This is a genomic window from Paenibacillus vandeheii, from assembly GCF_030433635.1.
GTDB classification, from domain to species: domain Bacteria; phylum Bacillota; class Bacilli; order Paenibacillales; family Paenibacillaceae; genus Paenibacillus; species Paenibacillus vandeheii.
In genome coordinates, this window is record NZ_JAROCD010000014.1 from 115,343 (window position 1) to 212,977 (window position 97,635).

The window sequence follows — 97,635 nt, forward strand, 5'->3', positions numbered from 1 at the left end:
GTGCCAACGGTGGAATCTCCAGTGTTTCCGTACCCATTACCTCAAGTGCCCTGCGACTTAATGCATGCGGAATGGCTGTCATGGAAGCCCCTTGGAGATCAGGTCTGGCGAGCATGCTGTTCAGCGCATGTTTTGCCTCTATCACAGGGTGAACAGGGGTACGCGCCACCGGCCCGTTATAATCATTAAGTGCCACATCCGTTCCATCCAGAATCGCTCGCACATATGGCGCGAGATGTTCTGCCGGAATTAGAATGTCTGCATCCGTGAACAACAGCACCCTGCCACGAGCTGCCGCTGCACCGATTCTTCTTCCTGCATCATGTCCCAAAGCTTCAGCATAACGAAGCACCTGTGCTCCTGCCCTTTTTGCCGCCGCTGCCGTTCCATCCGTTGAACCATTCACAATAACAAGCACTTCAGCATCACGGCATATACGCAGCGCCTGGCGGACAACTGCACCAATCGTTCGGGCTTCATTCATCGCAGGTATAATGACCGAAAGCAGTGGTTTATGCGAGTTCGTCGAATCCTGTGCAAGTGTCTCTCTCATCGCATGCTCATCTCCGAATGCTGGCAATTTCGTTTGGTCCTTGGGTGAAATCACGTACGTATAGGCCTTTGTACCCTTTTTGTATGCAGATTTCAAACGGCGTTTCTTTAATTGCGCTTTTCTTTGTGCCAGATTCGATTTGGCTGCAAAAAAAGCGGTATTGCCGCGTTTTTGCAACACAGTCACCTCCCGGGTGTACATCATCGGCATGCAAAGGGAGTACACGTTATTCTATGTATTCATGGAGCAGTGGAAACGGCGTATGTCCTTGAACCGAGCAGGTTCTGTCCGCCATCAAGCTCAGTCAATCCATTTATTTAGACAATATTCGCCAATATATTCGAAATCCGCTACAGCTCCCCTACTTCAGACACAATTTCAAAAAAAATTTAAAATTGCATCTTTTCCAACCTTTTACATTGTGATACTATACGTTGCAAGAAGTATATTTACAAAAAAAACCTAATAAGGAACACGTGTTCCTTTCGATTTCTATTTTTATCCTGATAATTGACCTTCGGTTAATTCTGCTCGCAGCAGGATGATCCGGGAGACTGTTTTAGCGTTGGCTGCATGTACCTTGAGAGGAGTGATGCCGTTCAATACGTAATTCAGGTTTGGTTATGTGAACCCGGAACGAACACCCCGGCTCCGTAAGACATCTTCTGCTTCGCAAGTGGACAAGACCCCTGGCTTCTGATTGAGGAACTACAATGAACGATTAAGCCTCATAGCTGAACCGGATAAACGGTACTCCTTTTACACCCAACCACAGGCATACAGGCTCTGCCGATTTTGTTCCTTATCGTTTCTTGTCATATTCCACATTTCAGATTCAGCCCCACACTCCGCGCTGCCCAAGTTGCAGACGGAACTCCAACCGAGATTGGCATAATTATTTGTTTTCCAAAAAATCATATTGAGAATGGGAGAGTTTACTATGAAATTTGCTAAAGTTATGCCAACAATTCTTGGAGGAGCTCTTTTGCTCGCTTCCGTATCTTCTGCTGCTGCAGCTCCATTGTCCGATCAGTCCATTCCATTGCAGGCCCCATATGCCTCTGAGGAGGGTATCCAGTTGAACAGCGGCTCCGACGAAACTATCTTCAATTTCCTTGGTCAACAGGAACAATTCCTGAATTCCGACGTGAAATCCCAACTCAAAATCATTAAAAGAACTACAGACACCTCTGGTGTACGACACTTCCGCCTGAAGCAGTACATTAAAGGAATTCCAGTCTACGGTGCCGAGCAAACGATCCACCTGGACAAAACAGGACAGGTTTCATCCGCACTTGGTGATCTTCCACCGGTTGAAGAACAATCCATCCCTAATGACGGCGTCGCTGAAATCAGTGCAGAAGATGCGATCAAGATTGCATCGGAAGAAGCCACTTCCCGTGTTGGAGAGCTTGGCGAACCACAGAAAACCCCTGAAGCCGAGTTGAACATTTACCACAATGAAGAGGACAACCAAACCTATCTGGTTTACATTACTGAAGTCAATGTGCTTGAACCAGCCCCATTGCGTACCAAATATTTCGTGAATGCCGTTGACGGCAGTATCGTATCTCAATATGACCTCATCAACTTCGCAACAGGAACAGGTACAGGTGTACTTGGTGATACCAAGACTCTTACAACCACCCAATCCGGCAGTACCTTCCAACTGAAAGATACCACTCGCGGCAAAGGGATCGAAACCTACACCGCAAGCAATCGCTCCACCATTCCAGGTACTCTCCTGACGGATTCCGACAATGTATGGACTGATCGTGCCGGAGTAGATGCCCATGCCTATGCTGCCGCCACGTATGATTTCTACAAAAACAAATTCAATCGTAACGGTCTGGACGGCAACGGTTTGCTGATCAAATCCACGGTACATTACGGCTCCAACTACAATAACGCCTTCTGGAACGGGGTACAGATTGTATTTGGTGACGGAGATGGTACAACCTTCACTTCCCTGTCCGGTGATCTGGACGTAGTAGGTCATGAATTGACTCACGGTGTCATTGAGAACACAGCCAACCTGGAGTACCGCAATGAGCCAGGCGCACTGAACGAAGCCTTCGCAGATATCTTCGGCAATACCATTCAGAGCAAAAACTGGTTGATCGGTGACGACATTTACACACCTAACATTGCAGGCGATGCACTGCGCTCCATGTCCAACCCTACATTGTATGGACAACCTGACAAATACAGTGACCGTTATACCGGAACAGCTGACAACGGTGGTGTTCATACCAACAGCGGTATCATCAACAAAGCATACTATCTTGCAGTTCAAGGCGGCACGCACAACGGTGTCACTGTAACCGGAATTGGACGCGATAAAGCCATTCAAATCTTCTACAGCACACTCGTGAACTATCTGACACCAACATCCAAATTTGCTGCGGCAAAAACAGCTACCATCCAAGCAGCCAAAGATCTGTACGGTGCAACTTCCGCTGAGGTTACTGCAATTACCAAAGCTTATCAAGCCGTAGGACTGTAAGAATCCATTTGTTGTTGAACTCATATTCAATCGTTCAGGCACCCCTCATCGTCCGAACGGAGCAAGCTTATATATGAAAAAAAGCGGTGTCCCGGACAAATCCGGGAACCGCTTTTGTCTATTTGAACATGTGCACTCCTTCGTCCACAGTTGTCTTTGAAGATGAAAGCACGTGATCCCGCACGCTTAGACGGAAGGCCCGGCGGCAATCCATGATAACAATCCATACGTGTGTTTGGAACCTCCAGTACGTGACACTTCCAGTACAGCTTCATCTTCACTCTGGGAGAGCAGCGACACCTGAAATCCCCGATCATTACACATGGCTACAATCACATAATGCTCCGATATAAACGACTCCTCAAAGGCTATCGATACTTCCACACTTTCTTCATCCTCAGGCAATATGAAAGCCTCCATACCGAACTGCTGCACGACAGGCTGACGGCTGACACTCCGTACAGGCTGAAATGCCAGATGTTTGGCCTGAACGGCTCCGGATTGCAGCTGCTCGCTGCCCACCGCTCCATCACACAAATGTTCCTGTGTAATCGATTGTTCACTCAATATAAACTCCGTAGTTCCACCGATCTCCTGTGACAATTCAAGCTGTGATTGCTGAGCCTGAACTATCTCCTCTGTCGTCACTGAAGCAGCTGCCAATGGCTCTCCAAGCTGGTCCGTTTGGGCTGCCTGCTCTTGTTGTTCCTCCAGCTCCTGATTCGATGTCTGGTGAATTTGTGTTTCCTCCAGACCAGCACCCGGCAGTGCCTCGACCAGGGCCTGCTGTGAAGGCTGTACTGCTTCGCTCTCTGTCTGAAGCAATGCTTCTTGTCTTTTGATCGCTGCCAGCTGCTCCAGTGTTTCTCCACTGAACTGGCGAATCGCATTCCATATCTCTTCGCTCAAATGCGCCGGACCTACAATTCCCGCATTCAAGTGATTGGATGTAATGCTTTGTTCACTCAGTTTGCTGCCATCGATGGCGCAGTCTGCAAGATGCGCGGATGTTATCGCGCCTTCAGCCAATTTACTGCCGTTTACACTGCCGTCGGCCAGTTTAGCACTCGTTACGGACCCATTTTGTAGATGGATCCCGCTTACTGCTTCCTCTTCCAGATGGGTTGTGCGAATACTACGTTCTTGAATATGATCAGCATGGATCGTTCCATCCAGAATATGCCGTGATTGCACACTTTGGTCTGCCAGGTGGATAGCTGATACCGCTCCTTCAAGCAACTTGCTGCCGTTTACACTGCCGTCGGCCAGTTTGGCAATTGTTATGGAACCATTGTGCAGGTGAATCGCACTTACCGATTCCGCTTTGAGGTGGGAGATCCCAATGCTGCGTTCCTGAATATGGTCCGCATGAATCGCTCTCTCTTGGATATGACGGGATTGCACACTTCCACTGGCAATATGGACCTCTGATACCGAATCTTCAAGTAATTTGCTGCCGCTCACACTGCCATCGGCCAGTTTGGCACTCGTTACAGACCCATTTTGCAGATGAACCGTACTGATTGTATCCTCTTCCAGATGGGCCGTGCCAATGCTGTGCTCCTGAATATGGTCAGCAAGGATTGCTCCTTCCTGGATATGGCGGGACTGCACACTTTCGGAAGCGATATGGATCCCCGACACTGTATCTTCGAGCAACTTGCTGCCGTTTACACTGCCATCAGCCAGTTTGGCACTCGTTACGGAGCCATTTTGCAGATGAACCGCACTTACTGCTTCCTCTTCCAGATGGGGTGTGCCAATGCTGCGTTCCTGAATATGACCCGCATGGATGGCACCTGCCTGAATATGCCCGGATTGCACACTTTCCGATGCGATATGAATCCCCGATATAGTACCTTCGAATAACTTGCTTCCGTTTATACTGCCATCCGCCAGTTTGGCACTCGTAACAGATCCATTTTGCAAATGGACTGCACTTACCGACTCCTCTTCCAAATGGAGTGTGCCAATGCTGCGTTCTTGAATATGACCAGCAAGGATTGCACCTTCTTGGATATGGCGAGTTTGCACACTTTCGTCTGCCATGTGGGCAGCCGATACTGCCCCTGCGGCTAATTTACTGCCATCAACACTACCACTCGCCAGTTTGGAGCGTGTTACCGATTCATCCTGTAATATAATCGTACTTACTGCTTCTTCTTCCAGATGAGACGTACCGATGCTGCGTTCATGGATATGATGAGGAAGAATCTCACCATCTTGAATATGACGGGAATGTACAGCTCCTTGCTGCAGGTGAACCGCACTTGTCGACTCTGCCTGAAGGTGCAAACCACTGATCAAACCTGGCTGCAGATGAGCCGCTGTAATGGATAAAGGTGCCAGATGGCCTGTTTCGACAGATCCAGGTGCCAAGTGATGGGATGTGACTACCTGTTCAGCAATATGTTCCTCATGAATGATGTCGGGTTTCAGATGCTGTGAATTCACCACCCCCGTACCCAAATGATCCGATTTCACACTTCCATCAGCCAGATGAACGGATTGCACAGCGGATGGCTGCAGATGCTCGCTGCCTACAGAGGCCTGTTGTAATTCTGTCCCGGATACCGAGTCTGCTGCCAAATGGTCTGCTGTTACGGAACCATGCCGCAGTTTGTTGCCTGTAATACTACCATCGGCAAATAATTCGGGTGAACGTACTTCCTCCGACAAATGTTCCAGTGAAACGGCATGCTGCTTCAGGTGATAACCGCGAATGGTTCCTGCTGGAATATGTTTGGCGTGAATGCTTTCTGCCATAATTTTGGAAGAAGTCACGCTGCCGTCTGCCAGTTTGGCTGACGTGACAGCAGAATCCGCCAGTTTATCCGTGGCAACACTCTCCGGTGATAGCTTGGGGGAGGTAATCGCATGATCTGTAAGATGAGGTGGAAAAATGGATCCGCCTGCCATCTGGGCTGAAGTTACACTGCCAGGAGCCAATTTGTCCGTGGTGACTGCGGCCCGTGCAATAGCTTCCGTTTCGACGCTGCCTGGCTGAAGATGAGGTACACCTACTGCATGTTCTGTCAGGTGTTCCGATTTCACTGCATAAGGTCTCAGGGCCTCGGAACCAACGCTGCCTGGAGCCAGATGTGTACCTGTGACTCCACCGCTGGCAAGATGCGAGGATACGACGCTCCCCGGGGCAAGCGCTCTGCTGCTAACCGAAGCCGTTCCAAGTTTTTCTGTTGTCACACTTCCATCCGCGAGCTTGGTGTCTATAACTGCAGCATCCTGCAATTCATACGTACCTACAGCTGACTCTGCCAGATGCCGCTCAGATACCACGCCATCCGCGAGAGCATCTCCGGACACACTTCCGGTAGACAGATGAGTTGCCTCGATGCTTCCACTTGCAATGTGAATGGAGTGAATTGCGGAATTGTCCACATGTACCGGCGTGATTCCCCGGTTCGCAATGTGTTCCGCACGAATGGACCCTTTGGCAAGATGTTTGCCCTGTACAGCTTCATCCGCAATTTTGGAAGAAATGATGCTCTGATCAGAAATCTTGGAGGCTGTAATCGACTGTTCCAGCAATTTAGCTGTTCCAACCGATTGATCTGCCAGTTTGCTGCTGGTTACAGCACCGTCCGTCAAATGTTCACTGCCTACTTCTCCGTTGCCAATCTGCTCCTTGCCAATTGCATAAGCGCGGATCTGGCTTGAACCGATGGAACCATCCAGCAGATGTCTTCCGCTTAGCGAACCCTCAGCTAAATGCCTTGTTTGTATGGATCCATCCTCAATTTGGTCACTCCCAACACTGCCAATAGATAGTTGTGAACGACCAATAGCCCCTTCTGCCAGATGCGTCTGTTTAACAGCACCTGCCTGGATATGGTGAGACTCGATGGATTGTTCTTCGATTTTGCTGCCTGTGACAGCACCTTCACGAATTTTGGATGTAGTCACCGCATCGTCAGCCAGTTTAGAGGTATGCACAGCTCCTCCCGTGAGATGCCTTGTATCCACGCCGCTAATCGCAATCTTGTCTCCAGTTACGGCATGATTCTTGATTAATTCTTCCGTAACCAGCATTCGGCTGAGATGTCTTGTTCCGATGGAACCGTCGGCAATTTTGGCTGAATCGATGACCTGGTTGCCAAGCTTCTGGGAAGTAATGCTGCCATCCCTGATTTTATCGCCTGCAATAGAAGCATTTCGTATTTTGTGACCTGACACGGAGCCGTCAATCAAGTGCTCTTCGGATACAGATGCTTCCGCAAGTTTAGCGGAAACAATTGCCCCGTCTGCAATGTGAATGCTGGTCACCGCATAATCCTGCAATGCTTCACTGCCTACCGCATCCGGTTTCAGCTTGGAGGCATCCACTGAGAAAGGAGCCAGTTTGCTCTCCGTAACAGCAAATTCACTCAAGTCGTCCGTGTAGATATAGTGTCCGGTATGACCCGGCATCTGGTTCTGATTCAGGATCTGCAGCCGATCCCTGCTTGTGATTTCCTGCTTGTTGATGTCCTTTTCTTCTTCTAGAACATGCGGAGCCACGCTGCTGACCTGAATCTGTTTTTCCGGGCTATGCTGTGTCTCGACGACTTCCTCGTTATCAGACTCTACGGGTTCCGGCTTGATGATTTTGGCTACGATTTTTAGGTCTTCCAGCTCGTTCGTTGTAGCAGGTAGCTCCATTGATTCGAATAGGAATTCTTCTGATGCCTGAATGGCCCTCGAATCCCGTTTATTTGCATTCACGCGCTCTTCCCTATTCGAAGTGAAACCTGAGCTCATTGTGTCTGACCGTCGATTGGTCAGATCCAGTTCCTTAAATTTTGGACTCACATGCCGCAGTTTCGGCGTAGGAATCTTCTTATTGCCCTTTTTACTCATACAGCCTGCTCCTTCCTCTGACGTTCGTCTCCGGCATCATATGCTCCAGTCTGGGCATCTGCCACTGCAATTCATGACTTTTGCCAATTACAGCATCTGGATGTACAAGCTTCAAAATATGCGTTAACAGAATGCTGTCTGCTGAAATAGGCTGTACCAACTCACTTATGTAAGGCGGCTGTCCACGCCCCTGCCCCGGAAATGTCATACGATATCATGTAAGCATTTTGCATAAATCTATAGAATGCAAAGGGCTGGTATGAGAACTCATTGGTGCCTATCGAAGCATCATGATTCCGGTCTGCGTTATCGTGATATCCAATCAGGCGTTGACAGCCCGGCACATTTCATGGATGGACGATCCATGGTCGCGATAACATTGAAGGAGGAACGGTCATGCTACAAGAAACGATCGGTATTCTGTTCGATTCACGCATGTACCGGGGGATACCGGCTGGAAGGACGGGTCAGGAATCACTCGCGAATGTTGAACAGGCAGCGGCCTGTTATGGATTAACCCCTTGTTTTTTGCGGCTGGAAGACGTGGATTCGGATACCAAAACCTGTATGGCTTATGTAAAAAAAGAGGGTAAATACGTGCGTCAAAGGATGCCATTGCCTTCCGTTATTCATAATCGGGCTCTCCAGCTTCGCCGTACGGAGCAGCACCAGGTGACCCAACTTCTGTTGCAGGGCATACAGGTATACAATGTGCGCAATCGATACCGCAAAGATCACATTCACGAGATGCTTTATCAGGACCCCAGCCTCAGGCAACATCTCCCCCGTGCGGTCAAAGCTACACCTGAGTCTTTGGCCTATATGATGGAACATTACGATGATCTGGTAATCAAGCCATGCAGCGGAAGCATTGGTCACGGCATTATGCGGATATTCCAAAAGGAGGGTCAATGGAAACTGACATGTGAGACAAGAACTTCACGCAAGGGTTGGGCAACCTTTCGACTAAATAAGGGACAACTGCCCTCGGCCACCCTGCGCCGTATTTTCCGTCATGCTTATCTCATTGAAGAACGCATTCCTCTGGTGCGCTATGAGAGCAGACCCGTAGATCTGCGAGTATCTGTGCAACGGGGAAATGACGGCTTGTGGGGGATTACGGGCATATTTGCCAAGGTAGCTCCGTCTCATACGTTTGTCACAAATATTGCCCAGGGCAGCAAAGTCATGACGCTGGCTGAAGCTCTTGGCTCGGAGGAATCCGACTGGCATTTACTAGAACTGGAGGACAGAATCAAGTCTGTGGGACTCCGCATCGCACGGACGCTGGCCTCGAGCTTGCCACATCTTGCGGACCTTGGACTTGATCTGGGGATAACAGAGAACGGGCGGATTTATTTTATCGAATGCAACGGAAGGGATCAACGCTACGGTTTCCGAAAGGCCGGGATGACGGAGCATTGGAAGGCAAGTTACCGACAACCGATGGCTTATGGACGTCTGCTGCTGGAACAGAATTCGCGCATATCGCGGCAACCTCAGACGTACGATAGGAGCTTATATTGATTTCGTGGGCATTCTGTGTCAATATTATGCAGAACGGCCGGTCCTGCCGGCCTTGAAGTTCGCACTAACCCTAAGGGGGATATTCATGGCAAAAACGCTGTTGCGGTTAATGACCGAGCTTTCTTCTCGCAAATGGATCTCCCGGACTGTGGGAGCCTTCTCCAAAAGCCGAGGAAGCAAGGCATTTATCCCTTATTTTGTCCGGACCTACGACATCCCTGTTCAGGAAGCTGAAAAAGACTGGAAGGAATATCGTTCATTGAATGATTTCTTTACCCGTAAACTTAAACCGGGCATGCGCCCGCTTGAACTTTCAGAACATGCATTGATCAGTCCGGTAGATGCCAAAATCACAGCAGCCGGTCCGGTATCTGCTGGAACGCTCCTGAATGTTAAGGGACAAAATTATACACTTGCTGAATTATTAAACCACTCACCGCATCTGGAGAAGTACAAGCACGGCTATGCTTTTGTCCTATACCTCAGTCCCCGCGACTATCACCGCATTCATGCGCCTGTTAGCGGTCGCCGAATGGAGAGTGAACATATTAAGGGCAAAGTTTATCCGGTAAATGATTTTGGCCTGACCCATATGAGATCGGTGCTGAGTCGAAACGAACGGCTCATTACGTATATTGCCCATGATTTTGGAGAAGTTGCTGTCGTGAAGGTAGGCGCAATGAATGTGAGCAGTATACAGTACGCCGGTACGGATGTCAGTTCCTGGGCACAAGGCGATGATCTCGCATATTTTGAATTCGGTTCCACCGTCGTACTGTTGACGCAGAGCGGCACATTCGAACCGAAACCAGGCTTGCAGCCTGGTGATTCCGTCAAAATGGGAGAATTGCTCGGTCGGTTAAAACCCGTCCAATGAGCAATGAGCAGATGATTCCTGAATAACAGGAGTCATCTTTTTAATTTCTAATATACAGAAAGAAATTACACACAGAACATTTGCCTATATAAAAAGGTACTCGCAGCCGGAACACCTTTTTAGGGTAAAGTGTCCAGGCTATGAGTACCTTTGGCTGATCAGAGAATGCAATTATCTGCTTCAGATCTATGTAGAAGCCAAGATGACATCCGTTCTCATTCCATGTATACATGCAATACGAAGCTATGCTTCGTCATATTGGTTTTTCTGACCATTTCCTAAAACCATACGTCCTGCATTTCCTCTGCCGGTTTGCTGCGGCGCAGGCGGTTCCGGAAAAGATTAAAGCCCTTTGTAGAGCATCCCCGGTTGCGGACCCGACGTTTTCCGTTCATCACAAGTTCCCCCTTTCGATCGTCTGGAATGCTACATACTTACCCCTGCTTCCCAGAATTGAAACGTTGCCATATTCTACCCGACAAAGAGGCCCTATCGAATCTCGGACGGACTTTTGCCGGTATATTGCTTGAACTGACGACTGAAGAAAAAGATATCCCGGTACCCAAGGGCATCTGCCACTTCGGTCACATTCATACCGGTATGCACCAGCAAATGCTCGGCCCGCTCAATGCGCATGCGAATGATATAGGATTGCACGGACGAACCAATCAATTCCTTGAACTTGATCGAGAAGTATCGAGGCGATAATCCAGCCCTGGCAGCGAGGTCTTCCACGCGATGTGTTATCCCTGGATGCTGGCGCACATAGTTAGCAACCTCCTGGATGACATCAGATAACTGGTTGCTCACCTTTTTCTCTACAGGAGCTTCCGTGTCCGCGCGCAGCAAATGAATCATCAGCTGTTTCAGAATCAGCCGACTTTCTTCCTCACGTCCATATACATCGGATAAGAACAGCCGTACATACCGAGCCAGCAAATGCTCGAATTCGACCGTTTCCAGTACTTCACGATAGGACTGCGGAACATCATTAACGGGGATATCTACATCAAAATGAATATACGTAAGTACCAACGGTTTTTGCTTATTATGTGTTGCAGTAGGATGATCGCCTGGCCTGAACAGGAAACAGCTTCCCTTGCCCACTTCATATGGCTGATCGTTCAGCACCACGGTCCCCTCACCGCTCCACACGTAAAATAAGTCATAGTTTTGCATCGGTTTTTCCCGCTTCTGCCACTTCCATCCCGGTTCGCAGACAATTTTGGCGACGGCGGGCAAAATAACAAAAGATGACGGCGATGCCTGCAGCATGTCGCCACTCCCCCTTGAAAGTTAATCTCTTTTGCATACGGCATCAATAATGATGCGATATGTGTATATATATGATTCCTGCTCCTGCTGGAGCGAAACGCCTTATTCCATTATACAGCGGAATTCACCGAAACGAAAATGTGCACTTCTCCCATGCTAACCGCATTCGCCTTATCCCCTCTTGAATCTCCTCTTTCTCCAGATGTGCAAAGCCAAAACACACAGCCGGAAGACCTGGAGTCAGCCGATAACGCTCCGCATCACGAAATACGACACCTTCTTCCAGAGCCAGTGCCTTGAACCTTTCATAACTGTCGATACTCCCTTTCCAGGCAGCATAAATATGCAATCCAGCATCCCCAGGCTGCATGAGGAAAGGTTCCGGTAATACCCGCTTCATCTCACTGACAAAAAAAGCATGCCGTTCCCCGTACAGACGGGTTAACCGTCTTAGATGGCGCAAATATCCTCCCCGGGTCATAAACTTCGCAAGTGCACGCTGCTCCAGAAGGGCAGGAGGGACCGGTTCGTACAGTGCTTTTGCAGCGATCAGTGGCTGCACCAGACCTGGCGGCAGAACCGCATAGCCAAGCCGGAAGGATGCAACCATCGTTTGTGAGAACGATCCTACATAGATGACCCGTTGTTCACGATCGAGTACCTTGAGCGGTTCAATCGGTCTGCCGCCCCAGCGAAATTCACTGTCATAATCATCTTCAATAATGACGGCATTGCGCTCCGACGCCCATTCAAGTATGGCTCTCCGTCTGTCCAAACCAAGGACTGCTCCTGTAGGAAACTGACGGGTTGGGGTCACAAATAACGTCTGTGCCTCCCAGCGCTGCGGAATAATTCCCCCGCTATCAACCTCTGCTGGAATAATCGTTCCTCCACAGGACTTCACCGCATGGGCAATCCCCTGATAACCCGGATTTTCCAATACTACAGCTGCCCCCTCCGGGATAAGCAGCTGTGCCAGCAGGGTGATGCCCTGCATGGAACCACTAAACAACACGATCTGTGATGCATCAGCCTGGATGCCGCGTGTCCATCTTAGATGTGACGCGATGGCCTCACGCAGTTCAAGATCTCCAGCAGTACCACTTCGTTCATGTGATCCACTGCTGCGATGAACGGCGGCCAAGGCACTTTTCCATTCCGCTTGCGGGAAGTGCTCGGCAGGCATGCGCTGTACATGGAAGTTGATGACCGGTTTCTCCCGTTCAATAGATGACGGTTTTTCATTTTGATTATGAATATTCAGCATGCTCACCCGCTCTCCCCATGGAGAAAGTGGAAGGATCGCTTCCTGTCCCGCATGTTCCTGTGCCGTTAATGTGTCCGAAACAAAAGTCCCTCTTCCCCGATGTGCCCGCACATAGCCATCAGCGAGCAGCATGTCATATACCTGGGCTACGGAGCCGCGTGACATTTCATACTGACGTGCTAACTCTCGGGTGGAAGGCAGTCTTGTGCCACCAGCCAGCATTCCAGCATGAATGGCGTCACGCAAAGCATGGTACAATGCCTCGTATTTGTAACGATGTTGAAGCTCGTATGAATCCATGGGCAGCCATAATTCCATCGTGCACCCCTTTTCCAAATAAATTGGTCTATTAAAGTGAATGTAAATTGGATCTTTTTATATGTCAATGCAGGTTCTATTGTTATGGCTAAGGTACAACATCTAATACACATTGCCATTCAAGGGGGAACACCAGTGAGAAGAAAAGAATTCAATGTAGATGAAGAGCAGGAAATGATAACCTTTCTGGACCAATGCTCCTTTGGTTTTCTGGGGACGGTCAGTCCAGACGGGCAGCCACGGGTAACACCGCTAAACTTCGTATATATGGACGGTTGTTTTTATTTCCACGGCAGTCTTGCCGGAGAGAAAATGAAGCAGATCAAACAGGATTCCTCGGTCAGTTTTACAGTGGCAGAAGAGTTTTCCCTGATTCCATCTTATTTCAGTGATCCCGAGCTAGCCTGTCCGGCAACCTCTTTTTTCAAAAGTGTAATGGCATTCGGTCAGGCAGAGCCGCTCCAGGATCTGGATACCAAAGGCAAGGTTCTGCAACGTTTCATGGAGAAACTCCAGCCGCAGGGCGGATATATCCCCATTGATGCAGCTGATCCCCGTTACAAGGGACAACTCAAAGCTGTTGCTGTGGTCCGCATTGTTCCGGAACGGATGAGTGCCAAGTTCAAATTTGGACAGAACCTCACAGCCGAACGCTTTGATCATATTAGTGGTGAACTGGAACAGCGTAACGAAGGAAGAGATGCGGAAACCGCAGAAATGATGCGGAAATACTGTCCTTTTCATCAGGAATAATACTCATTTTCCATAGTAGAATCAAACGAAAGAAGTGACATTAACCTAACTCAAAAACATCCACAACAACGCGGTGAAGTGATAAAACTGTCATTATGCGTTATTTCCGTGACGGGGGGAAGGCAAGGTGTTATAATGTTAGGCAGTTGAATCACAAAGACTTGGAAGGATGAAAAGAATGAATCCACTGGCTGAACAGTTGAACGAAAGTATTCAGGCAGGCAGCAGTCACGTCTACTCCATGCTGTCGCAGCTCGGCAAAGAAATCTATTTTCCAAAAGAAGGTATCTTGAGTCAGTCTGCTGAAGCAGCAAGTCTGGCCAAAACCTACAATGCTACGATTGGTATCGCTCTGGAGGGCGGTGTGCCGATGCACTTAGCTGTTATTCAGGATAAGCTGTCTGCATACCAACCGAAGGATTTGTACCCTTACGCTCCGCCTGCAGGGAAGCCTGAGCTGCGGACCGTATGGAGAGATAAGATGCTGAAGGAAACACCTTCCCTTGAAGGTAAAACGTTTGGTAATCCGATTGTAACTAACGCATTAACTCATGGATTAAGTATCGTAGCCGACCTGTTCGCTGAAGAAGGGGACGCTGTTATATATCCGGATAAAAACTGGGAAAATTATGAGCTGACTTTCGGAATTCGCCGTCACGGCCAGTTGGTTCATTATCCCCTGTTCGATGATCAATTGAATTTCAATAGTGCAGGCCTACTCGAAGCGTTGCTTGCGCAGAAGGACAAAGGCAAAGCCATCGTGCTGCTCAACTTCCCGAACAACCCGACAGGTTATACGCCTGGAGCTGAAGAAGCAGATGCAATCGTAGATACGATTCGTCAAGCGGCGGAGGCTGGTGTAAACGTCGTTGCTGTAACCGATGATGCCTACTTTGGTCTCTTCTTCGAAGATTCCATTCACGAATCCCTGTTTGGTAAACTGGCGAACCTTCACCCACGTGTCCTGACTGTCAAAGTTGACGGTGCCACCAAGGAAGAATTCGTATGGGGCTTCCGCGTTGGATTCATCACATATGCTCATGAAGACGCTGCGGTTCTGCATGCACTGGAGCAGAAAACGCTGGGTATTATCCGTGCAACCATCTCCAGTGGTCCGCATCCTTCCCAAACTTTTGTACTGGATGCACTGAAAGCACCTGAGTTCGAAGCACAGAAGCTGGAGAAGTTTGAAATCATGAAAGGCCGCGCCAACAAAGTAAAAGCCATTCTTGATAGCGGTAAATACGGTGAGGTATGGGATTACTACCCATTCAACTCCGGGTACTTCATGTGTCTGAAGCTGAAAGATGTGGGTGCAGAGCAACTCCGGACACATTTGCTACAGAAATATGGCGTCGGTACCATTGCACTGGGTGAGTCCGATCTGCGAATTGCTTTCTCCTGTATTGAAGAATCCGGCTTGGAAGATCTGTTTGATACGATCTATCGCGGAGTTCTGGATCTACAGACGAACTAGATCATATGCAGTAAAATGCTTATCTAAATAAAGAAGTCAGGAAACGAACTAGCTTGCGTTTCCTGACAAATATGAACACCCCTCTGTATCCTGATGAATATCTCTCGATACAAAGGGGTGTTTTGTGTTCACTCTGAAAACGCATGGCTGTCTGGGCCGGGGCAAATGCCCAAAACGATGATTTTGAAGCTGTACCGGGCAACGGCCCAATCAGCCTACCTCCACGGTACATAATATACGATGTACGCAAGGGCGTGCCTAACACCACTTGAAAGGGGAATGACCAATGTCTGGAGTTGTTGAAGAAACAAGAGGCGGTTATGGTTGCGGCGGTTTCGGAGGAGGATTTACAAATACAGGTGCCATTCTCGTTCTGTTTATCTTGCTCGTCATTATCACTAAATCGTTCCTCTGTTAGTTCATACGTCCTCAACATGAGTCGGAACAAGGTAAGCTGATTCTAACAAAAAGACGGGTATTCCGAGATACAGCTCGGAATACCCGTCTTTCTGTTATGTTTCATTAGAATTGCTGATCGGCATCGCCAATGGACGCTAACTGGCAGATGCTCGACCGTTCATTCATCCTCTTCTTCCTTCAACCACTTATTGCCCTGAGAACGTCGCATCAAATAGATCACCAGCGCGCCAAGGACCAATGCCGCTCCAGTCATGCCTAGTCCACTCACTCCCGCAGCGAGCATCGGCAGCCACATAAGTAAGGCAACCATTGCATGCAGATTCGAGATGAAGCCCAGCACCTGGGAACGACGACTTTCTCCCGAGATAGGATATATCATAATCCAGAACGACTCACTATGACTGCGACGCAGCGCACCCAGTTGCACACCTGCAAGCAGCAGGAAGAACAGGTAGACACCTATACCGAAATAACTGCCTGCCGTCCACCAGGACAACAACATTCCGAGTACGACCAGGCGTACAACGATCGAGAACACTTCAGTTCGGATAAATGTTTTGGTAATCAGATAGCGGTAAGCTTTTCCTGCATTCCAGGGGAGGCCACTCCCCCATTTGCTAAGCCAGCGGCGAGAAGTTACTTTCTGGCCTGATGAAGGTACATCGACAAACCAGCCCAACGTTCGCATCACTCGTCCAGCCTGGCCCTGTTCCACCTGGATAAGACGTTCCCATGAAACCCGATGTTTCAGAGGAATACGCAGGGCAACGATATAGACAACAGCCAGCAGCAGCAGGAACCAGATGCTGCGCTGTGGAGGCTGCCACAACCAGGCGGCAACCGCAAGCACAGCAAGTGCCCATCTGAGCAAACGATATCCTCTGGCGGCACCGATCTGCACCATGCGCAGCTCTTGCCATGCCCCATAGCTGGACAGCCCTTTCCACAGCAGCAGCAGCAGGATAAACCAGCCAAATGGCCTTGCATCCTGATCCGCTCGAACATAGAGCGGCCACAGCGTAATGAATATGAAGAGCATGCCCAGGGTTTTATAGATGATGCCACGGGCGAAGCTGTTTTTCAGATATTCGTGCATCCGATATTCCTGCGGACGTAAAAATACGATGTCAGCCGGATGCAGATATGTACGATAGCTGCTAAACAGCACCAGTGGTGCCAGCAACAGCAGCGTAATCCAGCGAATCGGGAATCCCGCCGGAATATGCTGTACAAACGATGTATACCAGGCGGAGAACGCAATGACGAGAAATAAGAACACCATGGCTACGCCGCTCTGAATGACATAACCCAGGTAAGGAAGAATTCCATTCCAGAATCCCGTGCGTCTTTGCTTCCATAGCTGCTTGAGATCCATGCTTAATCCCTGCCCTGTACAAGGGAATAGAACATATGCTCCAGCGTGGCATTCGATTCCCCGAATTGAGTACGCAGCTCATTCAGCGTCCCTTGAGCAATGACCTGTCCCCGGTGTAGAACAATGAAACGGTCACAGTAATTTTCAATGGTAGACAGAATGTGTGAACTGAGCAAAATGGAAGATCCCGACGCTTTCATTTCGAGCATAAAATCAAGCAAAGAGCGAATCCCGAGTGGGTCAAGTCCCAGGAAAGGCTCATCAATGATGTAGAGTGGCGGACCTGCCACAAAAGCACACATGATCATGACCTTTTGCCGCATACCCTTGGACAGGTGGGTGGACAGACTGGTACTTTTCTCATTCATGCGGAACAATTTCAGCAGCTTCTCCGTACGCTGTTTAAAATCAGCCTCCGAAACACCGTATGCTCTGGCTGTAAACTCCAGATGCTCCATAACCGTCATTTCGTCATACAGCTCGGGAGATTCCGGTACAAAGGCCATGGCAGATTGATATACCTGTGGATCTTCGTCCCGCTTCTTGCCCATGACCCGCACTTCACCCTGCTGAGGGGTCATTAACCCTAAAATATGCTTCATTGTCGTACTTTTGCCAGCACCGTTTAATCCGATCAGTCCGACCATCTCTCCGCGTCCAACTTCCAGATCGATGCCGTGGAGGACCGGCCGCTTGGCACTGTAACCTCCGCTTAGCCCGTTGATTTTCAATACGGGCGGTTGAACGTTTTCCATCTATCCCTGCACCTCTTTCGTCAGGTTTTATTCTTCAGCGCGTGGCTCTTTGCCTTTGCTCCATTTGGGAGCGCCCTTGTTCTTGCGATCCTGGTCCCGTTCAGTTCTGCCTGCATTGCCAGCTGGCTTGCCACCCGTCGGGCGTTGGTTCGATACAGCAGTTCTGGCGCCACCATTACGGCTGGCCTGACCAGGCTTACGATCCCGGGACTGCCCTGGTTTTCTGGAGAAGGAATGCCCTTCAGGCCGGGTATCCGGGCGCGGATCAGCCTCGAGCACTTTCCCCCCGAACAATACACGTTCCGGCAATTCGATTCCAAGTTCCCGCGCAAACTTGCGCATAATGAAAATTTGCGTTTCATCCACGATCGACAACACGATGCCGCTGCGACCCATCCGGCCTGTTCTGCCTGCGCGGTGAACATAGTGTTCCGAATCAAATGCAGGGTCATAGTTAATGACCATCGGCAAGCCTTCAATGTCCAGTCCTCTGGCTGCGACCTCGCTCGCGATCAGCAGCTGCAGTTTGCCATTGCGGAAAGCGGATAGCACATTGCTGCGGGTCACTTTGTCGGCGTCTCCATACAGCGCAGCTGCAGAGAAGCCCAGATGATTCATTTTCGCTTCAACCTCGCCAATATCCTCGGTAGCATTCACAAAGACGATGGCGCGATCCGGGTTATATTGTCTAACCAGACGTCGCAGCATATCGATTTTGTTACGGTTTTCTTCCACAAAATAAAAATGCTCAAGTCCCGCAGCGGTTGCCCGGTCCGGTTCAATACCGATCTGTACCGGATCTTTCATCTCCCGCTTCGCGAGTCCAGCGGTATGTTCATCGATCGTTGCGGACAGGAAAATGAGTTGACGGTCGCGCAGGGCACTGCGCAATACGAAGTCCACGTCGCTTACCCCGCCGAGCTGGAATACCTGGTCTGCCTCGTCAATAACGATTGTGGAGACGTTGTGCATTTTCAGCTTTTTCAGCGTGATCAATTCCTTCAGTCGTCCTGGCGTTCCCACAACCAGTTCGGGGTGTTCACGCAGCTTTTCGATCTGACGTTTTACCGCTGCACCGCCAATGAGTCCCAGAACGCCGATTTTACGTTCTTCTCCATACCGCTGTGCCTCGCGTACAATCTGCATCGCCAGCTCTTGCGTCGGAGCTATAATGAGCTTCTGTGTGCCTTTCACATCACTTTTGATGGATTGCAGCAGTGGCAGCAGATAGGCGAGCGTCTTGCCTGTTCCCGTCTGAGATTTTGAAACCACATCGCGACCTTCCAGAATAACTGGTATCGTCTGTGCCTGCACCGGTGAAGGTTCGTTGATGCCATGTCTGGCGAGTACAGCCTCAAGATCCTGTTCTACGCCAATTGAAGCAAATGTTTGATTCGTCATGTATGTCCATCCTTTAAATTTATTCGTTTTGACGCTATATATCTTCAACTAATAAATATTTACACTAACACTCCGATGACAGAACAACCTTCCGATCGCTGTTATCCCCAGATTTTTTTGACTCATTTTTGAAAATGGGAAATCCGGGGATAAAGGCGAACGCTTCGCTTCTTCAGGTTATTTCTGTCCTCTCCGTTATCGTGTAAATGTTTAGTTGAACATATATAGCCCTGCTTGTACTGATAAAACCGAAGCCTGTCATCACATTACCTTTCATTATATGCGAAAAAAGCCTGCGGACCAAATCTTATTCACGAAACACATTTTTACAGACAAAAAAAAGAAAAGCCCCTCGGCGGAGCCCTTCTTTCATCCGATATGTGATGCCCACTGTTGCATCTTACTTCTGATTCATTACACCGTGCGACAGCCTGTCAGCAAGACGCGGAAATAGCTGATACAGCCACACACCAGCCGAAGCCAGTCTGGGCAGATTCACTTCTTCCTTGCGCTTCTTCATCGCCTGGATCATATGCCCCGCAACCTCTTCCGGCTTCAGCATCATCCAGCGTACATTATTAACATAATTACCGGAGGGATCCGCCCGTTGGAAGAACGGTGTATCGATAGGTCCGGGATTAATGGTCGTTACCGTGACTCCGGTTTTGCGAAGTTCCTGGCGCAGGGCATTGCTGAAACCTAGTACGGCATGTTTGGTTGCCGTGTATGAAGCGGATTTTGCAGTTCCGATCTTGCCAGCCATGGAAGCTACATTTACAATTTGTCCTCTGCCTCGTTGCAGCATCTGCGGCAACACTGCCTTAGTGCAGCGGACAATGCCCATGTAATTCACGTCCATCATCTCATCGAATTCCTGCACAGACATATCCGTCATCGCCGCAAATTTTCCGTAACCCGCGTTATTCAGCAAAATATCGATTCGTCCGTATTTCTGCAACATCGCATTCACGGCTGTCTGAACCTGCTCATCATTCGTTACATCTAACGTGAGTAGTTCGTGTTGCCCTTTCAGCGAAGCACCAATCTCCTCCAGCTTGTCCCGCGAGCGGGCAGCCAGAATCGGGATGGCTCCTTCTTCTATCAGCATCTGCGCACAGAGCGCACCAATTCCGCTCGACGCACCTGTGATAAAAACAACCTGATCTTTCAGCATACCCGATGTCCTCCCGTATTGAACACATATTGCCCCTAGAGGCGTATGGTTCTATTCTACGAGATCATCACTTGAATATCCATCTCACCAATTCCGTCCATCAGCAAAGGAATGCTCAACGCCTTCGTTGCACTAAAGGAAGCCACATATTCAGAATTCATCACTTGTGGAGGTGTAATATCAACAACGACACCCTGATTAGACAGGATGGTACTTGCATTGCCGCTAATCATATTGCCAAGTTCCGAAATAGCACTTTTACTCATTTCGTCCATTTCTGTAATGACAAAACCGCCCATCATGGCAGAAACAATTTTCAATGCAACCGACTCTTGTATTCCAAATACAATGTTTCCGCTCAATTGTCCAGTCATTCCGATCACGATCCAGACATGGTCTGCAATGTACTCCACATTTTTCACGCCAAGACTCCCGGTGGAAGGCGAAACCTGGATGAGCTGTTCGAATACGTTCCGTGCGGATTCCAGGAAAGGATTAATCACTTCCGCTTTCACTGTCTAATGTCCCCCTTACACTGGGTTATTGGTCACACACCAAAAGTCCCATATTCAATAAATTTATTATACTTTATCACGTACAAGAATTCACCAAGAATTCGGTAAGGCATGTGTACTATAATTTATCGTCATCCACGGGGGAAATGTTTATAGCTGATTCTAGCGAAAAAACAAGGCTTTTCGCATCTGTTGCAACAACAATTGCCACGGAGGGGCATGGCAAAAGGTCTTTAGGACTTTTTTACTGTTTCTTAAAATATTAAAAATTTTATTTTCTTGAAATAAAATTAATTTCTCGTTCTTATGGACCTCCCCAAATCCATGATGTTCCCTTCATTGCCCTGCTGTCCTGAATCACCTATAATTTAAGGAACGCAAGCAATGACCAGTTACGGGATTCCACTATGGATAGACAGAAGACATTTTACGTGCAAGGAGGCCATACATGAATATCAGTCAACTAGAGACGCTGATTACCATCTCGAAAACGATGAGTTTCCGCAAAGCCGGAGAACTTCTAAATCTGACCCAGCCTGCCGTTTCGGCCCAGATCAAAAGCCTGGAGGATGAATTCAGGACCGTTCTTGTCGATCGTAACCAGCCGGTAACCCTCACCGATCGTGGACAGGTGTTTCTGCAACATGCCGAACGTATGCTGGATATCGTAGGTGAGCTGAAACAAAAACTGATGGATCTCGATGAGACCCCTCAGGGACATATCAGACTCGGCACAACGACGTCCATTGCCATTCAGATTTTGCCCCGGGTGTTATCTTACTTTCAGGATCAATTTCCACTTATCAAGACCAGTATCCAATCCCTCCCCTCCTCACAGATCTATACCCAGGTCGAGAATGGTATGGTCGATATCGGTATCGGTTATCTCACGGAGCGTAATCCTAACCTGAATACGTCCGTGCTGTATTATGATACGTTCGAACTTGTGGTGTCTCCATTCCATCCGCTGGCGAAGCAAAAGCATGCTGCGGTGGATGTCCTGCGCAGCACACCTCTGATTTTGCTATCCCCGGATACGGTGGGGCGTCGCTTTACGGAAGGCATTTTTAAGAAACATAACATTGAGCCCAATATCGTCATGGAGTTGTCGAGCAGCGAGGAAGTGAAGCGGATGGTTGAGATCAATCTCGGGGCAGCCGTCATATCCAAACAATCCGTTGCCCATGAGTTGCGGCAAGGCACACTGCGCATGATTCCACTCAGTGAACTGGAGGTCAGTCACCCTGTCGGAGTCATTTACAAATCAAGTCGTTATCTCAATTCGGCCATGCAGCAATTCCTGAGCGATCTCAAAGGCATGCCGGAGACCCAGTTCATCAGTTCAGAATGATAAATGAGCCATGAGAAAGGAAGGATTTCATATGAAATTTGATCTTCACACCCATCATTTTCGTTGCGGTCATGCGGACGGCAATATTCGCGACTATATTGAGGCAGGTATTCAAGCTGGACTTGAGGTCATCGGTATCTCGGATCATACACCTTACTTTGGAAGTGACGTAGAGCAGGCTTTTCCCCGGATTGCGATGGGCAAGTCGGAATTGCGTCATTACGTGGAAGAAGTACTTGCTCTGAAGGAAGAATACGCAGGCAAAATTGATGTGCTGCTTGGCATCGAATCCGATTATTTCCCTATTCATGCCGAATTGTATCGTAGTACGCTGGGGCAATATCCTTTTGATTATATTATTGGTTCAGTTCATCACACGGAAGATGTCAGCATATTCAACAAAACCCGCTGGAATGGTTTAAGCGATGCACGTAAGGTGGAAGTGAAAGAGAGTTATTATGCATTGATTCGGCAGTCAGCCCGAAGCGGTATGTTCCAGATCCTAGGCCATATTGATGCGATGAAAGGAAATTATCCACCTTTCTCGGACATTAACGCGGATCAAGCCATTGACGAAACGTTGCAGGTCATTGCAGAATCGAACGTGGCCATTGAAATTAATACGTCGGGTAAAACCAAGCTTAGTGGTGGCTGGTACCCGTCAGATGCCATTCTGGAGCGTGCGCATCATTACGGAGTGAAGGTGACCTTCGGATCGGATGCCCACAAACCACAGCGTGTTGCCGATGAACTGGATGACGTTCGTACACGTCTGCAAGAGATCGGGTTTACGGAATGGGTATACTTCAAACAGAAACAGATGCAAGTTGTACCGTTTTAATCATAGAGCATCACAATAAAACCCTCATGGCGTGAATCAGCACGCTGTGGGGGTTTTAGGTTCGTTTCCTAATATAAAAAAAATGAACCCGCAAACAGCGGGTCCCAACAGCATTATCTATTATCAAAAAGGGGGTCATGAGATAAGTTTACCCGCTGTCTGTTAGAGTTCAATTGCAGCTATATTTCATTTGTGTAACAAATGATTGAAGTTCGTTTCAACCCTCTGCTGTTTCATTTTATTCTATGTTACTCGTGCTTGTCGGATACCAATGTTTGCAGGCGATTTTCCCAATGAGAACGGACATGCTGTTCACGATACAGACTATACACCTTAACATCCAGCAGAGTATCCGGTGACTCACCATCCTCATGATTCAAAACAAACGAGGGCAGGGTTCGTTCATAACTCATGCCGCTCTTGCAAAGCACTCGTTCGGATGAAACATTTGCCTCGTAACATCGGGCTTCCACTTTGGACAAATTAAGCTCGGCAAAACCGAATTCCAGCAAACGCTGTACTGCCTCAGTGGCGACTCCCTTGCCCCAGCAGGACCTGTTCAAGATGTATCCGATCTGTGCGGTACCATTCTGGTCATTCCAATGTTGGAATGAAGTGATGCCAATGATCTGCTCACTGCCTTTCCAGCAGATGCCGTAATGCAGTGAATCCAGCTTGGCGCTGCTGCTGCGAATCTGATTCAATAATCGCCGAGCCCGGATTGGTGTGGGCTGACTTCCCCTGTTTACATAACGGATCACCTGCGGGTCGGAAAACAGCTCCGACAACGTGCTGTAATCACTCTGACGTAATGATCGAAGAACAAGGCGCTCTGTCCACAAAGCAGGCAATCCTTGGCCCAGCATTTTTCGGGTCAGCATGACAATCGCTCCTTTTGCCTAACGGGTTCTAGTCCGGTAAGACAAGCATGCTCTGAGGATGATCCGGCGCAAATAGAATACATGGATAAACGACGATACATCAATATACTCAACAACACTCCGCTCAGTAGCCCGAACATTAGTATGCCAATTCATTACAGCAATTTATTCCTGAAATCACTAATCCGTTTGCAGCCCGCGATAGACACCTGTACGAAGCTCTCGGATATAGAAATCAAGTGAGGGCACCTGGGCCTGCTGAGCAGTCTGTACTTCCTGTTCAATATCATAAGGTACCCTTACAAATTGAAGGTTGAATGGCGTGTTCCGATCACTGCTGTTCTCTCCTTCAAGAATACAGTATGAAGCCTGGGTCAAATCAAGCGGGTTACCGACGCTGCCTGCATTGAACAACATTTTCCCATTCAGAAATTGCAAGTATGCGTTATGCACATCCCCATATCCTACGACATCCGCCAGACCGAGCTCAGGCTCATCTGCCGGAGGATCAAACATGGCTAACCTCTTCCCGATCTCATCCCACGGCTGTACACGGTGATATACACTTTGGGGAGATGCATGCACCAGGCGGATCGTCCGACCACTCAGCTCTAATTGGTGGCTAAACGGCAAGCTCTCCAAATATGTCAATCGCTCCTTACCCAGCCGCTTCGCTTGCCAAGTAAAATTCTCATTGTCCGAATTAACCGCAACCAGCTCATCCCAGTTGCCACGGATGACTTGCTCACATGTCTCTCTTACCAGATCCACAACCTGTACCGGGTCCGGTCCCTTGCCAACGAGGTCGCCAAGACAAAAGATTCGCTTCAATCCGCGACTCCGAATATCGTTTAATACCGCTTCCCAAGCAGTCATGTTGCCATGAATATCGGATACAATCGCAATTCGTTCCATCTGGCTAACCTCCCTCTATGCTCTATATTCTTTATGTTGTTAACCCTTTAACTCAAAAACAGTCAATTCCGGCCTGCACAAAAAGCGAATCGGCAGTTGGGTCATGCCAAAGCCACGGTTCACATAGACTGGCATATGCTTATCCCCTGCGTAATATAACCCTTGAATATACTTGAGTGAACCTCTCGGTGTAGTTAGTGCCCCAATCCACGGAAAACGCACCTGCCCGCCATGACTGTGTCCGGAGAGCTGTAGTCCGAAACCGTAAGGTGCTGCAATGTCTGCATAATCGGGCTCATGCATAAGCAGCAGTTTCCAGACCTCTCTACTCAATCCCTTGATTGCTGCAACAGGATCAGGTCTGCCCGTAAGCGCGTCATCCAGACCTGCTATCGCGATACGTGAATCCCCGCGTTCAATCAGAACATGGCTGTTTCGGAGCAACGTGAATCCGGCCTCCTTGAACATCAGCTCCACTTCATGCTGCTGCTGGCCACGATAATCATGATTCCCTAATACGGCATATTTGCCATACTTCGCTTGCATCGAGGCAAGTACAGGAATACATTCACGCATCGGTTCTGCTTCCCGTTCAACCATATCTCCGGTAAAACAAATCAGATCAGGCTGCTGCTCCCGTATCGTTTCAGCTAGCTTCTCCATTTGTTTCAGCCCCGTGTGGAATCCAAGATGAACATCACTGAACTGGATCACACGCAGTCCCTCGAATGCTTTTGGAAACTTGGGTAATTTCAATTCAACGTGCTTGATTTCCAAATGACGCGGCTCCCATAACCAGGCATATCCTCCTGTGAGCAAACTGGCACTCGCCGTCATCAAGATCATGCGCAGCAAAAAACTGCGCCGGGAGGGATCGTGATCCTTTTCTTCTCCTGGGAAAATGGGGTTCTCCGAATCAGATCCATACTGTGAGCGCCGGGGCGGCGAGATCTTGCTGCCCTCACGCGGTGTTTCTCCCATGCGTCCCCCTCCTTCTTCCGCTCCAAATCCATCTCCTTAGTATACCATATTCTGCATGACTAGCCCGGTTCCTCTGAGTATACAGAAAAAGAAGCCGTGTTCTTGGGCTACAAGCGCCTAGGATCACGACTTCTTCTAATGGTGCAGATTGAAGTTCTGCATTTTATATGACTAGATTACACGCCCAACCAGCGTTTGAACATGTGTTTGGTCGTTTGTTTGTTCATTTCGGCAATGGAAGTAGTCAATGGAATACCTTTTGGACAAGAGCGCACGCAGTTCTGCGAGTTCCCACAGCCCTCAATACCTCCATCTTCCATAAGTGCTTCCAGGCGGTCATCAGCGTTCATCTCTCCTGTTGGGTGAGCATTAAACAGACGTACCTGAGAAAGAGCAGCCGGACCGATAAAGTCTGTTTTTTCATTCACGTTCGGGCATGCTTCGAGGCATACACCACATGTCATACATTTGGATAGCTCGTAAGCCCACTGACGCTTCTTCTCCGGCATCCGCGGACCTGGACCAAGGTCATAGGTACCATCAATCGGAATCCAAGCTTTAACCCGTTTCAGGGCGTTAAACATCCGGGTACGGTCAATGACGAGGTCACGAACCACCGGGAAGGTTTTCATCGGTTCGATGCGAACCGGTTGTTCGAGCTTATCAATCAGGGCTGCACACGCTTGACGCGGTTTGCCGTTGATGACCATGGAGCATGCTCCACAGACTTCTTCGAGACAGTTCGATTCCCAGCAGACCGGGGCAATGGACTTGCCCTCCGTATTAACCGGGTTCCGTTGGATCTCCATCAGGGCGCTAATAACGTTCATGCCGGGACGGTACGGGAGTTCAAACTCTTCGTTGTACGAAGATGACTCCGGGCTGTCCTGACGAGTGATGATAAACTTGACGGTTTTTCTTGCTGTAGCTGTGTCCGCCATATCGTTGTCCCCTCCTTTGGTGACGATGATTGATTGCTGATGCGTAAAGTGACGTTTTGAGCACGGCAGACGCTCCGTCAACGGAATGTCCTTACGACCGCTGTTGCTCCCCCATTTTTAGTGAAAGAATCTCTATTGAATAAAATGGGGGAGCAAAGGCGGGCGCTTCGCTTCTTCAGGACATTTCCGTCTCCTCCGCTACGTCGTGCTCATGGAGTCACTTTGCTGAAAGTAGCAATAATTTATTCTGGTTGGCAGTAACTTTGTGAAGCTTCGCGAATGCTTCGCTTCCATGTTTCTACTGCCCTTTCCGTTTACGTGTTAACTTTTAACCTTATAAATAAATCCGTTTACTTAATCCTTTGAGTAGTCCCGGATCCGTGGTGGGATGAGGGAAACGTCTACAGGCTCGTACGAAATTTTTGGACCTTCCTTCGACCAGCTTGCGATCGTGGTTTTCAGGAATTCCTCGTCGTTCCGTTCGGTGAAGTCCGGTTTGTAATGCGCTCCGCGGCTTTCGTTACGCAGCAGTGCGCCCAGAGTCATCGCTTCTGCCAGTTCAAGCATGTTCCACAGCTGACGGGTAAATGCCGCACCCGGGTTGTTCCAACCGGAAGTGTCGTACATGTTGATTTTGCCGTAACGCTCTTTCAATTCCTTGATCTTGCCGATAGTGGCTTCCAGTTTATCGTTGTAGCGTACAACGGTCATGTTCGCTGTCATCCATTCGCCAAGCTCTTTGTGAATGACATAGGCGTTTTCACTGCCCTGCATGTTCAGGATGCCTTCATACTTATCGGTTTGGCGCTTGGTATAACCATCGAATACGGAAGAACTGATATCTGCGGACGATTTTTTGAGTCCTTTGATATATTCAACCGCTTTCGGTCCAGCCACCATACCACCGTAGATTGCCGATACCAGAGAATTCGCACCCAGACGGTTCGCACCATGATATTGGTATTCACATTCACCGGCTGCGAACAGTCCTGGAATGTTGGTCATTTGGTTATAATCTACCCACATGCCGCCCATGGAATAATGGACTGCCGGGAAGATTTTCATCGGAATTTTGCGCGGGTCATCACCCATGAACTTCTCGTAAATCTCAATGATTCCGCCGAGCTTCACATCCAGCTCCTTCGGATCTTTGTGTGACAGGTCGAGGTATACCATGTTCTCGCCGTTCACGCCGAGGCCCATATCCACGCAGACGCTGAAAATTTCGCGCGTCGCGATATCACGAGGAACAAGGTTACCGTATGACGGATACTTCTCTTCGAGGAAGTACCAAGGCTTACCGTCTTTATACGTCCAGATCCGTCCACCTTCACCACGAGCCGATTCGGACATCAGACGCAGCTTGTCGTCGCCTGGAATGGCTGTCGGGTGAATCTGAATGAACTCACCGTTCGCGTAATTCACACCTTGCTGATACACCGCACTTGCGGCAGTACCTGTATTGATAACCGAGTTGGTTGTTTTACCAAAAATAATGCCAGGGCCGCCGCTCGCCAGAATAACCGCTTCTGCCGGGAACGTTTGTACCTTCATCGTTTTCAGATCCTGTGCTACAATCCCGCGGCAGGTGCCTTCGTCATCCACAACAGCCTGCAGGAACTCCCAGTTCTCGTACTTCGTAACGAGACCCGCTGCTTCCCAGCGACGTACTTGCTCATCTAACGCATAGAGCAATTGTTGTCCTGTTGTTGCACCTGCAAACGCTGTACGGTGATGCTTCGTGCCGCCGAAACGACGAAAATCAAGTAAACCTTCCGGTGTCCGGTTGAACATTACGCCCATCCGGTCCATCAGGTGAATGATACCTGGTGCCGCTTCACACATTGCTTTGACCGGAGGCTGATTCGCGAGGAAGTCGCCGCCGTATACCGTATCGTCAAAGTGTACCCACGGGGAGTCGCCCTCACCCTTGGTATTTACCGCACCGTTGATGCCGCCTTGGGCACATACGGAGTGCGATCTTTTAACAGGAACCAGTGAAAATAAATGAACATGGACTCCGGCTTCAGCCGATTTGATCGCCGCCATCAACCCCGCGAGACCGCCGCCCACAATAATTATATTAGATGATGCCATTGCTGTTCACTCCCTTATAAGTCAGCATTTAAGTCTAAATGCTTAAATCAGAACTGTCTTAACTGCGTCAATCATTGAAGTCGCTACCTGGAAATCCATGCTCCGGAAAGCAAGCAGCGATACAATAAACATGATGGCTACGATGGCAAACAAGCTCATGCAGATGTAGGAAGATACACGCTGCGCACGCGGACCGACGGTAATCCCCCAGCTAACCAGGAACGACCACAAGCCGTTGGCAAAGTGATAGGATGCCGCAACCACACTGATCAGATATAAAATAAACGTCACCGGATTCATCACGATGTCATGTATGACACCGCCAAGCTCTTCGTGTGTAACGTTCCCCAGCGCAACCTGGAAACGAGTCTCCCAAATGTGCCAGATAACGAACACAAACGTAATAACACCGCTGACGCGCTGCAACGTATAACGCCAGTTGCGCTCGTTGCCAAAACGTCCCACGTTTGGCTTGGCCTGATAGGCAATGTACAAACCATATACACCGTGATAGAACAGCGGCAGCCAGATGAGAAGCGTTTCAAGAACAATGACGAGTGGCAGACTGTTCAGAAATGCAACAGCACCGTTAAAGCCTTCTTTGCCGCCTTCAACTGCCGAGAAGTTCGTCACCAGATGCTCAACAAAAAACAGACTGAGCGGAATGACGCCAAGCAAGGAGTGCAGCTTTCTGGAGTAAAACCCTTTCATAAAATGTCGATCCCCTTTCGCTAAATACAACGTTTTCATAAATAATTTCACATATCATGACACAAACCTTCCCCAAGGAAAGGTTCGACAAATTGTTCCGTTTTCTTCAGGTGTGAACAACTTGTGTCACGGTTCATGTTACTCCTTTTTTTCTTATAAGGGAATTGCAATATAATTATTAAATGTTATAACCTATAGGTATAAGTTATAAACATCGGTCGTGCAGGCCATACAACATGGAGAAATATTTGACAAGGAGATGCCTCACGCAAAGTACCTTCATTAGAAAAGAGGTTAGTGCTCATGTTCGAAGAACTAAACGCATTTGCGGCGGTTGTGGAGCAGTCCAGTCTGAACCGCGCATCAAAATTGCTGAATCTTTCACAGCCCGCACTATCACGCAAAATCGCCAAATTGGAGGATGAACTCGGGGTGGCGCTCTTTCATCGCCGTGGTAAACGACTCGAATTAACTAGCGTAGGTCAGGTCGCCTACACTTTCGCGATAGAGCAGAAACAGCAGCAGCAGAAATTTCTGACCATGCTGGCGCAGTATAAGGACGAAGAGCAAAGCTCAATTACGCTTGGAGCCAGTCTGACGACCCTTCAAACTACATTGCCTCCGCTGGTTAATGCCTTTATGGAGAAACATCCTAATGCGGAAATCAAGCTGGTGACAGGAAAAACGCATGAAATTGTCTCTTTTGTCCGGGATAAAAAAGCGGATGTGGGCATCGTTGCGTCTTCTATTAGCGAGGCCGGTCTGAACTGTGTGCCGCTCTTCGATGATCATCTGGAGCTGGTTGTACCATTGACGCATCCATTGTCTGGCAAGGAGGCCGGCATGGAGCATTTGCAGGACCTGCCGATGATTACGTTCTCCAAAGGGACATGGTACCGCAAATTAACCGACGACCTCTTCCAGCGCTGCGCCGTGATGCCGGATATTCGCATGGAGATCGATTCCTTTGAAGCGATCGTTCGCCTTCTGCCTACCTGCAAAGCCGCAGCACTGCTTCCCAAGTCATATCTCCGCCCTCAATTGCTTGCGGATAATGATCTCGTCTCTGTATATCTGCCTCAGCTGCAACAGACACGGCGTACGACCTGCATGATCTACGGGGAAAAGGAAAACCTCAGCCAAACCTCCAGACAGTGGGTCAGGGAAACGGCTGCGCTCTTTACAGCAAAGGCGCCGCTGCCCTCACGGAGGACTACGACGCCTTAGCATTCATATATTAGCTGAGCTCCACGCTCAGCAGTCATCTTGCCGTTTCAAGGAATCAGCTCTCCTGGCTGATCACTTCTTCCTCAAACCGGTCAATGTCATCATTCATACCGATAATGACCATAATGTCACCCATCTGGAGCGAGTCCAGTGCAGTCGGGGCAATAATGACCCCGGCTTCCTTTTGCAAAGCTACAATGCTGCAACCAAAGCGCACTCGTGCATTTAGCGTGGACAGCGTTTTATTGTGTAGACAGGCTGGAACCTTCATCTCCACAATACTGTAATCATCGGACAATTCGATATAATCCAGCAGATTCGGGGTAACAAGTTGGTGGGCAACCCGGATTCCCATGTCACGCTCTGGATAAACGACACGATCGATCCCCAGCTTGTCCAGTGCCCGTCCATGAAGAACCGAAATAGCTTTCGCCACAACCGTTTTCACACCGAGTTCCTTCAGTAAAATGGCAGTGAGAATACTGGTCTGGATATCCGCCCCGATGGCAACGATACAGCAGTCAAAATTGCGGATGCCCAGGGAGCGCAGCACTTCCTCATCCGTCGAATCCGCGACGACGGCATGGGTGACCAATTCACTCATGTCATCGACGACTTCTTCATTTTTATCGATACCCAGCACTTCATATCCAAGTTCCATTAATTCCTGTGCCAGGCTGGAGCCAAAGCGCCCAAGCCCAATCACCGCAAACTGCTGTGTTTTCATTGTTCTTCACGAACCCCTTATCCAATAATCATTTTGCCTTCCGGATACCTGTACAATTCTTTACCCTTTTTCTGTCCAAGTGCATACGCGAGTGTAATCGGCCCAAGACGCCCTGCAAACATGGTGAAACAAATCAAAATCTTGCCGATCGTGGTCAGCTTCAGCGTAAGTCCCATAGACAAACCGACCGTACTAAAAGCTGATGTCGTCTCAAATAAAATCGTCAGAAAACTGCTGTCTTCCGTTGTACTGAGCACCATCGTAACCGCGATAATCATCAACAGTGCAAGGAGCGTAATCGTCAATGCTTTGAAAATCCGTTCCTGTAAGAGCCGGAACCTGAAAAAGACGATATCTTCCCTCCCACGAATCATCGCTACAACAGCCCCGATCATAATCATAAAGGTGGTCGTTTTGATCCCGCCTCCTGTGGAACCTGGAGAAGCCCCGATAAACATTAATATAATGATGAAAAATTGCGTTGCCTGCCTCAGCCCGGCGATGTCTAACGTATTAGCACCCGCTGTTCGCGGCGTGATGGACTGGAAGAAAGAACCCAATATTTTGCCACCCCAGTTCAGGCCACCTAATGTACGGGGATTGCTGAATTCAAATACAAAAATAACCAATGCACCAAATACGATTAACAATCCTGTCGTCAGCAGCACCACCTTGGAGTGCAGCGACAGCTTCTTCGTCCTCCGATACTCCACCAGATCAGACAGAACAACAAAGCCAATGCCGCCGGAAACAATCAGGAACATAGCTGTAAAATTGACGAGCGGATCATACACATAGCCGGTAAAGCTGCGGAATTCTCCAAACATGTCGAACCCAGCATTGTTAAACATGGAGATGGCATGCCAATATCCATAATATATTGCCTGCCCTAGCGGCATATCAAACGACCAGCGAATGGCAAACAGTGTGCCACATATGCCTTCCAGTATGAGCGAATAGACTACAACCTTACGAATAAGGCGGACGATCCCTTCCATCGTGCTCTGGTTCATCGCCTCCTGTAAAATCAAGCGCTCACGCAGAGAGATGCGTCGTTTGAATGCAATGGCCACCAGTGTGGACATCGTCATAAAGCCGAGTCCGCCAATTTGAATCAGGATTGCAATCACGACCTGCCCCAGCGTCGAAAAGTGAGTTCCCGTGTCCACGACAACCAGCCCTGTAACACAGACTGCGGAAGTCGCGGTGAAGAGCGCATCAATAAAAGGAAGGCTGACCCCGCTTCGACTGGATGCCGGAAGCATCAGCAGAAGTGTCCCGAGCAATATAATACCTGCGAACCCGAGGACCAGAATTCGGGGTGGCGATAGCCGCATCCATTGAACATTCATTTTCACTTGAGTATCATCCACCTCTGCCAAAAAGAAAATGACTCCACGACGTGGAGCCTTTCTCCGAAGCGCTTTTCCATAACGCTCTTCGTAATACCCAAGCACTTGGAAAGCTCCATTTCGGAGCGTAAACATGTATGAATTATCGTTGCATCACATAACATTAGGTTGGAATACATTCTATTCGTTCCCTTGTTAGCCTAAAGACATGCGGAATATTGGACATTTGATTCAAAATTATAAGCGCTGCGGCGTTTGTATACAAAACGATTTTTGTGTAAATAGCATCGAATTCCGTCAAAAAGGGAAAAACTCAGATATGGCGACGGATAGATCAGATTGTTTCGATCATTTTCATTCGTTTTCATGCATTTGCACCGCTTCTCGTTTCACCATTGGCATTCGGGGCTTGGGCTGTGCTATCTTTACTTTAATATCCATATTAATAAAGGAGGAACAATATTAAATGAATCCCTTAGGGCAGCCTTTGGTACTCAAAGCTAACTTCAAGCGTTTAGGGTTGCTTGCGGCGATTGGCCTGATTCTGTTTTTTGTTTTTCAAATCTTCCCTGCCACCTCATCGCAAACGACTGATATCCAGTCTACATCCTTCATAAGCAAGGAGAAAGCGGCGGAGTCGGCTCGATCTTTTGCAGCTTCTCTACCCGATTATACCCTGCCGACGAAGACTGGAAACGAGTTGGTGACATACCAAACCCATTCCGATATCTATGGGTATATGGCTAAAACCAAACAGTTAGAAACCTATAACAAGAAATGGGAAACAACCTATCCTTACGATGTGTACCGCGTTCGTTTGCCCGATCAGGACAAAGGCGGTTATTTGAATGTTGACGTACATATGAGAACAGGAAAAGTGGTCGGCTTCAAGCGTGAGCTCCCTTCTTCCCTTTATGCATCCATCGAGGCTGAGCAGGACAAAAGTAAAGTGAATGCTGCCCAACGTTTAGCCGAAGATAACCTTTCTTTAAATGAGAAAGAGCAGCTAGCCGCTGGTGTTCTTGGCGAATTCGGGTATAATGTACCGAAACTTCAGCTGGACACCCGTGAAGAAGAAGCGGGACTGAAATACACGGATAATGAAAAGCAAATTGGAGATTCCAAGCTGGAACTGAACTTTACGTTTGAAAACGGAGCGGTACGCTCCTTTGAATCGGTCTTCTCGGTCCCTGTCTCCCATACCGACTATGTACAAAATCAGACCCGCCAAGCCAACTGGATGACTTACGGTGGTTATGCTTTTCTGACCTTTGTGCTGGGCGTGCTCGCGATCATCTACAGTATTCTGACGAGAGCACATACGTCATTTAAACGCGGAATCGTCTTGTCCCTGGTGTACTTTGCGGCTTCCGTGATTGGCACACTGAACATGATGCCGCTATTTCAGGCGCAAGGGCTATCGAACTTTATGCTGACCTTCCTAATGGTCATGCAAGCTGGGATCACGCTGGTCATGAGTGCAACCATCTATCTGTCGCTCGTTGCCGGTGACGGCATGTGGCGCAAAATCGGTCTGAATCCTTGGCCTCGGGCCAAAGAGCCCGGATACGGAAAATATGTACTGCACAGTATGTATACAGGTTACCTGTGGGCATTGATTCTGCTGGGCGTGCAATCTGTACTGTTCTTTATTCTGGAGCGGAGTATTGGAAGTTGGTCGACGACGTCGGCTGATCAGTCCACGTACAACATGAGTTATGCCTGGATCTTCCCGATTATGGCCTGGATGGCCGGGATTGGTGAGGAAACGGTCTATCGTCTGTTTGGGATTCGCATGATGCAAAAGGTTGTGCGAAACACGTTTATTGCCTGCCTCATCCCCACATTGATCTGGGCACTGGGCCACACCTTGTATCCCATCTATCCGGTCATTACCCGTCCGATTGAGCTGACAGTGATTGGACTCTTGTTCAGTCTGATTATGCTGCGTCACGGCTTCATCGCCGTTGTATTCGCACATGTTATCTTTGACAGCTTGCTGATGGGCCTGAGCCTGATCTTCATGGGGGATGTGCTCAACATTTCCGCGGGACTCTTCTGGATTGTGCTTCCGGCCATTGTTGGTTATGTCATCTACAAGATGAATCCAAAACAAAAAGAGAAGCCGTATGTCACGACTCCTCATCACGAAGTGCTGCAATAATCTGATTCGCAAGCTTGTCACCAATCGATAGAGGCCGGAAGTCTTCGACGCTGGCCTCTTTTATTTTGCGTAAAGAGCCAAAATGCTTCAGCAGCAGCTTGCGCCGCTTTTCACCGATCCCTGGAATAGCATCCAGACGGGAAGTCACCATCGACTTTCCGCGCTGCTCCCGGTGGAATGAAATTGCAAAACGGTGGACCTCTTCCTGAATCCGCTGCAACAGGTAGAACTCCTGACTGTCACGTGGCAAGGAAATGACTTCCGGCGGATTGCCGATCATTAGTTGCGAGGTCTTGTGCTTCGCATCCTTCACCAAACCACATACCGGAATAAACAATCCCAATTCATTCTCCAAAATGTCCACGGCGGCCGAAATCTGGCCTTTGCCTCCATCGACAACAATCAGGTCAGGCTGGGTCAAGTTTTCTTTCAGCACCCGCTCGTAACGGCGGCGGATAACTTCTCGCATCGTTTCATAATCATCTGGCCCTTCTACCGAGCGCACTTTATACTTGCGGTATTCTTTCTTATCCGGTTTGCCATCGGTAAATACAATCATCGCAGATACCGGGTTGGTTCCCTGGATGTTTGAGTTATCAAATGCTTCGATCCGGCGCAGCTGATCCAGGCCAATCCAACGTCCCAAGCCTTCCGAGGCCTTTGAGGTTCGCTCTTCGTTGCGCTCGATCAGACGGAATTTCTCCTCCAACGCTACGCGTGCGTTATCTACCGCCATCGTAATCATCTGCCGTTTCAACCCACGCTGCGGGATGTGGACTTTGATTTCCAGCCATTCCTGCAATGCAGCTGCGACCTGAGAAGGATCTTCGAGGCCTGGGGACTGTTTATCAGCCATAACATCCGCCTCAGCAACAGCGTTGTCCTGAATGACCATCGCAGCTTCTTCTAGATCTACCTCTGGCTGGATATCTCCATAAGATGCACGGGATTCGGCAACACGGGGCTCCATAGTTGAATCTTGTGTTAACCGTGCTGTCTGTTCTGATTCAGCTGTCACGGCCGCAGATCGCGCTCCATCAGCATCAGATACAGCATCCTCGTTGACTTCACCATCTTCCAGATTCTTCGGCATTTCCGGCAGTAAAATTTCCTGCGGCAATGCTGGATTATCACTATAGTACTGGGTCACGTAAGACATAAAATCACTGTATGCCTCACCGTAAAACGGGAACGTTGATACGTGGCGTTCGATCATTTTCCCTTGACGCATATATAAAATCTGGACACACATCCAGCCTTTATCAATGGCAAAACCAAATACGTCGCGGTCTCTGGCGTCCGCCATCGTAATTTTCTGTTTTTCCATCATCGCGTCAATGGCGATGACCTGATCCCGAAGCTCCTTGGCACGTTCAAAATAAAGGTCCTCAGCCGCTTCCTGCATTTTGCGCTGCAAATCCTTCTTGATCTCTTCATGCCCGCCGCTCAGAAAGGAACTGATCTCCTGGGAGATCTCATCATACTGCTCCTTGCCCACTTCTTGTACACATGGAGCCAGACACTGACCCATATGGTAATACAGGCAAACTTCCTTTGGCATTACGCCGCATTTGCGCAGCGGATACATCCGGTCAAGCAGCTTTTTCGTTTGGTGTGCCGCATACGAGTTCGGATAAGGTCCGAAGTATTTGGCTTTATCTTTGAGCACACGCCGGGTCACTTCGAGCCGGGGATGCTTTTCATTCGTAATTTTAAGGTAAGGAAATGTCTTGTCATCCTTGAGCAGCACGTTATACCGCGGCATATGTTTTTTGATCAGGTTACACTCCAGAATGAGCGCTTCCATGTTACTGCCAGTAACGATATATTCGAAATCACGGATTTCGGACACCAGGCGCTGGGTCTTCCCATTATGACTGCCGATAAAATAAGATCTTACGCGATTCTTCAGCACTTTGGCCTTACCTACATAAATAATGGTACCTTCACTGTTTTTCATCAGGTAACAGCCGGACATGTCGGGCAGCAAAGCCAGCTTGTGGCGGATCTGCTCCAGTGCCTTCTCCTGTTCCTGCACGTTTGTAAGGAATTCATCCATAATTCGGTGGGTCCTCCTTCCCGAAAAAAGTATAAATAAAAGGTTACATTGTACCACTCCAATTGCAATACCATCTTTCGATCGTCATTATCCCGAATATTCTATGAGTCCCCTTCTATTTTAATTGAACTAAAAGATATTTCACACTGACACTACGATGACAGAACAACCTTCCAATCGCTGTTATCCCCATATTTTTTCGATTCCCTTTTTTCAAAGGGAAAATCCGGTGATAAATGCGACCGCTCCGCTTTTCCAGATTTTTTCTGTCCTCTCCGTTACTGTGTAAATAATTTGATCCAATAATATATAAGGGAAAAGTCTTAGAATAAATGGGAACGCTGCGCTTCTCCAGATTGCTTCTACACTCCACGTTATCGTGTAAAAATAATTATACTTTATATTGTCCTATATAAAAGGTTTCGACGCAAAACGCCCCCGGCGCATAACCGGAGGCGTATGTGTAAGCCTGGTAACTTATTGGTGTTTTGCGATAATTCCTTTGAGAGCATCTTTCGAGTTCAGACCAACCACTTTATCAACTGGTTGACCGTCTTTGAAGAAGATCAAAGTTGGAATGCTCATTACGCCGAAGCGGGAAGCAGATTCCGGATTTTCGTCCACATTGACTTTAGCAATTTTCACTGCATCGCCAACTTCAGTGGACAGCTCTTCCAGGATTGGAGCGAGCATTTTACAAGGACCACACCAAGGCGCCCAAAAATCAACAAGAACCGTTCCTTCGCCTTCGACTTCAGCGTTAAAGGATTGATCGGATACGTTAACAATAGCCATGAAATTGTCCTCCTTATATATACTTACGGTTTATTTTAACCTGTAACGTCGTGAACGACACTTCCAGTATAACACAGGTACTTTAAACTTGTGAAATGAACGCATCAATGTTCATCTTCCCAACATCAAATCTTCACAATTGAAGAACTTGGCAGGTTCGCTGCAAAATCTTTACAAACGCTTTCTTTTCCAAGTATACTAAAATTACTCCGGGCTTCAGCTCCCTGTAAGGGCAAGCTGTAATCCCCATAAGGAGGCAATACCATGGATGCAAATGTGCGAATCAACGACCCGCGTGAACATGTGAACGAGGAACCCCGTAACGATCTGTTTGATCTTATAGCGGGTGTTACTGGCATGGCCGGCCTGATGACGGTCATCTTTTTCGGAATGGTTATCTTCAAATTTCTGACCGAATAGGATCTTCAGGCTGCACGCAGGCCAGAAAAGCCCGGTTTTCGCGACAATGCGAAAGCCAGGCTTTTTTTGGGACTCGACTATATGTGTAAAAATAATCAGATAAGATCGGTGACATAATAGGTTTAACGTTTGCCCCGTTGATTCTCACCCCGAACCGAGATGACATCAACAAACGGACGAATCCGGTCCATCAAACGCTGGCCTTTGTTCATTTCCTCGCCGTCCCTGCTGGTGAAGCTAAGATGTTTCTCCAGCCCATCCAAGTTGTAGTTGGACGTATAAAATGTAGGCTTGCGATTCATACGGTAATTCAGAATGGAACCCATCACATGATCCCGAACCCATGGGTTCAGATTCTCTGCCCCAATATCATCAAAGATGAGCAGATCACAGCTTTTCAGAATATCCGTCGTTTCCTTCAGCTTGTTTCCTTCACTGATCATGGATTTCAGATCCTCCACAAAGTCAGGCATGTAGATAATGACACCCGTGTGGCCCACAACCGCGAGTTCATGCAGCAGATAACACATCAGAAACGTCTTGCCCGTTCCAAATGATCCTTCCAAAAACAGTCCTTGCGGAGACAATCCATTTTCCTTGGTCTCGTTAATATAACGCAGAACCTGGTTCACCGCCGGAGCACGCATCCGATCCTTGCCCATAATTTCCACATCGTTATATCCTGCATTGAGCGCACGCTCGTCCACATAGAAACTGCGAATTCTTTGCTTGATGACATGCTCATTTTGCCGGGCGATATGTTTGGAACAAGGTGCTTTTTTATCTATAATTTCGGGTTTACCGTTAAAATGCTCTACTTCCAGTTTGCAAAAGTGACCCTGGAAATCGTTAGGACAGTTGTCGAGCCCCGGACAATTGGCACAGTTCTTCGAATCTTTGGCATACTGATACAGCTTGCTCAGATCGGTCATAAGCTGTGCATCTTTCAGTTCAGGATGACCTGCGCGGAATTCGCGTACGTACGGATCTTCCATCAATTCCGCCGCAATCCGCCGCGACTGTTCACGAAAGGAAGGATTCAGCTGCTGAAGCAGTCCTCCCAAGGATTCCATGGCTTCAAGCCTCCTTAATAGTTTCAATATAGAATGAACAATTGAATTTTACGATGACCATCGTGATGGCAGGGTAACCTTCGATCGCTTGTAATGCTACTGTTCATTCTATATAAACTTGAGGAATAACTCAACATTTTCAGCTGGAAAAAACATTATCCATTCCATGACAGTACGCAGAACTTCAGGTAGACTCAACACAAAGAATTGATCCGGATGACGCTTGCCAAATTAACGACGCAACCCCACGGTGACAATCTCACAAGGTCCCGCCTGCAAAGCCCATTCCTTGCTAATCAAAGCAGCCGAGGATTCATTTATAATAGAAACATTCAGCTTGCCTGTCTCTTCCTCCAGAATGTTGCTCTGATATGCGTCTGCCAATGCTTGCGGGATGGACTCAGAAGCAGCAAACTTCAATTCCGTCGTATTGGATCTCATATTATACCAGCGCATCATCAGATCACCCGAATCCTCGTTTACCTTCAGTGAAGAAAACGCCATGCCGTCCCCTTGCCACTCAAACGGTGTGCTGCTTGGTGTCAGGAAACCTGGGTGTACGTTCGTCTGAGCCACTGTCCATGGAATCTGGAACTGGTAAGCTTCAATGTATGCTCCGGAGGTAGCTCCGTTCCCGTCATGAGGGATGATCTCCAGCTGGAAGGAATGCTCTCCGAGACACTGAGCTTCCGGTGTCGGGAACAATCCCCAGTCTCCAAGCTCTCCCACCGCACGAAGCAATGTCACGGCAATCGTATTCCGTCCATCCTCAAGAACCTCATATTCATTCAGACCCAGATTGGCTACAACCAATCCAGCCTGATCCTCGCTCACATCAACAAAACTTTGCTGATGCTGGGTATTGCTCGGATTCTGCCATTCCGGTGCAGGTGTATTATCGCGAGTAGCAATTTCGAACATCGAGTCCACGTGATGAACAGCTGCTGTCAGATCCGTCGGGAAGAGTGCCCGCACCCGATGATCCTTCGCCTGATTGTTGAAGGTTGTTTCGAGCTTGACGCCTTTTCCACTGCGACTTAAAGACACAATGGTTCGGATCTTCAGCGTAACCAGTTCCTTGGAACGTTGCGCTTTGCGATGCGGGTAATAGATCAGTTCCCGCTGCTCACGATCAAGCGTTTCGTCGGCGGATTCAGGAATTTCCCAATGATGAACAATTTCGTAGGATGCTCTGTAAGGCGCATCTTCGATGACCCGAATCTCTGCCTGAAGCTCCTTCGTAGTCAACGCCACTTCGTTCTCCGGCTGTTTGAACATGTACTCGTTGCCAATATCACCGACATTTTCATACACGCCAAGATCCTTGTACGTCCGGCCTGACCGTTTATCCGTAAGTGCAAAAGACCCGTTGTCCGCAATATTTACGATCAAATATTCATTTTCCATACCACGCTCGCCACGCAGCAGTGTAGTCGAATCCGCAGTGGTATCCACAGACTCTCCAGCGACAGCATTCGTGGCATTCGCAGCATTGCGGTCCATACGAACCAAAGCATATGTCTTCAAACCAAGTGCAGGCACGTTCCCTGCTTCAAACGTAATGCTGACCCGACGACAGCTGTATGGCTGACGGAATCGATCATCCGGCAGATCATAGCCGAATTGCAGACCCAGATCCTCTACCGTACACGGAACTGGATTACCTTTTTCATCCACCAGTATACGTCCTGACAGGTCGATGGCGTTCATTTTGGCAGCCATATCTTCCAATGAAAAACCTTCGCGGAAGTACAGACGGGCCACATCCAGTTCCATATGAACCACACCGCTGCGCTCCCATCCCGATGTGTTAAACACAACTACAGGACGTGCTTCTTCACCATACTGCTCGAATGTTGAGGTATCCACCGCAGCGGCGATTTGGCTGGTGCTATCCTCAATCAAGGCCTCAGCGACATGACGGCTCTTATCAAAGCGTGTGACCATCTCGCGATGCACCTCATCTACGCTGCAGCCACAGATGCTGTCATGCGGATGGTTCTGCATCAACGTTTTCCAGGCATAGGTGAACTGATCATGCGGATAAGGATGACCCAGCAGGTGTGCGAACGAAGCCAGTGGCTCAGCCACCTTTTCCAGCATGGCTTGTCCCAGTTGATTCATCTGTTTCAGATAAACGCGAGCCGAAGCTGTGTTCACCAGGGTGCCCCAGCCATCGGTACGTTGGCTGCGCAGCTCTCCTTTTACAACAGACAGCTCCTGAACCGCAGATTCTTTCAGTGCTGACAAATAGTCCGGGAAGTTGGAGTGAACAAACTCGATATCAGGATACAACTGTTCAGCCATACGAATGGCTTCGGGCAGATCCTTCTGAATTGGCTGATGATCACATCCGTTCATGTACAGCAATTCATTCGTCGATGCATATTTCTCCGCATCTGCAAGCTTGGTTTCCCAGAACTTGCGTGCTGAAGCCTCGTCCACTGGAACCTCATTACCATTGGAGTACCAGTTGGCAAACAAAACACCCAGCACTTTCGATCCATCCGGTCCTTCCCACATCAGCTCCGAGAAGCTGGATTCATATCCGTCGTCAGACACCGTGTTGTTGAATCCCGTTGGCTTCACGCCCCGTCCGAAGAAGACATTATCGATGCCCGATTGCAGCATAAGCTGCGGTGTCTGCCCCACCAGTCCAAAGGTATCGGGGAAGTATCCGATCTTTGAGGGGGTTCCGTAACGCTTTGCATCCCGATGTCCGACCTGCATGTTACGTACGTTGGCTTCACCACTCGTCAGGAAGGCATCCTGCAGGATATACCATGGTCCAATGACAATTCGTCCATCACGAATATGCTTCTCCAGCCGTTCCTTCTGCTCAGGTCGAACCTGGAGATAGTCGTCGATGATGATCGTCTGGCCGTCCAGATAAAAGCTTTTGAAATCCGGCCCCTGATCGAGCTGATCCAGTAATGAATCCACCAGTTGAACCAATCGCATATGGTGCTTCTCATACGGCAGATACCATTCCCGATCCCAGTGCGTATGAGAAATAATATGTGCTCTCTTCGATTTGCTTGTCGGTTTAGTCATTGCATTATTCCCCCTCTACCTCTTGTTGTACAATCTCTACCTCATCCGGACGATACACGGCTTGCAGCTGTCCCGCATTATCTGTGGCAAACAGCACGGAGCGATTCTTCTCCAGCAGGAACGTATACAGGACTCCCGAACGCGTATCTCTGACTTTCACCTCATGATCCCAAGCGAACTCTGACACGAATACGTACAGATTCCCTTTCGGGAAGCTCAACTTCCGGCCATAAATTCCTGCCAGATCACCGCCAGATACCCATTCCAGTTCATGTTCAATGCCAGCCACTTCTGACGCATATCGATACAGATCAGCAAGCGGCTCATCCCGTCCGTTCAGTTCCAGCGGCAGCGGACTCCAGATCAGCTTGCCTTTGCCTAATGGCAGCATTAATACTTCATCAGGTGTATGATTCTCCGCATGAAGCAGCGTTTCCTTCGCCACCTCAGCAATCCGGCGACGACCATATGTGACGCGGTGATTCACCCCGTTAATATTCAGCATTTCTTCGCGCTGTACGTTGCCCAGACTGCGCTCGCCGACAAGATGATCTGCCCGGTTACTTCTTTTCCAATAGGCATCCAACCCAAGCGGTCCGGTAATAAGCAGTGTGGCTCCTTCATTCTTTGCGAAGTTCAGCAGCTCGCTTAACGCACCGTTGTCCATGTTGTGCGGACTCGGAACCATGATCAGCTTCGGTGGCTGCTGCTTCAATGCTTCCAGATGATACTCGGATACAGCCCGGAACGGCAGCTTCAGCTCATAAGCCATCACACGAGTAAGTTTCGTTGTTGCATCATAGGCAAGGGCACGGTTCGAGAAGTCGTTGGAATACGGAAAGACCACCGCCACTTCCTCCAGCTCACGATCGGTAAACAGGTCTCGAATCTGTTCCATGAATCGGCCAAAATCATAAGATACATCGGCCTCAGGTTTTTCCGTACCGTCCGCTCGCAGCGCCCCGATATGAGATTCATTGGCATTATCCATATAGAAGTTGGTATTCCAGATCCACTGCACGGCTCCGGCTCCGCCTGTTGAGAAGGCATAGGCGTATTTGCGCTCCAGAATGCTGTGAAGCTCTTCCTCTGTGCGTTTGGCACGGCCATCCGGGGTTTCCACATACATGATACCTGTCTCCTGAATGAGATTTGGTTTATGTGGTGTTTTGGCAAAAATACCGTCCCAGATCAGGTCATCGTTGAGCCACCAGGAATGCACCGTAGTATAATCCACTTCCTGTTCATAGAAGAACGGTGAAGGCCGCTGTGCTCCAAGAGCTTCATCCTGTCCAACGGTAACCAGGTGATCAGGAACGAGATCCTTGATTGTGCCTACAAGCTCTCTTGCCCAAACATTATGCATCTCCATCGAGAAGAGACAGTAATCGAGCCAGCGTGTTCCTTTTTTAGCCTTGTGCATATCCTGAACATCGAAATTGATCTCTTCCGGCTCTGGAATGACTGCTGCCGTAAAGTCCGGGAGCTGCTTAGGTGACATGTTCCATGCCTCCTGAAGCGCTTCAATCGTCTGATGACGCTGCTGAAGCCACTCGATAAACGCCAGCTGCTCATACGAATCTCGTGCCGAACGTGGACCATTCGAGAATATGCGCACAGGATCAAACATCGACGGTTCATTAATCAAATCCCAGTCCACATGTGTGGAATGTCTGTGACGACTGACAATGCTGCGGATGAATCGTTTCTGTGCATCTACGCTCTGCGGGTCCAGATATGGATTCGTTCCTTCCCACGTCTCAGGTGTAAAAGAGAAAAAGGTGAACGTCACTTGAAGGCCATGCCGTTTTGCCGTTAACAGGAACGCATCAATTGCGCGCAGTACATCCTCGGACATGTGTCCATCCACCTGCATCATGTTGCGATAGGCAGTCCAGATTCCGGTACGGATCCAGTTAATGCCGGCTTTCGCCATCTGTGTCATATCTCGATCCCACACATCCGCATTAGGAAGGAACAGGAATTTCCGTGCCACGTCAGAGGTCATGTAGGTCATACCAACAACAGGCAGCGGACGACCGTCTTTGATAAAATAATCTCTGCTGCGTGTAATGACTTCCCCTTCTGCCAACAAGGCTGCGTCCTGACCCCAGAAGCCCTGCCGCAGTATGCGAACTTCTCCATCAGGTGCCTGAACACGACCGACGATTCGGTACAGCCCGCTCTCGATTGAAACCGGAAGAAGAATACGTTCAAAACGCTGTTCGCCGGAAAGTTCCATCTCCAGTTGATGATTCCATACCTTCTCTACCGTGCCGTTTGTACGATCTTCCCGTTCAACTGTTAGATCAAACGTCCAAAGTTCCGGCTCACTTCTTCTGCTACCCGCACGCTGTAGAATTTGGGTTTGGAGGATCAGTGAAGCTCGTTCACCCAGTTCATACGAAGCATAGTTCGGCTTCAGAGATAGTTCGGTTACACCTTTGGCGCAATACTGCGCCCAGTTCACCATTTCGACTGCTCCGTTCTGTTCCCAGAAGGTAGCCGTCAAAGGCAGATGCACAAACAGCCAGCGCGAACCGGCAAACGTACTGCGGGAGTTTTCCCATAATACGATTGGGGCAGTGATGCTGCGTCCATCCTTGCTTTGTCCTCGCAGCAGCGGAGAAATCTGGGTACTCATCGGACCTGATGAACCCATCTGGTGTGGCAAATCGCTTGTTTTGGTTGTATGAGGTACCAGATTCCACGTATCCGCAATCTCGAACAGATCCTCCTTGCCTGCAAGCAGCGGAATATCTTCGGATGAAGTGAGTGAATCCACTTTGGCTGCGGATACCTTTAACGCCTCATGAATGTAAAGTTCCTGGTGATACGCCGTTTGTTCCGACTCGGAAACCCATGCCTCGTTCTCCTGGCGTACAGGACGCTTGAAAGGTGCCCCACCAATGCTGATCAGGCTTCCGCCCTGATGAAGAAAAGCGGAAATTTCAGTCCAAGCCGATTTGGGAAAATAGGGTGCATGCAGATTCACGAAACACCCTTCACCCGCCGTTTTGCTCAAAGCCGAAGCCAATTCACCCGCACCCACAACGATGATCTCTTCTGATGCTTTCCATGATTCAAGAGCACCTTGCGTTGGCAAAGCACCTTCCAACGGAAACGCTGGATCAGAGAAAATAATCAGCTTGCTTCCTTTAACCTGTGCGCTACTCATAGCAGGCCATCCTTCATGGATTTATAGACCAACTGGGAGAACAGGCTGTTGGACCAGGCAAACCATTTTCTCGTAAAAATCGTCGGATCATCGACATGGAAACCTTCATGCATATACCCTGTATCTGCATCCGTTGCTTCCAGCATCCGAATGATCTCCAGCTTCTCTTCAGCAGACTGGGCCGTTAACCCCTGCATGGACAGACCCATATGCCAGATGTAATCCGGTGGTGTATGCGGGCTGCCGATTCCTTTGGCAACTTTGCCTTCATAATAGAACGGATTCTCTTTGCTGAGCGCAAAACGTCTCGTATTCTGATAGATCGGATCATCCGCTGTGACATAGCCAAGGTAAGGAATGGACATCAGTCCCGGTGTACCCGCATCATCCATCAGGCAGTAGTTGCCGAAGCCATCCGTCTCATACGCGTAGATCGGGCCAAATTCAGGATGACGGTAAATCCCGTAAAGCTGAATACCATGATCTACTTCAGCTTCCAGATCCTTAAGCTCCTGCAGAAGTGCCATGTCACGGAATACCCACTCCGCGAACTCCTGCATCTGACGCAGGGCAACAACGGCAAACATATTGCCAGGAATGTTGTAGTGGAAATCACATGCATCATCACTGGAACGGAATCCAGACCAGATCATGCCTGTGTAATTGACGGGCATGCCTCGTCCATTATTGCGGATCGAATCCGTAGCAATGCCGTTATTACGGGTAAAGCTATATGGTGATTGCTCCATGTGATGCTGCTCCACCCGGAACAAATCCACGATTTTGAGCATTGCTGCTTTGAAGCTGGAATCAAAAATATCCGTCAATTCGGTTTCTTTCCAATATAAATAAGCCAGACGGATAACAAAGCACAGGGAATCAATCTCGAATTTGCGCTCCCATACCCAAGGTGACATCTCCGTCACGTCGGTTGTGTTCCAGTGCCAGTCATTGGCTGTCTCATTGAAGGCATTGGCATACGGATCAATATGAACGTACTGGATGTGGCGCTTGATCAAACCGCCAATGATCCGTTGCAGATCTGCATCTTCCTTCGAAAACGGAATATAGTGCACCACTTGCTCCACGGAATCACGCAGCCAGGAAGCTGGAATATCGCCCGTGATGACAAAGGTCGTGCCGTCATCCATTAACTTCGTTGTCGTTTCAATCGTATTGGGAAAACAGTTCTTAAATAATTGAAGCAGCTTCGGTCGATGCGCCAACTTCTGCTCCGCTTCTTCCATTACAGCCTGAATGGCTTGTGGCAACGCAACAGGCGGCATCGGTATTTTGGGTAATCTGAATTGTTCCATGAATGAGTGCACTCCTTAAACAAATTGAATGGTGTAGCTATTAAGGATGAAACAAAAAATTAACACGGGACCACTGCGCGGTCAGAAATATCCTCCGATCGCTGTTATCCCCAGATTTTTTGATTCCCTTTTCAAAAGGGTAAAATCCGGGGATAAAGGCGAACGCTTCGCTTCTTCGAATTCTTTCTGTCCTCTTCGTTATCGTGTAAATACGTTTACTCCTATATAGCTCAAAATATTTCAAAAAGGTTTACCGCAGTAGCACGGTTTGTATTTCGTAAGGTTTAAAAGATAATGTAATCTGGCCATTGGTATGGGCCAGTGGTTTGATCGGTTCTTCCAGTGCGTTGGAGTGATATGCTTGCTCAAAGGCATGCGGCCATTGCAATGTGATGCTTTCGCGTTTGCCTGATGACTCATAGAAACGAAGTACGGTGCCGTGTCCATCCTCTGCCGGTTTGACCGTGTCTAGAATGACATGTTGGCTGTCGAAATTAATCCATGAGCCACTTCCTGGGCGTGAGTATGCCACAGTTACTGTTGGTTCGACTTCAGCCCCTTTGCTCTGACTCTGCTGCACCTGTTCCATCGGTTGCACTTGCTGTGGCTGTTGTGTTTGCTCTACTTGTTGTACCGTCACTTCCGTGTTCAATTCAGCGGCTTGTCGTACCGTATGCGCAGTTCTCCAGTCACCTTCATGTGGATACAGGGAATAGGTGAAGTCATGTTCTCCGAGATCGGCAGTCCGGTCAGGCCATTTCGGCGCACGTAACAAGGAGAGACGAATCGTGCTTTCCTGTACGTCATATCCGTATTTGCAGTCATTGAGCAGACTGACACCGTACCCATACTCCGCTATATCTGCGAAGCGATGTCCGCACACTTCATACTGAGCTTGCTCCCAGCTCGTGTTGCGATGGGTCGGACGCTCCAATGCACCGAATGGAATTTCATATGTTGCTTTGGAAGTCACTACATCGATCGGGAAGCCTACTTTGAGCAATTTATGATCTTCATTCCAGCTCACATGGGTCTTGAAATCGATCCGTCGATTGTCATGATAGAACACCATATCCTGTGTAATCACAGACTGGTGAAGCTTCCAACGGAAGCGCAGCACGTCCTTCGTCGTGCCTGCCAGCACCAGCTTCTTCTCCACAAGCTCCACTTTTCCAGCCACCTGAGCCTCATAACGGCTGTCGATATCCCAGGCATCCCAGAGCGTCGGACGGTCATGGAAAAAGTAAAATTGATTGCCGCGTTCACCCGGCTTCAGAATCTCGCGTTCTGCTGTCTTGTCCCACAAGCGGGATATCTCGCCTCGATCGTTAAACTGCACATGGTAATACTCTGTTTCCCATGTATCAGTAAAGTTCTTTTGGCCAGCAATGCTCGCCATTTCCCGTACATTCGTTTCTCTTGCATTTTCCGGTACAAGCCAAATCGTCTTATGCCCAAACGCTGGAATGCCCGTCACCAGAATCGAAATTTGACCATCTTCCCGATCCATTCGCAAACGCTGACCTTCTTCATCGATCACGTAACGATCCAACCCATCATGCATTTGAAGTTGAATGACTGCACTTCGATTCCAGCCGAGACTGTTGAATACAACATAAGGGACAGAACCCTCTGGCCCCTGCGTATTAATCTCCCTCATCAATTCGGCAACCCCTTGATTCAGTCCTGCTCTACCTAACTCAAATACCCGAACATACTCCTCGTCTGAAGTTACATAGGATTCCGTAATGGCCGAGCCTGGGATAATATCATGAAATTGATTCAGCAATATCAGCTTCCAGCCATCATGCAGCGCCGAACGTACTTCCGCTTCCTGCTGTGCATCCATATGCGATAGCGCAAGGGTGTTCCAGAGCTCCGCTTCACGATAAAGCACCTCAGCCTTCCGGTTGTTGCGTTTATTGCGGCCATGAGTCGTATAAGTACCCCGGTGAAGCTCCAAATACAGGTCGCCATGCCATTTTGGAAGATCAGGCTGTGCCTGCTCGATTCCGGCAAAAAAGGAACCGGCGGTACTATAACCATTCTTCGGCTGTCCCACCATCAACTCCGAACGATCCACATACTCCAGCATCTCTCGTGTTACGCCACCACCGCCGTCGCCATGCCCATACAGAAGCATATGCTCCGGATGCGCCGCCTTCTCGCGGTAAGACTGCCAATGATCATGAATGTCCTTCGGCAGCGTGTGCTCGTTGACACCATGATTGAGATAGGAAAGGATGGGCGTGCCATCAATACCTACCCAGTGGAACAGATCATATGGAAACACATTGGTATCATTCCATCCGAGCTTGGTCGTCATAAAGTACTCGACATTGCCATGCTTCAAAATCTGAGGCAGGGAAGCACAATAACCAAATGTATCTGGCAGCCATTCAATCTGTGATGTTTTGCCGAACTCCTCCATATAAAAGCGCTGACCATATAACATCTGACGGATCAGGGATTCACCGCTCGGAATGTTCAGATCCGGCTCAACCCACATACCGCCAACCAGCTCCCAGCGTCCTTCCGCAATACGTTTCTTCACCCGTTCATACAGTTCAGGATCATGTTCTTTCAGAAAAGCATACAGCAAAGGCTGGCTCTGGGAATAAACATAATCGGGATATTCATTCATGAGTGCATCCACCGTGGAGAATGTTCGACTGGTCTTGCGTATCGTCTCACGTACAGGCCACAACCAGGCAATATCGATATGCGATTGCCCCACCATATGTTCCAAGCCTTCGGCGTTTCCACCAATCTCACGCACTTCATGAATCAATCTTTCTTCGATACTGTAGATGTCATTTCCCTGCTTGACAGCCTCTTCTGTCAGACCAACAAATTGATCCATCGCTCGATAGATCGCTTCCACCAAGCGCACACGGCGGAAATCACTTTCTGGAAGCAGCACCGCAGAATCACGCACAATCGTGACCGTGTACATCAGGCTGCGGACAGGTTCATTCGGTCGCACAAGTAAACTGCGGATCGATGTAATCGGCGGCTGAATAACCGCTTGCTGATTCAATGGATCTACAGGCTCAGGTACCGGATCAAATAACTCAATCTCAAGCTCAGGTTGAGTCCCGATTCGGGAAGGGTTGAGTGTCACATACGTATGATTGCGATCCAGCCCCTGATAGGAATGTCCATTCACCCGAAGCAGGCCTTCCCCGCCGGATTCAAATACAAGTCCGTATGGTTCCTGCTGCCAGGAGGCAGGAACTTCCAGACGCGTACGGAAGAAATAGGTCGTTCCCTGATCGCTCGGGAAACGATCCAATCCCTCTCCTTCCGGATAGGCCTTCTGATCTTCATATTGTCCTGGTACTTTATAATAAGCGCGAGTGATGTCCCAACTGCGCAGCTCCATTTGCTCCAACCACTGACGTTCGGATAACTCGCGAATAAATCGTCTGATACGTTCCATTTCCTTACGCCCCCTCTACCGTCAGCTCGGTGAACTGCGTATCATTCACATGTCTTCCGATATGAATATGGAATTGTCCTGGCTCAACGACAGGCTTGAGATCACGTCCGATATATTGCAGCTGCTCCGCTCCAATATGGAAGGTTACAGTCTGCATCTCTCCGGGTTCCAAACTCACTTTCGCAAATCCCTTCAGTTCTTTGGCTGGACGAGCCACTCGGCTGACCACATCGGATACATACATCTGGATGACTTCTGCACCCCTGCAAGACCCCGTATTGGTGACCTCCACCGATACAGTAACCGTATCGTCTGCTGTCATTGATTCCGTACTCAGCTTCGGCTTGCTGTAATCAAATGTAGTATAGCTAAGCCCATATCCGAATGGATAACGAGGCTCCAGATCCTCTTCCACATACCGCTTGCCACGTGAACGTTTGCCATTGTAGTAAACCGGTAATTGACCCACATGCTTCGGAATGGAGATTGTCAATTTACCGGACGGATTCACATCGCCGAACAAAATGTCCGCAATGGCGTGCCCACCCTCCTGGCCCGGATACCATGCTTCCAGAATGGCATCGGCATGTTCATCCACCCAAGGTTCGGTGATCGGACGTCCGTTGATATAGACAATGATAAGTGTTTTGCCGAGCTTGTGAATCTCCTGAATCAGCTCCAACTGGACTCCGGCGAGTCCAAGCGTCATACGGTCAATGCCTTCCCCGCACTCCATGTCATTCCATGAATTATCCGACACATTGGAAGCACCGGTCTTCAGATCGATCGTTCCTTCACCAAAATCACGGGCACTTGAGCCGCCAACGACCATGATGACTGTATCGGCCTGACGTGCCGTTTCTATCGCATGCTCGAACCCTTCCCTTGAATCGCCCTTGATACGGCAACCCGGTGCGTAGAGCACCTCAGCTTCAACATTCGTCGAATGACCATCTGATCCTTCTCCCGCGTGTCCACTGTCACTAACGGCAAGCTTACCGCGGATGCCATCCAGCACCGTAGCCACTTTGGATTTTGGTTGGGGGGATGTATAATCGCCCAACTGGTTGTAGGCTTGGTCTGCATTAGGACCAATGACAGCAATTCGGCCTGCTGTTGCCGCCGACAGAGGTAGAGCTGCAGCTTCATTTTTGAGCAAGACCACACCTTCCGCAGCCAATTGGCGTGCCAGTTGAATATGCTCTTCACTGCCAATGACTTCTGCCGCGCGATCAGCATCCACATAAGGCTTCTCGAACAGTCCAAGCTTGAACTTCAGCGACAGCACGCGGCGAACAGCCTGATCCAGTACATGCATCTCAAGCTTTCCTTCCGAGATCGCCTGCACCAGATATTGTCCAAACATCTCACCGGACATCTCCATATCAATACCTGCCTGAATGGCCTGTACGGATGCTTCCAACCCGTCAGCCGCCACATCATGCCCACTTGCGAGCATGTTGATGGCACCGCAGTCCGTAATGACCAGACCTTCAAAGCCCCATTCTTTTCGCAGAACATCATCCAGCAATTCCGTATTTACCGTACACGGAATACCGTCGATTTCGTTATAGGCCGGCATAATGGATTGAGCGCCTGCTTCAACTGCTTTTCGGAACGGATATAGATCTACTTCCAGCAGTTCACGCCAGCCCATGTGCACAGGTCCCGCATTGCGGCCACCTTCCGAGCTTCCATAACCGACAAAGTGTTTCAGTGTAGCCGCTACCGCATCCTCTTGGTCCAAACTTTCACCCTGAAGTCCTTGCACGGATGCAACAGCCAGTTCGCCAATAAGGTATGGGTCTTCACCAAAGCATTCCTCGGTACGTCCCCAGCGTGGATCACGTACAACATCCAGTACCGGGGAATACGTTACCGCACCGCCCTGAGCACGCGTCTCACAGGCAACCGCCCGGCACATATCACGGTACAGGTCCACGTTCCAGGTACTGCCCAAGAGCAGGGGAACCGGATAAACTGTACCGTCAATCGCCATATGTCCGTGTGAGCATTCCTCTCCGATCAGAATGGGAATCCCCAGTCTGGAATGCTCTACAGCATGACGCTGAATGAGGTTTACGGCTTCTGCCCCTTCTCTGGCAGACAGTCCATTTTCAAGCGTAACACCCGTCCATGGATCTGCACGAAGCGCACCATACAGGGAGCCTACGCCCCCGTTTTCCACCTGCTGCTTAAAGGATTCATTCAGCGTGATGTTTCCCTCATCATTCGTATAGGTCTGCCAGCCAAAGGGCTGGATGAGTTGACCCGCTTTTTCCTCCGTGGTCATTAAGCTCAGCAGATGTTCTACTCGCTCTTCCACCGATTTGCTTTTATCCTTATATATCATCATCCTTCGATGCCTCCATCTGTAGAAGTGATTCGGTTACTCTTTAACGGCTCCGACCGTCAGACCCTGTACAAAGTAACGCTGGAAGAACGGATAAGCGAAAATAATCGGCAACGTTGCGAGAACCACCATAGCCATCCGTGAAGTATCCTGCGGAATGGATTGCATCGCCGCCAGACTCATTGAGCTGTTCGCCGAGTTCTGCTGGATGAACTGGATGCTGGACTCGATCCGCATCAGCATGGATTGCAGCGGTACGAGGTTCGGATTATCGATATATAACAGCGCATTGAACCAATCGTTCCAGTAACCGAGCGTACTGAACAACCCAATCGTCGCCAGCCCCGGCAGAGACAATGGAATGACAATTTTCAAAAACGTATAAAATTCTCCGGCTCCATCAATTTTTGCCGATTCAATGACTGCATCCGGTACACTGGTTGAATAGAACGTACGCAGGATCATGATATAGAAGGCATTCATTGCAAGTGGCAGGATCAGTGCCCATAAGGTATCTTTCAATCCAAGAAGCTGGGATACGACCATATAGGTTGGAATCATCCCACCGTTGAACAACATGGTCAGGATGGCAAATATGGAGAAAAATCTCCGATAACGGAAGCTCTTGCGGGAAATCGCATAGGCGTACAATGACATTAGAATTAAACTGACGATGGTACCCAGTACCGTGACCAGAATAGTTACCCCGTACGCACGCAGCAGCGTGTCTCCACTCTGCCAGACAAACTGATAGGCTGCGAGACTCCACTCCGCGGGAATAAGTCGGTATCCGTCACGGGCCAGTACCTTCTCGTCCGTGAGCGAGATGATGACCACAAACACAAAAGGAAATACACAAATTAAAGCGAATAGACCCGCTATGATGTTCATAATTACGTTCCAGCCATTGGATACATGATGGAAGTCGCGTTTTTTTACAAGTTGAGCCACAGTGGTTCACTCCTTTCCCTTATCCTAGAATAGGCTGCTATCTTTATCGATTTTGCGTACAACATAGTTGGAAATGATAACAAGTACAAAGCCCACAACGGATTGATACAATCCGGCAGCTGTACTCATGCCAATCTCACCGCTTGTTTTCAAGCCGCGATACACATACGTATCAATAACATTTGTGACGGAATACAACGTACCCGAATCCCTTGGAACCTGATAGAAGAGACCAAAGTCGGCATAGAAGATACGGCCAACGGCCAGCAAGGTCATAATAATGATGATAGGAGATAGCAATGGAATCGTTATATTGCGAATCTGCTGCCATTTGTTTGCACCGTCGATCATCGCTGCCTCATACAGTGACCGATCAATCCCCAGGATTGAAGCGAGATAGACGATGCTGTTGTACCCGATCGTTTTCCATAAAGCGACGAACACCAGGATATACGGCCAATACTTCGCTTCCGAATACCACTGAATCGGCTCCACGCCGAACCATCCAATAATTTGGTTCAACATCCCCCGGTCCATGCTTAGGAAGCTGAACGCGAAATATCCAACAATGACCCAGGATAGAAAATACGGTAGGAACATACCTGTCTGATACAACTTGGCCAACCGTTTATTGATCAGCTCCGAGAGCAGAATTGCCAAACCTACAGCGAATACCAGCCCCAGAACAATAATGGCGATGTTATAAAAAAGCGTATTGCGGGTAATAAGCCAAGCATCGTTAGTGCTGAACAGGAATTTAAAGTTATCCCAACCCACCCATTCACTCTTCATCAGACTTGCCCAGAAGCCTTCGCGGCTAAAGCGATATTGCTTAAATGCTGCTACTGTGCCCACCAATGGCAAGTAGGAGAAGAAGAAGAACCAGATGGCGCCTGGCAGCACCATGAACAGCATGACTCGGTTTCTAATCAGATTTTTCAAAAATGCGGTCATATGGAGATCCTCCTTCAGGCTTGAATGAAAAAGGATCGGGCGCAACAAGCAGCGGCCCGATCCCTGAATTTACCCTTACTTATTTGCCGCTCTCCAGGCATCAAGCTGGGTTTGGGCTTCAGCCATCACTTTTTCAAGTCCGGCTTGATTGAACTTCTCAATCACTTGCTCCAAATTGTTCTCTGGGTCCAGCGTACCTGTCATCAATGCGGCCCAGTATTGCTCTTTGACATTCTGTACAGCAGTCAATTCCGACGACACGTTACTTGAGTCAAAGTTAAAACTCAGAATTGGAGAATTTACACCCTCTGCATTAAACTTCTTAAACTCATCCCATTTGTTATCCGGGTCATTGTTGTTCAGATACAACAACATGTTGTTACCAAGGGAGTAAGAAGGCATATCGTAGTTCTTGGATTCAGCCAGATTTTCCATGTGCGTGTCATCCACTTTTTTGTAGTGAACGCCCTCAATACCAGAATCGACCATATTGCGCAGCACTGGATCTGTGTTCAGCAGGTTCAGGAACTCCATTGCTTTCTCTGGATATTCGGAGTTGGCTGAGATAGCCATAATCGAACCTTGTACAGACGTGTTGGTGATGATCGCGTCACTCGCTGGTGTGGAAACTACGGGATATCCGTAACTTGCCGACCATTGATTGTCCGCGAGCGGTTGTGTCTGTGCACGATCCAGGAACCAGTTGCCTGATGTGGTCAGGTCGTTGGTCGAACCTGTTGTTGCTGCCTCTGGCGATACATAACCAGCTTTGTAGTACTTGCTCATCGTTTTGAGAGCTGCTTTCATTTCCGGAGTATCCAGAATGTTCACAATCTTGTAATCCGTCGTATCCAGTTTGATTGCCATTGGCAAGTTCTGAATGACGTAGTCATAAGGAACATAAGGAACGAAGTTTTTATCCATTCCAAAAGGAGTCACGCTTGGCTCATTTTCCTTGATCGTTTTGAGCAAAGGCTCCAGACTGTCTAACGTACGAATATTGGAGATGTCCATTTTGTATTTATCAAGCAGCGTTTTGTTGAAACGCCATACTTCTTGTTGAGGCAGCTCCTTGTTAGCCGGAATTCCGTAGTTGTGTCCGTCTACTTTTGAACCGCTCAGGAATGCAGGATCAATGGTTTTAATGAGATCCTGTCCGTATTTAGGGAGCAAGTCATCCAGTTCCAGGAATGCACCCTTTCTGGCATTTTGAACATAATCGAATCCGCCGGATGAAGTGAACAGGATGTCCATTGGCTCGCCGGATGCTACGTTAACTTGCATCTTTTGCGGATAGTCACCCCAGTCAACCATCTTCATCGTAACTGTGGCATTGATTTTTTCTTTGGTGTACTTGCTGACTTCTTCCATCACTTTATTAACATCTTTCTGAGGGGTACCGATGGTATACCAGATCAGCTCGACAGGATCCTCACCTGTTTCCCCTGATTCTGACGCATCCTTGCTTCCTCCACAGGCGCTAAGAACAAGTGTAACCGCCATCAACAATGCTAGAACGAGCGAAAAACTTTTTCTTTGTTTACTCATTTCCTTGATCCTCCCTTTTCGTGTTCCCTTAAGCTCTACAATCTAACTGTTTTAACCTTACCGAATGAAAGCATTTACAAAAAGAAGATAAACTTAAGTTTTCGAGGTACAAATTAAAGAGAAATCAGTACGGATTCATTAATTCGTACCGATTTGAATAAATCGCTTACATAAAAAAGACATGCTGAGTAACATTTGGCACTAACTGCACTGCATGCCCTTCTGTCCTCAGAATGTCTCATCCATGTCAGTCCAATGGTCCAATTGATACTCCACTGGAAATTATCCAAAAACCTTAAAATCGGTAGGTGATATTCCCACATATTTCCTAAACTGTTTATAGAAATATCCTGTCTCCCAGTACCCGACATTTCTTGCGATCTCATGCACTTTCAGATTCGAATTGCGCAGCTGTTCCTTGGCACGTTCAATCCTGTATTTATTGATATACTCGGCAAACGTCTCTCCCGTCTCCTTATGGAACAGTTGTCCCAAATATACCGGATGAAGATGATAGTGAGCACCCAGCAGCTTCAGGGAAAGCTCTTCTGCGTAATGTTTGTCAATATGTTGAAGCACCTGGTTGACGATCGGATTCTTCAGATCCTGAAGCAGAGACTGAATCGTCGCCGTACCCACCTGCTGCAACGCCTGCACGAGTTCGTCAAAGGTTCCGCTGTCCAGCACAAGGCGAAGTCCACGTTGGTAAATGGCAGATTCATCCGAATGTTTGATACCCTCCAGTTCCATCTTGAAGCGAATGACCACTTCCAATGCGATGTTCTGCAACTCCGCCGGAGTAACCCCGTCGCGATGCTGTTCAAAATCAAGCCGAATTCGCTCAGCAAGCAGCTCTGCATTGCGGGATAGAATGAGCTTCGCGTACTCCTTCCAATCAATGGAGAAGGAAGAGGCAGAGCTTCCGCATTTGTCCAAGATGGCATGATCAATCACTTTAAGGTCGGGATAGATCATCACATACTGGAGTGCCTTTTTCGCCTCCTGATAGCTTGCAGGAGCATGGTAAAGTCCACGCTTCAGACTTCCTGCCCCAATCAGAACAGCAGGATGTGTCTCACACAGCGCAGCGGATAATGCCTCAAGATAATCCATAAACACATTTTCTTCGTCCACTCCTGCTTGTACATTGGCAACCATGACGATATCTCCATCAATATCATGAAATATATTCACATAGGACTTATCCTTCAGCATTTCCTCCACTCGCTCGAACATGCCGGTTGTTTCCCCTTTTGCTCGCAATACAGCTACTGCAACATCTGGTGCATCCAACGAAAGGTTCAAGAACTGTGCTCGTTCCTCGAATTCCGTAGCCGCGATCTGTCCCGTCAGCCATCGGTGAAGAATATTGTCTTTCAGAATTTGAACACCATAAGCATCATCCGTTTGAGGAGACAACGCATGGTCCAGCTTGGAAGCCGTATTGCGAAGCGTCGATTCCAGCTCTTCCACATTGATCGGTTTGAGAAGGTAATTTTCGATGCCCAGCTGCATGCCTTCTTTCAGATATTCAAACTCATTGAAACCGCTAAGAATAATCACCTTGATATCAGGCTGCACTTGCCTTGCTGCCCGAATGAGATCCAGACCATTCATGAAGGGCATGGATATATCCGTAATCAGAATGTCAACAGGCTGCGCAGACAAGGCGTTTAAAGCGGCCTGTCCATTGCCGGCATGGCTTACAATTTCCATATCAAAAGACGACCAATCCAAAATATCGTACAACCCTTCAATGATGAACGGTTCATCATCCACAATAAATACCTTGTACATATTAAATACCTGTCCCTTCTGTATGAGGATAACGTACCCTGATCAGGGTTCCTTCTCCGAGTGTACTCTCGATCGTGATGCCGAATTCCGGTCCATAGAGGAAACGCAAACGGGTGTGCACGCTTCGCAGTCCGAACATCTGGCCCGATTCTTCCGGACGTTCCAGTTCTTCGAGAATTTCAGTCAGACGTGCAGCTTCAATACCTTTGCCATTATCTCTGACCTCAACCTGCAACACATCGTCCAGCTCTTCAACAACGATCGATAATTGATTATCCGAACGTTCTGTCTGGATGCCGTGCACCACATAATTCTCTATGATCGGCTGCAGGGATAGCTTGACCACCGGATGTTGATTATGAACGGGGTCCAGCTGGATCGTATACATAAAAATGTCCTTATAACGAATCCGGAACAGCTCCAGATATAAACGGCAAGCTTCCATCTCATCCTTCAGTGTATAGTTTTTCTTTTGCTGAACGAGGCTCTTGAATAACACGGATAAACTGTAGATCATCTCTCCGACATCTTTCGCCCCCTGAGAGATCGCCCTCATCCGAATAACCTCAAGGGTGTTATAGAGAAAATGGGGATTAATTCGAGCCTGGAGTGCAACCAGTTCTGTCTCCTTTTGTTTGATCTCGGCTTTGTAGACGCGTTCAATATACTGATTAAGTTCATCCAACATATCGTTAAAGCTATGCGAGATCTGTCCCAGCTCATCATCACGGGTATCATCGATGCGTGCTGTCAGATTGCCGTATTTCACCCTTTGCGTGAAACGAATGATTCGGCGGGTGCGTTTAGCAAAATTAATAATGAAAAACGCCGGAACCAATACGGCAAACAGGATACATATGATGCTAATCGAAACGATTGTATTGCGTGTACCCGCGTAGGCCTCGGCCATCTCCTCCACAGGAACCGTGCCAACAACCACATATCCCTGATCCGCCGAGACAAACTTGTTCACATACATGTTCCGCTCCTTTTTCATCGAATCCATGTCGGTCTGGTCAAACAATGAATCGGCCACATTCACATAGGGATATTGCTTCCCGTAATAGTTGTTGTTGGAATCAAACAATACCGTACCTTTAGCTGACAGCACCACAATCTCTCCCTTGAGGTTACTTTCATAGCTATCGAGAGCATTGCCAATGCCCGCAGAGTCGAAGAAAACGAGGAACTGTCCCAAATTTCGAAGGGTCTGTGTATTGTTGATGGGTACACGAATCGCATACAGCGCCGGGTCCCATTGATTTATTTCTTTACGTATCCAATAGTTTGGCGCGCTAATATTTGGTGTCTCCATCGCCATCACGTCAGGAATGTAGGAATGAGCCACATTGGTATCCAGCTTTCTGAACTGTTTATGTTGGTTGAAGGTGGACAGATCCTGCCGCTCTGCACTATATAACATCACTTGATTGATATCCGAATTGCGATCCATGATGTTCTGAAAATGTTTCAATACATCAGCTGAGTAATCATCCTGATTCGCATAATAGCCATTTGTCAGATGCTGTACATACTCGGCGTACGTGTGATTCATCAAGTAGGTAATATTGGCTGACAGCGCCTCATTCTGATGCATGTCCCTTACCATGTTCTGCACTGATTCATACTGCTGGTGAATATAACGGTCGACACTTTCCATGGCCGCTTTCTGGATCGCCAGCTCTCGGCGAATCGTGGCGTCGGACACGGACAGGAAAATGATATAGGACAATGTAATAATCGTTACAATTGATATCATGGAGAAGATGAACAGCATCTTCATAAACATATTATTTTTAAAGAAATTTTTGTAAACGCTAACAATTTTCAAGTCGCATGTTCCCCCCGATGCTGTTTTCCTGTCTAAAGTATATCATCTGCCTTCTGACATTAACTTGTCACCCGGAACTTTTCTTTAGTTTATACCTGTGTTTCTTTAATTTCGCCCTAAGTTTACGTTCTGGATTTTGCCATTGGCCAGCAGAATCCAGTCATAACTGGCAGATACTCAGATTACACCATACGCCAAGGAAAAGGTCATGGTAAAGGATGGAAAGGATACTATCCTACAATACGCCGTTCATTCCATCAAATATCCGACCCAAAACATTAAAATAGACCATAATAAAAGACATGATGAGCGCTATGGATAGAATCGGGAAAAGTCGTATTTTGTTTGTCGGAATGACCAGCAGCAAAACAACACTCATGATTAGATATATTGTCATAAGGTATGGAATTAAATAGTAATGAGTATGAATGGGTAAATACGCGTGACGTAATTGAAATCCTTCTGACAGTATTAATGTAATTGGAAGTGCTGCAACAACATTAGAAAACAGACCATTTCCACGTGCATACCACATGATATAACCACAGATCGGAGATCCCACCGCACATATCCCCCAGAAAACCATAGCCCTCTCAGGTGAAAAATGTAGAAAGAGCACTGTGTACGCATAATACACCGTCAGCATCGACCCAAAATAAGCAAATATGTTAACAGCGGCCCATTTAGGCGAGTAGCTAAAAACTGATATAAGTGTTGCAACAAATACCCATACAGCCAAGCGGCCACCGATATCGTCAAATATAGGATTGATTCCTGGAGCATCAACAAGTTTGGCTGCTACACCCATAATAATTCCGACTAGCATTATGTACCCGATTGATAAAACTTTTTGTTTTGTTGTTGTCTCGCTTTTAGCTTTAATCTGATCCAGCTTGACATATGCCCCCATTTTCCCCCTCCATTCTTCTAAAATCTTATATTTTCACTATCAATCATTAATTTGTAACACGTTCACTAACAACTGATGTCAACGAATCTCAATTGGGACCGTCTGCATGATGTTTGGCGATATGGTATGCCATTTCCTGAATCCGCAGCTTCAGCTCTAGTGGTTCCCGAATGCGAATGGACGTACCGAATGACATCAGATATGTCGGAAGGTACTTGTTCATTGTCGGAACATCGAGCAGGAACCGTGCCTCCCGATCGGTCCGTTCCGTCAAATAGTGGCGCAGATGCCAGTGGCCGCATACCGCATTCAACGTGTCAGGCTCTCCCTCGATACGTATCACTGCCAGCGGGCCGTCCGCCTCCCGTCTCTGGTTGGACTGTTCGCCAAAAAAGTCGGACGCAGAGAAACGCTCCGGCTTGTCAAACCTCGCCTCGGTTGCCTCCAGCCGCTCAATACGGTCGACGCGAAACGTCCGCATCGCCTGTGACCGATGGCAGAACGCGACAGCGTACCAATCGTTTCTGTTGTACGCTAACCCATACGGATCAACTTCACGTTCGCTGACCTGTTCCGCATTTGCTTTGCGGTAGGCCATCAGAACTGTTCGCCCGTCATTTGCCGCCTGTTCCAAGTCCCGCAGCAACGGAACGACTGAAGGCGGACGCGCTGAAGAAACCACATCCAAGCTGCTCGTCTGGCGGGATAGATCGTAGCGTTGCTCCTCGTGTAGTCCGTTCTCCACCTTCTTCAACGCCAATTCAAGTTCCTGCACATACGGATAGCCAGCACCTTGGGCAAATTTGAATGCATCCACAAGCGCCTTCAACTCTACAGAGTTGAAGAACAATGGCGTTTCTTTGAAACTTTCCAGAATACGAATGCCACCATCATGGCCCGATTCCGCAACGACCGGCACGCCGCTGGCGCATAACGCGTCGATATATCGGTACACCGTGCGGACACTGATCTCCAAACTGTCCGCAATTTGCGCAGCGGTGAGCTTTCTTCCGGATCGCAGCATCCAGAGCATGGACAGCATATTATCCCATTTCGCCATCGGGAGTCCTCCTCTTTTCCTTGAGTGAATATAACTCATCTACACCTTGTCCCATTACGTAAAAAATGATCATTTAGCAAAAAAGGCGAGTCTCCCTGATTTAGGGACTCGCCTCTTGATTCTATATTATGAAAGTTATGAAGTTCCCTTTTGTTTGCTTGCCTGCATCTGTTGGGCAAACCTCATCATCTCTTCGAACTCTTCTTCGGACACTGCATCGCCTTCGGCACCTATGTCTTGTACAATCGGAATTTCGGGTTTGGCTTTGGTTCCTTTGCCGTATGTACGGGAACGGGTTCCAGCTGCACCAGCAGCCTGCTTGCCTTTGACCTTGGCTTGGTCACGAATGTACTGTACCGCCTTCTCGTAGGAATTCACCTGCTTGAGCAGCATATTGGAGGCAATGGCCTCAACGAAGTTACGGTTAATTCTTTGCTCACCGCCGGATACAAGCAATGCCATCAAATAGTGAATCAGTACATTGATCACTTCACCAGGCAGCTTGTAGCTGAGGTCGATTTTCTCAAAGATGTCCACCAGATTGTCCGGTACGGCACCAGGGAAAAACGTCTGCAGCAATCGGGTATAGGGCTCATTACGCAGCATCATGTTGTATTGATGAATATCACACTTGGTCGAAAATTGCGGAGGCACTTCGACGTAGTATTCCATCTGTACCACATGTTCGACAGGCGGTTCACCGGAGTCCTCTTTCCGCTCAGGCTCCTCCATGTGCTGTCTGAGGGCAACAACCTTCGCTGCCTGTACGGTCTGCTGCTCATGTCGCTTCTTGGTTTGTCTGAACTGCAGGCTCGCCTTGTGTTGAAGATCATCCAGCACGAGCTGTCCCTGTGGGTTGAAGATATCATCCTCATCCAGCAAACGACACACATCCTGTACGCTAAGATTGAACTTGTTCACCACATAATTCACAATGCCGAGCTGTTCATGATCGAACCGTAATTGCTCCACATGACGACGATTGACCGACTCACGCGGAAAACGCAATATAATGTCGGCATAATTCAGGCTGTTCTCTTCGACTGCCCCATTGAGTCCGTTGCGCTGTGCCGAAGTTGACACTTCCGACAAGGCCTGTTCCAGTTCGTAATCAATGACATGGGTGTTCAATTCAAATATGTCGTAAAAAGGAACGGAAATATTCTCTTTATTCGCTGCCGGGTAAGGCGCGTCACCACTCTCTATCGCCGAAAAACCGGAACGTAGTGAAAGTACGGCGAACTTGCCGATTTTGTCACGAAGCAGCAGTGTCAAATGCTGTGTGCGGAAAAATTCTGCCGGGGAGAGCGGGGGCTGCAGCTCATATTCGTAAATGTAATCGTCATTTTCCGGAATATACAGCCGTGAAGTCTGAAGTAATCCCACAGCTTCCAGCTTGGATGCCTGCTCCACCAAATATTTGCGCCCTTTCTCACTTGGCTCGAGTCCAAGCGTCATGAACAGCCTCCGTTGCTGTTCAAGTGGCGAATAACCGACCTGTTCACCGGGAAGATGCTGAAACAGCAGTCGATACAAGCCAACCGCAAAGGCACCTACCATTGGCTGATACGCTCCGGTAAGCATACGGTCATCCAGGGCGCTAAGTCCAAACTCCCTGTACACGCAGTAGCGATGATGTTCAGTATAATGATGCAAATTCTTCATGCGCATAGCTTGATCTCCTTCTCCCCAAAAGTATGTTTATCTATTCTATCATAAATGTCGGATCCTCAAATGTTCAAAAACAGGTAAAAAACGGACCTGTTCTCGTTCCGTTTCGTCCTAGGTCGACAGCATTCACGTTTTCGCAGAGTTGCTAGATTACTATAAAAGCTACAGCCATAGAAAACAAGTAAATCTATGGAGAAATGTTATCCAGATATATATGAGACATGTCCGAAAAATAATGCACACTTTTTTGCTGCATGCCAAAAAGCCTTCCCTTTGCGCTCGTAAGCGTTTACGACAAAGGCAAGACCTTTACGGACAATGCAGCCCAGCATTTGCTGCCCTCTGACTAGCTGATTAAAACATTTTGTACCCACCCAGACGAAGTTTGCGAATGGCCCAGCCACTGATGACCGCTCCAGCAAGTCCAGCTATGCCCGTCATATAGTCAACAATATGGAAAGAACCCAGATGCGACATCAGTGATGCCGTATGATCCCATAAGGAATACACGACAACAGGCAAAATAACAATAATGAACAGATAGGAAGGAAACCAGGTTGTCTTCATCAGCATATTCAGAATGAAACCGATACCAAACATCATAACGAAAAATAACACCATCAAAACCAGCACAGGTATAAACTGCATCGGGTGACGTTCACCTCTTCTTTCACTGACTCGGGTTTCTCTTACTACGGATAGTAGATAGTGTACCGCAAAAAATGTGGCGAAGCAACGAACTTTCTGGACAAATTTCCCTATAATCAGCTTCACTTCATTTGCCCTTCTGCTTCCTGTTGGGATACAATAAAGACGATAACGCATTCAACCGTCCCTTACCGGATTTGGAAATATACATTGCAGGAGGAATACAATTCATGAACGAAGCCGCATCAACACTGGAGGGCTGGTACGCCCTGCATGATTTTCGCTCGATTAACTGGGCCGCCTGGAAAGCAGCCGATGATGAGGAACGTGCCGTAGCACTGGACGAGCTGGAGGAATTCTGGAAAGAATGGAAGGAAGTCGAGAATTCCTCCCAAGGGAGCACAGTCGTGTATACGGTTGTGGGCCAAAAAGCTGACCTTGTCATGATGCATTTGCGTGAAACGCTGGAAGATCTGAAGGCCGTTGAGAATGCCTTCAACAAAACGATGTTTGCCCAGTACACGACCAAGTCGTATTCTTACGTCAGCGTAGTGGAGCTGAGTAACTATCTCAGCAAAGAGGGCGAAGACCCGATGCAGAACCCGGAAATTATCGCCCGTCTCAAACCCGTTCTGCCACAGCGGCAGTACATCTGCTTCTACCCGATGAACAAAAAACGCGAGTTGAACGACAACTGGTACATGCTGTCCATGGATGAGCGTCGTACAATGATGCGCAGTCACGGCATGATTGGTCGCAGCTATGCGGGCAAAGTGAAACAGATCATTACCGGTTCCGTTGGTTTTGACGACTGGGAATGGGGCGTTACGCTGTTTGCGGATGATGCACTTCAGTTCAAGAAGCTCGTTTACGAGATGCGCTTTGATGAAGTCAGTGCCCGTTATGGCGAATTCGGCTCTTTCTATGTGGGAAGCCTCCTGAACGAAGAAACTTTGGAAGACATGCTCAAGCTGTAATCGTATAAATCAAAAAAAGCACCGCGATCCCTCCATTAAGAACAGGGTCAGCGGTGCTTTACTTTTTTCGAATGAATATGAAATGTTCAATATTAAATGGATGACTCAGGTTCTTTGGGATAAGGTGATTGCTTAATCCTCTTAATCCTGATCCTCTTCATCAACCGCTTTCAGAGACTCCAGAAATTCAGCTGTTGCTCTGTCACGGTCACGTCCCTTCTCCTTAAGCCGCTCGATGGCAGGCAAAATGAGAATATCCACTTCCTTCTGAACGATGTAAGCCAGATCATACTGATCCTGTTCCTCCAGATAACCACCGACTTGCATCAAGGCGTTGTACCGATCCAGTTCTTCTCGCGTGAGTAGTCCTCTGACCTGAACACTGCAATGTCTCATCCAAAAAACCGCCCTTTCTTCAGTACCAAAGGAATGCCACCGATGATAAACAAGTACCGGAGATCCACCAGCTTTTTCAGCTGAGCCGCTTTCCAGCCCTTGTATTTCTTACCGCCTACGACGGCAATAGCTTCACCTTTACCCAATGACGCGACCGTACCTTTACTTGTAAATACAAAAGGTTGTGGCTGCTTCTTGCGGATGGCAGCGACAACGTTTTTGGCACAGTTAACACCCTGCTGCATCGCGATCTGCGCGGTTGGTGGATATGGGCGCCCTTCGTTGTTGAACACCAGTGAATTGTCACCGATAACATAGACTTGCTCATGCCCTGGGGCACGCAAAAACTCATCAACCTTCACCCGTCCACGCATCACTTCAAGGCCTGCCTGCTCAAGCAGGGCGTTTCCACGAATACCGCCGGTCCATACGACCGTTGCTGCATCGAGTTTTTCACCTTCACCCACAATGACACCGTCTGGCAGACATTGCTTGATCGGAACACCGATTTTGAAAGTAACGCCTTTTTTCTTCAACACGTTCATTGCATGCTCAACCAGTTCTGGGTCAAAGCCCGGCAGAGCTGAAGGTGCTGCTTCGACATTATAGATGTGTACGTTTTTCGGATTCACGTCGAATTCCTTGCAAAGCTGAGGAATGCGATCCGCAAGTTCCGCCACGAATTCGACACCACTGAAGCCAGCTCCACCCACGACAAAACGAATGCGGTTACGTTTATTATCGTTTTTGTACATGGCAAACTGATATTCGATATGCTCGCGAATCATTCGGACCGAGTTAATGCTGCGAATGGTCATCGCATGATCGAGCATCCCCGGAATACCGAAAGTTTCCGGTTCCCCGCCCAATCCAATAATCAGATAATCATAGGATAACGTGCCGTCCTCCAGAATGATCTTCCGATCCTGCAGCCGGATCTCCTTAACCGAAGACTTGACCAAATCAATCTTGAACTCGTCAATCAGCTTCGATATCGGAACCCTTGCATGTTCAATCGTATCTGTGCCGGCTGCCGGCATATGTAGATGTGTGGTGATATAATGATAATCATGCCGGTTCACCAATGTGACATCGGCCTCGTTATAGTTCAATTCCTTCTGCAGCCGCTGGGCTGTCAGAATCCCGCCATAGCCCGCGCCGAGGATGACGATTTTGGGAATGCTGCTCATGTCTGTACCCCTTCCGGTTTCGTTCGCATCAACCGTTCGTTTGTTTTGTTGTAAAAAGGCTCTTACTTACCCATATTGATGAGGTCTTATCCATTATGACGACAAATGTTAACTTCGCGAATTTATTTGAACTTTTTGCATGCAAGTTATCGATTAAAATTGTGAAATTATACACAAGATTCAACAAAACGCGGGTATTGTCTTCACATTACAAATTGGGGCTAAATTAGACAAAAAAACACATAGTACAGGTCAAGGATATCTGTATTTCTGGCAAATATCAAGGTTTTTTTTGTTATTTTTCATAACCTTTCATTTCCAATTTCATCCTATTCTCACCTGATCTTCATCTATTGTTCCTAGTTTCATCATACTGCCAACTTTGCAACCCAGTTTACACCGTTTATAATGAGAAAGACAGTTCAGCAACAAACGCTGGGTACAATACGTACCCGGCTTCATTATTTCTGTTAACTACCTATTAAAATAAGAAAGGTGTTGTTGATTCTTGACTGCACAAACTGCCGGTCATGACATGACCGATTTACTTATTATTGGTGGCGGCCCTGCGGGTCTGTTCGCCGCGTTTTACGGAGGGATGCGTCAGGCATCCGTTACTCTGGTTGAAAGTATGCCACAACTTGGTGGACAACTTGCCGCCCTCTATCCCGAAAAATTCATCTATGATGTAGCCGGTTTCCCGAAGGTGACCGCTCAGGAACTGGTGAATAATCTGGTGGAGCAAATGAGCCATTTTAACCCGAACATCCGTCTTGAGGAAAAGGTTGTTTCGGTAGAGAAACTAGAAGAACGTCACTTCGTCGTAAAAACCGATGTGAATGAATATCACGCCAAAGCCGTAATTATCACTGCCGGTGTGGGTGCATTCGAACCCCGTCGTCTGGAGCTTGAGGGTGCTGCCAAATTCGAAAAAACCAATCTGCACTATTTCATCAGTGATCTGAACGCCTTTGCCGGCAAAAAAGTACTGATCAGCGGTGGCGGTGACTCCGCTGTGGACTGGGCGCTCATGCTCGAGCCGATCGCTGAGCAAGTAACCCTGATTCATCGCCGCGACAAATTCCGTGCACATGAGCACAGTGTCGAAAACCTGATGAATTCCAAGGTGAACATCGTTACACCTACCGAAATTACCGAACTTCACGGTGAGGACAGCATTACCAAGGTTACTTTGGCTCACGTCAAAACCAAGGAAACACAGGAAATTGAAGTGGATGATGTCATCGTCAACTTTGGCTTCGTCTCTTCCCTGGGACCTATCGCAGAATGGGGCATCGAAATTGACAGCAATTCCATCGTGGTCGATTCCCGCATGGAAACCTCGATTCCGGGTATCTATGCTGCCGGAGATATTACAACATATCCAGGCAAGCTGAAGCTGATTGCTGTCGGATTCGGTGAAGCGCCAACCGCAGTCAACAATGCCAAGGTATACTTCGATCCAGAAGCTAAGCTGTCTCCAGGACACAGCAGTAACATGAAACGCTAATTCCTTATGGAATCTTATAGAATATAAAAGACACAAAAAAGGGTATCTTACTCCTGAATGAATTCAACATCAGGAGGGATACCCTTGTCTTATATATGCCCGCTGTGTAACGGTCTGGTTGTACCGGAGCAGGCTTGTCCCCACTGCCTTCAGGGACTGTCAGAATGCGGCAAATTGGACGATTACACCGGACCATACAGCCCCTACGCCATTCATACTTCCTCTGACACGGCAGACGAAGCCGAAAACGTTTGCAATCATATGATGTATTGTCGCCATTGTCAGACAAGCACACTATGGCCTGTAGATCTATGGGACATGTCCGGAAACCTGTAACATTGCCTGCAAATGAGGATCTCTAGTGAAGAATGGCAGATACGTCGGTACCCAGTTTGCGCTTATGGATTTCTGCCAACAGCAGTGCGATGAAATCTCGTTCGAGATCCAACTCAATCGCCTTATGGTAGGAGTCCAATAACATCTCATCGGATAACATAGCCATTTCCCGCCACAACCTTTCCTTTTTTTTCCTCAAAACTATCATATCAGAGATTTATAAAGAGAACAAGCGTTCTTGTTATCCACAACGTTATGTGGAAATCCTGTGTATAGTTTGTTGATAAATGGTAAAAATGTTGATTGATCAACGTGGATAGTGTGGATAGTATTTATACACAGGATCGAAGCTTATCGAACAGAACGATTATCATAGCATTTTTTTTAGAATAAATTCATAGTTTCAAGAGTTGATGCGAGTAAATTACCCTTAATTGTTAAATTCCAAACGTTTTCCACCTAGTTTCCTTCTATATTACTATCGGATTTTCTTTGGATTTTTTTAGCTTTTTTCACCATTTTCATTGTGGTCTGGTGTTCACTTCCAAAATCCATATTCTTCCGGAATGATCCAGTCCATAATCGAAACCGAGCTGCCCCACACCAGGGAACTGACTTTCCATGATCCGTGTACATGTGAGTGTCAATGAACGCATCTCTCGACGTTTATATTTTCCAGAAATATGAGGCAGTGACAGAGCAAGTGCTCTTCTGCCGGACAGCATCGTTCCTCCTTTGCTAAGATTGGTCACGACCAATCCCGGACGAGCGAGCCGTCCCACCATCGAACGGAATACCCAGCCCCTTTCTGTCTTGACGACTTTGACTCTGTAATCGACAGGTCTGCCTTGAATGGTCGCCAAATGAATGCCTTGCTGGATCAAGTATCTCCGTCTAGCTTTTACGCGGATTAGGGAGCGGTACATTTGATTAAAATGAGTAAAAGAACGGGTTATTTTCATATGAGTGTACCGGTAGGCTCCTCCACTTGCTGATACTCTAATGACACCGTAACCTCCACCACCGACAACAGGTTTGATATACACCATTCCGTAATGACTAAGCATGTTTAGCAGATTCCCCGAGTTGAACGTCTTCGTCTGTGGAATGTGGACAGCAGCTACCGGATATTTCAACAGCGCCGCTGTCTTCAGCCATTTGCTTGCAAGCTGTCTCGACATGGGTTGATCTCCTTTCCTGAACAATAGTCCTTCCTTATACATACTCAACTGGAGCCGTGCTTTCTTGGATGTCTGTCCAAGGCTGGGGCCCCTTTTCAGTGGATAAAGTCCATAAGCTTGTTTCAAGGCCGGAACAAGCGCCTGGTTTGCTTTTCAAACGCATCAATCTATCGTATGCTACTAAGGAATGGTTTGGAGAGGCTTAAATATGAGGATCTAAGGAGCGTTCAGAAGACATGGAATCATTTTTCAAATCACTGTATGGCGTAGCCTATATTGCCATTTCTATCGTTCTGGTAGCCATTACGGTGCTTCTATTCGTTACAGGTATTCGACTGTTTATGAAGAAAAGCAATCGCGGTTTTGCTGTAAGTTGTATTCTGTTTGCCTGCTTCATCGTCTTCATTATTGTGGTAATGCTGACCACGCCCTTCTCCTCGACGCCTCCGGGTTCACCGGAAGCCATGGCAGCCTTGCTGAGAATCGGGTAGATTAACCTCTGTAGAAGGAGATGCTTATGACACATAACGAAATACTCGGAATCATCGATATCGGCTCCAATTCCATACGTCTGGTTATTTATGAACTCGATTCGGATAGAGCCTATCGCATCATTCATGAAGACAAATATGCAGCTCGTCTAAGCAATGTGGTTGAACAAGACGGAACGATTCTGCGACATTCACTGGACAAGGCTAGCACAATTTTGCGACAATTCAGGGCTACCTGCGAAGCTTATCAAGCCAAGCTCATCCGTGCGGCAGCAACAGCGGCCATTCGGAATGCAGGCAATGCTTCAGAAATTATAGGTTGGCTGGAAGCTGAGACGGGACTTACGATTGAATGTGTATCCGGCGATCAGGAAGCCTATTACGGCTTCCTAGGCGTCACTCAATCGATTGATCTGGCGGATGGTTATGTCGTGGATATTGGCGGAGGAAGTACCGAGATCACTGTATTCCGCGATCGAAAAAGACTGCACAGCATCTCTCTGCCTATCGGAGCTGTGAACTCACACGCCCGTTATGGCGGAGAAGATCAGTGGACTGAAGCTAATGCGACCGCCCTCTGTAATGAAGTTATCCAGGCATTAAGTGATCAGGATTGGGTCAGACAGCATCCCGGACTACCTCTCATAGGGCTTGGCGGCACGATGCGTACCCTGGCCAAAGTGGAACAGAAGAGAACGCAGTATTCCTTGCCGGTTACGCATCATTATGAAATCGGTGCAGAAGAGATGGAAAATATCGCTCGTTCTTTGCCACATCTCACCTCGGCACAACGCAAGAAAGTACCCGGTCTTGCCAAGGATCGTGCAGACATTATTGTGCCAGGTGTTCTCATATTGCGCACGGTCTTCCAGATCATCCAGGGAGATCGTTATGTCGTGAGCGGAGCGGGGTTACGGGATGGTTTGCTAAGGGATCTCCTGGCTGCAGGTCAGCCGGTCGTGCCAGACGCGCTGAAGGACAGCATTCGCAACTTCATCCATTTTGGCCCACCGATTCCGGAGAAACGTCTGAATCGGATCCACCAGGATGCGCTTACCCTGTATACTGCTTTACAAGGTAATTCCCCCGATCCAGCAGATGCCCGGATCCTGTACACGACCTGTATGCTGCACATGGCTGGAAAACAGATTAACTATTTCCGGTATCCCCAGCACTCGGCCTATTGGATTATGAATGCGAGTATCTACGGACTCTCTCACCGGGAGACGATCCTTAGTGCCATTGCAGCCGATTATCATCCAAAAAAAAGAACGCCCCAGCTGCTTCAAAAGCATAAGGACATTCTAAAGGATTCAGACGAACGACATGCCCATCGCTTGGGCTCACTGCTGCGCGTAACTGAAGCGATCAATCGAGCTGAAAGTATCACTGCCATAAAGGCAGCAAAAGAAAACGACTCGCTGCAGATGCAATTCATCTGTACAGCCGAGCCGCTACTGGAACTGAGCGACCTCGAAGAGGCCGTCAAAGATTTGCAGGAAGCTTGGGGAGTTACGTTAACACACTCCATTCAACAGGCTTCCAGGGGATAATCCCCATCGCCTCCGTCTGACTTCTCAGCGGGGGCTTTTCATTTTGTACAAATACATAATTGCCGCCAGGCATAAGCTCTCTTGCTTTCACATTATCGTTCAGAGACAGGTTCAGAATGTCCACCAGCATCTTCTTCAGCTCTGGATCAAACACGGGACACATCAGCTCAATTCTTCGCTTCAAATTGCGGGTCATCCAGTCTGCACTGGACAGATACACATCTGGGTTCCCACTGTTTTCAAAATAGAACAGTCTGGAATGTTCCAAGAACCGGTCCACGATGCTGATTACACGAATATTCTCACTAAGTCCCTCTACACCAGGACGCAAGCAGCATACACCGCGCACGATCAGATCAATCTGTACTCCGGCTTGAGATGCCAGATATAATTCATCAATGATATCCTGATGGGATAAGGAATTGATTTTGGCAATAATCCTGGATGGTCTTCCCTTCAAGGCATGCTCTGCTTCCCGTCGAATAAGCGCGAACAGTTCGTCCTTCATGCCGTCTGGGGCGACGCGGAATGCCTGCAATGCTTTGGGTCCGGAATATCCGGTAATCTCATTGAACAGTTCCGATGCATCTTCGCCAATGATGGGATTGGAGGTGAACAGTCCCACGTCGGTATACACTTTGGCTGTGCTTTCATTATAGTTACCTGTTCCAACATGCACGTACCTTCTTAGACCACTCTGTTCCCTGCGTACGACAAGAATGATCTTGGCATGAGTCTTTAATCCAACCAATCCATAAACCACATGACAGCCTGCCTTCTCCAGCGTGCGGGCCCATGCAATATTTCGTTCTTCATCAAATCTGGCTTTCAATTCAACCACAACGGTCACTTGTTTACCGCTCTCGGCAGCATGAGCCAGTGCAGGAATGAGACGGGAATCCCCATTCACCCGGTATAACGTCATTTTGATCGCCATGACGCGTGGATCTTCCGAAGCCTCCACAATAAAGTCCGTTACCGGTTCGAAGGATTCATATGGATGATGAACAAGCACATCCCGTTTACGCAGCAACTCGAAGTGACTTTCCCGTGGAAGGAATTCCAGAGGATACACAGGCTGCACCGGACTGTATTTCAGATGAGAGAAGCCTTCCAGACTATCCACAAACCCGGCCAGAAAACTCAGATCCAATGGTCCATCAATTTCGTACACGGGATCTTGAATATCGAACTCTTCCCGCAGTTCATGCAATGCATCCGGCCGAAAATCCGTACACACTTCCAGTCGTACCGGTGCTCCCCGGCGTCTGCGCCGCAATTCCTTCTCAATTGCTTCAAGTAAATCTTCCGCTTCTTCTTCATTAATGAAAAGATCCGCATTGCGGGTCACCCTGAATTCCTGTACAGCCAGTGGAATATATCCGCTGAAAAGGGTATGAATATGATGTTTGATGAGATCTTCGATCAAAATGAACGTTTTCTTTTTACTATTCGCCCGAAGAGGTACAGGAATAACCCGAGGAATATTGGAAGGCACCTGCACAATAGCCAAAAACGGCTCCCCCTCCTGCTCTTCTTCCTTCTGCAACATCACGGACAGATATACAGACTTGTTGTGTACCAGTGGAAATGGGCGACTCTGATCAATAGCCATCGGTGTTAATACAGGAAAAATGATCTCATGAAAATACTGGTCCATTGCTCGCTGCTGGGTCATATTCAGATCTGTGTATTCCTGAAAATTGACGCCTTTCTTGGCAAGAAGACGAATGAGCTCCCGATAGGTTTTATATTGTTCGGCGACCATGGTCCCCGTTCGTTTAATCAATCTGCGGTACAAACCCGAAGGGGTATACCCGGTAAAATCCTTTTGCGTAAATCCAGCCTTGATCTTCTCTTTCGTCTCCGCTACCCTTACACTTACGAACTCGTCCAGGTTACTGGCGACAATGCCAAGAAACCTCATGCGTTCCAGCAGAGGTGTTGTTGGATCCTGCGCCTCCTGGAGCACACGACGATTAAACTCAACCCAACTTAAATCACGGTTAACGTAGTTACCTGTTTTGACATCTCTATGCATGTATGGCCTCCGAATGTGTTGCATATCTTTTTTGAATCAATATTCTGATATAATTAATTGTACTATTCGTGATAGGTTACAAGCGTCATCAAAGTGTAAACGCTATGTAAAATTTATGTAAATGATACCTCATAGCGATAACTTTTTCCATCCCTTTACAAAGAGCAGGAGACAGAGTAAAGTGATGTACAGTGTAAATTGTCCGGTTGCTATCCATCATCCAAAATTGCATTTGTTAAAGGAGTATATAATGAAATCGAACAAACCTAGAACGTTACAAAAAAATATAGAGTTTTTCACGGCTGCACTATCCCAATGCACGGTAACCGCATGGCAGGAAGATCCAGCGGGCGTATATTGTGAAGTGGGCCGTGGCATCGTAGAGCGGATCAGCGAAGACAGCGTAAGAATTCGCAACGATAACGGTACGAAAAGTCATTATGACCGGGATATTACGATGTTCCAAACCGAAAAATAATTTTGCGTAAATATGAAAAAAAGACTAGCTTTCCGGAAAAGAGTGTTGTATACTCTTGGCACAAGGAAAGGAGGTGCGTCAACATATCTAATCACATGTTGAACGTGTCCCTTACCCGATCCACTAGCTCAATTTAACTGATGGCTGGTGGAGGCGCGGGATACGGATCAAGGTTTCAAAAAGCGCCACGGGTAGAAAAGCCGTCTTCGGACGGCTTTTTGTTTTGTCTTTTTTTGGAGAGGTTTAAAAAACAACCAAAATATTGGAAATGAACCCTGTAGTTGAGCAAAGGATGCCCGATATAATTAGGTTGCAACTCAACCCATATTCGAGGAGGCATATTGTAATGCTCAAAAATGTAAGGGGTTTCAAAACATCCATCGCTTTGGTCTTTGTTTTGTTATTCACCTCTATTATGCTGCCCACAGGCCAGCATGCCAATGCAGCACCAAGCTTCGCCAAAGGAGCCGACATCAGTTGGGTTCCCGGAATGGAAGCGCAAGGTTACAAATGGAAAGACAAAAACGGCGTACAGCGTGATATTATTGATATTTTGAAAAATGATTACCAGATCAACTCCGTTCGTATTCGTGTCTTTGTTAATCCTTCGAATGATTATGGTAACGGTTACATGAACAAGGATCGTGCAGCTGCTCTGGCCCTGCGTGCCAAAAATGCAGGCATGAGCATCATGCTCACTCTGCACTACAGTGATTCCTGGGCTGACCCGGGTCAACAAACCAAACCTGCGGCGTGGAAAAACTACACGTTCCAGCAGCTGATGGATGCTGTATGGAATCACACGCGTGAAGTCATGACAGCCATGCAGAGCAAAGGCGTAACCCCGGACTGGGTACAAATCGGTAACGAAACAAGCAACGGCATGTTATGGGAAGATGGGAAAGCATCCACCAACATGAAAAATTATGCGTGGCTGGTGAACACGGGTCATAATGCCGTGAAGTCCATCAGCACCAGCACCAAAACGATCGTTCACCTTGCAGGCGGGGATGATAATGCCCTCTTTGTATGGAATATCGGTGGCCTGATCGATAACGGTGCCAACTTTGACATGATTGCCATGTCCCTCTATCCTTCTGCTTCCGGCTGGAACACGGCTGTCACCAATGCCGTGAACAATGCCAAAGATATGATCAACCGCTATGGCAAAGAGATCATCGTATCGGAGATCGGGATGGATAACACCCAACCGGCAGCCGGTAAAAGTTTTGTCGCAGCGATGAAAACGCAATTCCGCAATCTGCCGAGCAGCAAAGGTAAAGGTGTATTCTACTGGGAGCCTGAAGCCACTCCGGGCTACAACGGCGGTTACAGCAAAGGTGCCTGGCAGTCTAATGGCTTGCCTACTGTAATGTTGGAAGGATTTATCGACTAAACACGGGAATAAGTATTTGATGAGCAGCAATGTGGCCGTTACGGGTACGGATCGTTCTTTCGATCGCTGTTATCCCCAGATTTTTTTGAACGTCCTATTCTATAGGACAAAATCCGGGGATAAAGGCGAACGCTACCGCTTCTTCAGAATCGATTCCGTCCCCTCCACTACGTTGGCTGCTTATGAGACACTTCTAAAATGTGTTAAGTAGGAATTTGGAGTAGAAAAAAGAAAAAGGCGCTACTTCCCTTGCTGAGTAGCGCCTTTTTTTTGAGAGTTGTAGTGAGTTGTTTGGGTAGTTGCGTTAAACTAGGCTAGGTGGTTAGCTTCTTCGGTTCAGCTAGACAGATTAGATCAAATTCGTTGAATTGGTTTCATGTTAATTAGGAACGCTTGATGAATCTGAACGTAAATAGTCTTATCGCTTATATACTTATATAATAAGATAAAAGATTTAGACAGCACATGTTCAACCTTATTTGGAAAGGTGGGGAAACGTATGGGATTTTTAAAAGAACTGGGACAGTTTGCTGGAGAAGTTACCGGAAAAGTACTTGGCGGCACCGTCAGAGTGGCTGGGGAACTTGCAGGGAGCCCTTTCATTAAAGAAATTGGTAATGGCGTAGAGAAAGCTACGATTAATACAGGAAAAACGGTAGGACAACTTGCCAGCGGTACATATGATATGGCCAGTGGTGTGATCCGAAATGACAATACAGCGTTAGACGCAGGGCTTGCCGATATCGGAGGAGCCGTTACCAATACAGCGAAAGGTGTAGTGGTATCCGCGAAGTATGTGTATAACGGTGGCAAAGATGTTGTTGTCGGCATGAAAGACGAGGACATGGAAAGAGTAAAGCTCGGGGCCAAGAATCTGATTGCCGCTGCGGCAGTCACTACATTGGCTGTAGGACTCGTAGATGCCATGGATGGTATGGAGTCAGTAGAGTCGGCAGAATTGTTAGAAAATCCAAATACAGATGACATTACACCACACTAGGCAGCCTGAAGAGGACTACGTTCAGTATTTCCGGATTACGTACACCAACTTCATAACGATACAAAAAAATGGACGCTAATCTCGTAAGGATTGGCGTCAATTTTCCATCTCTTTCAGTTCGAATCAATTACTTCGCTTCGCCTACCACCGTAAAGCGCTCGTTCTTATGCTGCGGGTTCTCGATCTCATCGACCAAAGCAATAGCATAGTCAGCATAGCTGATGTAGCTGTTGCCTTCACTATTGACCAGAATGACATCATTACCTGCTTGGTATTTCCCTGTCCGAACACCCTCTGGATTAAAGAAGCCCGCCGGGCTCAGGAACGTCCATTGAATCCCGGAGGAAGCTTGCAGATCCTGCAAATTTTTCCCCTGATTCGTTGCGGTTGCTTTGTATGCATCAGGGAATCCTGGAGAGTCCACTACACGCAGTGTTTTCGAATCGTCCGTGAACAGGCTTCCTGCTCCGCCCACAACAATCAGTCGAGTATTCGGAGCATCTTTCAGAGTATTAATCAAGGCTTGTCCTGCTTCCACATGCAGATTCTCTTTCCCGGCTGGCGCACCGAATGCATTGACGATGACGTCAAATGATTTGGCATCCTCTTCCGTGAGGTCGAATACGTCTTTTTCAAGTACATTCAGACTTTTATCTTCCACCTTGGATGCATTCCGAACGATTGCTGTCACTTCATGCCCTCTATCCAACGCTTCTTTCAAAATCAAATTTCCCGCTTTGCCTGTCGCGCCAATAATTCCAATTTTCATCTTAATCTCTCCTTTGGTTTCGTGTTATAAACTTTATAATGTAACTATATTAGTTACAACATAACTTGTCAACATACAAAAAAACCTCCATAACGTGATTAGTACGAGACTAATCCGCTATAGAGGTCTTGATTCACCATGATTAACAATCTTTATCAGGTACGCCCGCTTCTTCACGTGTACGGAAGGATGATCCACAGCCGCAGGTTGCCACTGCGTTCGGGTTGTGGATGGTGAAACCGCCGGACATGCCGGATTCTTCAAAATCAATTTCGAGTCCATTCAGATATTTCAGGTTTTCCTTCTCTACAACAACCTTCATATTCTGAATATCCATATAGAGGTCCTCATCGGACTCTTTATCGTCAAAGCCCATGGCGTACGAAAATCCGGTACAACCGCCCGGTGCTACGCCAAGACGCAAGAACATACCAGGTGTCTCTTGCTGTGCAAGCATTTCTTTCAATCGGTCTGCAGCCGTTTCGCTGATGCTAATCATGCCAGGTCACTCTCCTTTTCGTTAACTCTCCCTTAAATTATACTCCACCCCGTCAAGGGGCTCAAGTCATCTTTGCCTGTTTCCGCGTTCCCCCTTATCTCCTTTTTCTTCCCAGTGTATTGAACCCCCGGGACACGAGGTTTATAATGGGTAGGTGATCGCTTTGAAATGTCGATATTTTGTCATGACTTATTCAAGTGATGGGCATATATGGAGTTGTAATTTTTTTCACATTTCGAGACTGCACGCAGTCCCCAATGCATATAGAGTCACAAGACTCGTTTACATGAAAAAATTAGTTTTACGTACGCAGCACAAGCTGCACCGGGTAAATAAGAGTTAGTCCACATAAGATGGCGGCAGATGACCGCATCTTTTCTATGTAGTTCTGTAAGTTAGTCCTACAGCCCAACTCGATTCCGGTTAAGAACAGGAGGATACAACATGTCTACATTGGTAACACCGTTCACAGACAAAAGAATGGCTGAAATCGTTGAGAAAGTACAGAACGGCGTAAGGCTGAGCGTAGAAGATGGCGTTTATCTGTATGAATCGGATGATTTGCTGACTTTGGGCCAACTGGCCAATGAGGTCAACCTGCGTAAGAATGGCAAGAAAGTTTACTTTATTGAAAATATGAGCCTTTATTTTACCAACGTATGCGAAGCCCACTGTGCTTTCTGTAACTTCCGCAAAGATCAGGGCGAAGATGGTTCTTACACGTTGTCCGGTCAGGAAATGATTGATTACGTAGAACAGCATATTCACCCAGGTGTACGCGAGTTCCATATTGTAGGCGGACATAACAACCATGTTCCTTTTCAATATTATGTCGATTCCTTGCGTGCTTTAAACGAAAAATATCCGGATGTTACGTTGAAGGCCTACACGGCTGCCGAGATTGATTTCTTCACTCGTATCAGCGGACTGAGCATCAAGGAAGTGTTACAGGAGCTGCAAAAGGCAGGCCTGAAATCACTGACCGGCGGCGGCGCAGAGATTTTGTCCGATGAATACCGTAAAAAAATGCGTGTGGACAAAGCGAACGTTGACCGCTATCTGGAAGTGCACCGTACTGCTCATAATCTGGGCATGCGTACGCACACTACAATGCTTTATGGATCCATTGAGTCCTATGAGGACCGTGTAAACCATATGGCACAAATTCGCGAGCTTCAGGATGAGACGAACGGATTCATGGTCTTTATCCCTCTATCCATGCAGCCGAAAAGCAAAAACGCGAGTATCATGCGTCGTAACTCCGCTTACGAGGATCTCAAAACGATTGCGATCAGCCGTCTGATGCTGGATAACATCGATCATATCAAAGCCTACTTCATCAACATCGGTCCACAGCTGACTCAAATCGCCCTTGGATTTGGTGCTTCGGATGCACACGGCACGATCGTTCGCGAACGGATTAGTCATGCAGCAGGCGCACTAACGCCTGAAGGTCTCACCCGCAAAGAGCTTATATGGTTAATTAAGGGTGCTGGACGTATTCCTGTGGAGCGCGATACGTTCTACAATGAAATTCAAGTGTACGAGTAGCATGTAACAAGCGCATCACTCCAGCAGTCGACTTTCAAGCTACACGGGGAGCCGTTTGGAATGGAGGGGTGCGAATTGCTGGAGCATATCCGTAATTTTAAATTCCTATTTTCAATCATTTCAAATAAAAAACAAAAGGAGCAGCTATGTAATTGCATAGCTGCTCCACAGGTTACAGCCCCGTTCACACGGGACTGATGCAGAAAGGAAGCCGAGTCATGAAAAATTTCGTCATTCTCGGAGGCGGCTATGGTGGCCTCACAATTATTAAAGAACTTTTGGAAGGCAAAATCCCGTCAGATACACAAATCGTGTTGGTGGACCGGAGCCCATTCCAAGGATTGAAGACAGAATATTACGCACTCGCAGCAGGGACCGTATCCGACTATGACCTGCGCATCCAGTTTCCAGTGAGCGACAAAGTCACTTACCGTTACGGAGAAGTAACTTCGATTGACCTGGAACAGCGTCAGATTGAATTTGAAGGCCAGGACCCGCTGGAATATGACAAGCTCGTGATTGGACTCGGATGTACAGACCGATTCCACAATACGCCTGGAGCCGAGGAATACAGCTGTACCATTCAAAGCTTCAGCAAAACACGGGAAACCTACCTTCGTCTTAACGAAGTCAAAGCGTATGGTAACGTGCATATCGTCGGCGGTGGATTGAGCGGCGTTGAGATGGCTGCCGAGCTTCGTGAGAGCAGACCGGATCTGAACATCAGCATCCTGGACCGTGGTGAACGTGTATTATCCGCTTTCCCGCAGCGTTTGTCCGCTTATGTTCATGAGTGGTTTAACGAGCACCAGGTCGAGACACGTGGACATATCGCCATTTCACGTGTTGAACCACATGCCATTTTCAACCGGGATGAAGAAATTCTAACGGATGCGGTAGTCTGGACTGCCGGAATTCAGCCCGTAAAAGTTGTACAGGATCTCGATGTGACAAAGGACCCACAAGGTCGTGTCGTACTGAACGAATATTATCAAATTCCAGAATATACGGATGTCTATGTTGTAGGTGACTGCGCCAGCGTACCTTATGCACCAAGCGGTCAGGCTGCCGAAGTACAGGGCGAACAAATCGCTCATATTCAGCATGCCCTCTGGAAAGGCGAAAAGCCCAATCCTCAGCCACTCAAGCTTCGTGGCACACTCGGTGCACTCGGCAAGAAGGCTGGGTTTGGGCTGATGGGCAAAACGTCCATGATGGGACGTGTGCCTCGTATTTTAAAAAGCGGCGTGCTCTGGATGTCCAAGCGTCATCTCGGTTAATCGAGATCAAGCTCACTCCAGGCATCGGCTTCAGCAATTTTGGCCAAGATGGCGTTATATAAATCCTCTACTTTGTCAGTGATGACTAGCTCGCCATTCACCAGTGCAAATGGAGTCATGTAACATTGGCCGCAGTTGCTGAGGCAGCCGTATTCTATCACATCATAGTCTGGATTTTCTTCCAGTTGATCCATGACTTCATCTGTGCCAAAATGCATATTGTTGGCACAAAATTCAATAATCGGTCTCATGTAGGTTCACCTGCTTTGTTTGACCATTTTATTTTATGGCCATTTGTAATATAATATAGTGAGGAAAGGAGTTGAAAAAAATGAGCGAAAACGCACAAAGCACCATGTACGATGAGGTATCTGAAGTGCTTGACAAACTTCGTCCGTTCCTGCAACGCGATGGCGGTGACGTGGAACTGGTCGACGTGGAGGACGGCATCATTAAGCTGAAACTGGTCGGTGCCTGCGGCAGCTGCCCAAGCTCCACCATTACCTTAAAAGCCGGGATTGAACGCGCCCTTCTTGAAGAAGTTGAAGGTGTCGAAGAAGTCGTACAAGTATTCTAATCAATCCTTCACGAAATAAACCTCAAGAGCCTTTCGCTTCGCATGAAGCGGAGGGCTCTTTTTTGTGCAATGAAGAAAGTCGTTTTTTCCCGTGGCCCTGCTCTTTCTTCACCTTGCATGTCAATTCACGCCTAAGTCCGCACTTCGCCATCCTCACGCAGGATGTTGGGACGAATCGGATCAAGTCCTCCAGATACATCCATAATGTTGCCTGTTATAAAATCGGAATGATCGAGACACAGATAGGTGATCACTCGCGCAATATCTTCACCACTTCCGGGACGTCCTCTTGGGGTTTCCTCGTCGGTAATTCCTGCCATCTCATCAATCGTTTTTTCCTTGTTGGCACCGCGAATATCACCCGGACATACCATATTAACCGTAATGCCGTAAGGAGCTTCCTCCACAGCAAGTGTCTTTGTAAATGAAACAAGACCTACCTTCGCCGCAGCATACACCGCTCGATGAGGCCATGATCTTGCTTCTCCCGCATGACTGAAGCCAAAATGTATAATTCTGCCCCACTGCTTGCGCCGCATCTCCGGCAATACACGCTGATCCAGCAGCATCGGTCCAAGCAGGTTTCCTTGCACAAGCATCTGAACTTCAGCTTCCGAATACTCGGCAAATAGTCGACGTTCACGGACAAACGGACCGGCGTTGTTCACCAGAATATCAATGCTGCCCAGTTTCTCTTCGACCTGTGCAACCAGCATCGTGATCTCTTCTGTCTTGGAAATATCGGCCTGGACGGCAATACACCGCACACCCTTGGCTATGATCTCAGCCTCTAAAGCCTCAGCTTCCATACGGCTATGGACGTAATTCAGGGCAATATGGCACCCCTGGTCCGCCAGACTGAGAGCTGTCATTTTACCAAGACCTTTGGCACTTCCCGTTATGAGGGCTATCTTTCCCTTCACGTTCATCCCCCTCTTCAAAGAGCAGTCACTCATCCAGTATAAAAGATTTATCATCCCCCTACAACTCGCGTTTCCCACCAATCTGTACCATTTGCAAGAAAGTGTAAATTAAGGACTAAATACTATCCTGGTTCCAGGCAAAATTAAATATACAGGAAACATAATACTTTAAAACCAAATATATCTTGATCAGACTTAACACCTATGTTACTGTCGTTAGGTCCTTATTTTTTAAACAAAAAGTTCCAAATACATAAATTCATTATTAGATTTGAGATTGAATATCATCTTTTCCAAACCACCACGAAAGGATCACGCTATGAAAAACAAAAACAAACGATTTATTCTTGCACTTGTATTAGTAAGTTTGTTAACTTTCTCTTTTGCAGTACAGGTATCCGCAACAAACAAAACCGAAAAAGCACCCAATGAGTATGACTGGATCGACGGACCAACATCCGTATCCCTGGATGATAAGGCCACTTTAGAATTACAGGAAAATCATTCTTTTCTGGACAAAGCCAATACACAACGATCGATGTTAAACATGGGGGCAAAACCTAATGGTAATGAAATTGGAAGTCTATACAGCGATAGTCAATTTGGTTCCTTGTATGTAGTTTTTGAGTATGTTAGAACAGGTCATATTGATGATAGTGAGCAGAATCTGGATGCCAATGAACTGTTAAGCAGTTATATTCGGGGCACAGAAGAAGAAAATAGAAATGCAGCACCTGAAGATAAAATGTACGTAACAGGGTGGGAAATTGAACCCACGTATGAGAGTAGCAAGCATCGTTTAATTTATTCTCTTGGTTTCAAGGATGCATATCAGCAATCCTTGGTCAATTACAACGTAAAACTCCTGACACGAGAAGGATACATCACCGCCATTCTTGTCACAGAAACGGCCAACTTTCAACAGAGTCGCCTTGCATTTGAAGAAATGGTTCTTAACAGACTTAGTATAAACACAGGTTATACTTACGAAGATTATGATGTTTCCACTGACAAAACATCGACCGTGGGACTCAAAAGCATTCTGCTTGGCGGAATTGGTTATACGGCGGGCCAAAAATTTAGCATACTGGTTCTGCTAAAAAATAGGGTGGCCTTTTATCGTCGTCTTAGTTCTTGGACTATTGACCTGGAACAGATACAAAATAAAAACGTCGAAGAAAGATGAAGCCTTGCTATCCCCCACTGAGAAGGCCTATCTGCAAGATGCGGATGAACAGCAGTATGCTGAACAGAACGAATTATCCTATTATCGCAATTCTGGACAGCAATCTGAGACAAAAAAAACATAACTATAATGGAATGATCTACCCTAAGAAGCAAAGCAATAAAAAAAGGCTATGCATCTCTTTTCAGAGATACATGGCCCTTTACTTTGTTTTATGGATATAGCTTAATCATCTAACTTAAAACGCAGGTTCTACAGCACCTTGATAACGTTCTTTGATGAATGTTTTAACCTCTTCGGAATGCAGGGCTGCAGCCAGTTTTTGGATGGCATCTGCATCTTTGTTATCTTCACGGGATACGAGGATGTTTGCATATGGGTTACCCTGCAGGTCCTCAATTAACAGCGCATCCTTCTCCGGGTTCAGATTGGCTTCCAGCGCGTAGTTGGCGTTGATGAAGACCAGGTCTGCTTCATCCAATTGGCGAGGCATCATGGCTGCATCCAGCTCGATGATATCCAGGTTTTTTGGATTGGCTGTAATATCCTGAATCGTTGAAACGATATTGGTGTCATCTTTGAGCGTAATCAAGCCTTCTTTGGCCAGCAACAACAGTGCACGTCCACCGTTGGACGGGTCATTCGGAATTGCTACTTTGGCGCCGTCTTTCAGCTCATCCAATGATTTGATTTTTTTGGAGTAGCCAGCAAATGGCTCAACATGCACAGGTGTTACAGCAACGAGGTGGAAACCACGTTCTTTGTTCTCTGTATCCAGGTAAGGCTGGTGTTGGAAAAAGTTCGCATCCAGTTGTTTATCTTCAAGCTGCTGGTTCGGTTGAACATAATCATTGAAAGTCACGATTTGCAAGCGAATGCCTTGTGCTTCGAGTTCAGGCTTGATGCTTTCCAAAATTTCCGCATGTGGTGTAGGTGATGCTCCCACTTTCAATTCGACGGTGCGCGGTGCGCCTCCAGCATTGTCAGCGCCGCTGTCGGAATCCTTGTTGTTTCCGCAAGCCGCAAGAACCGCAATCAGCAACATGCTTAGTAGAGCAAAAGACCATTTTTTCATGTGTAAAACCCCTTCTCCAATAATTTTTTTTGCATTTTGCACCAAATCGATACCGAATTAGGCAAATGCTATATATGTGTTATTTCCTGGTGAACCATTTAACCAAACGATCGCCAGCCATCTGAAGCACTTGCACCAGAATGACCATAAATACAACAGCTATAATCATAATTTCATTCTGATATCGATAGTAGCCATAATTTATTGCCAATGTTCCCAGCCCTCCACCACCAACCATTCCCGCCATCGCCGTGTAGGAGACAAGGGTAACGATGGTAATGGTAATTCCGGCTAACAGACCCGGCAATGCCTCTGGCAGAAGCACACGCCTTACAATCTGTCCGGTTGAAGCTCCCATCGCCTGTGCCGCTTCGATGACGCCTCGATCCACTTCACGCAGTGTAGTTTCCACCAACCGGGCAAAGTATGGAGCAGCGGCAATGACGAGCGGTGGTATAACACCCAGTACGCCTGTAGCTGTGCCGACCAGTGAACGCGTGAACGGAATGAGTGCAACAATCAGAATGATAAATGGCACTGAGCGCAAAATGTTTACAATAAACGATAGTATAGTGTACACCACTTGAGACTTGATTGAAGCCGACCTTGCTGTCATGAACAGCAATACGCCCAGCGGCAAACCAATGATGATCGTGAACAGTCCCGATGCTCCCAGAATTTGCAGGGTTTCAATTGAAGCCTTACCGATTTCTTCCCAACGTACTGTTGAAAAATCCATTTAACGAAGCACCTCCACATCAAGTCCCTGGGCGATTAACTCATGAATGGTGAAGTTAATCTCATCTGACTGTCCCTCAAACCGAACGGTCAGCTGCCCATAAGGAACTTGTTTGATCGTCGAAATGGTGCCTTGCAAAATGGCGAAATCCACTCCTGTTTTGCGAACCGTTCTGGACAAAATCGCCTCATAGGTTTTATTGCCCAGGAAGGATATTTTCACAAGCTTAGAAGATCCGTCCGTCTGCAATGAAACATCTGCACTCGCCAGTGCAGTCTCTTCCAATGCAATTCCCACCTCATGGTCCCGCATCATAAAGTCACGCGTGATTGCATGCTGCGGCTTGAGGAATACTTCCGTCACCGGACCTTGCTCCACGATGCCTCCCTGATGGATAACCGCCACCTGATCACAGATATTCTGAATCACGTGCATCTCATGGGTGATCAGAACAATGGTGAGGTTGTACTTTTCATTGATATCCAGCAATAACTTGAGAATCGAATCGGTGGTCTGGGGATCAAGTGCAGATGTGGCTTCATCACACAGCAGCACGTTCGGATCACTCGCGAGTGCTCTCGCAATACCCACCCTTTGTTTCTGTCCGCCTGACAGTTGAGCCGGGTATTTATTGCTGTGGTCCTCTAATCCAACCAATGCGAGCATTTCCTTCACTTTGCGATCTATTGCAGCCTTGGGTGTATTGACGAGCTTCAAAGGAAAAGCAACATTGTCATATACCGTAGCTGAGGATAACAGATTAAAGTGTTGAAAAATCATGCCGATCTTACGCCGTTGTTGTTGCAAATCGGTCTTGCCCAGACTGGTTAAATTGATTCCATCCACCCAAACCTCACCGGCCGTCGGGCGTTCGAGCAAATTGATACAACGGATCAATGTACTCTTGCCTGCACCGGAATGACCGATAACTCCGAATATTTCACCCTTGCGGATATTCAAATTTAGATCCGATAAGGCCGTCGTACTTTTTGAACCTTTACCGTACGTCTTGGTTAAACCTTTTAATTCAATCAAAATTACTTGCTCCTTCCCACTGCTTACATGTATCTTTACCCGAATGAAAGGAAAACTCCCCTTCGATGCAAAAAAAGAGCCCCTTTTGCAGAAACAAAAAGGGCTCTTCACGTGAAAGATTATACCTTCTCATCTGCCAAAATTGTGCCTTGCACACATTTTGTAGGAATTAGCACCTAACATCTATAAAGAATGACACAGCTGTCATGCAGTTATAAATCGGTTGCCGGGCTTCATCGGGCCTGTCCCTCCGCCGCTCTCGATAAGAAATATTTAATTTATAAGTTCAGTAGTTATAATATTAATGTCATAATTGTTAATTCCATCTAACTGTCGATCAGGAACTCAGTATAATCCAAGTATTCCGATTTGTCAAAGGGAAATATTTCAAACTAATTACTTTCCGGATGGAGTTATTCCTTGCTTATGCCACTTCTTGTTGATGTAGCCATAGGCTGCTTTTAACGTCTCACATACCATATCCACACCCTGGCGGAGTTCCAAAAGATGCTGATCCAGATCCTCCAGCTTCACTTTCCCTTGCAAAGTCTGGTGCAGCTGCCACAGATCATCCTGCATTTCGGAGTTCATGTAATGAATCTCCATGTTTCTTCGTTTGCGCAATTTGCTCATTGGCTCACGGTAAGAGTCTTTGATCTGGATCAGTTCGTTGGCAAGATCATGATGCAGCTTGTCATATCCGAACTGTCTTAATACGGTAAAATAAGAAAAATGGGTTTTAACATTGGTCGTATTCAGCTCAAATATTTCATTCAACACTGTACCTAACTTATCCAGAATGGCAAAACATCGGATGAAGCCATCCTTATAGAAGTAGACATAACGGGCATACTCCGCTTTTTCGGGTAACGTCATATCATCCGTAGAGCCCGCTTTGACTTTCTGACGAAAATGGGAAGCAGCAAAACAACTTTGCTCCAGTTCATCCAACGAGGAGATGAGTCCCTGGGTCCACACATACAGTTTACGATAATCATGGGTTGGATCATGGTCCACATGCATCTGTCGCTGAAATAACTCAAGCGTGTCCGCCATTGCCTCTATTGCATCCTTCAGTATCCCTTCGTTTTTACGCGGCTTTTCACCCAGCAACGTTCGCAGCATATATAGCCTCCTCTTTCCACTCATCAGATCATCAAAATAATCATAATTCATCATATTTAAACAAAATCGGAAATCAGAGTAAACGTATGACCGCTGCTTACAATAGGGTGCCCTGACACGCCTCACATCAAACAAAGTTCACCTGTCCAATGATGTACATCATCGGATGGTGAACTTCACTGGATTCATCCCCTGAACTACAATAATTCGGATATATTAGAACCGGTTAACGGGCCGATGCAACTTGTACACCAGGAAACTCATATAGGTTAGTACACCGAATAAAATGGCAATATCGAGCATATGCGCCAGCGCCACGAACATGTACACTTCCGGGCGATTCATTGTAAGCATCAGTCCAAAACCAATGACCACTTGCAACAGAACCAGCACAACCGAAATGACACCTAACGCTCTTAGCTCTGTGTTATCAGGATGTTTGCGATACGCAAAATGACCGAGGATTGCAATGACAATTACTAATGAAACAGCCGCTACCCGGTGAGCGAAAGCAACCGCCACGCCTCCCGAGAGCTCAGGAATAATCTGTCCGTTACAGAGCGGAAAGCCGGAACAGCCTCCTGCCGAATCCGTATGGCTCACGAATGCCCCAGTATATACCACGAGATACGTATAGATCGTGGAGAACCACACCAGATTACGAAAACCTTTACTGACCCGCGGATATCGATTGAGTCGTTCCAATCCACCGTGGCGAACCTCCTGCCGAATACCAAGCGCCATCATCAAGGAGCTGGCAAAGGCGATCAGTGCAAAGCCGAAATGCAGTGCCATGACTGCGGAAGATTGGGAGAAAACGACGGCAAAGGCCCCCATAATTCCCTGGACGATAACAAATATCAGCGTTAACAATGAAAATAATTGCAGGTCACGGCGTGATTTGCCAAACCGCAAAAATGCTACAAAAGAGGCTATGGACAATAGCCCTGCCAGTGCGCTTACAGCGCGATGGGAAAATTCAATAAGTGAGGCAACAGTGTGCGCAGGCACAAGTTTTCCGTTACATAAAGGCCATTCTGCGCCACAGCCGAGGCCTGATTCCGTTCGGGTTACTACGCCTCCGCCAAATGTAGCCAGAAACATGACAAGACAAGTTAATACGGTTAACCATTTAAACAAGGTTAAGTGCTTCAATTTTTTTCTCACCCGCTGTTGGTTTAAGATGGCGAAGAACTACATCCTCCGCTTGATTCGATACTTTGACACTTATTTCACAACTAAATTCATTATACCGGATAAATGTGTCATTGACGCCGCGCTTTGTGACAAAATGTTAACGTCTGTCGAAAAGTTGACCCGCCATTTATTAGGACCTATGTACATCATTAGCTTCCCCGAAAAATGTTAAAAATACAAACGCCACTTCCCTATTTCAAGAGAAATGGCGTTCCTTTAATTATAACCTTTAACAAGGTGAACCTGTCATGCTTTATTTATGGATTGTGTTATATACCTCAACTGCACGCTGCAGGAATTGCTCAATTTCTTCTCTCGACTTGCGCAGTTTGTTCACATATCGAACGAGTTCCCGGCCATCCGTGTACGCTACAAAGCTTGGAATGCCAAGGATATTTTGCTCTTCGCTCACTGTCCCCACCTGATCCACATCGACCTCAACCAAAGTCAGCTCACGTGCAAACTTTTCCTCAACTTCAGGCATAAAGGGATCGATGAACTTGCAATCACCACACCAATCCGCCTTAAATACGGCAACAGTTAAACGCGGAGATTGGATCGCCACATCGAATTCCGGTTTGGATGTTATCTTTTCCATCACAGCATCTTCCTTTCTATACCTTGTCTTATTCTCTAAGTGAAGCAAATTGCGGAGTGGAAGTCAAATATTCAGCGCATACTTAAATCAACAGCATTAAAAACAAGCAGTATACAGATGATCAGGAAAGGATGTCATGTCATGACTTCCATTAAAACGAATGCCTCCGAGTCTGCCCATCACGGTTCAATATTGCAGATGGTCCGATCCATCCCAGGTGCGGCCCGGGAAGTGTGGCGGGGTAAACAGGCGGCTTGGCAGGCCTCTACACTGCTTCGTCATCCCTTGCGTGATATGGATTGGGACTCCAATATGGCTGCAACCTTACAAGCTGAGGTGGAGCGCCTGCTGCCTGGAAACGAAAGTGCTTTTGCCCGAAATACGCTTAGCGCACTGGTTTGTGAAGAGGACTGCATTATTCTGGAAGAGATCAAAACATTAACGCAGGAAAACAACCGCAGTAACATTACTCGCACAGCAGCATATCTGGAATGTTATGAACAGTATCCAGAGCTGCATTGGGCCCTGCTTGCCCATATGGTGTCCCGCAACGGCGGGTATCATATGACCGATCTTCAGAGTGATCTTATGCACAATCTGCAAAATCAAACCGACCGTGAACACATGTACCGATTGCTGGAGCGTTGTAATGCACTCATTTTTCAGGATGCGTATCCCCAGCTTCTGTTGTATATGAACAGCCGCCGGATCGGCCGGAGCTGTTTTCATTTGTTGTCCCATTTTCATGTATCGGCGTTCATGACACCGTTCTGGGAACGATTTTGGCTGGAGCGATGCAGCTCGCTGCTGAGTGTGGCGTTAATTATTAATGAGCAGAACTATATCGAGAGCCGGGTGGTGCAGCATCCTTATTTTCAAAAAGAAGTGCTCTCCAAACCCTCATTTCATCTGCATAACCTGGCCGGGTTGAATCATATCGTTTTCCCACTAGGACGTGAAAAGGGTCTGGCAGGCCGGGTAATTGAACATTTTGGCAAGCTGGATGAGCGAATTATGTTTGGTAAAGGCTTATATGCGATGCTGTTTGGAGTCGAACAAGTTTTCACACAGGTGCTGGAGTTTGCGCGCTCGGTTCCTCACCATGGTTCACGTGCTGAATATTGGCCGGGTCTGTTCACCGCACATGAAGATGAAGCCGGAGAAGCTGAGCTCTATAGCCAGGAGCTGTTGGATCAGGAATGGCTGCCGGAAGGACAACGGTTATACAGTCCTGAACTGTTAGCCGTATGGGGTGATACCCCGTACGAACCGATAACAAGGCAGGATTGGCTGCAAAATCGCGATTGTCTCGGTCATCTCACTGCCCCGCGCCGCCCATGGCTGTTCGAGATGAGTCATGAACATCGGTATGGCATGCTAAAAACCGCATTGGCCCATGATGCCCAAACCTTGACGCATTAAAACAATTCGATGTCGACGCTTCCCGTTTCTATGGAATACCTCATTACAAAAAAAGCCCTGTCCGCTATGATAGCAGACAGAGCTTGTACTTATTTCAAACAGATAACGAAGTTGTGAATTGTGTGCTGATAGTTATCCACGTTGCCCGGCTCCGCGCTGTAGACGCATGAGCGGACGAAGTATCTTTTGCAAAATACGAGGGTAACTGCCCAGCTCGTCTTTACGAAGCACACGCAGAACGACCATGAGTACCAGATACACAACAACCACAAGCGCACCGACAAACAGACAGGTAACGAGGAAAGATACACGTGTTGGCAGGAATAAATCAAAGATGGAGTTCCCTGCCCAGTTGGCCGCAAAACCAACACCCGCCGCAAGCAGTACGGTAATGATGAATCCTTTCCAGCGATCACCCATGATCGAGAAATCAACAATTTTCCGAAGCACCCGCAGGTTCAGGTACGTAATAACCAGGAAACACAATGCGGTCGCAATAATGATCCCGTAGATGCCAAAGATCGGAGCCAGAATCAGGCTCGCTACAAGTTTGACCACGATACCTGCTGCCACACTGATCATGGTAATCCGTGGTTTGCCCACACCAAGCAAAATGGAGTTGGTGGTCATCATTGTAATTTGGAAAATGGTACCGAACGTCAGCAATGTAATGATGGGTGTCCCGTCTGGACTGGTGAACAGCAACCCGTTAACGGAATATGCAGCCGCACACAGCGCGATAACGATTGGCATTCCTGTCAGAATCGAAATGCGCAAAGCAAGCGTCACCTGATTTTTCAGATGAACCTCATCCTTGCGTGCAAAAGCTGCCGAAATGACTGGCACAAGCGATTGACTCAGAGCGATAGCCAGAATTGGAGGAATACCTGCGATACTTTGGGCCTTGGCACCGAGGATCGCAAGTACACCTGTCGCTTCTTCCAGTCCAATCCGACCGCTAAGCAGCGGAACTACCAGCGATGAATCGATAAAGTTAATTGCCGGCACAGCCAGTGAAGATAATACAATTGGAATCGAAAGTTTGAATATATCACTGTAGATGCCCCTCATAGGCAGTTGCTCTACACGCTCGTAATTCAATTGCGCTGCACGGTCATTTTTGCGAAGCTTCAAGGTGAAGTACAGCATGACTCCAAACGCACCGATGCTTCCGAATACACCCCCGAATGAAGCCCCTGCAGCAATCGTTTGATCATCGTAATTCCATTGCAGCATAACAAACGCCACGATGATTGCTGTACCTACGCGTGCAAACTGTTCCACAATCTGTGAAATGCCGCCTGCCGTCATGTTGCCGCGACCCTGGAAATATCCACGCATCATGGCGATGGCTGGAAAGAGCAGCAGAGCTGGAGCCAAGGCTCGAATGGCGCTCACGGATTCCGGTACTTTGGCTACGTACGTCGCATAATAAGGTGCCGCGAACCACAATAAAGCAGACATGACTACCCCGGCCACAGCCGCAAAGATCAGGGCTGCACGGTAGATTTGTTGTGCTTCACTTGCGCGTCCCAGCGCATAACGTTCCGACACCATTTTGCTAAGCGTGCTTGGTATACCCGCTGTAGCTACAGTTAACAGCATTAAATATACCGTATTGGAGATGGTAAACGATGCGTTACCGATATCGCCGAGGATATGCTCCAGCGGCACCCGTTGAACCAATCCGAGTACCCTCGCGATCAGTGCAGCTGCCGCCAAAATGAGCGTACCTCTAATGAATGTTTCCTTCTTAGACAAGCCAATTCCCCTTCTTTCCCCCACAACGACGTGCATCCAGTTGAAGCCGCTATTGAACGTCTATGCGAATCTTACCACCCAGATAATAAACAGAACAATCATGACGATTTGCAAAATAATTTTCATCACGGTACTTGTAAACAGCCCCACCACAGAACCAAATCCGACTTTGGACGCTTTGGCAGGTGAAGACCCTCCGATCAGTTCCCCGATAAAAGCACCGATAAATGGCCCCAGTACCAGGCCGAACGCCGGAATGACAAATGGGCCAATGATAACACCAATCGTACTGAGAGTCGTCGATAATTTGGAGCCGCCGAATTTCTTCACGCCCCAGGCACTGACAACATAATCAGCCACGAACAGCACCACTACGATCAAAATCTGGATGATCCAGAACCACACACCGAACGGATCAAAGCTGAAGAACCAGCCATAGACCAGAAACGCGAAGAAAATCGCTACAGCACCAGGCAGTATCGGATATACCGTTCCGGCCATCCCCACCGCAAACAGCAGTACAATCAAAATCCAGCCAACGGTTGCGAGCAAAGGTTATTCCCCCTTCAAAATATGTTCACGGATGACTTCGACAATGCCATCTTCGTTATTGCTCGCTACGATCAGGTCCGCCGCTTCCTTCACCTGCTCCTGCGCATTGCCCATGGCAACACCAAGACCCACAGCTTCAATGACGGCCAGGTCATTCAAGCTGTCTCCAACAGCGACCACTTCGGACATCTCTATGCCCAGCAGCTTGCAGACTTCAGCTACACCGCTCGCTTTGGATACACCACCAGGGTTAATCTCAATATTAACAGGTGAGGAGTTCGTCATTTGCAGGCCACCCATCTGTTGCAGCTCCATCATAATTTGATGACGGACTTCATCCACTTCGGTATTGAATCCGAATTTCAACCATTCCAGACCTTCGATATTGTCTGTCCAGCGATCACGGTTGAACAGCTCTTCCACGGAGTATGCCCAGTACCAGCTATTATATTTTTCGCCAATCTCCTGCATTTTGCGGATCAATGCCGGGTCCATCAGATGGCGCATATGCAGATCATGCGGAGCTTTCCATACTTCACTGCCATTAACAGTAATCATCGGGGTCTCCAGCCCAAGCTGTACCGCATAAGGCATCGCATGAAACACGGCTCTTCCTGTTGAAAGGCACACATGCACTCCCCGGCGAATGGCGATCTGAATCCATTTGGCGGTTTCCTGTGTGATTTCATGATTATCGTTAAGCAGTGTTCCATCCATATCGAGTGCAAGCAATTTGTATTTTAGTTCACTCATGTTGTATTTCCTCCTCAGTTGTCTCTCTACTTCTTCCTATCCAACAAACTCTCACAAAAAGATCGCCCGGCATCCGCGTAGGCGGATGCTCCGGACGTCACAGCTAACGATATTTTACCACAGATCGTTGACCAGCAACAAAGTGACCCGCAATGTGGATGAACCTTCACACCCGGACAGAACAACTCTGGGAATTCTCCGGCCTTCAGTTCATACGAACACTCGGATACTATAAACTCAAGCACAGGCTTCAGCATTCCACACTCGACACAGCACATTTTTTGTATTGTATAATTTTCTAAACAAAAAACGGTCCACCCCCTACAGGATGAACCGCTTTTAGCTTAATCTTTGTCACTCTGCCTGTTCCCCAGCCAATCCCGCATCTCCGCAATTTCCTCCAGCACCTCCAGACGGCCCATCAGCAGATCCAGAATGGTACGGCTCCTTGAACCCGGCAGCAGCGACTTCGGCGTAAACTTTGGTTAACGGATAGAGACGGGTCGAATACCCCGCAGCCATGATTAATGCAATTATCCCCTGTCCGCTCCTCAGTCTGGCTTGGATACTGCAAATAAGGATTGGGACATCAAATCCATTGTTTGTTTGTATACGGTATGGGCTGCATTGACATCAGCAAGGAACCCGCCCATATACAGGTGGATTACACCGTGCAGCGATGCCCATATCGTGCTAACAAGAGTCCCGGTCTCTTCCTGGTCCGAAATCTGTCCTTGCTGCTGGGCGTTGCTGATTAGAATCTGCAAACGGCTTATGGCGGTCATCGTTCCCTGCATACTCTCTGCATCCGGCTTGAACTCGGCAAAAGCCCCTCCGAACATCAGCTTGTAATAGCTGGTATAATCCTGCCCGAACTGCCAGAAGGCTTCGCCCAAATCCAGCAAATGCTGCAATAGGTCAGAGGACAGCGGCACTTCCTCAAAACGCCGGGCCAGCAATTTGCAGCCCTCCAGATACAGCTGCTGGGCCAGACCTTCTTTATTGACAAACAAATTGTAAATGATCTTGGTGGAGCAGCCCATCTTTTGCGATACTCTGCGCACAGTGACGGCTTCTGGCCCTTCTTCCTGCAGAATGGCTGCAGCCGCATCAACCACAAGCTTACGGAGATTTTCCGTATTTTGCAGACGGGCTTCCTGATATGTTTTTAATCCCCTCCCCTTGGATGGTGAGGGCTTGTCTTCATTACGGATAAGGATCACCTTCATTCGGTTATCATGTTACTGACCAGCAACAGAGTTACCGGCTTCTAACAGGCATTCTAACCATTTGCAGAAAGGTTGTCAATGAAGCCATCACGCTGAAAAAAAACGTTTGACACACGTGTATCTTTTTGATTACTATGATTCTCATAGGAAACAACGTTACCGAAACGGCTTTAAGACATATTTTTTTGAGATTTCGGCAACACTGTTTCTAATTGAAAACATTGTCACAAAAAGGGCGAAAATCATGAATATTAAAGGGAAATGGTCGCTAATCACCGGGGCCTCTTCGGGAATCGGCGAACAATTTGCAAGACAATTGGCAAAGGAAGGAAGTCATTTAGTGCTTGTAGCCAGATCCAAAAGCAGACTCGATACGCTCGCAGCCGAATTGACACAAAGCTATAGAATTCAGTGCCGGGTTATTCCCAAGGATCTATCCATCGAAGGTGCTGCTGGAGAGCTGTATCAGAAGTGCCAGCAGCTCAATCTGAACGTTGATCTGTTGGTTAACAATGCGGGTTTTGCCACCCACGGTCTGTTTGAGCAAGTCTCGGGCGAGCGCCAGCATGAAGAGGTGATGCTCAATGTCGCCGCTGTAGTGGATATGACTCATTTATTCCTCCCAGGGATGCTCCAAAGAGGGGCAGGCGCTGTGATCAATGTTTCGTCTACCGCAGGCTTTCAGCCCCTGCCTTATATGGCCGTCTATGGGGCAACCAAAGCTTTTGTCTTGTCCTTTACCGATGCCCTTTGGTGGGAGAATCGTGACCGTGGCGTACAATTTTTCGCCCTGTGCCCAGGCTCGACGGAGACGAATTTCTTCAACGTGGTTGGCACGGGGGACGCCTCTGTCGGCGCGAAGGACTCACCGGAACGTGTAGTGGCAGTTACACTGCGCACTATGGCAAAAGGGAAACAGTACGTTGTTCCGGGACTCCGGAATTACCTGGGTGCCCAGATTTCCCGATTCATGACCCGTAGACAAAGTCTGCAGCTGGTTGGGGGCATGCTTCGCCCCCGCAAACAATATTAGGAGGAATAATAATGTCAACAGAACAAAAACAACGCAAACGATCCACTGGTCAACAAATTCGTAGATGGAGCCTGGCCCTGCTCGGGGTCATTATGCTGGGAATCGCTGTATTTCTGCTGATGCCCGCCCCGGTAGAACCTGCTGCTTGGTCTGCACCTGCCGCCCCTTCTTTTGAGAAGGATGGTCCCTGGAAAGAGAACAACAAACTTAGCTCCCCAGAACTGGTTACAGACCGCGCGAAGTTCCCGGAATTTATCACTTTCGATACAGAAGGGCGGCTGTATACGGGTGACTCCGACGGCAAAATTTACAGAGTGGCCTTTGACGCGGAGGGAAAGGCGCAGCCAGCCGAGGTATTCGCCGATACCCACGGAACACCTAACGGACTGAAATTTGATGCTGCCGGGAATTTGATTGTGGCGGATATTCAGAAAGGGCTTCTGTCAGTTGACCCGAAAGGAAATATCGAAGTACTCACCACTGAAGTGGATGGAGGGCCGATCTACCTGGCGAACGAGCTGGACATTGCGCAAGACGGATCGATTTATTTCTCCGATACATCTAACTATGGCAAGGTCATGTTCAAAGAAATTGCCGAGAACAAACCGCATGGACGATTGTTAAAATATGATCCGCTGACCAAGCAGACGACTGTTCTGCTTAAGGATTTATATTTTGCTAATGGGGTCGTATTGTCTGCCGAAGAAGATTTCGTGCTTGTAGCCGAATCGTATCATTATCAGTTGACCCGGTACTGGCTGAAGGGACCCAAACAAGGCACCTCTGATATTTTTGCGGAGAATCTGGCTGGGTTTCCGGACAATATCACCCGTGACGCACAGGGACACTTCTGGGTGGGGGTATTCACAACCCGTCTGTCTTTTGCCGATTACATGCATAGTCATCCTTGGTTAGCAGCGACGATGTCCAAAGTTCCACAGTCCTTGTTAAATGGAGCCAGCGCTCCGGTGAAACATGGACTTGTCGCAGAATATGGACCAGAAGGAGAGCTTGTGAATAGCTGGCACGATCCTGAGGGAACATTGTATGGCATCACCACGGCCGTAAGCCAAGGGAGATATTTATATCTCGGAACCGCACCGGGAGGAAGCCAAGGGGTTCATCGGGTGCTTTTGAAACCGTAAGGATTGGTTATATTCATCTACCTCATTGCCACCTTTAGGCAACCCAATAGCAGCTCACTCCGGCAGGAGGGGCTGCTATTTAACACAACAACAATTAGCGGAACTATCCAATCTGGATGATGCATACATAAGGTCAGAAGACCGTGGAGAACGGAATTTTTCTATTGATACATTAGTTAACCTTTATAAATGTATCGGTCTGTGTATCAAAAGCTCGCTTATTTATTGGTTTAATAGCTGTTTCTTAGTTTACAGTCCAATTAAAAACCAGCTAATGTTTGTCAAGCATTTCAGGTTGGATGAGTTTTCTTTTCATGTTATACTTTTTTCGACCAATGC

81 protein-coding genes and 1 riboswitch (1 of these 82 running past the window's edge) are annotated in these 97,635 nt (G+C 47.8%); of the genes, 26 read left to right on the plus strand and 55 right to left on the minus strand.

Annotated features, from left to right (window positions below; genetic code table 11):
• On the minus strand, nt 1-733 hold the 5' portion of the coding sequence (locus P5G61_RS25335; RefSeq protein ID WP_301248993.1) for a glycosyltransferase family 2 protein. The gene continues 218 nt to the left of window position 1, outside the view; the window shows 733 of its 951 coding nt (coding positions 1-733); it begins with the start codon at nt 731-733; its stop codon lies beyond the left edge, outside the window.
• A gap of 760 nt (nt 734-1,493) precedes the next feature.
• On the opposite strand from P5G61_RS25335, the gene P5G61_RS25340 reads away from it, so the two are divergent.
• Nucleotides 1,494-3,059, plus strand: a complete 1,566-nt coding sequence (locus P5G61_RS25340; RefSeq protein WP_301248995.1) for a M4 family metallopeptidase — start codon at nt 1,494-1,496, stop codon at nt 3,057-3,059.
• Between the two features lie 186 nt (nt 3,060-3,245).
• On the opposite strand, the gene P5G61_RS25345 is transcribed toward P5G61_RS25340, so the two are convergent.
• Entirely contained in the window at nt 3,246-7,916 is a 4,671-nt protein-coding gene (locus tag P5G61_RS25345; RefSeq protein ID WP_301248996.1) for a WIAG-tail domain, read from the minus strand.
• Nucleotides 7,909-8,124, minus strand: a complete 216-nt coding sequence (locus P5G61_RS25350; RefSeq protein WP_301248997.1) for a hypothetical protein — start codon at nt 8,122-8,124, stop codon at nt 7,909-7,911. Before P5G61_RS25350 ends, P5G61_RS25345 begins: the two co-directional genes overlap by 8 nt.
• 188 nt (nt 8,125-8,312) lie before the next feature.
• Between P5G61_RS25350 and P5G61_RS25355 the strand changes: the two genes are divergently transcribed.
• Both P5G61_RS25355 and asd read left to right on the plus strand, forming a co-directional pair.
• On the plus strand, nt 8,313-9,443 hold the full coding sequence (locus P5G61_RS25355; protein ID WP_301248998.1) for a YheC/YheD family endospore coat-associated protein: 1,131 nt from the start codon (nt 8,313-8,315) through the stop codon (nt 9,441-9,443).
• Nucleotides 9,444-9,528: 85 nt separating this feature from the next.
• The gene (asd, locus tag P5G61_RS25360; protein ID WP_301249000.1) at nt 9,529-10,320 is read left to right on the plus strand and encodes an archaetidylserine decarboxylase; all 792 of its coding nucleotides are present in this window, start codon (nt 9,529-9,531) and stop codon (nt 10,318-10,320) included.
• Nucleotides 10,321-10,809: 489 nt separating this feature from the next.
• Here asd and P5G61_RS25365 read toward each other — a convergent pair whose 3' ends face one another.
• The gene (locus P5G61_RS25365) at nt 10,810-11,595 is read right to left on the minus strand and encodes a helix-turn-helix domain-containing protein (RefSeq protein WP_024632610.1); all 786 of its coding nucleotides are present in this window, start codon (nt 11,593-11,595) and stop codon (nt 10,810-10,812) included.
• 124 nt (nt 11,596-11,719) lie between these two features.
• Complete coding sequence (gene pdxR / locus P5G61_RS25370) at nt 11,720-13,180, minus strand: MocR-like pyridoxine biosynthesis transcription factor PdxR (RefSeq protein ID WP_301249001.1); 1,461 nt, start codon at nt 13,178-13,180, stop codon at nt 11,720-11,722.
• Nucleotides 13,181-13,315: 135 nt separating this feature from the next.
• On the opposite strand from pdxR, the gene P5G61_RS25375 reads away from it, so the two are divergent.
• The 3 genes from P5G61_RS25375 (at nt 13,316) to P5G61_RS25385 (ending at nt 15,828) form a co-directional block, all read left to right on the plus strand.
• Nucleotides 13,316-13,933, plus strand: a complete 618-nt coding sequence (locus P5G61_RS25375; protein WP_301249002.1) for a pyridoxamine 5'-phosphate oxidase family protein — start codon at nt 13,316-13,318, stop codon at nt 13,931-13,933.
• A 178-nt stretch (nt 13,934-14,111) separates the two neighbouring features.
• The gene (locus P5G61_RS25380) at nt 14,112-15,410 is read left to right on the plus strand and encodes an aminotransferase class I/II-fold pyridoxal phosphate-dependent enzyme (protein WP_301249003.1); all 1,299 of its coding nucleotides are present in this window, start codon (nt 14,112-14,114) and stop codon (nt 15,408-15,410) included.
• 286 nt (nt 15,411-15,696) lie between these two features.
• Nucleotides 15,697-15,828, plus strand: a complete 132-nt coding sequence (locus P5G61_RS25385; protein WP_218671893.1) for a YjcZ family sporulation protein — start codon at nt 15,697-15,699, stop codon at nt 15,826-15,828.
• 159 nt (nt 15,829-15,987) lie between these two features.
• Here P5G61_RS25385 and P5G61_RS25390 read toward each other — a convergent pair whose 3' ends face one another.
• The 5 genes from P5G61_RS25390 to P5G61_RS25410 all read right to left on the minus strand — a co-directional run bounded on the left by P5G61_RS25390 (nt 15,988) and on the right by P5G61_RS25410 (nt 21,050).
• A complete protein-coding gene (locus tag P5G61_RS25390) occupies nt 15,988-17,205 on the minus strand; it encodes an ABC transporter permease (RefSeq protein WP_024632614.1) in 1,218 nt (405 codons plus the stop codon).
• A 2-nt stretch (nt 17,206-17,207) separates the two neighbouring features.
• Nucleotides 17,208-17,960, minus strand: coding sequence for an ABC transporter ATP-binding protein (locus P5G61_RS25395; RefSeq protein ID WP_079347644.1), 753 nt, complete (start codon nt 17,958-17,960; stop codon nt 17,208-17,210).
• Nucleotides 17,961-17,987: 27 nt separating this feature from the next.
• On the minus strand, nt 17,988-19,361 hold the full coding sequence (locus P5G61_RS25400; RefSeq protein WP_301249004.1) for a DEAD/DEAH box helicase: 1,374 nt from the start codon (nt 19,359-19,361) through the stop codon (nt 17,988-17,990).
• Nucleotides 19,362-19,761: 400 nt separating this feature from the next.
• The gene (locus P5G61_RS25405) at nt 19,762-20,535 is read right to left on the minus strand and encodes an SDR family NAD(P)-dependent oxidoreductase (protein ID WP_301249005.1); all 774 of its coding nucleotides are present in this window, start codon (nt 20,533-20,535) and stop codon (nt 19,762-19,764) included.
• A gap of 56 nt (nt 20,536-20,591) precedes the next feature.
• Nucleotides 20,592-21,050: a chemotaxis protein CheX gene (locus P5G61_RS25410; protein WP_024632618.1), complete on the minus strand. Its 459-nt coding sequence runs from the start codon at nt 21,048-21,050 to the stop codon at nt 20,592-20,594.
• Nucleotides 21,051-21,498: 448 nt separating this feature from the next.
• Here P5G61_RS25410 and P5G61_RS25415 point away from each other — a divergent pair, with 448 nt between their 5' ends.
• Entirely contained in the window at nt 21,499-22,401 is a 903-nt protein-coding gene (locus tag P5G61_RS25415; RefSeq protein ID WP_024632619.1) for a LysR family transcriptional regulator, read from the plus strand.
• A gap of 31 nt (nt 22,402-22,432) precedes the next feature.
• Nucleotides 22,433-23,242, plus strand: a complete 810-nt coding sequence (locus P5G61_RS25420; RefSeq protein WP_301249006.1) for a histidinol-phosphatase — start codon at nt 22,433-22,435, stop codon at nt 23,240-23,242.
• Nucleotides 23,243-23,490: 248 nt separating this feature from the next.
• On the opposite strand, the gene P5G61_RS25425 is transcribed toward P5G61_RS25420, so the two are convergent.
• The 6 genes from P5G61_RS25425 to P5G61_RS25450 all read right to left on the minus strand — a co-directional run bounded on the left by P5G61_RS25425 (nt 23,491) and on the right by P5G61_RS25450 (nt 29,768).
• Nucleotides 23,491-24,123, minus strand: coding sequence for a GNAT family N-acetyltransferase (locus P5G61_RS25425; RefSeq protein ID WP_301249008.1), 633 nt, complete (start codon nt 24,121-24,123; stop codon nt 23,491-23,493).
• Nucleotides 24,124-24,303: 180 nt separating this feature from the next.
• Nucleotides 24,304-25,038, minus strand: coding sequence for a metallophosphoesterase family protein (locus tag P5G61_RS25430; RefSeq protein ID WP_301249009.1), 735 nt, complete (start codon nt 25,036-25,038; stop codon nt 24,304-24,306).
• A gap of 39 nt (nt 25,039-25,077) precedes the next feature.
• Nucleotides 25,078-26,019: a metallophosphoesterase gene (locus tag P5G61_RS25435; protein ID WP_301249010.1), complete on the minus strand. Its 942-nt coding sequence runs from the start codon at nt 26,017-26,019 to the stop codon at nt 25,078-25,080.
• Nucleotides 26,020-26,195: 176 nt separating this feature from the next.
• Entirely contained in the window at nt 26,196-26,960 is a 765-nt protein-coding gene (gene sdhB / locus P5G61_RS25440) for a succinate dehydrogenase iron-sulfur subunit (protein ID WP_094937841.1), read from the minus strand.
• Between the two features lie 354 nt (nt 26,961-27,314).
• Nucleotides 27,315-29,057, minus strand: a complete 1,743-nt coding sequence (gene sdhA / locus P5G61_RS25445) for a succinate dehydrogenase flavoprotein subunit (protein ID WP_024632625.1) — start codon at nt 29,055-29,057, stop codon at nt 27,315-27,317.
• Nucleotides 29,058-29,099: 42 nt separating this feature from the next.
• On the minus strand, nt 29,100-29,768 hold the full coding sequence (locus P5G61_RS25450) for a succinate dehydrogenase cytochrome b558 subunit (protein WP_024632626.1): 669 nt from the start codon (nt 29,766-29,768) through the stop codon (nt 29,100-29,102).
• A gap of 303 nt (nt 29,769-30,071) precedes the next feature.
• On the opposite strand from P5G61_RS25450, the gene P5G61_RS25455 reads away from it, so the two are divergent.
• Nucleotides 30,072-30,995 carry a LysR family transcriptional regulator gene (locus tag P5G61_RS25455; protein WP_024632627.1) on the plus strand — a complete coding sequence of 308 codons (924 nt, stop codon included), beginning with the start codon at nt 30,072-30,074 and terminating at the stop codon, nt 30,993-30,995.
• A 55-nt stretch (nt 30,996-31,050) separates the two neighbouring features.
• Here P5G61_RS25455 and P5G61_RS25460 read toward each other — a convergent pair whose 3' ends face one another.
• Both P5G61_RS25460 and P5G61_RS25465 read right to left on the minus strand, forming a co-directional pair.
• Entirely contained in the window at nt 31,051-31,722 is a 672-nt protein-coding gene (locus P5G61_RS25460) for a potassium channel family protein (RefSeq protein ID WP_024632628.1), read from the minus strand.
• Between the two features lie 17 nt (nt 31,723-31,739).
• Complete coding sequence (locus P5G61_RS25465) at nt 31,740-33,074, minus strand: TrkH family potassium uptake protein (protein ID WP_435874292.1); 1,335 nt, start codon at nt 33,072-33,074, stop codon at nt 31,740-31,742.
• Between the two features lie 466 nt (nt 33,075-33,540).
• Here P5G61_RS25465 and P5G61_RS25470 point away from each other — a divergent pair, with 466 nt between their 5' ends.
• Nucleotides 33,541-35,238 (plus strand): CPBP family intramembrane glutamic endopeptidase, encoded by a 1,698-nt coding sequence (locus tag P5G61_RS25470; RefSeq protein ID WP_301249011.1) that lies wholly within the window; start codon nt 33,541-33,543, stop codon nt 35,236-35,238.
• Here the strand turns inward: P5G61_RS25470 and uvrC are convergent.
• Both uvrC and trxA read right to left on the minus strand, forming a co-directional pair.
• The gene (gene uvrC / locus P5G61_RS25475) at nt 35,207-37,297 is read right to left on the minus strand and encodes an excinuclease ABC subunit UvrC (RefSeq protein WP_301249012.1); all 2,091 of its coding nucleotides are present in this window, start codon (nt 37,295-37,297) and stop codon (nt 35,207-35,209) included. The genes P5G61_RS25470 and uvrC overlap by 32 nt on opposite strands.
• 477 nt (nt 37,298-37,774) lie before the next feature.
• A complete protein-coding gene (gene trxA / locus P5G61_RS25480; RefSeq protein ID WP_017692451.1) occupies nt 37,775-38,092 on the minus strand; it encodes a thioredoxin in 318 nt (105 codons plus the stop codon).
• 264 nt (nt 38,093-38,356) lie between these two features.
• Here trxA and P5G61_RS25485 point away from each other — a divergent pair, with 264 nt between their 5' ends.
• Entirely contained in the window at nt 38,357-38,512 is a 156-nt protein-coding gene (locus tag P5G61_RS25485) for a YqzM family protein (protein ID WP_144424596.1), read from the plus strand.
• Nucleotides 38,513-38,634: 122 nt separating this feature from the next.
• On the opposite strand, the gene dnaI is transcribed toward P5G61_RS25485, so the two are convergent.
• From dnaI to P5G61_RS25560, 15 genes are all read right to left on the minus strand, one after another.
• Complete coding sequence (dnaI, locus tag P5G61_RS25490; RefSeq protein ID WP_079347662.1) at nt 38,635-39,585, minus strand: primosomal protein DnaI; 951 nt, start codon at nt 39,583-39,585, stop codon at nt 38,635-38,637.
• A gap of 231 nt (nt 39,586-39,816) precedes the next feature.
• Nucleotides 39,817-42,639: an alpha-mannosidase gene (locus tag P5G61_RS25495; RefSeq protein WP_301249015.1), complete on the minus strand. Its 2,823-nt coding sequence runs from the start codon at nt 42,637-42,639 to the stop codon at nt 39,817-39,819.
• Between the two features lie 4 nt (nt 42,640-42,643).
• The gene (locus P5G61_RS25500) at nt 42,644-45,817 is read right to left on the minus strand and encodes a beta-galactosidase (protein ID WP_301249016.1); all 3,174 of its coding nucleotides are present in this window, start codon (nt 45,815-45,817) and stop codon (nt 42,644-42,646) included.
• Nucleotides 45,814-47,133, minus strand: coding sequence for a glycoside hydrolase family 125 protein (locus tag P5G61_RS25505; RefSeq protein ID WP_301249017.1), 1,320 nt, complete (start codon nt 47,131-47,133; stop codon nt 45,814-45,816). Before P5G61_RS25505 ends, P5G61_RS25500 begins: the two co-directional genes overlap by 4 nt.
• A 250-nt stretch (nt 47,134-47,383) precedes the next feature.
• Complete coding sequence (locus tag P5G61_RS25510; protein ID WP_301249018.1) at nt 47,384-50,575, minus strand: alpha-mannosidase; 3,192 nt, start codon at nt 50,573-50,575, stop codon at nt 47,384-47,386.
• A gap of 4 nt (nt 50,576-50,579) precedes the next feature.
• Nucleotides 50,580-52,931 carry a glycoside hydrolase family 3 N-terminal domain-containing protein gene (locus P5G61_RS25515; RefSeq protein ID WP_301249019.1) on the minus strand — a complete coding sequence of 784 codons (2,352 nt, stop codon included), beginning with the start codon at nt 52,929-52,931 and terminating at the stop codon, nt 50,580-50,582.
• Between the two features lie 33 nt (nt 52,932-52,964).
• Nucleotides 52,965-53,819 carry a carbohydrate ABC transporter permease gene (locus tag P5G61_RS25520; protein ID WP_236642230.1) on the minus strand — a complete coding sequence of 285 codons (855 nt, stop codon included), beginning with the start codon at nt 53,817-53,819 and terminating at the stop codon, nt 52,965-52,967.
• An 84-nt stretch (nt 53,820-53,903) separates the two neighbouring features.
• A complete protein-coding gene (locus tag P5G61_RS25525) occupies nt 53,904-54,833 on the minus strand; it encodes an ABC transporter permease (RefSeq protein ID WP_053783230.1) in 930 nt (309 codons plus the stop codon).
• A gap of 75 nt (nt 54,834-54,908) precedes the next feature.
• The gene (locus P5G61_RS25530; protein ID WP_301249020.1) at nt 54,909-56,381 is read right to left on the minus strand and encodes an ABC transporter substrate-binding protein; all 1,473 of its coding nucleotides are present in this window, start codon (nt 56,379-56,381) and stop codon (nt 54,909-54,911) included.
• 282 nt (nt 56,382-56,663) lie between these two features.
• Entirely contained in the window at nt 56,664-58,178 is a 1,515-nt protein-coding gene (locus tag P5G61_RS25535; protein ID WP_301249021.1) for a response regulator transcription factor, read from the minus strand.
• Between the two features lies 1 nt (nt 58,179).
• A complete protein-coding gene (locus P5G61_RS25540) occupies nt 58,180-60,009 on the minus strand; it encodes a sensor histidine kinase (RefSeq protein ID WP_435874290.1) in 1,830 nt (609 codons plus the stop codon).
• Between the two features lie 235 nt (nt 60,010-60,244).
• Entirely contained in the window at nt 60,245-60,919 is a 675-nt protein-coding gene (locus tag P5G61_RS25545) for a hypothetical protein (RefSeq protein ID WP_301249023.1), read from the minus strand.
• Nucleotides 60,920-61,007: 88 nt separating this feature from the next.
• Nucleotides 61,008-61,979, minus strand: a complete 972-nt coding sequence (locus P5G61_RS25550; protein WP_301249024.1) for a helix-turn-helix transcriptional regulator — start codon at nt 61,977-61,979, stop codon at nt 61,008-61,010.
• A 135-nt stretch (nt 61,980-62,114) separates the two neighbouring features.
• Nucleotides 62,115-63,650: a replication initiation and membrane attachment family protein gene (locus P5G61_RS25555; RefSeq protein ID WP_301249025.1), complete on the minus strand. Its 1,536-nt coding sequence runs from the start codon at nt 63,648-63,650 to the stop codon at nt 62,115-62,117.
• Nucleotides 63,651-64,004: 354 nt separating this feature from the next.
• The gene (locus P5G61_RS25560) at nt 64,005-64,298 is read right to left on the minus strand and encodes a YuiB family protein (protein WP_024632646.1); all 294 of its coding nucleotides are present in this window, start codon (nt 64,296-64,298) and stop codon (nt 64,005-64,007) included.
• Nucleotides 64,299-64,528: 230 nt separating this feature from the next.
• On the opposite strand from P5G61_RS25560, the gene hemQ reads away from it, so the two are divergent.
• Entirely contained in the window at nt 64,529-65,275 is a 747-nt protein-coding gene (gene hemQ, locus P5G61_RS25565) for a hydrogen peroxide-dependent heme synthase (RefSeq protein WP_285078464.1), read from the plus strand.
• Between the two features lie 141 nt (nt 65,276-65,416).
• Here the strand turns inward: hemQ and P5G61_RS25570 are convergent, their stop codons facing one another.
• Nucleotides 65,417-65,671, minus strand: a complete 255-nt coding sequence (locus tag P5G61_RS25570; protein ID WP_024632648.1) for a hypothetical protein — start codon at nt 65,669-65,671, stop codon at nt 65,417-65,419.
• On the minus strand, nt 65,668-66,861 hold the full coding sequence (locus P5G61_RS25575) for an NAD(P)/FAD-dependent oxidoreductase (protein ID WP_301249027.1): 1,194 nt from the start codon (nt 66,859-66,861) through the stop codon (nt 65,668-65,670). The genes P5G61_RS25570 and P5G61_RS25575 overlap by 4 nt, the downstream gene beginning before the upstream one ends.
• A 535-nt stretch (nt 66,862-67,396) precedes the next feature.
• Here P5G61_RS25575 and P5G61_RS25580 point away from each other — a divergent pair.
• A complete protein-coding gene (locus P5G61_RS25580) occupies nt 67,397-68,371 on the plus strand; it encodes an NAD(P)/FAD-dependent oxidoreductase (RefSeq protein WP_435874293.1) in 975 nt (324 codons plus the stop codon).
• 84 nt (nt 68,372-68,455) lie between these two features.
• Complete coding sequence (locus tag P5G61_RS25585; RefSeq protein ID WP_143805421.1) at nt 68,456-68,707, plus strand: hypothetical protein; 252 nt, start codon at nt 68,456-68,458, stop codon at nt 68,705-68,707.
• Nucleotides 68,708-68,729: 22 nt separating this feature from the next.
• Here P5G61_RS25585 and sda read toward each other — a convergent pair whose 3' ends face one another.
• On the minus strand, nt 68,730-68,873 hold the full coding sequence (sda, locus tag P5G61_RS25590) for a sporulation histidine kinase inhibitor Sda (protein WP_024632651.1): 144 nt from the start codon (nt 68,871-68,873) through the stop codon (nt 68,730-68,732).
• Nucleotides 68,874-69,228: 355 nt separating this feature from the next.
• A complete protein-coding gene (locus tag P5G61_RS25595) occupies nt 69,229-69,888 on the minus strand; it encodes a YheC/YheD family protein (protein WP_285078466.1) in 660 nt (219 codons plus the stop codon).
• Nucleotides 69,889-70,124: 236 nt separating this feature from the next.
• On the opposite strand from P5G61_RS25595, the gene P5G61_RS25600 reads away from it, so the two are divergent.
• Both P5G61_RS25600 and P5G61_RS25605 read left to right on the plus strand, forming a co-directional pair.
• Entirely contained in the window at nt 70,125-70,379 is a 255-nt protein-coding gene (locus tag P5G61_RS25600; RefSeq protein ID WP_301249030.1) for a hypothetical protein, read from the plus strand.
• A gap of 26 nt (nt 70,380-70,405) precedes the next feature.
• Nucleotides 70,406-71,932, plus strand: a complete 1,527-nt coding sequence (locus tag P5G61_RS25605) for a Ppx/GppA phosphatase family protein (protein WP_301249031.1) — start codon at nt 70,406-70,408, stop codon at nt 71,930-71,932.
• Here P5G61_RS25605 and ppk1 read toward each other — a convergent pair.
• Nucleotides 71,892-73,973: a polyphosphate kinase 1 gene (ppk1, locus tag P5G61_RS25610; protein ID WP_301249032.1), complete on the minus strand. Its 2,082-nt coding sequence runs from the start codon at nt 73,971-73,973 to the stop codon at nt 71,892-71,894. The genes P5G61_RS25605 and ppk1 overlap by 41 nt on opposite strands.
• Before the next feature lie 250 nt (nt 73,974-74,223).
• Here ppk1 and P5G61_RS25615 point away from each other — a divergent pair, with 250 nt between their 5' ends.
• From P5G61_RS25615 to P5G61_RS25625, 3 genes are all read left to right on the plus strand, one after another.
• Nucleotides 74,224-74,451, plus strand: a complete 228-nt coding sequence (locus tag P5G61_RS25615; RefSeq protein ID WP_024632656.1) for a hypothetical protein — start codon at nt 74,224-74,226, stop codon at nt 74,449-74,451.
• A 346-nt stretch (nt 74,452-74,797) separates the two neighbouring features.
• On the plus strand, nt 74,798-75,847 hold the full coding sequence (locus P5G61_RS25620; protein ID WP_435874291.1) for a glycoside hydrolase family 53 protein: 1,050 nt from the start codon (nt 74,798-74,800) through the stop codon (nt 75,845-75,847).
• 499 nt (nt 75,848-76,346) lie between these two features.
• Nucleotides 76,347-76,847, plus strand: coding sequence for a hypothetical protein (locus P5G61_RS25625; RefSeq protein ID WP_301249033.1), 501 nt, complete (start codon nt 76,347-76,349; stop codon nt 76,845-76,847).
• A 127-nt stretch (nt 76,848-76,974) separates the two neighbouring features.
• Here P5G61_RS25625 and P5G61_RS25630 read toward each other — a convergent pair whose 3' ends face one another.
• Together P5G61_RS25630 and P5G61_RS25635 are read right to left on the minus strand one after the other, a co-directional pair.
• On the minus strand, nt 76,975-77,616 hold the full coding sequence (locus P5G61_RS25630; protein ID WP_301249034.1) for an NAD(P)-dependent oxidoreductase: 642 nt from the start codon (nt 77,614-77,616) through the stop codon (nt 76,975-76,977).
• A gap of 142 nt (nt 77,617-77,758) precedes the next feature.
• A complete protein-coding gene (locus tag P5G61_RS25635) occupies nt 77,759-78,115 on the minus strand; it encodes a HesB/IscA family protein (protein WP_064635713.1) in 357 nt (118 codons plus the stop codon).
• Nucleotides 78,116-78,559: 444 nt separating this feature from the next.
• Here P5G61_RS25635 and mqnE point away from each other — a divergent pair, with 444 nt between their 5' ends.
• Together mqnE and P5G61_RS25645 are read left to right on the plus strand one after the other, a co-directional pair.
• Entirely contained in the window at nt 78,560-79,666 is a 1,107-nt protein-coding gene (gene mqnE / locus P5G61_RS25640; RefSeq protein ID WP_301249036.1) for an aminofutalosine synthase MqnE, read from the plus strand.
• 218 nt (nt 79,667-79,884) lie between these two features.
• Nucleotides 79,885-80,946: an NAD(P)/FAD-dependent oxidoreductase gene (locus tag P5G61_RS25645; protein ID WP_301249037.1), complete on the plus strand. Its 1,062-nt coding sequence runs from the start codon at nt 79,885-79,887 to the stop codon at nt 80,944-80,946.
• On the opposite strand, the gene P5G61_RS25650 is transcribed toward P5G61_RS25645, so the two are convergent.
• Entirely contained in the window at nt 80,943-81,197 is a 255-nt protein-coding gene (locus P5G61_RS25650) for a YuzB family protein (RefSeq protein ID WP_053783252.1), read from the minus strand. The two genes, P5G61_RS25645 and P5G61_RS25650, sit on opposite strands and share 4 nt — an antisense overlap.
• Before the next feature lie 80 nt (nt 81,198-81,277).
• Between P5G61_RS25650 and P5G61_RS25655 the strand changes: the two genes are divergently transcribed.
• Nucleotides 81,278-81,523: a NifU family protein gene (locus tag P5G61_RS25655; RefSeq protein ID WP_024632664.1), complete on the plus strand. Its 246-nt coding sequence runs from the start codon at nt 81,278-81,280 to the stop codon at nt 81,521-81,523.
• 131 nt (nt 81,524-81,654) lie between these two features.
• On the opposite strand, the gene P5G61_RS25660 is transcribed toward P5G61_RS25655, so the two are convergent.
• On the minus strand, nt 81,655-82,446 hold the full coding sequence (locus P5G61_RS25660; protein WP_301249038.1) for an SDR family oxidoreductase: 792 nt from the start codon (nt 82,444-82,446) through the stop codon (nt 81,655-81,657).
• 319 nt (nt 82,447-82,765) lie between these two features.
• Here P5G61_RS25660 and P5G61_RS25665 point away from each other — a divergent pair, with 319 nt between their 5' ends.
• On the plus strand, nt 82,766-83,632 hold the full coding sequence (locus P5G61_RS25665) for a DUF2167 domain-containing protein (protein WP_301249039.1): 867 nt from the start codon (nt 82,766-82,768) through the stop codon (nt 83,630-83,632).
• A 238-nt stretch (nt 83,633-83,870) separates the two neighbouring features.
• On the opposite strand, the gene P5G61_RS25670 is transcribed toward P5G61_RS25665, so the two are convergent.
• From P5G61_RS25670 to P5G61_RS25695, 6 genes are all read right to left on the minus strand, one after another.
• Nucleotides 83,871-84,707 (minus strand): MetQ/NlpA family ABC transporter substrate-binding protein, encoded by an 837-nt coding sequence (locus tag P5G61_RS25670; RefSeq protein WP_301249040.1) that lies wholly within the window; start codon nt 84,705-84,707, stop codon nt 83,871-83,873.
• Between the two features lie 79 nt (nt 84,708-84,786).
• Entirely contained in the window at nt 84,787-85,446 is a 660-nt protein-coding gene (locus P5G61_RS25675; RefSeq protein WP_024631237.1) for a methionine ABC transporter permease, read from the minus strand.
• Entirely contained in the window at nt 85,447-86,481 is a 1,035-nt protein-coding gene (locus P5G61_RS25680) for a methionine ABC transporter ATP-binding protein (RefSeq protein ID WP_301249042.1), read from the minus strand.
• A gap of 126 nt (nt 86,482-86,607) precedes the next feature.
• A riboswitch (SAM riboswitch) is annotated at nt 86,608-86,750 on the minus strand.
• 127 nt (nt 86,751-86,877) lie between these two features.
• Nucleotides 86,878-87,606 carry a Cthe_2314 family HEPN domain-containing protein gene (locus P5G61_RS25685; RefSeq protein WP_301249043.1) on the minus strand — a complete coding sequence of 243 codons (729 nt, stop codon included), beginning with the start codon at nt 87,604-87,606 and terminating at the stop codon, nt 86,878-86,880.
• Nucleotides 87,607-87,822: 216 nt separating this feature from the next.
• Nucleotides 87,823-88,773, minus strand: coding sequence for a COX15/CtaA family protein (locus P5G61_RS25690; RefSeq protein ID WP_256984611.1), 951 nt, complete (start codon nt 88,771-88,773; stop codon nt 87,823-87,825).
• Between the two features lie 283 nt (nt 88,774-89,056).
• The gene (locus P5G61_RS25695; protein WP_301249044.1) at nt 89,057-89,401 is read right to left on the minus strand and encodes a thioredoxin family protein; all 345 of its coding nucleotides are present in this window, start codon (nt 89,399-89,401) and stop codon (nt 89,057-89,059) included.
• Nucleotides 89,402-89,542: 141 nt separating this feature from the next.
• Between P5G61_RS25695 and P5G61_RS25700 the strand changes: the two genes are divergently transcribed.
• Complete coding sequence (locus P5G61_RS25700) at nt 89,543-90,823, plus strand: DUF2515 family protein (protein WP_301249046.1); 1,281 nt, start codon at nt 89,543-89,545, stop codon at nt 90,821-90,823.
• A gap of 132 nt (nt 90,824-90,955) precedes the next feature.
• On the opposite strand, the gene P5G61_RS25705 is transcribed toward P5G61_RS25700, so the two are convergent.
• The 5 genes from P5G61_RS25705 to P5G61_RS25725 all read right to left on the minus strand — a co-directional run bounded on the left by P5G61_RS25705 (nt 90,956) and on the right by P5G61_RS25725 (nt 95,118).
• Nucleotides 90,956-92,584 (minus strand): putative polysaccharide biosynthesis protein, encoded by a 1,629-nt coding sequence (locus tag P5G61_RS25705; RefSeq protein ID WP_301249048.1) that lies wholly within the window; start codon nt 92,582-92,584, stop codon nt 90,956-90,958.
• A 60-nt stretch (nt 92,585-92,644) separates the two neighbouring features.
• Nucleotides 92,645-93,136, minus strand: a complete 492-nt coding sequence (locus P5G61_RS25710) for a DUF456 domain-containing protein (RefSeq protein ID WP_488199305.1) — start codon at nt 93,134-93,136, stop codon at nt 92,645-92,647.
• A 3-nt stretch (nt 93,137-93,139) separates the two neighbouring features.
• Nucleotides 93,140-93,889 (minus strand): Cof-type HAD-IIB family hydrolase, encoded by a 750-nt coding sequence (locus P5G61_RS25715; RefSeq protein WP_285078475.1) that lies wholly within the window; start codon nt 93,887-93,889, stop codon nt 93,140-93,142.
• Nucleotides 93,890-94,243: 354 nt separating this feature from the next.
• Nucleotides 94,244-94,411, minus strand: coding sequence for a hypothetical protein (locus P5G61_RS25720; RefSeq protein WP_301249050.1), 168 nt, complete (start codon nt 94,409-94,411; stop codon nt 94,244-94,246).
• A 29-nt stretch (nt 94,412-94,440) separates the two neighbouring features.
• Nucleotides 94,441-95,118 carry a TetR/AcrR family transcriptional regulator gene (locus P5G61_RS25725; protein ID WP_301249051.1) on the minus strand — a complete coding sequence of 226 codons (678 nt, stop codon included), beginning with the start codon at nt 95,116-95,118 and terminating at the stop codon, nt 94,441-94,443.
• A gap of 244 nt (nt 95,119-95,362) precedes the next feature.
• Between P5G61_RS25725 and P5G61_RS25730 the strand changes: the two genes are divergently transcribed.
• Nucleotides 95,363-96,151, plus strand: a complete 789-nt coding sequence (locus P5G61_RS25730; protein ID WP_301249053.1) for an SDR family NAD(P)-dependent oxidoreductase — start codon at nt 95,363-95,365, stop codon at nt 96,149-96,151.
• A gap of 11 nt (nt 96,152-96,162) precedes the next feature.
• Nucleotides 96,163-97,296: an SMP-30/gluconolactonase/LRE family protein gene (locus tag P5G61_RS25735; RefSeq protein ID WP_301249054.1), complete on the plus strand. Its 1,134-nt coding sequence runs from the start codon at nt 96,163-96,165 to the stop codon at nt 97,294-97,296.
• Nucleotides 97,297-97,635 lie beyond the last annotated feature (339 nt).

Coding starts and splice junctions, on each gene's coding strand:
- uvrC (WP_301249012.1), bottom strand. CDS start 37,297: ATGGATGAATTCCTTACAAACGTGCAGGAACAGGAGAAGGCACTGGAG.
- P5G61_RS25645 (WP_301249037.1), top strand. CDS start 79,885: ATGAAAAATTTCGTCATTCTCGGAGGCGGCTATGGTGGCCTCACAATT.
- P5G61_RS25555 (WP_301249025.1), bottom strand. CDS start 63,650: ATGCGCATGAAGAATTTGCATCATTATACTGAACATCATCGCTACTGC.
- P5G61_RS25465 (WP_435874292.1), bottom strand. CDS start 33,074: ATGAATGTTCAATGGATGCGGCTATCGCCACCCCGAATTCTGGTCCTC.
- P5G61_RS25525 (WP_053783230.1), bottom strand. CDS start 54,833: ATGACCGCATTTTTGAAAAATCTGATTAGAAACCGAGTCATGCTGTTC.
- P5G61_RS25430 (WP_301249009.1), bottom strand. CDS start 25,038: ATGGAACGAATTGCGATTGTATCCGATATTCATGGCAACATGACTGCT.
- P5G61_RS25655 (WP_024632664.1), top strand. CDS start 81,278: ATGAGCGAAAACGCACAAAGCACCATGTACGATGAGGTATCTGAAGTG.
- P5G61_RS25345 (WP_301248996.1), bottom strand. CDS start 7,916: ATGAGTAAAAAGGGCAATAAGAAGATTCCTACGCCGAAACTGCGGCAT.
- P5G61_RS25670 (WP_301249040.1), bottom strand. CDS start 84,707: ATGAAAAAATGGTCTTTTGCTCTACTAAGCATGTTGCTGATTGCGGTT.
- P5G61_RS25570 (WP_024632648.1), bottom strand. CDS start 65,671: ATGAGACATTGCAGTGTTCAGGTCAGAGGACTACTCACGCGAGAAGAA.
- pdxR (WP_301249001.1), bottom strand. CDS start 13,180: ATGGAATTATGGCTGCCCATGGATTCATACGAGCTTCAACATCGTTAC.
- P5G61_RS25605 (WP_301249031.1), top strand. CDS start 70,406: ATGACACATAACGAAATACTCGGAATCATCGATATCGGCTCCAATTCC.
- P5G61_RS25630 (WP_301249034.1), bottom strand. CDS start 77,616: ATGAAAATTGGAATTATTGGCGCGACAGGCAAAGCGGGAAATTTGATT.
- P5G61_RS25700 (WP_301249046.1), top strand. CDS start 89,543: ATGACTTCCATTAAAACGAATGCCTCCGAGTCTGCCCATCACGGTTCA.
- P5G61_RS25730 (WP_301249053.1), top strand. CDS start 95,363: ATGAATATTAAAGGGAAATGGTCGCTAATCACCGGGGCCTCTTCGGGA.
- P5G61_RS25340 (WP_301248995.1), top strand. CDS start 1,494: ATGAAATTTGCTAAAGTTATGCCAACAATTCTTGGAGGAGCTCTTTTG.
- P5G61_RS25560 (WP_024632646.1), bottom strand. CDS start 64,298: ATGCAGTTTATACCTGTGCTGGTTTTGATGGTGTTATTTTTCGTTATG.
- P5G61_RS25665 (WP_301249039.1), top strand. CDS start 82,766: ATGAAAAACAAAAACAAACGATTTATTCTTGCACTTGTATTAGTAAGT.
- mqnE (WP_301249036.1), top strand. CDS start 78,560: ATGTCTACATTGGTAACACCGTTCACAGACAAAAGAATGGCTGAAATC.
- P5G61_RS25505 (WP_301249017.1), bottom strand. CDS start 47,133: ATGGAACAATTCAGATTACCCAAAATACCGATGCCGCCTGTTGCGTTG.
- P5G61_RS25395 (WP_079347644.1), bottom strand. CDS start 17,960: ATGGAAAACGTTCAACCGCCCGTATTGAAAATCAACGGGCTAAGCGGA.
- P5G61_RS25460 (WP_024632628.1), bottom strand. CDS start 31,722: ATGAAAACACAGCAGTTTGCGGTGATTGGGCTTGGGCGCTTTGGCTCC.
- P5G61_RS25350 (WP_301248997.1), bottom strand. CDS start 8,124: ATGACATTTCCGGGGCAGGGGCGTGGACAGCCGCCTTACATAAGTGAG.
- P5G61_RS25495 (WP_301249015.1), bottom strand. CDS start 42,639: ATGACTAAACCGACAAGCAAATCGAAGAGAGCACATATTATTTCTCAT.
- P5G61_RS25455 (WP_024632627.1), top strand. CDS start 30,072: ATGTTCGAAGAACTAAACGCATTTGCGGCGGTTGTGGAGCAGTCCAGT.
- P5G61_RS25600 (WP_301249030.1), top strand. CDS start 70,125: ATGGAATCATTTTTCAAATCACTGTATGGCGTAGCCTATATTGCCATT.
- P5G61_RS25725 (WP_301249051.1), bottom strand. CDS start 95,118: ATGAAGGTGATCCTTATCCGTAATGAAGACAAGCCCTCACCATCCAAG.
- P5G61_RS25535 (WP_301249021.1), bottom strand. CDS start 58,178: ATGTACAAGGTATTTATTGTGGATGATGAACCGTTCATCATTGAAGGG.
- P5G61_RS25355 (WP_301248998.1), top strand. CDS start 8,313: ATGCTACAAGAAACGATCGGTATTCTGTTCGATTCACGCATGTACCGG.
- P5G61_RS25385 (WP_218671893.1), top strand. CDS start 15,697: ATGTCTGGAGTTGTTGAAGAAACAAGAGGCGGTTATGGTTGCGGCGGT.
- hemQ (WP_285078464.1), top strand. CDS start 64,529: ATGAACGAAGCCGCATCAACACTGGAGGGCTGGTACGCCCTGCATGAT.
- sdhA (WP_024632625.1), bottom strand. CDS start 29,057: ATGGCATCATCTAATATAATTATTGTGGGCGGCGGTCTCGCGGGGTTG.
- ppk1 (WP_301249032.1), bottom strand. CDS start 73,973: ATGCATAGAGATGTCAAAACAGGTAACTACGTTAACCGTGATTTAAGT.
- P5G61_RS25675 (WP_024631237.1), bottom strand. CDS start 85,446: ATGGATTTTTCAACAGTACGTTGGGAAGAAATCGGTAAGGCTTCAATT.
- sda (WP_024632651.1), bottom strand. CDS start 68,873: ATGGCTATGTTATCCGATGAGATGTTATTGGACTCCTACCATAAGGCG.
- P5G61_RS25380 (WP_301249003.1), top strand. CDS start 14,112: ATGAATCCACTGGCTGAACAGTTGAACGAAAGTATTCAGGCAGGCAGC.
- P5G61_RS25390 (WP_024632614.1), bottom strand. CDS start 17,205: ATGGATCTCAAGCAGCTATGGAAGCAAAGACGCACGGGATTCTGGAAT.
- P5G61_RS25425 (WP_301249008.1), bottom strand. CDS start 24,123: ATGCTGACCCGAAAAATGCTGGGCCAAGGATTGCCTGCTTTGTGGACA.
- P5G61_RS25450 (WP_024632626.1), bottom strand. CDS start 29,768: ATGAAAGGGTTTTACTCCAGAAAGCTGCACTCCTTGCTTGGCGTCATT.
- P5G61_RS25500 (WP_301249016.1), bottom strand. CDS start 45,817: ATGAGTAGCGCACAGGTTAAAGGAAGCAAGCTGATTATTTTCTCTGAT.
- P5G61_RS25595 (WP_285078466.1), bottom strand. CDS start 69,888: ATGTCGAGACAGCTTGCAAGCAAATGGCTGAAGACAGCGGCGCTGTTG.
- P5G61_RS25470 (WP_301249011.1), top strand. CDS start 33,541: ATGAATCCCTTAGGGCAGCCTTTGGTACTCAAAGCTAACTTCAAGCGT.
- P5G61_RS25625 (WP_301249033.1), top strand. CDS start 76,347: ATGGGATTTTTAAAAGAACTGGGACAGTTTGCTGGAGAAGTTACCGGA.
- P5G61_RS25515 (WP_301249019.1), bottom strand. CDS start 52,931: ATGATGATATATAAGGATAAAAGCAAATCGGTGGAAGAGCGAGTAGAA.
- P5G61_RS25415 (WP_024632619.1), top strand. CDS start 21,499: ATGAATATCAGTCAACTAGAGACGCTGATTACCATCTCGAAAACGATG.
- P5G61_RS25420 (WP_301249006.1), top strand. CDS start 22,433: ATGAAATTTGATCTTCACACCCATCATTTTCGTTGCGGTCATGCGGAC.
- P5G61_RS25695 (WP_301249044.1), bottom strand. CDS start 89,401: ATGGAAAAGATAACATCCAAACCGGAATTCGATGTGGCGATCCAATCT.
- sdhB (WP_094937841.1), bottom strand. CDS start 26,960: ATGGCGGACACAGCTACAGCAAGAAAAACCGTCAAGTTTATCATCACT.
- P5G61_RS25575 (WP_301249027.1), bottom strand. CDS start 66,861: ATGAGCAGCATTCCCAAAATCGTCATCCTCGGCGCGGGCTATGGCGGG.
- trxA (WP_017692451.1), bottom strand. CDS start 38,092: ATGGCTATTGTTAACGTATCCGATCAATCCTTTAACGCTGAAGTCGAA.
- P5G61_RS25530 (WP_301249020.1), bottom strand. CDS start 56,381: ATGAGTAAACAAAGAAAAAGTTTTTCGCTCGTTCTAGCATTGTTGATG.
- P5G61_RS25520 (WP_236642230.1), bottom strand. CDS start 53,819: ATGAACATCATAGCGGGTCTATTCGCTTTAATTTGTGTATTTCCTTTT.
- P5G61_RS25715 (WP_285078475.1), bottom strand. CDS start 93,889: ATGAGTGAACTAAAATACAAATTGCTTGCACTCGATATGGATGGAACA.
- P5G61_RS25720 (WP_301249050.1), bottom strand. CDS start 94,411: ATGGCTGCGGGGTATTCGACCCGTCTCTATCCGTTAACCAAAGTTTAC.
- P5G61_RS25485 (WP_144424596.1), top strand. CDS start 38,357: ATGGATGCAAATGTGCGAATCAACGACCCGCGTGAACATGTGAACGAG.
- P5G61_RS25545 (WP_301249023.1), bottom strand. CDS start 60,919: ATGGGGGCATATGTCAAGCTGGATCAGATTAAAGCTAAAAGCGAGACA.
- P5G61_RS25615 (WP_024632656.1), top strand. CDS start 74,224: ATGAAATCGAACAAACCTAGAACGTTACAAAAAAATATAGAGTTTTTC.
- P5G61_RS25405 (WP_301249005.1), bottom strand. CDS start 20,535: ATGCTGAAAGATCAGGTTGTTTTTATCACAGGTGCGTCGAGCGGAATT.
- P5G61_RS25550 (WP_301249024.1), bottom strand. CDS start 61,979: ATGGCGAAATGGGATAATATGCTGTCCATGCTCTGGATGCTGCGATCC.
- P5G61_RS25650 (WP_053783252.1), bottom strand. CDS start 81,197: ATGAGACCGATTATTGAATTTTGTGCCAACAATATGCATTTTGGCACA.
- P5G61_RS25510 (WP_301249018.1), bottom strand. CDS start 50,575: ATGGAACGTATCAGACGATTTATTCGCGAGTTATCCGAACGTCAGTGG.
- dnaI (WP_079347662.1), bottom strand. CDS start 39,585: ATGGAATCCTTGGGAGGACTGCTTCAGCAGCTGAATCCTTCCTTTCGT.
- P5G61_RS25635 (WP_064635713.1), bottom strand. CDS start 78,115: ATGATTAGCATCAGCGAAACGGCTGCAGACCGATTGAAAGAAATGCTT.
- P5G61_RS25685 (WP_301249043.1), bottom strand. CDS start 87,606: ATGCTGCGAACGTTGCTGGGTGAAAAGCCGCGTAAAAACGAAGGGATA.
- P5G61_RS25435 (WP_301249010.1), bottom strand. CDS start 26,019: ATGGGAGAAACACCGCGTGAGGGCAGCAAGATCTCGCCGCCCCGGCGC.
- P5G61_RS25620 (WP_435874291.1), top strand. CDS start 74,798: ATGCTCAAAAATGTAAGGGGTTTCAAAACATCCATCGCTTTGGTCTTT.
- P5G61_RS25580 (WP_435874293.1), top strand. CDS start 67,397: ATGACCGATTTACTTATTATTGGTGGCGGCCCTGCGGGTCTGTTCGCC.
- P5G61_RS25735 (WP_301249054.1), top strand. CDS start 96,163: ATGTCAACAGAACAAAAACAACGCAAACGATCCACTGGTCAACAAATT.
- P5G61_RS25365 (WP_024632610.1), bottom strand. CDS start 11,595: ATGCTGCAGGCATCGCCGTCATCTTTTGTTATTTTGCCCGCCGTCGCC.
- P5G61_RS25400 (WP_301249004.1), bottom strand. CDS start 19,361: ATGACGAATCAAACATTTGCTTCAATTGGCGTAGAACAGGATCTTGAG.
- asd (WP_301249000.1), top strand. CDS start 9,529: ATGGCAAAAACGCTGTTGCGGTTAATGACCGAGCTTTCTTCTCGCAAA.